The sequence below is a fragment of the Leclercia sp. LTM14 genome (assembly GCF_023736175.1).
Classification (GTDB): Bacteria; Pseudomonadota; Gammaproteobacteria; order Enterobacterales; family Enterobacteriaceae; genus Enterobacter; species Enterobacter barmai.
On sequence record NZ_JAIKTT010000005.1, the window covers coordinates 173,015 to 258,063 of the forward strand.

Annotated in this window: 73 protein-coding genes and 3 pseudogenes (1 of these 76 cut by a window edge); 46 read left to right on the forward strand and 30 right to left on the reverse strand. The window is 58.5% G+C overall.

Annotation, left to right across the window (positions count from 1 at the left end):
• The 7 genes and pseudogenes from K5I40_RS13145 to K5I40_RS13175 form a co-directional block, all read left to right on the forward strand.
• Positions 1-1,789, forward strand: partial view of a TonB-dependent siderophore receptor gene (locus K5I40_RS13145; RefSeq protein WP_223074702.1) — the 3' portion only. Its footprint begins 398 nt before the window's first position; only the last 1,789 of its 2,187 coding nucleotides appear in the window; the start codon falls outside the window, past its left edge; it ends in the stop codon at positions 1,787-1,789.
• A 117-nt stretch (positions 1,790-1,906) separates the two neighbouring features.
• Complete coding sequence (locus tag K5I40_RS13150) at positions 1,907-3,868, forward strand: PhoX family phosphatase (protein WP_223074703.1); 1,962 nt, start codon at positions 1,907-1,909, stop codon at positions 3,866-3,868.
• Positions 3,869-3,971: 103 nt separating this feature from the next.
• Positions 3,972-5,360 carry a phenylalanine transporter gene (pheP, locus tag K5I40_RS13155; RefSeq protein WP_039032570.1) on the forward strand — a complete coding sequence of 463 codons (1,389 nt, stop codon included), beginning with the start codon at positions 3,972-3,974 and terminating at the stop codon, positions 5,358-5,360.
• 280 nt (positions 5,361-5,640) lie between these two features.
• Complete coding sequence (locus tag K5I40_RS13160) at positions 5,641-6,879, forward strand: MFS transporter (protein ID WP_039032569.1); 1,239 nt, start codon at positions 5,641-5,643, stop codon at positions 6,877-6,879.
• A gap of 14 nt (positions 6,880-6,893) precedes the next feature.
• Entirely contained in the window at positions 6,894-7,919 is a 1,026-nt protein-coding gene (locus K5I40_RS13165) for a sugar phosphate isomerase/epimerase (protein ID WP_223074704.1), read from the forward strand.
• Positions 7,912-9,054: a Gfo/Idh/MocA family protein gene (locus K5I40_RS13170; RefSeq protein ID WP_223074705.1), complete on the forward strand. Its 1,143-nt coding sequence runs from the start codon at positions 7,912-7,914 to the stop codon at positions 9,052-9,054. The genes K5I40_RS13165 and K5I40_RS13170 overlap by 8 nt, the downstream gene beginning before the upstream one ends.
• Before the next feature lie 75 nt (positions 9,055-9,129).
• Positions 9,130-10,109: pseudogene (locus K5I40_RS13175) on the forward strand (LacI family DNA-binding transcriptional regulator).
• Here the strand turns inward: K5I40_RS13175 and K5I40_RS13180 are convergent.
• Both K5I40_RS13180 and K5I40_RS13185 read right to left on the reverse strand, forming a co-directional pair.
• Complete coding sequence (locus K5I40_RS13180; RefSeq protein ID WP_039031570.1) at positions 10,110-11,354, reverse strand: mechanosensitive ion channel family protein; 1,245 nt, start codon at positions 11,352-11,354, stop codon at positions 10,110-10,112.
• 67 nt (positions 11,355-11,421) lie between these two features.
• Complete coding sequence (locus K5I40_RS13185; RefSeq protein ID WP_223074706.1) at positions 11,422-12,858, reverse strand: MFS transporter; 1,437 nt, start codon at positions 12,856-12,858, stop codon at positions 11,422-11,424.
• Positions 12,859-12,965: 107 nt separating this feature from the next.
• Between K5I40_RS13185 and K5I40_RS13190 the strand changes: the two genes are divergently transcribed.
• Positions 12,966-13,835: a helix-turn-helix transcriptional regulator gene (locus tag K5I40_RS13190; RefSeq protein WP_223074707.1), complete on the forward strand. Its 870-nt coding sequence runs from the start codon at positions 12,966-12,968 to the stop codon at positions 13,833-13,835.
• Positions 13,836-13,974: 139 nt separating this feature from the next.
• Positions 13,975-14,577, forward strand: a complete 603-nt coding sequence (locus K5I40_RS13195) for a hypothetical protein (RefSeq protein ID WP_039031573.1) — start codon at positions 13,975-13,977, stop codon at positions 14,575-14,577.
• Between the two features lie 28 nt (positions 14,578-14,605).
• On the opposite strand, the gene nfsB is transcribed toward K5I40_RS13195, so the two are convergent.
• From nfsB to K5I40_RS13210, 3 genes are all read right to left on the reverse strand, one after another.
• A complete protein-coding gene (gene nfsB / locus K5I40_RS13200) occupies positions 14,606-15,259 on the reverse strand; it encodes an oxygen-insensitive NAD(P)H nitroreductase (protein WP_039031574.1) in 654 nt (217 codons plus the stop codon).
• Between the two features lie 76 nt (positions 15,260-15,335).
• Positions 15,336-15,707 carry an MmcQ/YjbR family DNA-binding protein gene (locus K5I40_RS13205; RefSeq protein WP_138369670.1) on the reverse strand — a complete coding sequence of 124 codons (372 nt, stop codon included), beginning with the start codon at positions 15,705-15,707 and terminating at the stop codon, positions 15,336-15,338.
• Positions 15,697-16,287, reverse strand: coding sequence for a TetR/AcrR family transcriptional regulator (locus K5I40_RS13210; protein WP_039031576.1), 591 nt, complete (start codon positions 16,285-16,287; stop codon positions 15,697-15,699). Before K5I40_RS13210 ends, K5I40_RS13205 begins: the two co-directional genes overlap by 11 nt.
• A 190-nt stretch (positions 16,288-16,477) precedes the next feature.
• Here K5I40_RS13210 and K5I40_RS13215 point away from each other — a divergent pair, with 190 nt between their 5' ends.
• Both K5I40_RS13215 and K5I40_RS13220 read left to right on the forward strand, forming a co-directional pair.
• The gene (locus K5I40_RS13215) at positions 16,478-17,581 is read left to right on the forward strand and encodes an MBL fold metallo-hydrolase (protein ID WP_223074708.1); all 1,104 of its coding nucleotides are present in this window, start codon (positions 16,478-16,480) and stop codon (positions 17,579-17,581) included.
• Between the two features lie 32 nt (positions 17,582-17,613).
• Positions 17,614-17,955 (forward strand): RamA family antibiotic efflux transcriptional regulator, encoded by a 342-nt coding sequence (locus tag K5I40_RS13220; RefSeq protein WP_039031578.1) that lies wholly within the window; start codon positions 17,614-17,616, stop codon positions 17,953-17,955.
• A gap of 113 nt (positions 17,956-18,068) precedes the next feature.
• On the opposite strand, the gene K5I40_RS13225 is transcribed toward K5I40_RS13220, so the two are convergent.
• Positions 18,069-20,213 carry a TonB-dependent siderophore receptor gene (locus K5I40_RS13225; RefSeq protein ID WP_223074709.1) on the reverse strand — a complete coding sequence of 715 codons (2,145 nt, stop codon included), beginning with the start codon at positions 20,211-20,213 and terminating at the stop codon, positions 18,069-18,071.
• A 122-nt stretch (positions 20,214-20,335) separates the two neighbouring features.
• Between K5I40_RS13225 and K5I40_RS13230 the strand changes: the two genes are divergently transcribed.
• Positions 20,336-21,904: an alpha/beta hydrolase-fold protein gene (locus K5I40_RS13230; RefSeq protein ID WP_223074710.1), complete on the forward strand. Its 1,569-nt coding sequence runs from the start codon at positions 20,336-20,338 to the stop codon at positions 21,902-21,904.
• On the opposite strand, the gene K5I40_RS13235 is transcribed toward K5I40_RS13230, so the two are convergent.
• Positions 21,890-22,138: a DUF1158 domain-containing protein gene (locus tag K5I40_RS13235; protein WP_039031581.1), complete on the reverse strand. Its 249-nt coding sequence runs from the start codon at positions 22,136-22,138 to the stop codon at positions 21,890-21,892. The genes K5I40_RS13230 and K5I40_RS13235 overlap by 15 nt on opposite strands.
• Before the next feature lie 491 nt (positions 22,139-22,629).
• On the opposite strand from K5I40_RS13235, the gene K5I40_RS13240 reads away from it, so the two are divergent.
• From K5I40_RS13240 to K5I40_RS13250, 3 genes are all read left to right on the forward strand, one after another.
• Positions 22,630-25,338: a cation-transporting P-type ATPase gene (locus K5I40_RS13240; RefSeq protein ID WP_156126913.1), complete on the forward strand. Its 2,709-nt coding sequence runs from the start codon at positions 22,630-22,632 to the stop codon at positions 25,336-25,338.
• A 126-nt stretch (positions 25,339-25,464) separates the two neighbouring features.
• Positions 25,465-26,544 (forward strand): efflux RND transporter periplasmic adaptor subunit, encoded by a 1,080-nt coding sequence (locus K5I40_RS13245; RefSeq protein WP_223074711.1) that lies wholly within the window; start codon positions 25,465-25,467, stop codon positions 26,542-26,544.
• Between the two features lie 9 nt (positions 26,545-26,553).
• Positions 26,554-29,688: an efflux RND transporter permease subunit gene (locus K5I40_RS13250; RefSeq protein ID WP_223074712.1), complete on the forward strand. Its 3,135-nt coding sequence runs from the start codon at positions 26,554-26,556 to the stop codon at positions 29,686-29,688.
• On the opposite strand, the gene K5I40_RS13255 is transcribed toward K5I40_RS13250, so the two are convergent.
• From K5I40_RS13255 to K5I40_RS13270, 4 genes are all read right to left on the reverse strand, one after another.
• A complete protein-coding gene (locus tag K5I40_RS13255) occupies positions 29,639-30,760 on the reverse strand; it encodes a YbdK family carboxylate-amine ligase (RefSeq protein WP_223074713.1) in 1,122 nt (373 codons plus the stop codon). The two genes, K5I40_RS13250 and K5I40_RS13255, sit on opposite strands and share 50 nt — an antisense overlap.
• A 55-nt stretch (positions 30,761-30,815) precedes the next feature.
• The gene (locus K5I40_RS13260; protein WP_039031586.1) at positions 30,816-31,235 is read right to left on the reverse strand and encodes a type II toxin-antitoxin system HigA family antitoxin; all 420 of its coding nucleotides are present in this window, start codon (positions 31,233-31,235) and stop codon (positions 30,816-30,818) included.
• A complete protein-coding gene (locus K5I40_RS13265) occupies positions 31,232-31,543 on the reverse strand; it encodes a type II toxin-antitoxin system HigB family toxin (protein WP_039031587.1) in 312 nt (103 codons plus the stop codon). The genes K5I40_RS13260 and K5I40_RS13265 overlap by 4 nt, the downstream gene beginning before the upstream one ends.
• 214 nt (positions 31,544-31,757) lie before the next feature.
• The gene (locus K5I40_RS13270) at positions 31,758-32,897 is read right to left on the reverse strand and encodes a DSD1 family PLP-dependent enzyme (RefSeq protein ID WP_223074714.1); all 1,140 of its coding nucleotides are present in this window, start codon (positions 32,895-32,897) and stop codon (positions 31,758-31,760) included.
• Between the two features lie 86 nt (positions 32,898-32,983).
• Here K5I40_RS13270 and K5I40_RS13275 point away from each other — a divergent pair, with 86 nt between their 5' ends.
• The 8 genes from K5I40_RS13275 to K5I40_RS13310 all read left to right on the forward strand — a co-directional run bounded on the left by K5I40_RS13275 (position 32,984) and on the right by K5I40_RS13310 (position 37,647).
• Positions 32,984-33,907 carry a LysR family transcriptional regulator gene (locus K5I40_RS13275; RefSeq protein ID WP_309241910.1) on the forward strand — a complete coding sequence of 308 codons (924 nt, stop codon included), beginning with the start codon at positions 32,984-32,986 and terminating at the stop codon, positions 33,905-33,907.
• 43 nt (positions 33,908-33,950) lie between these two features.
• Positions 33,951-34,196: a YmjA family protein gene (locus K5I40_RS13280; protein WP_139564490.1), complete on the forward strand. Its 246-nt coding sequence runs from the start codon at positions 33,951-33,953 to the stop codon at positions 34,194-34,196.
• Positions 34,197-34,291: 95 nt separating this feature from the next.
• Positions 34,292-34,780 (forward strand): cold-shock protein, encoded by a 489-nt coding sequence (locus tag K5I40_RS13285; protein WP_039031591.1) that lies wholly within the window; start codon positions 34,292-34,294, stop codon positions 34,778-34,780.
• 202 nt (positions 34,781-34,982) lie between these two features.
• On the forward strand, positions 34,983-35,696 hold the full coding sequence (locus K5I40_RS13290; RefSeq protein WP_223074715.1) for a GNAT family N-acetyltransferase: 714 nt from the start codon (positions 34,983-34,985) through the stop codon (positions 35,694-35,696).
• Positions 35,697-36,262: 566 nt separating this feature from the next.
• The gene (locus K5I40_RS13295; protein WP_138369660.1) at positions 36,263-36,472 is read left to right on the forward strand and encodes a hypothetical protein; all 210 of its coding nucleotides are present in this window, start codon (positions 36,263-36,265) and stop codon (positions 36,470-36,472) included.
• A gap of 33 nt (positions 36,473-36,505) precedes the next feature.
• A complete protein-coding gene (locus K5I40_RS13300; protein ID WP_039031593.1) occupies positions 36,506-36,721 on the forward strand; it encodes a hypothetical protein in 216 nt (71 codons plus the stop codon).
• A 245-nt stretch (positions 36,722-36,966) separates the two neighbouring features.
• Positions 36,967-37,119, forward strand: coding sequence for a Hok/Gef family protein (locus tag K5I40_RS13305; protein ID WP_139564492.1), 153 nt, complete (start codon positions 36,967-36,969; stop codon positions 37,117-37,119).
• A 375-nt stretch (positions 37,120-37,494) separates the two neighbouring features.
• Entirely contained in the window at positions 37,495-37,647 is a 153-nt protein-coding gene (locus K5I40_RS13310) for a Hok/Gef family protein (RefSeq protein WP_039032710.1), read from the forward strand.
• Between the two features lie 96 nt (positions 37,648-37,743).
• Here the strand turns inward: K5I40_RS13310 and K5I40_RS13315 are convergent, their stop codons facing one another.
• Genes K5I40_RS13315 through K5I40_RS13330 form a run of 4 tightly spaced genes read right to left on the reverse strand, consistent with a single transcriptional unit; the run spans position 37,744 to position 42,484 of the window.
• The gene (locus tag K5I40_RS13315; RefSeq protein WP_223074716.1) at positions 37,744-39,243 is read right to left on the reverse strand and encodes an FGGY family carbohydrate kinase; all 1,500 of its coding nucleotides are present in this window, start codon (positions 39,241-39,243) and stop codon (positions 37,744-37,746) included.
• 14 nt (positions 39,244-39,257) lie between these two features.
• Positions 39,258-40,676 (reverse strand): L-fucose/L-arabinose isomerase family protein, encoded by a 1,419-nt coding sequence (locus K5I40_RS13320; protein ID WP_039031450.1) that lies wholly within the window; start codon positions 40,674-40,676, stop codon positions 39,258-39,260.
• 34 nt (positions 40,677-40,710) lie between these two features.
• Complete coding sequence (locus K5I40_RS13325) at positions 40,711-41,661, reverse strand: transketolase family protein (protein ID WP_139564494.1); 951 nt, start codon at positions 41,659-41,661, stop codon at positions 40,711-40,713.
• A complete protein-coding gene (locus K5I40_RS13330) occupies positions 41,654-42,484 on the reverse strand; it encodes a transketolase (protein WP_039031448.1) in 831 nt (276 codons plus the stop codon). The genes K5I40_RS13325 and K5I40_RS13330 overlap by 8 nt, the downstream gene beginning before the upstream one ends.
• A gap of 718 nt (positions 42,485-43,202) precedes the next feature.
• Here K5I40_RS13330 and K5I40_RS13335 point away from each other — a divergent pair.
• From K5I40_RS13335 to K5I40_RS13345, 3 genes are read left to right on the forward strand one after another with little or no spacing between them, the layout of a single operon-like run.
• Positions 43,203-43,745: a type IV secretion protein Rhs gene (locus K5I40_RS13335; protein WP_223074717.1), complete on the forward strand. Its 543-nt coding sequence runs from the start codon at positions 43,203-43,205 to the stop codon at positions 43,743-43,745.
• Positions 43,742-44,086 carry a putative T6SS immunity periplasmic lipoprotein gene (locus K5I40_RS13340; RefSeq protein WP_138369655.1) on the forward strand — a complete coding sequence of 115 codons (345 nt, stop codon included), beginning with the start codon at positions 43,742-43,744 and terminating at the stop codon, positions 44,084-44,086. The genes K5I40_RS13335 and K5I40_RS13340 overlap by 4 nt, the downstream gene beginning before the upstream one ends.
• Before the next feature lie 11 nt (positions 44,087-44,097).
• Positions 44,098-44,598: a type VI secretion system tube protein Hcp gene (locus tag K5I40_RS13345; RefSeq protein ID WP_138369654.1), complete on the forward strand. Its 501-nt coding sequence runs from the start codon at positions 44,098-44,100 to the stop codon at positions 44,596-44,598.
• Between the two features lie 58 nt (positions 44,599-44,656).
• Here K5I40_RS13345 and K5I40_RS13350 read toward each other — a convergent pair.
• Positions 44,657-44,794 (reverse strand): annotated as a pseudogene (locus K5I40_RS13350) (transketolase); the annotation flags it as partial.
• A 174-nt stretch (positions 44,795-44,968) separates the two neighbouring features.
• On the opposite strand from K5I40_RS13350, the gene K5I40_RS13355 reads away from it, so the two are divergent.
• Entirely contained in the window at positions 44,969-45,919 is a 951-nt protein-coding gene (locus K5I40_RS13355; RefSeq protein ID WP_223074718.1) for a sugar-binding transcriptional regulator, read from the forward strand.
• A gap of 107 nt (positions 45,920-46,026) precedes the next feature.
• Here the strand turns inward: K5I40_RS13355 and K5I40_RS13360 are convergent, their stop codons facing one another.
• The 11 genes from K5I40_RS13360 to hypA all read right to left on the reverse strand — a co-directional run bounded on the left by K5I40_RS13360 (position 46,027) and on the right by hypA (position 56,792).
• On the reverse strand, positions 46,027-47,115 hold the full coding sequence (locus K5I40_RS13360) for an ABC transporter permease (protein ID WP_223074719.1): 1,089 nt from the start codon (positions 47,113-47,115) through the stop codon (positions 46,027-46,029).
• Position 47,116: 1 nt separating this feature from the next.
• The gene (locus K5I40_RS13365; protein ID WP_223074720.1) at positions 47,117-48,643 is read right to left on the reverse strand and encodes a sugar ABC transporter ATP-binding protein; all 1,527 of its coding nucleotides are present in this window, start codon (positions 48,641-48,643) and stop codon (positions 47,117-47,119) included.
• Positions 48,643-49,251, reverse strand: a complete 609-nt coding sequence (locus K5I40_RS13370; protein WP_223074721.1) for a DUF2291 family protein — start codon at positions 49,249-49,251, stop codon at positions 48,643-48,645. Before K5I40_RS13370 ends, K5I40_RS13365 begins: the two co-directional genes overlap by 1 nt.
• An 11-nt stretch (positions 49,252-49,262) precedes the next feature.
• Positions 49,263-50,204 (reverse strand): D-ribose ABC transporter substrate-binding protein, encoded by a 942-nt coding sequence (locus K5I40_RS13375; protein ID WP_138369652.1) that lies wholly within the window; start codon positions 50,202-50,204, stop codon positions 49,263-49,265.
• A 135-nt stretch (positions 50,205-50,339) separates the two neighbouring features.
• On the reverse strand, positions 50,340-50,984 hold the full coding sequence (gene entD / locus K5I40_RS13380) for an enterobactin synthase subunit EntD (protein WP_223074722.1): 645 nt from the start codon (positions 50,982-50,984) through the stop codon (positions 50,340-50,342).
• A 48-nt stretch (positions 50,985-51,032) separates the two neighbouring features.
• On the reverse strand, positions 51,033-53,117 hold the full coding sequence (gene flhA / locus K5I40_RS13385) for a formate hydrogenlyase transcriptional activator FlhA (RefSeq protein ID WP_223074723.1): 2,085 nt from the start codon (positions 53,115-53,117) through the stop codon (positions 51,033-51,035).
• 51 nt (positions 53,118-53,168) lie between these two features.
• Complete coding sequence (gene hypE, locus K5I40_RS13390) at positions 53,169-54,179, reverse strand: hydrogenase expression/formation protein HypE (RefSeq protein WP_223074724.1); 1,011 nt, start codon at positions 54,177-54,179, stop codon at positions 53,169-53,171.
• A complete protein-coding gene (gene hypD, locus K5I40_RS13395; protein ID WP_223074725.1) occupies positions 54,176-55,297 on the reverse strand; it encodes a hydrogenase formation protein HypD in 1,122 nt (373 codons plus the stop codon). Before hypD ends, hypE begins: the two co-directional genes overlap by 4 nt.
• Positions 55,297-55,575: a HypC/HybG/HupF family hydrogenase formation chaperone gene (locus K5I40_RS13400; RefSeq protein ID WP_223074726.1), complete on the reverse strand. Its 279-nt coding sequence runs from the start codon at positions 55,573-55,575 to the stop codon at positions 55,297-55,299. Before K5I40_RS13400 ends, hypD begins: the two co-directional genes overlap by 1 nt.
• The gene (gene hypB / locus K5I40_RS13405) at positions 55,566-56,438 is read right to left on the reverse strand and encodes a hydrogenase nickel incorporation protein HypB (protein WP_223074727.1); all 873 of its coding nucleotides are present in this window, start codon (positions 56,436-56,438) and stop codon (positions 55,566-55,568) included. Before hypB ends, K5I40_RS13400 begins: the two co-directional genes overlap by 10 nt.
• A 3-nt stretch (positions 56,439-56,441) precedes the next feature.
• Positions 56,442-56,792 (reverse strand): hydrogenase maturation nickel metallochaperone HypA, encoded by a 351-nt coding sequence (hypA, locus tag K5I40_RS13410; RefSeq protein WP_039031437.1) that lies wholly within the window; start codon positions 56,790-56,792, stop codon positions 56,442-56,444.
• A 232-nt stretch (positions 56,793-57,024) separates the two neighbouring features.
• Between hypA and K5I40_RS13415 the strand changes: the two genes are divergently transcribed.
• The 12 genes from K5I40_RS13415 to K5I40_RS13470 all read left to right on the forward strand — a co-directional run bounded on the left by K5I40_RS13415 (position 57,025) and on the right by K5I40_RS13470 (position 67,287).
• Positions 57,025-57,483, forward strand: coding sequence for a transcriptional regulator (locus tag K5I40_RS13415; protein WP_223074728.1), 459 nt, complete (start codon positions 57,025-57,027; stop codon positions 57,481-57,483).
• Positions 57,484-57,560: 77 nt separating this feature from the next.
• A complete protein-coding gene (locus tag K5I40_RS13420; protein WP_039031435.1) occupies positions 57,561-58,166 on the forward strand; it encodes a 4Fe-4S dicluster domain-containing protein in 606 nt (201 codons plus the stop codon).
• The gene (gene hycC / locus K5I40_RS13425) at positions 58,166-59,998 is read left to right on the forward strand and encodes a formate hydrogenlyase subunit 3 (protein ID WP_223074729.1); all 1,833 of its coding nucleotides are present in this window, start codon (positions 58,166-58,168) and stop codon (positions 59,996-59,998) included. The genes K5I40_RS13420 and hycC overlap by 1 nt, the downstream gene beginning before the upstream one ends.
• Before the next feature lie 2 nt (positions 59,999-60,000).
• Positions 60,001-60,924 carry a respiratory chain complex I subunit 1 family protein gene (locus K5I40_RS13430; protein ID WP_223074730.1) on the forward strand — a complete coding sequence of 308 codons (924 nt, stop codon included), beginning with the start codon at positions 60,001-60,003 and terminating at the stop codon, positions 60,922-60,924.
• Between the two features lie 15 nt (positions 60,925-60,939).
• Positions 60,940-62,649, forward strand: coding sequence for a formate hydrogenlyase subunit HycE (hycE, locus tag K5I40_RS13435; RefSeq protein ID WP_039031432.1), 1,710 nt, complete (start codon positions 60,940-60,942; stop codon positions 62,647-62,649).
• Positions 62,650-62,658: 9 nt separating this feature from the next.
• Positions 62,659-63,204 carry a formate hydrogenlyase complex iron-sulfur subunit gene (locus K5I40_RS13440; RefSeq protein ID WP_223074731.1) on the forward strand — a complete coding sequence of 182 codons (546 nt, stop codon included), beginning with the start codon at positions 62,659-62,661 and terminating at the stop codon, positions 63,202-63,204.
• On the forward strand, positions 63,201-63,965 hold the full coding sequence (locus K5I40_RS13445) for an NADH-quinone oxidoreductase subunit B family protein (protein ID WP_039031430.1): 765 nt from the start codon (positions 63,201-63,203) through the stop codon (positions 63,963-63,965). Before K5I40_RS13440 ends, K5I40_RS13445 begins: the two co-directional genes overlap by 4 nt.
• Complete coding sequence (locus K5I40_RS13450) at positions 63,965-64,375, forward strand: formate hydrogenlyase maturation HycH family protein (protein ID WP_139564507.1); 411 nt, start codon at positions 63,965-63,967, stop codon at positions 64,373-64,375. Before K5I40_RS13445 ends, K5I40_RS13450 begins: the two co-directional genes overlap by 1 nt.
• Entirely contained in the window at positions 64,368-64,823 is a 456-nt protein-coding gene (hycI, locus tag K5I40_RS13455; RefSeq protein WP_223074732.1) for a hydrogenase maturation peptidase HycI, read from the forward strand. The genes K5I40_RS13450 and hycI overlap by 8 nt, the downstream gene beginning before the upstream one ends.
• Before the next feature lie 770 nt (positions 64,824-65,593).
• A complete protein-coding gene (locus K5I40_RS13460; RefSeq protein ID WP_223074733.1) occupies positions 65,594-65,968 on the forward strand; it encodes a cell envelope integrity TolA C-terminal domain-containing protein in 375 nt (124 codons plus the stop codon).
• 156 nt (positions 65,969-66,124) lie between these two features.
• Positions 66,125-66,673 carry a hypothetical protein gene (locus K5I40_RS13465; protein WP_223074734.1) on the forward strand — a complete coding sequence of 183 codons (549 nt, stop codon included), beginning with the start codon at positions 66,125-66,127 and terminating at the stop codon, positions 66,671-66,673.
• Complete coding sequence (locus K5I40_RS13470; RefSeq protein ID WP_223074735.1) at positions 66,652-67,287, forward strand: transglycosylase domain-containing protein; 636 nt, start codon at positions 66,652-66,654, stop codon at positions 67,285-67,287. The genes K5I40_RS13465 and K5I40_RS13470 overlap by 22 nt, the downstream gene beginning before the upstream one ends.
• Positions 67,288-67,775: 488 nt before the next feature.
• Here the strand turns inward: K5I40_RS13470 and K5I40_RS13475 are convergent, their stop codons facing one another.
• Complete coding sequence (locus K5I40_RS13475; protein ID WP_223074736.1) at positions 67,776-68,231, reverse strand: hypothetical protein; 456 nt, start codon at positions 68,229-68,231, stop codon at positions 67,776-67,778.
• A 441-nt stretch (positions 68,232-68,672) separates the two neighbouring features.
• Complete coding sequence (locus tag K5I40_RS13480; RefSeq protein ID WP_223074737.1) at positions 68,673-70,583, reverse strand: tyrosine-protein phosphatase; 1,911 nt, start codon at positions 70,581-70,583, stop codon at positions 68,673-68,675.
• Between the two features lie 406 nt (positions 70,584-70,989).
• Between K5I40_RS13480 and K5I40_RS13485 the strand changes: the two are divergent.
• Positions 70,990-71,678: pseudogene (locus K5I40_RS13485) on the forward strand (hypothetical protein).
• A gap of 214 nt (positions 71,679-71,892) precedes the next feature.
• Positions 71,893-72,372, forward strand: coding sequence for a type VI secretion system tube protein TssD (locus tag K5I40_RS13490; protein WP_223074738.1), 480 nt, complete (start codon positions 71,893-71,895; stop codon positions 72,370-72,372).
• A 279-nt stretch (positions 72,373-72,651) separates the two neighbouring features.
• On the opposite strand, the gene K5I40_RS13495 is transcribed toward K5I40_RS13490, so the two are convergent.
• Positions 72,652-75,978 (reverse strand): peroxidase family protein, encoded by a 3,327-nt coding sequence (locus K5I40_RS13495; RefSeq protein ID WP_223074739.1) that lies wholly within the window; start codon positions 75,976-75,978, stop codon positions 72,652-72,654.
• Positions 75,979-76,551: 573 nt separating this feature from the next.
• Here K5I40_RS13495 and hydN point away from each other — a divergent pair.
• From hydN to fdhF (K5I40_RS13520), 5 genes are all read left to right on the forward strand, one after another.
• Positions 76,552-77,097 carry an electron transport protein HydN gene (gene hydN, locus K5I40_RS13500; RefSeq protein ID WP_223074740.1) on the forward strand — a complete coding sequence of 182 codons (546 nt, stop codon included), beginning with the start codon at positions 76,552-76,554 and terminating at the stop codon, positions 77,095-77,097.
• Positions 77,098-77,135: 38 nt separating this feature from the next.
• On the forward strand, positions 77,136-79,286 hold the full coding sequence (fdhF, locus tag K5I40_RS13505) for a formate dehydrogenase subunit alpha (protein ID WP_223074741.1): 2,151 nt from the start codon (positions 77,136-77,138) through the stop codon (positions 79,284-79,286).
• Positions 79,287-79,289: 3 nt separating this feature from the next.
• Entirely contained in the window at positions 79,290-81,512 is a 2,223-nt protein-coding gene (gene hypF, locus K5I40_RS13510) for a carbamoyltransferase HypF (RefSeq protein WP_223074742.1), read from the forward strand.
• Positions 81,513-81,532: 20 nt separating this feature from the next.
• On the forward strand, positions 81,533-82,546 hold the full coding sequence (locus tag K5I40_RS13515; protein ID WP_375540640.1) for a HoxN/HupN/NixA family nickel/cobalt transporter: 1,014 nt from the start codon (positions 81,533-81,535) through the stop codon (positions 82,544-82,546).
• A gap of 150 nt (positions 82,547-82,696) precedes the next feature.
• Positions 82,697-84,844: a formate dehydrogenase subunit alpha gene (gene fdhF, locus K5I40_RS13520; RefSeq protein ID WP_223074743.1), complete on the forward strand. Its 2,148-nt coding sequence runs from the start codon at positions 82,697-82,699 to the stop codon at positions 84,842-84,844.
• Positions 84,845-85,049: the final 205 nt, after the last annotated feature.

The following is an 85,049-nucleotide window of genomic DNA, read 5'->3' on the forward strand; positions in this document are numbered from 1 at the left end:
CGGCGGACTCTCCGGCGTGCTGCCGCGCCAGGTGGTGGACGCCCAGATGGTGGATCGCATTGAGATCTTCAAAGGCGCCAACTCCCTTATGAACGGCGCAGCCAGCTCCGGCGTGGGCGGGATGATCAACCTTGAGCCGAAACATGCGGGCGCTACGCCGCAGGCGAAAGTGGGCGTGGACTACACCTCCGATTCGCAGATTGGCACCACCCTGGATGCCGGTCGTCGCTTTGGCGATAACGACCAGTTTGGCGCCCGCGTCAACGTGGTTCACCGTGAAGGCGAGGCCCCGGTAGCCAACGATCGTCGCCGCACCACGCTGCTCTCCACCGGCCTGGACTATGCGGGCGATAAGTTCCGCAGCTCCGTGGACCTGGGTTATCAGATGAAAACCTTCCACGGCTCAGAAACCGGGGTCAACATCTCCGGCGTTGATTTCGTGCCCGAGCCGCCGAAAAACGATCGTAACTACTCGCAGAAATGGGCCTACAGCAACATCGAAAACGAATTCGGCATGTGGCGCAGCGAGTACGACATCACCGACAACTGGACGGCTTACACCGGTCTGGGTGCCCAGCACGCCCATGAAGAGGGGCTTTACAGCGGTGCGAAGCTGGTGGACAAGAGCGGCAAAGCCACCGCGTCGCGTCTCGATACCAACCGCATCAGCGACAGCGTGAGCGGCATGGCGGGCATCCGCGGTAACTTCGATACCGGTTTTGTGTCGCACAAGGTGAACGTCGGCTACTCGGCGATGAGCAAAAACGAGAAAATCGCCTGGAAGATGTCGGCCGCGAAGGATAACCCGGTCACCAACATCTATCACAATACCGGCGTGGACGCGCCGCCAAGCACTAACTTAAACGGCTCCGGCGGTAACTACAGCGATCCGCTGACCAGCGGCCGCACCCGCACTCAGGGCTGGCTGCTGAGCGACACCCTCGGGGTGCTGGATGACACCCTGCTGTTCACCGTTGGGGCCCGTCATCAGAAGGTGGTGATCCGCGGCTATAACAAAATCACCGGTCACGAAAACGAGGCGGACAGCTTCGACGGCAGCCGCTGGATGCCGACCTATGGCGTGGTCTACAAACCGTGGGAGACGGTATCGCTGTACGCCAACCACACCGAGGCGCTGCAGCCGGGTAAAACCGCGCCAAACACCGCCACCAACTACGGCCAGAGCACCGGGATCGTCCACTCTAAGCAGAACGAAGTGGGCGTGAAGGCCGATTTCGGTCGCGTTGGCGGCTCGCTGGCGCTGTTTGAGATCAAAATGCCGTCCGCCATTCTCGACAGCCAGACCAAACACTACGGTCTGGATGCCGAGCAGCGTAACCGCGGCGTGGAGCTGAACGTCTTTGGCGAGCCGGTGCTGGGCCTGCGTCTGAACGCCAGCGCCACCTGGCTGCAGGCGGAGCTGACCAAAACCAACAACGGCGTTAACCAGGGCAATGACGCCATTGGCGTCCCGAGCTTCTACGGCGTGCTGGGGGCAGAGTATGACATCAAGCCTGTCGACGGCCTGACCGCCACAGCCCGCGTAAACCACTCCGGCTCGCAGTATGCGGATCTCGCCAACAGCAAGAAGCTGGACAGCTACACCACCCTGGATCTGGGCATGCGTTACCGCTTCGCGGTCAACAATGACCAGAACCAGATGACCGTTCGCGCCGGGATCGAAAACATCACCGACGAAAACTACTGGTCAAGCGTGGACGACGGCGGCACCTACCTGTTCCAGGGGGAGCCGCGCACCTTTAAGGTCTCTGTCGGCTACGAGTTCTGAGTTCGACCCTCGTTATCGGGGCAGGGATGCCCCCTTCTGACTGTTATAAAAATGTAATCAATTGTACTTATAGTGTTCCCACTTTATCGTTTCTTAGCCTGAAGAAAGGAAGCCATTGTGGGTAAACCTCTTAAGTCCGTATTCAAAAAAGAACATCGCGACGATGTCAGCAATTCCAGCGCTAACCCGGTCTTTTCCAGCGTGCTCTCCCGCCGCCGTTTCCTGCAGATGGGCGCCATTGCCGGTGCCGCCGCCTCTTTCCCGTTCCTGCTTAAGTCTGAAAATGCCCTGGCCGCGGTTTCCCGGCCTTCAGCCCTGAGCAAGGCGGTCGCGCTCGGCTTTACCAGCATTCCGGTGTCGACTGACGATACGGTCAGGGTGCCCGAGGGTTACGTCGCGCGTCCTTTCTACCGCTGGGGCGATGCCACCGGCATTAAGGGCGCAATGCCGGACTTCAAATTTGACGCCAGCAACACCACCGACGAACAGGCAGCGCAGGCGGGCATGCACCATGACGGCATGGCGTGGTTTAGCCTGCCGCAGGGGGAAGAGAACTCCGGCCACGGCCTGCTGGCGATGAACCATGAGTACATCGACAACGGCATGCTCTTTAGCGACGGCACCGCCAACTGGAGCCTGGATAAAGCGCGTAAAGGCCAGAACGCCATGGGCGTGTCGGTTATCGAGGTGAAAAAGAACGGCAGCGACTGGGAAGTGGTGCGTCCTTCCGGCTTTGCCCGCCGCATCACGGTCAACACACCGATGCAGCTCACCGGTCCGGCGCGTCAGCAGGACTTAATGAAAACCGCCGCCGATCCGCAGGGCGAGAGGGTGCTCGGCACCATGCAAAACTGCGCCAACGGCCACACGCCGTGGGGCACCTACCTGACCTGCGAAGAGAACTGGTCGGATATTTTCGTCAAGAAAGGCGAACGTAACGCGCTGGAGAAGCGCTACGGCATCAGCGACAGCGATGAGTCCTACCGCTGGAGCGAAGTGGACGACAGGTTCAGCGTCGATAAAACCCCTAACGAGCCGAACCGCTTTGGCTGGGTAGTGGAGATCGATCCCTACAACCCGGACTCCACGCCGCGCAAACACACCGCGCTGGGGCGCTTCAAGCATGAAGGTGCCGCCGTCACCCTGGCCGCCGACAAGCGCGTGGTCACCTACATGGGCGACGACCAGAAGTTTGAGTACATCTACAAATTTGTCTCCGACAACAGATACAATCCGGCCGATCGCGCCGCCAATATGCAGCTGCTGACCGCCGGCACGCTCTACGTCGCCCGGTTCAACGACGACGGCTCCGGCGAGTGGCTGCCGCTGGTCTTCGGCCAGAACGGGCTGGACAAGAGCAAAGGCTTCGAAAGCCAGGGCGATCTGCTGATCAAAACCCGCCTGGCGGCCGATGCGGTGGGGGCCACCAAAATGGACAGGCCGGAGTGGATTGCGGTCGATCCGCACGCCAGCGGCAGCGTTTACTGCACCCTAACCAACAACAGCGATCGCGGCAAAGAGGGCAAAGCGCCGGTGGACGCGGCCAACCCGCGAGCCAGTAATGCCTTCGGCCACATCATGCACTGGCACGAAGAGGGCGAAGATCCGGCGGCGTTACGCTTCAAATGGGACATCCTGGTGCTGGCCGGGCGCACGGACACCGTGGATGAGAAGGCGAAGGGCAGCATGAAGGGGGCCGAATTTGGCAGCCCGGACGGCCTGTCGTTCGACCATCAGGGCGTGCTGTGGATCCAGACCGACGTCTCCTCCAGCACCATTAATAAGAAAGCCTACGAGGGAATGGGCAATAACCAGATGGTGGCGACCATTCCGGGCACCAACGAGTACCGCCGCTTCCTGACGGGCCCGCGCGGGTGCGAAATCACCGGCATCGCGTTCACGCCGGACAACCGCACGCTGTTTATCAACATTCAGCATCCGGGCGAGGGCGGGGACGACATTACCGACCCGGCAAACCCGCGCGCCGTCTCCAACTGGCCGGACAATAACCCGAACGGACGCCCCCGCGCCTCGACGGTGGTCATCACCAGAGCGGACGGCGGCATTATCGGGTCGTGATCCGCTCGCACCGGGCAGCAACCGCTGCCCGGCGTTTAACTTGCTCCCGTCTGTCTGAAGTGTTAAAAGGTGCCCCTTCCATAGAAAGAGACAGGGCCAGGCCGTGAGAAACGCCTCATCCGCTTCAGATAAAAGTGTTGCTGAAGCCGCGTCGGAACAGACACCGACGCTCCACCGTGGTTTACAGAACCGCCATATTCAACTTATCGCCCTCGGCGGCGCAATTGGTACCGGGCTGTTCCTCGGTATCGGGCCCGCCATTCAGATGGCCGGCCCCGCCGTGCTGCTGGGTTATGCCATTGCGGGCATCATCGCGTTTCTGATCATGCGCCAGCTCGGGGAGATGGTGGTTGAAGAGCCGGTGTCCGGCTCCTTCGCCCATTTCGCCTACAAATACTGGGGCCCGTTCGCCGGGTTCCTCTCCGGCTGGAACTACTGGGTGATGTTCGTGCTGGTGGGAATGGCGGAGCTGACCGCCGCAGGGATCTACATGCAGTACTGGCTGCCGGACGTACCGACCTGGGTCTGGGCGGCGGTGTTCTTCATCATCATCAACGCCGTTAACCTGGTGAACGTGCGCCTGTACGGTGAGACGGAATTCTGGTTTGCCCTGATCAAGGTGCTGGCGATTATCGGCATGATCGGCTTTGGCCTGTGGATGCTCTTCACCGACCACGGCGGCGAGCGGGCGACCATCGACAACCTGTGGCAGCACGGCGGCTTCCTCGCTACCGGCTGGAAAGGGCTGGTGCTCTCCCTGGCGGTGATCATGTTCTCCTTTGGCGGACTGGAGCTTATCGGCATTACCGCCGCCGAAGCCCGGGATCCGCATAAAAGCATCCCGAAAGCGGTCAACCAGGTGGTGTACCGTATTCTGCTGTTCTATATCGGTTCGCTGGTGGTTCTGCTGGCGCTCTATCCGTGGGTGGAAGTGAAGTCCGACAGCAGCCCGTTTGTGATGATTTTCCACGATCTGAACAGCAACCTGGTGGCCTCTGCGCTGAACTTCGTGATTCTGGTGGCGTCGCTGTCGGTCTATAACAGCGGCGTCTACTCCAACAGCCGGATGCTGTTTGGCCTCTCCGTGCAGGGCAACGCACCGAAGTTCCTGACCCGCGTCAGCCGTCGCGGCGTGCCGGTGAACTCGCTCCTGCTCTCCGGGGGCATTACCTCGCTGGTGGTGCTGATCAACTACCTGCTGCCGCACGAGGCCTTTGGCCTGCTGATGGCGCTGGTGGTGGCAACGTTGCTGCTGAACTGGATCATGATCTGCCTGGCGCACCTGCGTTTTCGCGCCGCGATGCGCCGCAAAGGGCGCGAAACGCAGTTCAAAGCGCTGCTCTACCCGGCGGGTAACTACCTCTGTATCGCTTTCCTGGCGATGATCCTGGTGCTGATGTGCACCATGGACGGCATGCGCACCTCGGCAATTCTGCTTCCGGTGTGGATTCTGTTCCTGTTTGCGGCGTTTAAGCTGTCGCGCAAGAAGTAGTCGGCTATTGCCCGGTGGCGCTGCGCTTACCGGGCCTACGGTTTGTGCGGTTTGATGCCCGGTGGCGCTCTAAATATTCGCACGGACGATCCCCTCGCCCCTTTGGGGAGAGGGTTAGGGTGAGGGGAAGCGCCACCCGGCATCTCCCCGCACCCACCTTCACCTTTATCGTGACCCCCCTCCCACTTCTTGATCGATCCCCAGGATCTTTGTTTTGTAATCGATTACTTTTCATTAGATACGATTTGTAATCGATTACTTTTTAAGGGTGGGGCTGATCATGGTGTCAACAACTGAAAGTAGTGGAAAGGTGATAGGGCAGCACCGGATGCTGGTGCCGCGCCTGTCGCTGATGATGTTCCTGCAATTCTTTATCTGGGGGAGCTGGTCGGTCACCCTCGGTCTGGTGATGACCCAGCACAACATGTCATTGCTGATTGGCGATGCGTTCTCCGCCGGGCCAATCGCCTCTATTTTATCGCCATTTGTGCTCGGCATGCTGGTGGACCGCTTCTTCGCCTCGCAAAAGGTGATGGCGGTGATGCATCTGGCCGGGGCGGCGATCCTCTGGTTCGTGCCGGGTGCGCTGATGGCGGAAAACGGCGCGCTGCTGATCGGCCTGCTGTTTGGCTACACCCTCTGCTACATGCCGACCCTGGCGCTGACCAACAATATCGCCTTCCACAGCCTGGCGAATGTCGATAAAACCTTCCCGGTGGTTCGCGTGTTCGGCACCATCGGCTGGATTGTGGCGGGGATTTTTATCGGCGTCACCGGTGTCGCCGCAAGCGTCACCATCTTCCACGTCGCGGCAGCCAGCTCCGTCCTGCTGGCGCTCTATAGCCTGACGCTGCCGCACACGCCTGCGCCTGCTAAAGGCATGCCGGTGAAGATGCGCGATCTCTTCTGCGCCGACGCCTTCGCCCTGCTGAAAACCCGTCACTTCTTTATCTTCTGCCTGTGCGCGATGCTGATCTCCGTCCCGCTGGGCACTTACTACGCTTACACCGCGTCCTATCTGGCGGATGCCGGGATCGCGGATGTCAGTACCGCTATGTCCTTCGGCCAGATGTCCGAAATCTTCTTTATGCTGGTGATCCCGCTGCTGTTCCGCCGCCTGGGCGTGAAGTACATGCTGCTGATCGGCATGCTGGCGTGGTTTGTCCGTTACGCGATGTTTGCCCTCGGCGTGAGCGAAGAGGGACGCATTCTGCTCTATCTCGGCATCCTGCTGCACGGCGTGTGCTATGACTTCTTCTTTGTGGTGGGCTTTATCTACACCGACCGCGTCGCGGGCGAGAAGGTAAAAGGCCAGGCGCAGAGCATGATCGTGATGTTCACCTACGGCATCGGCATGCTGCTGGGCTCACAGATTTCTGGCGCGCTGTACAACCGCCTGGTGGCGGGGCAGACCGTTCCTCAGGCCTGGGTCACCTTCTGGTGGATCCCGGCGGTGGCGGCTGCGGTCATCGCGCTTGTTTTCCTCGTCTCGTTCAAATATGACGACGACAAGGCGTAATTACTGGAGGTGGTATGAGGACGATTAAAGGCCCGGGCATTTTTCTGTCGCAGTTTATCGGCGGGCAACCGCCGTTTAACACCCTCGACGGGCTGGCAGGCTGGGCGGCGGAAAAGGGCTATAAAGCGCTGCAAATTCCCTGCAACCATAAAGCGATTTTTGACGTGGAGCAGGCGGCGGAAAGCCAGACCTACTGCGATGAGATAAGCGGCAGGCTGGCGGAGAAGGGGCTGGTCATCAGCGAGCTCTCCACCCATCTTGAAGGGCAGCTGATCGCCGTCAATCCGGCCTACGACGACGCCTTTGATAACTTCGCCCCGCAGGCGGTGCGCGGCAACGCGGCCGCCCGCCAGGCATGGGCTACCGATATCGTGAAAAAGGCGGCGCTGGCCTCGGCCCGCCTCGGGCTCACCGCCCACGCCACCTTCTCCGGATCGCTGGCCTGGCCGTTTATGTACCCCTGGCCGCCGCATAACGAGGCGCGTTTCGAGGAGGCGTTCAGCGAACTGGCCCGCCGCTGGCGGCCGGTTCTGGATGCCTTCGACGAGCAGGGGGTGAACGTCTGCTATGAGATCCACCCCGGGGAAGATCTGCACGACGGCGTCACCTTTGAGCGTTTCCTGGCGCTGGTGGGCAACCACCCGCGCTGCAACATCCTCTACGATCCGAGCCACCTGCTGCTGCAGCAGATCGATTATCTGAGCTATATCGATCACTACCACACCCGCATCAAGGCGTTTCACGTGAAGGATGCCGAGTACCGCCCCAACGGGCGTAGCGGAGTCTATGGCGGGTATCAGAGCTGGATCAACCGCGCCGGACGCTTCCGCTCGCCGGGTGACGGGCAGATCGACTTCAAGGGCATCTTCAGCAAGCTGACCCAGTACGACTACGACGGCTGGGCAGTGCTGGAGTGGGAGTGCTGCCTGAAGGATGGCGACACCGGGGCGCGGGAAGGGCGCGAGTTTATCTCCCGCCACATTATTCCGGTCTCCGATCGGGCGTTTGACGATTTCGCCGCAGGAGAACTTCATGATTAACGTCGGCATTATCGGCAGCGGCTTTATCGGCCCGGCGCACATCGAAGCCCTGCGCCGTCTCGGCTTTGTGCAGGTCGTCGCCCTGTGCGACGGCTCGCTGGAACAGGCGCAAGAGAAGGCTCGGGCGCTTAATATTCCCCATGCCTACGGCACTGTGGATGCACTGCTGGCCCACCCGGATCTGCATGTGGTGCATAACTGCACCCCGAACCATCTGCATGCGGCGATCAACCGCCAGATCCTGCGAGCCGGGAAGCATGTCTTCTCTGAAAAGCCGCTATGCATGACCCCGGACGAGGCGCGGGAGCTGGTGGCGCTGGCGGAGCAGGCGGGCGTGATACACGGCGTAAGCTTTGTTTATCGCCAGTTTGCGATGGTTCGCCAGGCGGCGAGCATGGTAGCGGCGGGCAGCCTCGGACGGCTGTTTGCCGCCCACGGCAGCTATCTTCAGGACTGGATGCTGCTGGAAACCGACTACAACTGGCGGGTCGACGCCGCGCTCGGAGGGGCATCGCGGGCGGTGGCCGATATCGGCTCCCACTGGTGCGACACTATCCAGTTTATAACCGGGCGGCGCATCGTCGAGGTGATGGCCGATCTCTCGGTCGTCTGGCCGACCCGCAAGGCCAACGTGGCCGGGAATCAGACCTTCAGCCAGGCGGGCGAGGCGGTGTATGAGGACAAACCGGTCACCACCGAGGATTTCGGCTCGGTGCTGTTCCGCTTTGAGGATGGCAGCAAGGGCAGCTTTAACGTCTCGCAGGTGAGCGCCGGACGTAAAAACCGCCTCAGCCTTGAGGTGAACGGCAGCGACTGTTCCCTGGCCTGGGATCAGGAGGTGCCGCAGCAGCTGTGGGTGGGCCATCGGGCGCAGGCCAATCAGACGCTGACGGACGATCCGGGCCTGATGAACCAGGATGTGGCCAACAGCGCCCACTTCCCCGGCGGGCACATTGAAGGCTGGCCGGACGCCTTCAAAAACATGATGGCGCAGTTCTATCGCGCGGTGCAGGCGGGCAGGATGCCGGAGAAGCCGGTGTTTGCCACCTTCCATGACGGGGCGAACGTGATGTACATCATTGATGCCATTGTGAAAAGCCATCAGCAGCAGCGCTGGGTCGCCGTCGCGCAGTAACACCTTGCCCGGTGCGCCGGGCAACGCATTTATGGTAGCCTGCTGCTAACGCAAACTGCAGGATCACTCGTCGCTATGTCAATTCAGAAAATCGCCCAACTGGCGGGCGTCTCGGTGGCGACGGTATCGCGCGTGCTGAATAACAGCGATACCGTCAAAGCCAAAAACGCGATCGCGTCTTGCAGGCGATTAAAGAGGCTAACTATCAGCCCAATCTTCTGGCCCGTCAGCTGCGAACGTCGCGCAGCTATATGGTGCTGGTGATGGTCTCCAACATTGCCAACCCGTTCTGCGCCGAAGTGGTGAAGGGCATTGAGGAGCAGGCGGAGAAAAACGGCTACCGCATCCTGCTGTGTAATTCCGGCTCCGACATTGAACGCTCCCGCTCGGGGCTCAGCCTGCTCACCGGCAAAATGGTCGACGGCATTATCACCATGGACGCCTTCTCCCGGCTCACCGAACTGGCGGCGCTGATTGGCGATGCCCCCTGGGTGCAGTGCGCCGAATACGCCGACGCGGGCGCGGTCTCCTGCGTCGGGATTAACGACGTCGATGCTTCCCAGCATGTGGTCAGCCACCTGGCGGACGGCGGGCGTCAGCGGATCGCGCTGATCAACCATGACCTGAGCTACAAATATGCCCGTCTGCGCGAGCGGGGGTATAAAAGCGTGCTGCACCTGCGCGACCTGTCATATCAGGCGGTGGAGTATGCCAGCGATCTGAGCGCCGCCGCAGGCAAAGCGGCGATGCGCAAACTGCTGGCCGCCGAACCGCGCCCGGATGCGGTCTTTGCCGTCTCCGATACCCTGGCCGCGGGCGCGCTGCGCGCGATTGAAGAGGCGGGGCTGCGCGTGCCGCAGGATATCGCCGTAGCCGGGTTCGACGGCACGGAGCTCTCCGGGATGGTTTCGCCGCCGCTCAGCACCATCGAGCAGCCGTCGCGGGATATCGGGCGTAAGGCGGTCGATCTGCTGCTGAATAAAATCGACAACCCCGACGCCCCTACCGAGCGGGTAATGATGAACTGGCGCTTTATTTCCCGCGCCAGCACCTGATTATTTCGCCAGCGCGCCTGCCAGGGAGCGAATATCGTTCCCGGTTGGCGACTGGTGAATACGCAGGCCGAATTCATCGATCACCGCAAAAATATGATCGAAGATATCGGCCTGAATCTCCTCATATTCCGCCCAGATCACCGTGTTGGTAAAGGCATATATTTCTATCGGCAGACCGTTGGCGTCTGGCGCTAACTGGCGCACCATTAAGGTCATATCCTTGCGGATATTCGGATGGTTGCGCAGATATTCATTCAGGTAAGCGCGGAAGGTGCCAATATTGGTCATCTTACGCAGGTTCAGCACCGATTCCCCTTCACCATTTTGCTGATTCCACAGCGTAATTTCCTCATGGCGTGTGACCATATAAGGTTTAAGCAGCTTCGCCTGAATCAGCTGCCGCTGCTCCTGTTCGTCGAGAAAATGAACGCTGGTGGTGTCGATATTCAGGCTGCGCTTGATGCGCCGTCCGCCGGAGGCCGACATCCCGCTCCAGTTAATAAAGGCATCGGAGACCAGCGCCCAGGTGGGAATGGTGGTGATGGTATTATCAAAATTGCGCACCTTTACGGTGGTCAGGCCGATATCGGTTACCGTGCCGTTAGCACCGTATTTCGGCATCTCCAGCCAGTCGCCGAGCTTGAGCATATCGTTTGCCGACAGCTGGATACCGGCGACCAGCCCCAGAACCGGGTCTTTGAATACCAGCATTAACACCGCCGCCATCGCACCCAGGCCGCTAATCAGAATGGCAGGGGACTGACCAATCAGCAGGGAGATAATCAGGATGCCAACCAGAATGGCGCTCACCAGCTTAATGCCCTGGAAAATCCCTTTCAGCGGCAGCTGCGAGGCGGTGGCCATCTTTTGTGACAGATTGAAAACGACGTCCAGCAGCGAGAAAAAGGTGAGCAGGGCATACACCATCGTCCACAGTTTCGCGCAGGTGGTTAATAATTCCGCCGCGTCGCTGCCGCTTTGCAGCCACAGTTTCGCCTGGATGTTGACGATTATGCCCTGCAGGGTAAAGGCCAGACGGTAAAATAATTTATTCTGGGTAATGATCTGTAGCCATAAATGGCTGCTGGCGCGGGCGCGTTTTTCAAATGCCCGCAAAACGACTTTATGTAATATAAAATGAATAATGAGTGCAGTCAGAAAGATAAGTCCAAAAATAATCACCAGGCTGGTGGTGTGATTAATTTCAATACCTGACTCTTCGACCAGGGAAATAAACTCCTGCATAACGTCTCCTGTATTAAAGCAGCCGCCATAATGGCGACTGCGGAACCGTTTTGCAAATTCGTGAGGCTTATTTAGCGGCCTGACAGACCTTCACCACCGGCAGGCTCAGGCGATGGCGCAGTCGCAGGGTGGCCAGCGCCAGCACGATCATCATCCCCGTTTCCACCACCAGGAAGACGTTGATCGCCCGGGCGTAATCCCCGTGATGGCTGTGCAGGGCGTGGAGCAAAATCGCGCCAAATATTGCCGGACCGAGACCGAGCGCCGCCTGCTGCAGGGTGCTGAGGATCGCGCTGGCGGCCCCGGCGTCGTCGGGCTGAATATCGCGCATGCCGATGCGGTAAAAGCTGTTCACAATCAACGCCTGGCCGTAGCCCACCAGCCCGGTGGCCGGGGCCAGGGTCAGGGCGGTGTTGTCCATTCCCCAGACGCGGAAGGTGGCGATCAGCGCCAGCAGGCCGGTTATCTGGATCGCCAGCCCGGACAGCAAAATCGTGCTGGTGCTGTAGCGGGCAATCAGGCGCGGAGCGAACCATGCCGAGACGAAATAGGTTACGCCGAGGGCAATAAAACTGTTCCCGGACTGCCACGGGGCCATTCCCAGCCCGGTTTGCATGGTCAGCGCCATGCAGAACATAAACCCGGACCAGACGCTGAAAAAGAGCATTGCAATCAGCACCCCGAAACGGATGCTGCCGAGCTGCATTAAGCGCGGCGGGATCAGCGGGTGGGCATCCTCCCGCTCTTTTTTACGCGCGTTCAGCGCCATTAACCAGGCCAGCGGGATAATGGCGAGCAGCATTACCTGCAGCGGCCACGACCAGTGCCACTGCGGCCCCAGCGCCATCGGGAACAGCAGGCAGCAGAGGATCGCCGCCAGCAGCGCGGTACCCTGCCAGTCAATGCGCGACGGGGTATCGCGACGGGTCTCCGGCACAAAGCGGCGGCTCAGGGCCAGCACCAGCAGACAGATCGGCACGTTGATAAAGAAGGCGTTGCGCCAGCCCAGCCCGGCGATATCCGCTGATACCAGCCAGCCGCCGCCCATCTGCCCGACGATAAAGGCAATCCCGCCGATACCGCCAAACAGGCTGATGGCTTTGGCATGGGCGGTGCCTTTCAGGGTGACGTGAAGGGTGGCAAGAATTTGCGGCACGATCAGCGCTGCCCCGGCCCCTTGCACGATGCGCGCGGCCAGCAGTTGCTCGATGTTGCCCGCCATTCCGCACAGCAGCGAGGCCAGACCAAAGCTCGCGACGCCCCACATAAACAGACGACGGCGACCGAGGTTATCCCCCAGCTTGCTGCCGAGCGCCAGGCAGACGGCGAAGGCCACGCCGTAAAGGGCCACAATCAGCTCCAGCTCGGTGGCGGTGGCATGCAGCGAATGGGTGATGGAATCCAGCGCCACGTTGGTGATCGAGGTATCAATCAGCGGCAGCATCTGGCCGGTTAACAGCAATATCAGGCCTGCTCGGCCCGGTGAAACAACTGACGTATTCATGGTGACTCCATTGCGTCAAACAGCAGATGGCCGTAGCATCAACGATCTGATAAACGGGTACCAGTTCTTGCTTATACTGGTACTGGCACTACCATGCAGGGGGCAATATGGCGCTGATGTCTGAACCGGTCACCTCACTCCAGGATGACACCCGTAAACAGCTGGGCGCATTTTTACGCGCGCGGCGTGAAAGTCTCGATCCCCAGCGCCTCGGCCTGCCGCGCAGCGGCCGACGCCGCACGCCGGGCCTGCGCCGTGAGGAGGTGGCCCTGCTGGCGGATGTCGGCGTCACCTGGTACACCTGGCTGGAGCAGGGCAGGGACGTGAACCCGTCCAGCGCGGTGATGGCTGCGGTGGCGAAAGCGCTGCAGTGTACCCCGACCGAATCCCGCCACCTGTTCCTGCTGGCCGGGCTGCCGCCGGGCGAAGCGCCGCAGGGGGCGGTCTGCTGCGAGGGCATCAGCGAAGGCACCCGCCGTCTGCTGGATACCCTGATGCCAAAACCTGCCAGCATCCAGAAGCCGAATTTCGATATCGTGGCGTGGAACGACAGCTTCTGCCATCTGATGGGCGTCGACTTTAACGACATCCCGCCGGAAGACCGCAACTGTATCTATCTCTATCTCACGCATCCGGCGTGGCGCGCCCGGCTTGGCAGACGTGACGACGTGCTGGCGATTTTTGTCTCCTATTTTCGCGCGGCGATGGCCGAGCACCGGGGCGATCCCCAGTGGGAGGCGAAACTGGCGCGCTTCTTTGCCGTCTCGGAAGAGTTCAAAACCCTGTGGCACCAGCGTTACGACGTGCGCGGCGTAGAAAACCAGCTGAAGCTGTTCAGCCATCCTGAGCTCGGGGATTTTACTCTCCAGCAGATGTACTGGTACTCCGCCCCGCGCAACGGCTCGCGACTGCTGGTCTATCTGCCGGTGGATGAGGCAGGGGAAAGGGTGATGGCGTGGCTGGCTGCACAACAATAATTTATGCGAGGCGCTTTCAGGGAATGAGTTCCCGTTCTGTTTAGCTAACTCAACAGGCGTAAGCTAAAACAACTTGCTGAATTTTCATCATTTAGATGAGAAGCCAGGTGGACTATACTTACGCCATGAGAAACAACCCATGTCACCGCTGATGATTGATAATGCTGATTTCAGCCAGAAGTTAGGTCTTGTCTCCCGAAACGTAGAACATACCGAAGCCTTTCTTGCGCGCGGTACGGCGGACTTTCATCTGCCGGGATTTGTCTTGCCTGTGGGTTATCGCCTCTTAAAATCCCTTTCAAGCGATGAATACCGGATTGTGACCACGGACGAAGGCAAGCCCTACACGGCCTATGCTGTTAAGCTGCAGTTTCATAAAGAGATTACTTTTCCTCACGGGGCGGCGACACAGGTCATGGTCTGGCGTACCCCGCGTACCGTACACCAGCGCGTCGTTAGCGGCTTTCCGCAACTCTTTTTCCAGTGGCTGTTAAGCGAGTACGACATTGTTGTTTCAGATAGCGAGCAAACCGGTGACGGCCAGCGGTTTTGGCTGCGGATGATCGACTGGGCGTTTACCATGAATTATCAGATCAGTGTGGCAGACGGAACGGTTGGGGAAGAGTGGGCCTTAACGCCAGTCAGCTCTTACGCTGAGCTGGAGGCTCGCTGGATAGCGTTCGCCTGGGGATACGATCGTGACGTGCATCCGCATCGCCGGTTAGTCATCACTAAAACGTAATGGGCCGCTGAGAGCGGCCCATTTGCTTTTAGCACTCAGTCACAACCGTGCTCAGCGGCAGACGTGATTTCGGCAGCGTGGCGTTGAAATCTTCCACGCTGTGATGCCCCACCGGCACCACCACCAGGCTGGTGAAGCCTTTCTCTTTCAGGCCGAACTCCTCGTCGAGGATAGCGGCGTCGAAGCCTTCAATCGGCACCGCGTCCAGGCCCATCGCGCCGACGCCCAGCAGGAAGTTGCCGACGTTCAGGTAAACCTGTTTTGCCATCCACTGGTGGTCATCTTTCAGCTCGACACGGTGCAGATCGGCGAAGAAGGTGCGGCCCTTGTGGTTAGCGGCTTTCGCTTCCGGGGTGGCGAAGCGGCCATCGGCCTCTTCCTGATCCACCACGCGCGTCAGCCAGGCGTCGTCCATCGCGGTTTTGGCGCAGAACACCACCACGTGAGAAGCATCCAGCATTTTGCGCTCGTTGAACACAAAGCCACCGGCCGCGGATTTCGCCACGCGGGCTTTACCTTCCTCGGTGCTGGCGACGATAAAGTGCCACGGCTGCGAGTTGGTGCTGGACGGGCTGTACTGCAGCAGGGTTTTAATCTGTTCCGCCTGGTCGGCAGTCAGTTTTTTGCTCGGGTCAAAGGCCTTTGTTGAGTGACGCTTTAAGGCAACAGAGATGATATCCATTACGACTCCTGGGGTTCAGTTCAAAAGGGAAAAGGGTACAAGAGGAAAGGGGCAAAGATAAGGGCATTCCGGGCCTTTAAACGCCCGGACGCAGCCGTTTCTGATCTTTTTTCGGCAGCTTATCCACCACCAGATGCCATGAATCATTCACCAGATCGGTCACCAGTTCCGGGGTGATATCGTCCACCCCATACACCGAGATCCAGTGCTTTTTATTCAGGTGATATCCGGGCTCGATCCCCCGGTAGATCTGCTGGTTAAGCAGCGATTTTTGCGGATCGGACTTCAGGCTGACGTGCAGACGCCCGTGCGCCACGCCCATCAGCATAAAAATTTTCCCGCCCACTTTAAACACGTCGTACTCCGGGCCAAACGGCCAGCAGTGCTCGGTAAAGGGCAGATCCAGCGCCGCCTGCTTTGCGCAGGCCGCGAGCGTCTTACTGTCCATCTGAATCCTCTTCGGCCAGCGCGCGCCACATGGCTTCAAAACCCAGCGCCTTAAATTCGGCGGCGCGAGCCGGTTCGCGGGTGGCGAAGGCCATGGTGGTCTCCGCCAGGGATAAAAACAGGGCGTCGCCAAACAGACGGAATTCTTCCGACATAAACACCGTGCGAATCGAGCGACGACACAGCTCGTGCAGCTCCGGGAACATCTCGTGCACCGCCTGTTCGGTTTCAGCGTTGATCTTCTCGCTCACCCCAAGCTGGCGGATCGCGCCGTGGGCCACCGGGTTGCGAATACCCCAGTCAACGTAGCTGTTCCAGATATTGCGGGTATGCTCTTTCGGCTGGGTGAGGGCCCTGTCCATATTCGCCAGCATGGTCTGGCACAGATCCTGTTTCAGGTGCAGATAGAGGGCGTTAAGCAGATCGTCTTTGGTAGCGAAATAGCGAAACAGGGTGCCTTCAGCCACCCCTGCGCTGCGGGCGATTAACGCGGTAGAAGCCGCAATGCCCGACTGGGCAAAGGCGCTGGTTGCCGCGTCCAGCAACGCCAGTTTTTTATCTTCACTTTTCGGACGAGCCACTACATTTCCTCCAGGTAACGTGCAAAAACCCCGATTGAATCATGCCCTTTGTGGGGCTGCAACGCGGAATGTCAAAGATCTTAAAACGTCTTGACGACTTTCGCATCACTTCTATAATGAGTGCTTACTCACTCATAATCAAGTTTTGCCCGCGCAGGCCATCGGATGGGGCGCGAATTCGGGTCGGGATATGAAAAAGCGTTTTATTGTTAGCCTGGTGGTAGTGATGATTATTGCATCCGCGGCAACCTTGCCGTTCGTACTGAATGCCGGATTCGGCCAGCCGCCGCAGGGCGAGCAACTGAGTGAGTTTACCGCCTCGCCGCAGTATCGCGACGGCCAGTTCCATAACACCCTGCCGACCCCCGGATTTACCGGCAACAAGAACATGCTGGCGGCGTGGTGGGATTTTCTGGTGACGAAGCGCGAGAACGCGCGCCCTGCAGCGCCGCTGCCGCTGGTGAAAACCGATCTGGCGCAGCTGCCGCTGGATCAGGAGACCCTGGTCTGGCTCGGCCACTCCTCGTGGTATCTGCAGCTGGCGGGTAAACGCATTCTGATCGACCCGGTGTTCAGCAACTACGCCGCGCCGTTCTCCTTCCTTAACAAAGCCTTTGCCGGGGAGTACCCGTGGCGTGCTGAAGAGATGCCTGAGATCGATCTGCTGATCATTTCGCACGATCACTACGATCACCTCGACTACGCCACCATCAAAGCGTTGATACCGAAAGTGAAGCGGGTGGTCACGCCGCTGGGAGTAGGATCGCATCTGCGCTACTGGGGCATGGATCCGTCAATCATTGAGGAGCGGGACTGGGATCAATCGGTGCACATCAGCGATGACCTGACCGTTCACGTCCTGCCGGCGCGTCACTTCTCCGGGCGCGGGCTGAAGCGCAACCAGACCCTGTGGGGCAGCTTTATGTTCGTCACCCCGCAGAAAAAGGTGTTCTACAGCGGTGACTCTGGTTACGGCCCGCACTTTAGCGCCATCGGCGAGCAGTTCGGCAAAGTCGATCTGGCGATCATGGAGAACGGCCAGTACGACCAGGACTGGAAGTACATCCACATGCACCCTGCCGAAACGGCGCAGGCGGCTGCGGATCTGAATGCCAGTGCGGTGGTTCCGGGCCACTCAGGGCGCTTTGTGCTGGCAAAACACACCTGGAACGACCCGCTGATCCAGCTTACGCAGGCCAGCAAGGATAAAAACTATCGCCTGCTGACCCCTGAGCTCGGGGAGCCGGTGAGGGTGGATGATGCCTCGCAACAATTTCGTGCGTGGTGGGAATAATGTTAAATCGAAGAGCAGAGGGGGAGAGCAGCATGACTATTTCCGCTCAGGTTATCGACACTATCGTCGACTGGATTGACGACAATCTTCATCAGCCGTTGCGCATTGAGGATATTGCCCGGCATGCGGGCTACTCCAAATGGCACCTGCAGCGGCTGTTTATGCAGTACAAAGGGGAAAGCCTGGGGCGTTATATTCGGGAGCGGAAGCTGAGGCTGGCGGCGCGGGATCTGCGTGAGTCGGATGAAAAGGTGTACGACATCTGCCTGCGCTACGGCTTTGACTCCCAGCAGACTTTTACCCGCGTCTTCACCCGCACCTTCAACCAGCCGCCCGGGGCGTATCGCAAGGATAATCACAGCCGGGCGCATTGAACGCATCGAACCCGGATTTAGTTTGCCCGGTGGCGCTACGCTTACCGGGCCTGGAAGTGGAAACGTAGGCCGGGTAAGGCGTAGCCGCCACCCGGCATTTTTTGCCAGGCACATTACCAGCGGTAATTCACCGTCGCCGTCACCGTGCGGCCAATGCCGTAAAAGCACGCCGTATCGCTTGCGCAGGAGGCAACGTACTTCGTATCCGCCAGGTTGTTGACGTTGAACTGCACGCTGGCCCCTTTCAGGCTGCTGTTCATCTCGCCCAGATCGTAGCTCAGCATGGCGTCATACAGATCCACCGACGGCACTTTGAAGGTGTTCTTCGCATCGCCGTAGCTGGTGCCGATATAGCGCATGCCCACACCTGCGGTCAGGCTCTTCAGCGCGCCGCCGGGCAGGGTGTAGCTGGCGAACGCGGAGGCCATATGCGCCGGGATGCGCGCAGGCGTTTTGCCTTCCGTTCCCGCCACCGTTGTGCTCTCGGTTTTCGCATCCGTGTAAGTGTAAGAGCCAATCAGGTTGATGCTGTCCAGCAGCGTGGAGTGGATCTCCGCCTCAACGCCTTTCGAACGCACTTTGCCCGCGTTTTCGAACCAGCCTTCGGCGCTGTTGTAGGTCGCCACGTTATCCTGGGTTAAATCGTACAGCGCCAGGGTCATCAGGGTGGTATCGATCGGCTGATACTTCAGGCCGATTTCGGTCTGCTCGCCGGTGGTGGGTTTAAAGGGCCCTACGCCCGGTGCCCGGTTGGTTTGCAGGTTCGGTTCAAACGAGGTGCTGTAGCTGATGTACGGCGACAGACCAACGTCGAAGGCGTACAGCAGGCCGGTACGCCAGGTAAATTTACTGTCGTTCTGCTGGGTGAAGCTGCTATCGGTGAAGTCGTTGGTGCGCACTTCGCTCCAGTCGTAACGCCCGGAGAGCAGCCACTCCCAGTTATGCCAGCTCATCTGATCCTGCAGATACAGCCCCATCTGATCGAGATTTTGCTGCTCGTCGCTGGCGGTCCGGAAGCTGCTTTCATCCACATTCACGCCGTAAACCGGATTTTGCCAGTCGAGGTCGTACTGTGAACCGCTCCCGCGTTCCAGCAGCTGTTTATCTTTGCTGGTTTTGTAGTCAAAACCGCCGAGCAGGGTGTGGCTGACAGCACCGGTGTTCGCCAGATACTCCAGCTGATTATCCAGACCAAATTCATCCGTGGTACGTTCTTCATGCTGGGCGCGGCGGGTCAGTACCGAGCTGTTGGCGGCGCTGGTGGCGTAGACCAGATAACGATACTTCTGTTTGATGGTGGCGTAACGCGTGTTCTGGCGGAAGGTGAGGTTATCGGCGAACTGATGCTCCAGCTCGTAGCCGATCATCGTCTGCTCACGCCAGGATTGATCGTAATCCGGATCGCTGACGTTAAAGTCGCGCGGAATGTATTTGCCGTCGACGCTCTTTACCGTGCCGTACGCGGGCAGGAAGTTGCGGTATCCCGCATCGGGATCTTTCTGGTAGCTGGTCAACAGCGTAAAGCGGGTTTGATTGTTGGGATACCAGGTGATCGCCGGGGCAATCGCCATGCGCGTCTCTTTATAATCCTCCACCTGATTATGCTGGGTGCGGGCGATGCCGTTAACGCGATAGAGCACCCGGCCGTCATCGCTGAGCTTGCCGCCGAAATCAAACGCGCCTTCCGCGAGGTCGTTATTGCCGGTGCGGAACTGAACGTTGTGAATGGATTCAGAGGTCGGGCGCTTGCTGGTCATGCTGATCAACCCGCCCGGATTGACCTGGCCAAACAGGACCGAGGCCGGGCCGCGCACCAGCTCCACACGCTCCAGCAACCAGGGGTCAACCGTTCCCGTCTGTGACGAGGCGGTGGCGCCGAAACTTAACCCGTCGAGGAATTTCGGCACATAGCTAAAGCCACGCACAAACACTTCATCGTTACGGTTTGACGATCCGCGGTATTCGGTAAACACCCCCGCCGAGTAGCGCAGCGCCTGGGATACGGAGGTCACATCCTGCATGTTCATCTGATCGCGAGTGATCACCGAGACCGACTGCGGCGTCCTCACGATCTCCGCGCTGGTCTTGGTGGCGGAAAGGGTTTTGGTGGCCACGATGCCCTTCACCGGGGCGGTAGGTTCTTCACTCGTTCCTTGCGTCACCGTAATGGTTTCTTCTCCGTTTTCTGCCTGAGCCGCCACGCTAACCGTGGCCAGACTCAGGAGCCATGCCTGCATTATCTTATTATTTTTAAACATTTTTATTTAACATCCTTGGTTGCTATCGCCATATAAACACCGATCAATTCGCCCAAATGATATTGCAAACTATTACCATTTGCATTAGCGTTGTTAACAAATTTTGGGGGGGACACGCGGTAATGAAGAGGGCATGGAGTGGTTTGTTATTAGGGATCGGGGCACTGCCCGCCGTGGCGGCGACGTGCGAACCCTCGTCCCTGCAAGGGGAGGTTCAGGGAAAGTTTGATGCCAGCGGTGAAGTCTGTTTTAGCCTGCCAGAGTTGGATGAAAACTATGTTTCGGCCACGCTGAACGGCGTAACCGATGCCCGCCTGCTGGACGGCCAGAACCGCCGTATCCGCACCCTGGTTGAAAATGGCCCTGCCGACGGGGAACACACCCTGCTGTTTGCCCTGCCGGTGAAGCAGAACAGCTCTCTGGTGCTGCATGGCGAAGCCGGCAAGCCCTGGCGTTTTCAGTGGCGGATGAAAGAGACTTCTGCCTTACCGCGCGTACAAATGCTGATGCCTGAAAGCCCGACGCTGCAGGCGCTGGCTAAAACGGTTGCTGCCGGGGGAAGTACCGATGCGTTCTGGCAGGCGCAAATTCGGCAGGGAACGCCGATGGTGGAGCCGGTCGACGCGCGCCACAAGCGCGTCACCTTCCTGTGGCGCGGCGCGCGCGGCAACGTCTTTATTCTCGGTTCTCCGGCGGGCGATCACGATCCGCTGTTCCGCCTCGGTAACAGTGACGTCTGGTTCCGCAGCTACGTCGTGCCCGCCGACACGGTGATGCAGTACAAGCTTGCCCCGGATGTGCCGACAATTGACGGCTCCCCCCGCGAACAGCGACGGGCGATCCTCGTCAGCGCCCAGGCCGATCCGCTAAACCCGAACACCTTTGGTGAACAGAAAACCGATCGCTGGAACCGCTACTCCCTGCTCGATCTCAGCCCGGCGCGCTACTGCTCCGTTCAGGCCACCTCCAGGCCGCTGACGCAGGGCTCGCTGAGCCGCCAGACGCTGACCAGCACTATTCTGGGTAATTCCCGGGAAGTAATGATCTACAAACCGCGTGGGCCGCAGCCTGCACGCTGGACGTTAATCCTCTTTGACGGCCAGATCTATCAGGACGAGTACCATTTCGCCAACGTGCTGGATGGCCTGATTGCCCGCCACCATCTCCCGCCGGTCAACCTGGTGTTTGTCGACAGTCTCGATCACGCCCGACGCAGTAAAGAGTTGCCGCCGAATGCGGATTTTGCCGACTTTATGGCGCACGAACTACTGCCGTGGTTGCGCGGGCAGGGGGTCGCCATGCAGCGGCAGAAAACCGTGCTGGCGGGGTCAAGCTATGGCGGGATCGCCTCTTCATGGGTGGCGCTGCGCTATCCGCGTCTCTTTGGGAATGTGCTGAGCCTGTCCGGCTCCTACTGGTGGGCCCCGAAAGGGGAAGCGCCAGGCTGGCTGACGCGTCAGTACCAGCAGTCACCGCAGTATCCGGTGCGCTTCTGGCTACAGGCCGGGAAGTTCGAAACCACCGGGCCGGGGGGAGGGATCTATCGCACGACCCAGGATTTTGAACAGGTTTTGCGGCAGAAAGGCTACCGCGTCAGCTTCCATCCGTGGTCCAGCGGCCACGACTACGCGGCCTGGTGTGAAGCCCTGATCCACGGCATGCGCGATTTAACCGGCTTACGCCGCCCGTGAAAACCAGCGGCGCCAGATGAAACGCAGAACAAAGAATTCGATGGCGCCGAGGACTAAAAACCACAGGCAGAAGAGGATGGTGTAAAGCTGGTTGAGATCCATCAGATGGAAGGTGCCCATCAGCTTTTGCGCCAGCACCAGCCCCAGGGAGGGTGCTGGCAGCAGCAGAACGGAGAGAAAGGCCATCAGTAAGATGCCGCCAGCCGTTAACAGCGATTCTAACGGGTGTTTCATAATAATGTTAATCGTCAGTTAAAAATAACATTGTCACGGATAGGGCTTCGTAAAGCAATATCAACCGTCAGAGAGGAGGATGATAAATAATCCTCCGCTAATCCGCTGAATTATCCCTGCCAGAAAAGAATTAATTCAATTAATCTCCGCTAATGTAAATTACTGTCACCCTCCGGCTAATAGTTTTACAAAGGTATAGGTGCTGTATCCAATTAACGTCGCAATAACAACTGCTGCGATTATATATAACGCCAGTCGACGCCCGCGATAAATTCCAAACATGCTGACCTCCGTTTAGTTTAGGTTTAGAAATAATTTGTAAAAATCGCTGTATTGAAATGAAACGTTATCTGTTTAATGCCGTCGATAGCAATAATAGTGCGTTAAATTAATTTCCGTGACAACCCATTATTGTCGATTGATTTATAAAAGCAGAAATGGAATTCAGGCTTTTGCTCACCGCAAACTGAAGGAGCTGATATATGACCAAAATGCACCACACCCAGACGCCGCCCGCGCCGGGCACCACGCCGAACCTGGCGTACCAGCAGACCCATGACCAGACGCTTGCCGCGCAGCAGAGTACCGCCGCGGGTCTGAGCCGTGCTGAGGCGCAGGCGCGCCTGCAGCAGCATGGCCATAATGCCCTGCCGGAGAAAAAATCCCGACCGGCGTGGCTGCGTTTTCTGGCCCATTTTAATGACGTCTTAATTTATGTCCTGCTGGCCGCCGCGGCGTTAACGGCAATTATGGGCCACTGGGTCGATACCCTGGTTATTCTGGGTGTGGCGGTCATTAATGCGTTAATTGGTCATATTCAGGAAAGTAACGCCGAAAAATCCCTGAAGAGTATCCGTAATATGCTCGCCAGCGAGGCGCGGGTTATTCGTGACGGAAACCATGAAACAATACCCACAACTGAAATAGTCCCCGGGGATATTATTGTCCTGCGTGCCGGAGATCGTATTCCGGCGGATATGCGTTTAATTGAGGCGCATAATTTACGCGTTGAAGAAGCGATCCTGACGGGCGAATCGACGGTCGTGGATAAACACACCCAGCCGCTGAACGGCGAATTACCGCTCGGCGATCGCACCAATCTGGTCTTCTCCGGCACGACGGTGAGCGCAGGCGGCGGCGTCGGGGTGGTGATTGCCACCGGTCAGGAGACCGAACTGGGCCACATTAACCAGATGATGGCCGGGATCGAAAAACACCGCACGCCGCTGCTGGTGCAGATGGACAAGCTCGGCAAGGCCATTTTCGGGCTGATCATGGCGATGATGGCCGCGCTGTTCGTCTTCAGCCTGTTGCTGCGCGACATGCCGCTCGGCGAGCTGCTGCTGTCGTTGATCAGCCTGGCGGTGGCGGCGGTGCCGGAAGGTCTGCCTGCCATTATCTCCATTATTCTCTCCCTGGGCGTGCAGGCGATGGCCCGCAAGCGCGCCATCATCCGTAAACTGCCCACCGTTGAAACCCTGGGGGCGATGACCGTGGTGTGCTCGGACAAAACCGGCACCCTGACCATGAACGAGATGACCGTTAAGGCGATCATCACCGCCGACAGCTGCTACCGCGTGGAGGGCGACAGCTACGCCCCGGAAGGCAACATCTGTCTGGAGGGCAGCGACGAGCCGGTGCAGATCCAGCCGGGTACCGTGCTGGAGCAGTACCTGCGCACCGTCGACCTCTGTAACGACAGTCAGATGATTCAGGACGAGCGCGGCCTGTGGGGCATCACCGGTGGGCCAACCGAAGGGGCGCTGAAGGTGCTGGCGGCCAAGGCTAAGCTCGCGCCGGTCATGACCACGCTCATCAACAAGATCCCGTTTGACTCCCAGTACAAGTACATGAGCACCCACTACCAGATTGGTAGCGAGGAGCAGATTTTGATTACCGGCGCGCCGGACGTGATTTTCGCCCTCTGCGCGCAGCAGCAGACCCGCAGCGGTGCCGAAGCCTTTAACCGCAGCTATTGGGAAGCCGAGATGGAGCGCTATGCCCGTCAGGGGCTGCGAATGGTAGCCGCCGCGTTCAAACCGGCAAACGGTGAGCAGACGTTAACCCACGACGACCTCAGCCACGGCCTGATCTTCCTCGGCATCGCCGGGATGATGGATCCGCCGCGTCCGGAGGCCATTGACGCCATTCACGCCTGCCAGCAGGCGGGGATCCGCGTGAAGATGATCACCGGGGATCACCCGCAGACGGCGATGAGCATTGGCCAGATGCTGGGGATCAGCAACAGCGCCCAGGCGGTGACCGGCTATCAGCTGGAGCACATGGACGATGCCGAGCTGGCAAAAGCGGCGGTGGAGTATGACATTTTCGCCCGCACCAGCCCCGAGCATAAGCTGCGTCTGGTGAAAGCCCTGCAGGAGAAAGGCGAGATCGTCGGCATGACCGGTGACGGTGTGAACGACGCGCCGGCGCTGCGCCAGGCGGACGTTGGGATCGCGATGGGCATCAAGGGCACCGAAGTGACCAAAGAGGCCGCCGACATGGTGCTGACGGACGACAACTTCGCCACCATCGCCAGCGCGGTGAAAGAGGGGCGTCGCGTCTACGACAACCTGAAGAAGACCATTCTGTTTATCATGCCGACCAACCTCGCGCAGGGTCTGCTGATTGTGATTGCCCTGCTGGCGGGGAACATTATTCCCCTGACGCCGGTGCTGATTCTGTGGATGAACATGGCGACCTCCGCCACGCTCTCCTTCGGTCTGGCTTTTGAAGCCGCCGAGCGCAACATCATGAAGCGCCCGCCGCGTCAGACCGGGCAGCACGTGATGGACGCGTATGCCGTCTGGCGCGTGGCCTTCGTCGGCACCCTGATCGCCGTCGCCGCCTTTGCGCTTGAGGCCTGGCTGGCTCCGCGCGGCCACAGCGCCGAGTTCATCCGCACCGTGCTGCTGCAGATGCTGGTCTGCGCCCAGTGGGTCTACATGATTAACTGCCGCAACACCGAAGGCTTCTCCCTGAACCGCGGCCTGCTGGCGAACAAAGGGATCTGGCTGGTGACGGGCGTGCTGCTTCTGCTGCAGCTGGCGATTATCTACCTGCCGTTTATGCAGATGCTGTTCGGCACTGAAGCCCTGCCGCTGCGCTACTGGGGTGTGACCCTGGGGATGGCGGGCGCGATGTTCTTCATCGTCGAAATTGAGAAGCGACTGACCCGCAGGTTCCGCAAGGCTGCATGACAAAACCTTAAAACCTTACCCCTCACCCTAACCCTCTCCCCACAGGGGAGAGGGAATAGTCGGTGTTCTCCCTCGCCCCTATGGGGAGAGGGCCGGGGTGAGGGGACAAACACCGAGGCATTCTCTATGAAACTGACTTTCCTGCGCGCCGCCCTGGCCAGCGCGCTCCTCGTCTGCACCCTTAATTCCGCCTTCGCCGCCGCCATTCCCGTGCGCGTCGCCACCGTGGAGCAAACCGCCCACGCCGCGGAGCGTCAAATCCCGGGCCGCATCGAAGCCATTCACACCGTCGAACTGCGGGCCCGCACGGAAGGCGTCATCACCCGGACCCACTTTCGCGACGGGCAGTATGTGAAAAAAGGCGACGTGCTGTTTGAGCTGGACGATGCCGAACCGCGTGCCGCCGTGCGCCTGGCCCAGGCCGAGGTGAAAAGCGCCGAAGCCACGCTGCGTCAGGCGCAGCAGCAGCTCTCCCGCTTCGAGAGCCTGGGCAACAACAACGCCATCAGCCGTCATGACGTGGACAACGCCCGCATGCAGCGCGACGTGGCCAGCGCCGCGCTGGAGCAGGCGCGAGCCCGGCTCGAGGCCCGCAACCTGACCCTGACCTACACCCGCATCATCTCCCCCATCGACGGCCGCGTGGGGCACAGCCCGTTCCACGTGGGTAGTCTGGTGAATCCTGCCAGCGGTGTGCTGGCGGACGTGGTGCAGCTCGACCCGATCCGCATCGCCTTCGCGCTGGAAGAGGGGGCGTTTGCCACCAAAGCCGGGCAGCATGCGGATATCCACGCCATGAAGCAGGCCTGGCAGGCGCTGATCGACAGCAACGGCCAGCGCATAAGTGGCGAACTCACCTCGGTGGATAACCGTATCGACCCCCGCACCGCCAGCGTGATGCTGCGTGCCGAGTTCGCCAACCCGCGCCATCAGCTGCTGCCCGGCGGTAACGTGAATGTGTTCCTGCGCCCGGCAAGCGTTCAGCCGGTGCTGACCCTGCCCGCCGCAGCGGTCCAGCAAAACGGCGAGGGGTTCTTCGCCTGGGTGGTTAACGCCGACGGCAAAGCCGAAAAACGCACGTTGAACATCGCCGGGCAGATCGGCCAGCAGTTCCAGATTGCCTCCGGCGTGCAGGCCGGGGAGCGAGCCATCGCTGACGGCGCGCAGCGCGTGTCGTCGGGCGCTACCGTCCAGATACTGAATTAAGGAGCCATCATGCTGACGTTTTTCATCAAACGCCCGCGCTTCGCGATGGTCATTGCGCTGGTTATTGCCCTGCTGGGGGCTATCGCCCTGAAGATCATTCCCGTGGAGCAGTATCCGCAGATCACCCCCCCGGTGGTGAATGTGTCAGCCTCATGGCCCGGCGCCAGCTCGGCCGACGTGGCGGAGGCCATCGCCACGCCGCTGGAGACCCAGCTCAACGGCGTGGATCACATGCTGTACATGGAGTCCACCAGCTCTGACGAAGGCAGCTACAGCCTGAACATCACTTTTGCCGCGGGCACCGATCCGGATCTCGCCGCCATCGACGTGCAGAACCGCGTGGCCCAGGCCGTGGCGCAACTGCCCACCGAGGCCCAGCAAAACGGCGTGCAGGTGCGCAAGCGTGCCACCAACCTGATGATGGGGGTAAGTCTTTACTCACCCAACAACAGCCACACGCCGCTGTTCGTCAGCAACTACGCCAGCACCCAGGTGCGCGAGGCGCTGGCCCGTTTACCGGGCGTCGGGCAGGTACAGATGTTCGGCGCGCGAGACTACAGCATGCGCATCTGGCTGCGACCGGACCGCATGAACGCCCTGAACGTCACCACCGACGACGTGTCCCAGGCCCTGCGCGAGCAGAACGTACAGGGGGCGGCGGGGCAGGTGGGGACGCCACCGGTGTTTAACGGCCAGCAGCAGACCCTGACCATCAACGGGCTGGGACGCTTAAATCAGGCCGACGACTTTGCCGGGATCATCATTCGCGCGGGCGAGATGGGCCAGCTGGTGCGCCTGAAGGATGTCGCCACCATCGAACTCGGTTCGCGCAGCTATAGCTCCGGCGCTCAGCTTAACGGTCATGACTCTGCGTATCTGGGGATCTACCCGACGCCGTCCGCCAACGCCCTGCAGGTGGCCGACGCGGTTCGCGCCGAGCTGGAGCGGCTTTCGACGCGCTTCCCGGACGATCTGACGTATGAGGTGAAGTTTGACACCACCACCTTTGTTGCGGCGACCATCAAGGAGATTGGCGTCTCGCTGGCGCTGACCCTACTGGCGGTCGTGGTGGTGGTCTCCCTGTTCCTGCAGAGCTGGCGCGCCACGCTGATCGTCGCCCTCGCCATTCCGGTGTCGCTGGTGGGCACCTTTGCGGTGCTCTATACCCTGGGGTATTCCGCCAACACCCTGAGCCTGTTTGCCATCATTCTGGCCCTGACCATGGTGGTGGATGACGCCATCGTGGTGGTGGAGAGCGTCGAAACCCTGATGGCGGAGGGGCAGAGCCGCACGGCGGCCACCGCTCAGGCGCTGCGCCAGATTGCCGGACCGGTGATCGCCACTACCCTGGTGCTGCTGGCGGTATTTGTGCCGGTGGCGCTGCTGCCGGGGATCGTCGGCGAGCTGTACCGCCAGTTCGCGGTGACGCTCTCGACGGCGGTTACCCTCTCAAGCCTGGTGGCGCTGACCCTGACGCCTGCCCTGTGCGCCATGCTGCTGCGCCCGCGTCCTGCGCACCCGGCGGCAATTTATCGCGGCTTCAACCGCGGGCTGGATGCCACCCGCAACGGGTACTCCCGCATCGTCAGCCTGTTTAACCTGCGCCCGTGGCTGGCGCTGTTGGCGACCGCAGGGGCGGCCGCGGTAGTGGTCTTCAGCTTTATGTCGATGCCAAAAGGCTTCCTGCCCCAGGAGGATCAGGGCTACTTCTTCGCCAGCGTCCAGCTGCCGGAAGCGGCCTCGCTGGAGCGCACCGAAGCGGTGATGAAAACCGCCCGGGAGCTGATCGCTAAAAATCCGGCGGTGGAGGACGTGATTCAGGTCTCCGGATTTAACATTCTCAACGGCACCAGCGCCTCCAACGGCGGCTTTATCTCCGTGATGCTGAAGGACTGGAGCGAGCGCCCCGCGCTGGATGAGGTGATGGGTACGTTGCAGCGCCAGCTGCTGGCCCTGCCGGAAGCCACCATTATGACCTTCGCGCCGCCGACGCTGCCGGGGCTCGGCAACGCCTCCGGCTTCGACCTGCGCATTCAGGCCCAGGCGGGGCAAAGCCCGGAGGATCTGGAGCGCGTGACGCGCGAAGTGCTGACGAAAGCCAACCAGCATCCGCAGCTGAACCGGGTGTTCACCACCTGGAGCAGTAACGTGCCGCAGCTGACCCTCACCGTCGATCGCGAGCGGGCCGCGCGTCTCGACGTGCCGGTGTCGCGCATCTTCAGCAGCCTGCAGACCGCCTTTGGCGGCACCCGCGCCGGGGATTTCAGCGTCAACAACCGCGTCTACCACGTGGTGATGCAAAACGAGATGCAGTGGCGCGAGCGTGCAGAGCAGATCGGCGAGCTGTTCGTGCGCAGCAATAACGGTGAGCGGGTGCGCCTGAGCAACCTGGTCACCATCACGCCAACCGTCGGCGCGCCGTTCCTGCAGCAGTACAACCAGTTCCCGTCCGTCTCCGTGAGCGGCTCGGCGGCAGCCGGGGTCAGCAGCAGTACGGCGATGGCGGCGATGGGGCAGCTGCTGGCGGAGCACCTGCCCGCCGGGTATGACTACGCCTGGAGCGGGATGTCATATCAGGAGCAGCAGACCGGGAATCAGGCGATCTGGATTGTGCTGGCGGCGGTGGTGATGGCGTGGCTGTTCCTCGTCGCCCAGTATGAGAGCTGGACGCTCCCGGCCAGCGTCATGCTCTCGGTGCTGTTCGCCATCGGCGGGGCGCTGGTGTGGCTGTGGGTTGCCGGGTACGCCAACGACGTCTACGTGCAGATTGGCCTGGTGTTGCTGATCGCCCTCGCCGCCAAAAACGCGATCCTGATCGTCGAGTTTGCCCGCGCGCGGCGCAATGAGGGGATGGCGATTGTCGATGCCGCCCGGGAAGGGGCTTCGCGCCGTTTCCGGGCGGTAATGATGACCGCCGTGTCGTTCATTATCGGCGTGTTACCGATGATGCTGGCGACCGGGGCGGGCGCCCAGAGCCGCCGCATCATCGGCACTACGGTGTTCAGCGGTATGCTGGTGGCTACCCTGGTGGGGATTGTCTTTATCCCGGCGCTGTTTGTGCTGTTCCAGCGCCTGCGCGAGTGGGGGCACCGCCTTACGGACTCGTCGCCCACAGATCGCAGTGCTTCTGCACCAGAGAGATAAGTGAGCCGCCGTCTGCGATAAAGTCCCGCATCAGGTCTGCCTCGCTCTTGCCCTGCTTTAACCGCAGGGCAATTTCCTGGATCGCGCTGCTGGCGCCCAGCTTTTCCGCCGACGGCGCGACACGCTCCAGCAGCCAGGCGAGATCCTCCGCAATGGTTTTTTGCTCCCCGGTGTGGACGTCCGTCAGGATCCCCTCCAGTCCGTAGCGGCAGGCCTGAAAACGGTTAAAGCGATAGAGCAGAAAATCCCGCTCCTGATGCTTATAAGGCCGTGTGGTCAGCAGCCAGTGGGAGGTGGCCTGGATCAGCCCGGCGATATTAATGGCATGGGCGAGGGTGAGCGGGGTATCCATCACCCGCACCTCCACGGTGCCGAAATGGGGGCTCGGACGAATGTCCCAGTGCAAGTCTTTAATGCTGTCAATCATGCTGGTGTGGCTCAGGCGACGGAACAGTCCTTCGAACTCCTGCCAGCTGTTGACCCACGGCATCAGGCCGTTATCCGGGAACCCGGAGAAGATGTTGAGCCTTGATGACGAGAACTTCGTGTCGGTGCCCTGCATATAGGGCGAGGTGGCCGCCAGGGCGATAAAGTGCGGCACAAAGCGCGACAGCCCGTGCAGCAGGTAGATGGCGTCATCCCCGGTGCGACAGCCGACGTGCACGTGCTGGCCAAACACCGTCGCCTGCAAAATCAGATAGCCGAAGCGCTCAAGCGTGGCGTTATAGCGCTCATCCTCGCACACCTCCTGACGCTGCCACTTCTGAAACGGATGCGTACCGCCGCCGCAAATCTGGATATGCTGCTCCGCCGCGGCCCGCAGAATGCTCTGCTGCATCGCGGAAAACTGCGCCGCTGCCTGGTCGATGTTCTGGCACACGCCGGTGGCGATTTCGAGCATGCTTTCGGTGATATCGTGCTTCACTTCCCCGCCTTTGATGTCGTCTTTGACGGCGGCAATAAGCGCGGAGGAGTCCTGACTCAGATCGTAGCCCGGCGGATTAACCACCTGCAGTTCCAGTTCGATGCCAAGGGTGAAGGGTTCAGAGGAATGAAAGTCGGGTAAAGGCATGGCGCACTCCGTTGTCTGTTATACGTTGAGTATAGACAACGGGTGAGGAACGCCTTCAGTCGCCGACAAACGCACTGACCGGCAAATCAAAACGCTTCGCCAGCGCCCGCATATGTTCCAGCGTTAATGTGCGTTGTCCGTTGAGGATCCGGCTGACCAGCGATTTCTTGCCAATCTCATTCTCCAGGTCGCTCTGCGTCAGATGATGCTGATCCATCAGCGTTCGTAGCAGAGCAACGCCGGAAGGCGTACTGGCAATACGGGCGTTAAACTCAGCAAACTCTGGCGATTCATTCTCGTATTTATCGATCTTAGCGGTCAGCATATCGATGAGCGGGCTGTCGGGCTGGTGCTCGATCAGGTACTCCATCAGCGACAGCGCATCCTCATAGTCTTTACGCGACGGACGTGCTCCCAGAAAAGGCAGGACGTTTGCCAGATCGTTGGCTGCTTTAATGGCCTGTGCATAATTCATTCTTTGGTTCTCCGGTAGAGGTCCGTCAGCTTGTCATACTCTGCATGCGTGCTGATATGTTTGATAAAAATCCTTCCCCGCTCAAAATCAGCAAAAAACATCACTCGCAAGTGCCCGCCGCCTACATCAATGACCCACCATTTTTCCCGGTATTTCATTCTGTCCAGGCTGGGGAATCGCTTTCGCATCCAATCGGGTGACGGGTAGTTTTCTTTCTTTAAAACCCGGTAAAGGTCATCCAGGGCAAGCGCCTGATTGGGAAATCGTCTGGTAGCTAAATCAAAAGGTGCTCTTGATACGACATGCATCCTTGCCCCTTATTTCCATCCTGGAAACATTATAGGAAGTTGATGGCTTGTTGACAATATGGAAACATCGGTTTTTTCAGACTGGCCCATAAAGTAAACGCCTCCGGAGAACACGCCATACTTTATGGGGGGCAAGAAGTGAATCAAAGCGTCGGGTACAGGTAACGTTTTAATCTGCGTGACGCATTCCGGAAATCCCTCACTACACCACCCTCTACCAGCCCGTGATCCGGTTCCACGTCCGTTGCTGGCCATCCCTCATCAGCACCTGGTAAACGCTATGCATTGCCGCTGTTGCACAGGCGTGATTAGGCAGGATGCGCAGGCGAGTGCCAACAGGGAAATCTTCCGTGGTCAGGGAGGCGTCAGCAGACAGGGCGATGATGCCGTGCTCCTGATTGGTGATGCTCAGACAAACGCCGTCATAAGGTTGCCCCGCCATATTGCAGACCAGCCCGTAGCCGTAGTCGGTCGCCTGTGAGGCCGTACCCCGGTCGCGGGACATCGCCATCCAGCCGGCATCAATAAACACCCAGTTTTTGTCCCGGTTGTGGCCTGTCACCGTGGTGACGACCGAAAGCGCAATGTCGTCAATTTCGCAGACTCCCACGTTTTTCATCACCAGATCAAAGGTGGTGAAGACCCCGGCTCTCACTTCCGTTATGCCTGCAAGCTCTGTCGAGAAATGCGCGGTCGGGGTGGCGCCGACGCTCAGCACGGGGCAGGGGATACCCAGCTCACGGACCCGACGCCCGGCGAGACGAATGGCATCACACTCGTTCTGCGCGGCCTGACGGATCGCCTCATCGGTGCGACAGCCGTAGGACTCGCCCGCATGGGCCATTAGCCCGGTCAGCACCGCGCCGTTGCCATGAACGGCTCTCGCCAGGGCAACCAGTGCCTCTCTGTCCGGCGGCAATCCGCCCCGATGCCCGTCGCAGTCCACCTCAATAAATACCGAAAAAACCACCTCATGCTGCCGGGCGTAGTCTGCCAGGGCAAGCGCCTGCTCCGGGGTGTCCAGCAGCAGATGCAGGTTCACGCCCCGCTTAATCAGTTTCGCCGCCCGCGCCAGCTTATGGGGCGCAATCCCGACGGCATACAGGATGTTGGTATATCCGGCATCGGCAAACCCTTCCGCTTCGGCAAGCGTTGAAACCGTTGCCGGCGAGTCCGGATGTTTTAACAGATAGCGTGCGGCTTCGGGCGAGCGCAGGGTCTTCAGATGCGGCCGGACCTGGCTTCCCAGCCCCTCAACATGCGTATAGAGCCGGGTAATGTTGCGCACATAACGGCTCTCATCAATCAGAAGGTAGGGCGTTTCAGGGGCGTTCAGCCAGCGTGGTGTAGTCATGGTGTGGATCTCCTGGAAAATGTCTGGCCAGTTTTACATCTCATGATTTATGTTTAAATAAACAAAACCGTAATCCCTGATTAGGTATGGCCTTAATGATTAACAGCGACGATCTGCGTTTCTTCCATGCGATCGCAACCCATAAAACCCTTGCCGCCGCCGCGCGCGCCCTGAATATTTCCCCTTCTTCGGTGACCCAACGGTTGCAGGGCATTGAGTCGCGGATGGGCGTCAAGCTGATCCAGCGTCCCTCGCGCGTGGTCAGCCTGACCGACGAGGGCTCCCTGGTGCTCGCCCGCGCCCGGCGGGTGATTGCCGAGCTCAGTGAGCTGCAGTCGATCATTGATAACCGCCTGCAGCAGGTGACGGGCAAACTGCGCGTGCTGGCGCCGCTCGGGTTTGGTAATGAGTATGTGGCGCCTGTTCTGGCGCAATACGCCTTACAGCATCCGGGGCTTGAGGTGGAGCTGACGCTGTCCGACGTGCCGGAGTGGTCGTCCATGCACCGGTGGGATGTCATTGTGTATATTGGCGAGCTGCGCGACTCTTCCCTTCGCTGCATCAAACTTGCCGCTAACCGGCGTCTGGTGTGCGCCTCGCCGGAATATCTGGCCGAACAGGGGGAACCGACTTCACCGGCGGCCTTAAAACAGCACAGCTGCATTGCCCTGCGGGAGAATGATGAGGACGTCACGCTCTGGCGTTTTAGCCGCGACGGGACGGAGATGCCGGTGCGGATCCATCCCCGGCTGGCCAGTAACCAGGGCAGCGTGGTTAAACAGTGGGCGATGGCGGGATGCGGGATCATGGTGCGCTCGGAGTGGGATATTGCCCCGCAGCTCAACGCGGGTACGCTGGTGAGAATTCTGGCGGATTACTCGCTGCCCGATGCCGATATCGTGGCGCTGAGCAGTGACGACACGGCGCATCGCTCCCCCCGGGCTGAAAACTTTATCAGATTGCTGCAAGCGTCCCTGGCCTCTCGCCCCTGGGAAGGCAAAACGCCGTGAGAATGCTATTATCAGGCAGCAACCGACACCCTGAGGAACAGATATGAGCAACGACGTACCGATTAAATATTATGACATCGTGGATGAGTACACGACGGAAGCGGCAACGCCGGTGAACGAGTCAGAGCGTGACTCCCTGGCGCTCTATTTCCAGCTGCTGATCACCCGTCTGATGAATAACGAAGAGATCAGCGAAGAAGCCCAGACCGAGATGGCGGTGGAAGCAGGCATCAGCACCCAGCGCATTGATGATATTGCCAATTTCCTCAACCAGTGGGGCAATGAGTAGTTCCTGCGTTAAAGACGTGGTTTGCGCAGGCGTTGTGCTTTACACTGCGCGCGGCAAAAATTGAGTGTGTAACGATTAATTAGGCGGTAACGGCGATGGCGATGAACGGAACAATCACAACCTGGTTTGCAGATAAGGGCTTTGGATTTATCAAAGATGAAAACGGCGATAACCGCTATTTTCATGTGATTAAGGTCGCCAATCCCGATCTGATTAAGAAAGATGCCGCGGTAACGTTTGAACCCACCACCAACAACAAGGGTTTGTCGGCGTATGCGGTGAAGGTGATCCCGGAGAGCAAGTACATCTTCCTCGACGGCGAGCGCCATAAAATCACCTCCATCAAGACTTACCTGGTCTACAGCGAAGAAGAGCCCGCTGAAACCCGCATTGATAAAGAGAACGGCGTGCTGTCGGTGAAGAGCCTGATGGGCAATATCGCGCCGAAATCAACGGCAAAAGCAGGCGAGATGCGCACGGTGAGAAAACTGGCCATCACCACCTTCCAGGGCAAAACCTACATCTTCTCTGAAGATGAGATTGACCTGGACGCGACGGTGAAAATGCTTAAGAACCTGAAGTAATTTGCATTGCTTTGCCGGGTGGCGCTGGCGCTTGCCCGGCCTACAAAACGTTTACCTTGTAGGTCCGTGACCTGCTCCCTCCGATTGTCCCCGGGACGCTCCTGGAATTAAATAGTGTTCTTTCCCCCGCCTGCATTACTGTTATCAACTCTATCCTGTATTGTGGTTTAACAAATTACTAACAAACAAAAGGGGTAATTGCGTGCCGGAAATCAATATCTGGGGGCAGACGGTAAACGATCCTGTTCCCGGCTGGCAGGGGGCCAGCATATTAGAGCGTGGGGTGCTGGAGGGGCGTTTTTGTCGCCTTGAGCCGCTGGATGCCCAAAAGCATGCGGTTGATCTGTTCGAGGCGTACGCCCTGGGCGACGACAGCGACTGGACCTGGCTTGCCAGCAATCAGCCTGCCAGCGTTGAGGAGACCGCTCTGTGGGTTCAGGGCAAAGTGCAGGATATCGGGCTGGTGCCTTTTGCGGTGATCGACCGCCAGAGCGAGCGTGCTGTCGGGCTGGTCTGCTATATGGCCATTGAACAACAGCTGGGCTCGGTGGAGATAGGGCATGTCACCTGGTCGCGCAAGATGAAAAACAGCCCGCTCGGCACCGAGGCAGTCTGGCTGCTGCTGAAATATGGCTTTGAGCAGGGCTACCGTCGGCTGGAGTGGAAGTGCGACTCGATGAACATCGCCTCGCGCCGGGCCGCTGAGCGGCTGGGCTTTACCTGGGAAGGGCGGCTGCGCCAGAAGCTGGTGCGCAAAGGGCGTAACCGCGACAGCGATATGCTGTCCATTATCGACAGCGAGTGGCCGGAACGTGACGCGGCCCTGCGCGGCTGGCTGGCCTTAGAGAACTTTGATAGCGAAGGGCGGCAAATTAAGCGCCTTGAGGCATTTCGCGCCAGACCGGAAACGGCATGATAATGCGTGTACCGCAGGGGCGCCCCTGCGGTGTTAATTCATACTCGTACGACCTTGCTTTGCTGACTGCTTTCATTTGACTAATGTCAAACTTTTATTACTTATTTAATTGTCTTAAAGATGTTTTTCGCTAGCTATTTTTAAAAAATTGTTACAATCTGCATTAATCTTGCAATAGTCTTTTTTACATAAAATTGCGTGATGGCTCACAGAATATACAAGAGATTAGCGGTACCGGATGCTACCCTTCCTCATTCATTCAGACTTCGCCAGGGCATCTAATGCTCTGGTGTAGCTGAGAATTTCAGCAGGCGCTTAAATCATCCTCTTGTGTCGAACATTGAAGTCTTACTTATGAAGACTAATTGTAAACATGGTTTTTATGTTGATGCTATTTATCATCAGACATAATCATCACTTTCATCTGAAGAAAATCTGCCTGTGAAGTCTTCCTGATTTAACATTTATTCTACAAAATGCTCCCCTGATTCAGAATGTTGACATGTTTAAGCCAGACTTTCATATTTCATTGCGTGAAATAACTGCATGCTTAAGTGGGAGGACGTGTGGAAAAAATCAGAAGCTATCCATCGAAGCGCAGACAGCGGGGAGAAAGTAAAAATGCCCGCTTAACGATGCTGAGCGCCCGCATCGATGATGAACTTTGTGAGTACGTGCAGGCCACCGCTTACGAAACGCGAAAAAGCAAACAGGACATCATTGCCGAAGCCTTAATGCTTCACCGACAGCACCGTCAGGTTAACCCCGGAGGCTGAATACCGCTTCAGATAACAGAAGGGTTTGAGACAATGATGTTATTCCGCGCGTGGCGTTTGCTGGTCTGGATTACGATCGTCACATTGCTGTTAACGATAGTCGCCACCACAGGATCGATTTTGACGCTGGGACTGGTTCAGATCTTCTGCCCTGGTTCGCTGGCAACGTACATAAGATCGCTGATTCACGACTTACAGTTTGTGCTGCTGGCGATGCTGCATTCGGCCCCCGTGATGATATCGGTTTAACGTGTAGCGACTCAGCATCTAAACGTTTTCTGAAAGAGTAATTAACCTGGCTAAATAACCAGTAAAAAGGCGGTTTTTTCACCATTGCGGGAGTAGTATTGCGACGGGTGCCTGATGCTTTCTGAGCTCAGGCAGGTCTGGAGATGCAGAAAGCAAAAGCCCCGGAGATGTTTCCATCAACCGGGGCTACCACTCCAAACCCAAACATTTGGATGGTAGCCTCTTCTTAGCAAGGAGGCAATGACATGCTTAACAAGTACGCCTTTGCGGCGATCCTGGTACTGGGCTTAACTGTGCTGGGCGTCACATTTCTGGTTCATGAGCAGTTGTGCGAACTGAGCTTTAAGGAAGGTGGCAGAGAACTGAAAGCTGTTCTCGCTTGCGAAGTGAAGAAGTAGCGGTATGCGGGGAGTAATCCCCGCCTATCCAGATGTCGGTTTGGTGCAGGCACCCGTTTATTTGCCCCGTCTGGTTTATCGCCAGGCGGGGCATTTTTATATCTGCAGAGTGAGAGTACTCATCTAAAGAGACATTTTTTGCAGCGATCTAAACGTATTCTGAAAGAGTAATTCAACTGGCTAAATAACCAGTGAAAGGCGGTTTTTTCACCATTGCGGGAGTAGTATTGCGACGGGTGCCTGATGCTTTCTGAGCTCAGGCAGGTGCGGAGATGCAGAAAGCAAAAGCCCCGGAGATGTTTCCATCAACCGGGGCTACCTACCCAAACCTCAACAATTTGGATGGTAGCCTCTTCTTAGCAAGGAGGCAATGACATGCTTAACAAGTACGCCTTTGCGGCGATCCTGGTACTGGGCTTAACTGTGCTGGGAGTCACATTTCTGGTTCATGAGCAGCTATGCGAACTGAGCTTTAAGGAAGGTGGCAGAGAACTGAAAGCTGTTCTCGCTTGCGAAGCGAAGAAGTAGCGGTATGCGGGGAGCATTCCCCGCCTATCCAGTTGTCGGTTTGGTACAGGCACCCGTTTATTTGCCCCGTCTGGTTTATTGCCAGGCGGGGCATTTTTACGCCCGTACTCGCTTAACCGTCTCCTGCCAGGCTTGCCAGCGGGTCTGCAATCGGACGTGGCGCGCCATGTCCGGCATAAACGTCACATGCTCCGGCAGATACTGGCGCAGCTGCGCGGTGGTCAGGTGAAACAGCGCTTTACGCGCCAGCAGTGCCGCGCCCATCGCCGAGAGTTCCGCCACGTCGCTGCGCATCACCGGGCAGCCGAGAAGGTCCGCCTGGTACTGCATCAACCAGTCGTTTTTCGTCGGCCCGCCGTCGACCATCAGCGCATTCAGGGTGAAGCCAGGATGGACGCGCATCGCCTCAACGACATCAGCAATCTGATAGGCAATCGACTCCAGCGCCGCGCGGATCAGGTGCGCGCGTTTCACGCCGCGGCTCAGGCCGTGGATCATCCCCCGGGCATTCTCATCCCACCAGGGCGCGCCAAGGCCGGTGAGCGCCGGCACAAAATAGACCCCGAGCGTCGAGTCCACCGAGCGGGGGAGGGTGTTGAGCTCATGGGCCAGCTCCGCCTGCGACAGCTCGCTTAAGCCGGTGCTGTCCGCCATCCACGCCACCGCGTCGCCGGTGTGGGGAATATTGCCCTCCAGCCCGTAGACCAGCGAATTGCCGTCATGCCAGGCCACGGTGGTGGCCAGGACGCTGACGTCGCTGCGGGCGGAATCCACCGGGGCCATCACCGACGAGCCGGTGCCGTAGGTCGCTTTCACGCACCCTTCCGCGCCCAGACCGTGGGCAAACAGCGCGGCGTGGGAGTCGCCGATCATCGCCATCACCGGCAGTCCGTCAGGAATGGACGGGCAGCGGCGGGTGTAACCAAACAGGCCGCTGGAGGGTTTGATGTCCGGCAGCGCCGCGCGCGGAATGCCAAACAGCGCCAGCATCTGTGGGTCCCAGTCGGCGCTGTGCAGGCTCATCAGCTGGGTGCGGGCGGCGTTGGCGTAGTCGCAGCAGAAAGCGTCCCCCTGCGTCAGCTGCCACAGCAGCCAGCTGTCCACGGTTCCAAGGCAGATCTCGCCCCGGGCGGCACGCCGTGCCCCGTCGAGGGTGTTATCCAGCAGCCAGCGCATTTTAGAGGCCGAAAACAGCGGCGCGATGGGCAGACCCGTTGCCGCCTTGATCTGCGGGCCGTGGCCCTGTTCACGCAGCTGATGGCAAAAGGCCGCAGTACGGGAACACTGCCAGCTCAGCGCCGGGGCGATGGGTTTACCGGTCGAACGATCCCAGCCCACCACGGTTTCACGCTGGTTGCTGATTGCCAGCGCGGCAACCCGCTCGACACCGACGGTGGCAATAGCGCGGTCTACCACTTCCAGCGAGGCCTCCACCAGCAGTTCGGCGGATTGTTCCACCCAGCCTTCGTGCGGGGTCTGGATCGCCAGCGCCCGGGAGAAGCTCGCCACCACATGCCCGTTCCCATCCAGCGCCACCGCTTTGGCGTTGGTGGTGCCCTCATCGAGCGCGATGATGATGTCCTTGTTCACCGACATAGCGGCCTCCTGCCTTAGCGATGAAGATAGGTTGAGACGCCGAGGTAGCGGGTGAACGCCTCGTGCAGGATCTCCGCGCTGGCGGAGTGGTTCATCGCCACGTGATGCTCAAAGCCGTTGCGGCAGATCCAGTTCAGCAGGTTCTCCAGATGCGGCACCTGGATCACCGCCCGGCAGCCCACCGTATCCAGCGGATCGTCCACCGACTGGCCCTGGCCCACGTAGGCTTTAATTTCCCCGGTCAGATCGTCGGTGCTCAGGCGGAAGTAGGTCAGCGGCCCGCTTTTCAGGCGGCCATGCACCGCGCCGCAGGTGTTCTCTTTCCCGACCGTGGTGCCGATGATGTCGGCGGTGCCCATGTGCGGCGATTCGAGGCTGGAGGCGGCGAAGTTACCGCAGTGGAACAGGACGCATTTGTCGCGATCGTCGCCGAAGTTGTTGTTCCAGTCGGCAATCGAGGCGGGGTTCATGTTGCTGCTGGCGAGGGCGAACATGGAGAGCGCGCCCATCACGTCCACTTCACAGGCGCTCGGCATCAGCTGGCCGGACATGACGCTCATGATCGAGCAGACGTTGATGCCGAGGTTCTCCTGCAGGGAGGTCCAGCACTGGATCGCCGTGGTGTCGATGTCGTTAGCGACCACCCACTCGCTGATCACCACAAACAGCTTCGCCATGGTCACCAGCTTCTCCGGTGGAATGCGGCTGGCGTCGGCGTTGTCGATCAGGATCCGGCGTTTTTCATCCACGCGGATGTCGTCATCGCGCAGGGTTTTAATTCGGGTAAAGACTTCAGACAGGTCGAGGGTTTCCACGGCAATGCCCAGGCGTTCGAGCAGTTTCTCGCTGTAACGCACGGTGTTAAAGCCCGCCGGACGGGCACCAATCGCCCCCACGCGCACGCCACGCATGCTGCTCACCACGCGGCAGACCTGCTCGAAACGCCTCAGATCCTGCTCAAACACCTCGCCGTTGAGGGCGCAGACGTGCTGGGTGGTGAGGGTAAAGGGAATGCCGTACTGGCGCAGGTTGTTGCACAGGGAGATCTTGCCGCAGAAGCTGTCCCGGCGGGTCGCCAGCCCCATTTTATCGAGGTTGTCCTCTTCGGCCTGCACCAGCACCGGCACGTTCAGGCCGGAGAGGCGCAGGGTTTCGGCGATGGCCTTTTCATCGCCAAAGTTAGGCAGCAGCACCACCACGCCGTGAATGCTGTCGCGATGGGCACGAAACAGTTCGGCGCAGGCTTTGGCGTCCTGACGGGTTTCCACCCCGCCGAGCTCGGTCTGGCTGGGATCGAGCATGATGGTGTTGATACCGAGACGGCCAAACAGGGCGATGGCCTGCTCGCGTGCTTCCGCCACCAGATAGCTCGGGAAAAATCCGCGGTTGCCGATGACTACGCCCATCGTCAGTTGTTGAGGAATTCGGGACATTGCTTTTCTCTCCAGTAAGATGTTGTTGTTATTTTCAGCAAACCTGTCGCGTCAGCATTTCCCGGGCGTGCTTCACCACCCCAGCGACATCGATCTCATGCCGTGCCCGCGTTGACGCTCTGTCGGCGGCAATCGCGTATTGTCCATCCGGGATCCCCAGACGTTTCAGCGGCACGGCGCAGCCCGCTTCGGCCAGCACTTCGGCCACCAGGCTGCCGACGCCGCCGTTGACGTTATGCTCCTCGACGCTTACCACCGCCTTGCAGGGGGCGAGGGTGGCCAGCAGCTGTTGGGTATCACAGGGACGAATAGATGGAACGCTGATAACAGTGGCGTCAATACCTTCTTCCGCGAGTTGTGCGGCAGCTTCCACAATTTCATGCACCGTCGATCCCATCGCCACCAGCGCCACGTCATGACCGGTGCGCAGAACGTCGATTTTGCCTGGCGCAAAACGGTAGCTGTCGTCGTGCAGTTCCGGCAGGGCTTTGCCGTCGAGGCGGATATAGACCGGGCCGACGTGGTCAAGGGCGTAGTCGATGATCTGGCGGCACTCGTTTGGGCTCGAGGGGGCGTAAATTTCGATGTTGCCGAAACCGCGCATAATGGCGATATCGTCGATGCTGTGGTGGGTGCTGGCGAGGGGGCCGTAGCTGGCCCCGGCGTTCAGGCCGAACAGCTTCACGTTGGTATTGTTGTAGCAGATGTCGACTTTGATCTGCTCGTTAGCGCGGGAAATCAAAAACGGTGCCGCGTTGCAGGTGACAGCAATCTTGCCGCCGATTGCCAGACCGGCTGCCGCGCCAACCAGCGTCTGCTCGGCGATGCCGACGTTGACCAGACGCCCCGGAAAACGCTGCATAAACGGGGAGATTTTTGCCGTGGAGGTCGAGTCCGCCACCACCGGCACCAGGTCCACGCCGCGTTCAACGGCATCAATAAAGGCATCAACCATCACCGTGGCGAGGTGTTCGCTATTACTCATCTTTCAGTTCCTCCAGCGCCAGTTCAACTTCTTCCCCTTTCGGCACCCGGTGGTGCCATTCAGGCCGTCCCTGAATAAATGAAATCCCCGCCCCCTTGGTGGTATGGGCGATCACCACGTGCGGTTTGCCGTTGGGCTTCAGCCCCTCCAGGGTGGCGACCACGTCGGCCATGTCGTTGCCGTCGCAGGCGGTCACTTCCAGACCGAAGGCTTTCCACTTCTCATCCAGCGGATCGGTGTTGAGGATCTCTTTGGTGGAGCCCGCCAGCTGGAGGTTATTTTTGTCGTTGATAATAAAGAGGTTATCCAGCTGGTAGTGGGAGGCTACCAGCGCGGCTTCCCAGTTGCTGCCTTCCGCCAGCTCGCCGTCGCCGGTCACCACAAACACCCGGCGCTTGCTGTTGTTGCGTTTTGCCGCCAGGGCGATCCCCACCGCCACCGGCAGGCCATGACCCAGCGCGCCGGTGTTCAGCTCAATACCCGGGGTTTTATGTTTCACCGGATGGCCGGGCAGGTGAGAGTCGGCGTGCTGATAGGTGGATAACCACTCGACGGGAATAAACCCGGCTTCGGCCAGCACGCAGTAGTAACCGCCTACCGCGTGGCCTTTTGACTGGATGTAGATATCGCGTTCATCGCTCTCCTGAAGTGCCGGGGAGCAGTTCAGAATGCGGAAGTAGAGGGCGGTGAGCAGTTCGACCTGCGACAGATCGGCCCCGGTATGGCCGCCCGCCGGGCTTTCGGCATTCAGCACGATGATTCGGCGACGAATCGAGCGTGCCCGGGTTTCGAGCTCCGCGATGGAGAGCGAAAACGGATTCATAACATACCTCCTGAATTTATAATCTGTTGTGAATAATTATTCCAGCCAGGTAAAAGACCGCTCTGCCAGGAATGATCTTTGCAGGTTTCATTCTCTAAAACAGCAGGTTTTTGCCCCTCATGAATATATATTCAATGCTGATTTATTATTCATAAGATGTAAGATATGCCCAGTCAGAGGGTTTGTCTACGGTTTGAGCGGGCAAATTTCGAAGAAAGGAGAAAAGGATCACATTTGCCTGGCGGGCGGAGCGGAATAACGCAATCGCGGTGCGCCATACCGCTGCGTAATACTGTTTTTTACACCAGTTATTTCAGAATGATCCTCGTCGATAGGGGAACTAATGGCGAAGAATCAGAAGGACACATTTGTCGTTGCAGGGTCGCCGGTCTACATAAGGGCTGTAGAAGGCTATAGAGAAAATGGTTTGGCAAGACCTAAGACAATTGTAGTAATTTTTATTTCAAAGGGTTACGAAGGCAGACTAATAAAACATGTTGACCTCAGTCATGCCGGATTAATGGGCCGTTTAAACACCAATTTGAATTGTTTAAATAGTAGCTATGCTAACGCAAAGATAGAAAGGTGCTCTGTGTAGCCTTTAACGATATGAAATATGATAAACGAGACCAATATATTATCTATTTTCATTCAGTACATAAACAATTGTACGTTTTTACGCCAATGATATGATAAACCCTTCTTATTGGAGGGATAAATGTCGAACGGAATAAATCGCGGAGGTCTGCGGTTATTGACCCTTGGTGAAATTAACCTGGCCCGCACGCTCTACGCTTTCAGTGTTCGTTATAACGAAGTATGGATTCACCGCAGCAGCTATCTTCCTTTTAATATGCAGGCGAACAACGTCGCCATGGCGCCAAACGGCGAAATATATTTTCAGGAAGGGGTGTATGAGCCTGATTTTTCACAGCCACACGTCAAAAATGATCGCATAGGCGGTCAGCATATATTTCTGCATGAAATGATGCATGTCTGGCAACACCAGCGCGGGATGATGGTAAGAACGCGTGGCGCATTCTCATGGGCTGTTGATTATAACTATGAGCTCAATAAATCAAATCTGATGGACTACGGCATAGAAAATCAGGCATGTATCGTGAGTGATTACTGGTTGCTGAAAACCTATGGATTCGGTAATCGAAATGACCTGTATCGCCTCAAAAACTATGACCCGTCAGAGCCTACTCTCAAACTCATGGCTCGATATCAGAAAGTGCTTGGGAGTTTCCCGCATTGAAACGCTACTTATCCTTGATTCTGTTATCTGTAACCCTTGTCGGATGTGGTAAAGGTGATCGTGCAGCCCCCTGGCGCTCTATCATCGTTGATAAGGGGCATGTTTGCTTTTCAGTGGATAAAACCGACGTCCTGAGTCGCTATAACATTTCTTCAATGCAGGGCGGAGAATACAAAGAATTTGCCACTAATGAGCACGTTGCTCTCTCCTATCCAGACTCCTGTTTAAATCTGATGCTTAGGCCAGGTTATACCTATGGCGTGTCGTACACGCTGAATGGTTCAAATTATCGCTACGTGTTCTTTATCGACAACGACTGGAACGTCTCAAGTAATCAATAAGGGAAATAACGATGTCATTACCAGCTTATATGTATCTCTATGATGAAAATGGACAGCTGCTCAAAGGCAGTTGTATGGCGCTGGACCGTGAGGGTGCAATTGAAATTATGAACAGCAGTTACGGTGTGTACCAGAACACATGCCGCAACACGGGTAAACTTATGGGCTCGCGCGAACACAACGCTTTTACCCTGCACAAAGAGATTGATAAAACCTCGCCATATTTTGCGGTTGCAGTCTGCCAAAGTAAGCGGCTGCAAAAGGCAGTAATACACTATTACGACATCAACGAGGCTGGCATTGAATACGAGATTTACAGAATTACGCTTACCAGCATTGTGATCATGTCAGTTAATGCTTCTCATGCTTATATCCCGGGTTCTCGCACGCCAGGAATGATGGAGAATATCGCAATTTCCTATTCAGGAATTGAGTGGTTTTATATCGAAGGGAATATCAAGTATGACGATGACTGGAGCCGCCCAGTGGGTTACAACCAGCAGAAAAATTAGCTTGGGGTGCGGAGATAAAGCCGGTTTTCATAATTCCCGCCAGATGGAGATTGCTTTAATCATTGATGATGTACAGGTTATCCAGCTGGTAATGCACAGCGACCAGCGCGGCTTCCCAGTAACTGCCCTCGGCCAGTTCACCATCCCCGATCGCTACAAACACCCGACGTTTGCTATTGCTGCCTTTTGCCGCCAGTCGGCTCCTTAGCAGGGAGTGCAGCGCCATAGCCGGGGTTTGTCTACGGTTTGAGCGGGCAAATTTCGAAGAAAGGAGAAAAGGATCACATTTGCCTGGCGGATCGGGCGGGTGCTTGCTTGTTAAATATTCAGTGATGAATAAAAATAACGACAGCCGATTAAGGGGAACGTTATGTCGAAACAGGATGAACAGCGATTGCTGGTGAAGATCGCCACACTTTACTACAGCGAGAATAAAAAGCAGTCCGAGATTGCCTCCCTGCTGCACCTCTCGCAGTCCTTCGTGTCGCGGGCGCTGACGCGCTGCCAGAAAGAGGGGCTGGTAAAAATTACCGTCGTTCAGCCGACCAATATTTTTGTCTCGCTGGAAAAGGCGCTGGAAGAGCAGTACGGCATCCGCCAGGCCATCGTGGTGGACGTGGGGGAGGACCCGACTAACGCCCAGATCAAACACGCCATCGGCAGTGCGGCGGCGCACTATGTTGAAACCCGCCTGCGTCCCGAAGACCTGGTGGGGATCTCCTCCTGGAGTAGCACCATCCGCTGCATGGTGGATGAGATGCACCCGCAGAATATCCGCGCCGCAGGGGTGATCCAGCTGCTGGGCGGCGTGGGTCCGAACGGCAACGTGCAGGCGACGATCCTCACCCAGCAGCTGGCGGCGCACCTTGGCTGCCCGGCTGGGCTGCTGCCGTCCCAGAGCATCGAACACTCCGTTGAAGAGCGCGCCCGGCTGGTGAGCAGCCCGGACGTGGCGGCGGTGGTGGGTAAATTCGCCGAAGTGGACGTGGCGATCGTCGGTATCGGCGAGCTGGAGCCGTCGCAGCTGCTGAAAAACTCCGGTAACTACTATACCGAAGAGATGCTCAAACTGCTGGCCGAACGCGGGGCGGTGGGGGATATCTGCCTGCACTACTACGATGCCAACGGCGAGCCGGTGCTGAGCGCGGAAGAAGATCCGGTGATTGGTATGGAGCTGGCGCAGATCCGCGCCTGCCCGCAGGTGATTGCCCTGGCCGGTGGGGAAGAAAAACGCAACGCCATCCGCGGGGCGCTGAAAGGGAAGTATATAGATGTGTTGATCACCGATTACCCGACGGCGCGGAGTTTGTTGAAAGCATAGAAAAATGCCCGGCGGCGCTGCGCTTGCACGGGCCTACAGGGTTTTCCAGGCCGGGTAAGGCGAAGCCGCCACCCGGCACAAAGACCGCACCCATGCCCGGATTGCTTTTACCTCCCTTCCATCACCGCCTTTTGCGCTACCACGGCTGCTTTCTGCTGCATCCGGTTTTGCATCTGGTCGATGATCACCGCCACGATAATCACTATTCCTTTGATCACCATCTGCCAGAACTCGCTGACGCCCATCATCACCAGGCCGTCGGCCAGAAAGCCGATAACAAAGGCCCCGATCAGCGTCCCGAGAATGGTGCCGCGACCTCCGGCAAGCGACGTGCCGCCCAGCACTACCGCGGCGATGGCGTTCATCTCAAACGCGGTGCCGTTCGCCGGATGGCTCGCCAGCAGCTGTGCGGAGACCACAATCCCGGCGATGGCGGCGCAGAAACCGGACAGGGTATAGACCAGCACTTTCACCTGCTTGACCCTTACCCCGGAGAGTTCTGCCGCGCGCTCGTTATCGCCGATGGCGTACACGTGGCGGCCAAACGGCAGGCGGCGGGCGATATAAGCGATCACCAGCGCCAGGACGATCATCATCCAGATGGCCCAGGGAATGCCGAGCAGCGTTCCGGCGCCAATCTCATCGAAACCGGTATTCCCCAGCTGCGGGTTGCCGGAGAGCCCCGGGAAGGTCTGGCCATCGGAGGTCAGCATCGCCGCCCCGCGCAGCACGTACATGGTGCCAAGGGTGCAGATAAAGGGCGCGACGTTGTAGCGGGTGATGATCCAGCCGTTCATCGCCCCTATCAGGGCGCCAATCAGCAGCACAACGGGCACAATAACCCACACGCTCGGGAAGATGGCGATGCCAAACATCGGCAGCACAATCCCTTTGGTGATCATCCATCCGGCGATCATCCCGCACAGCCCGAGGGTTGCGCCAATGGAGAGGTCGATCCCGGCGGTGATGATCACGAAGGTGATCCCCAGCGCCAGGAAGGCGTTGATGGCGATGTGCTTAATCATGATCACCAGGCTGCCGGCGGAGAGGAAGCCCGGCACGGTCATGGTGAAGAAGCCGACAATCAGGAACAGCGCAATGAAGGTGCGCATTTTCAGCAGCAGCAGGAGGAGTTTTTCCCGGGAAGGCGCGGCCCCTTTTTGCGGCGTCAGCGCGACAGACTGTGTTGTTTTCATCTTAGAACCCCTGAGCACTTGCGGTTACCAGTGCCGATTCTTCGGCCCGATCGCGAACAATATCGGCGGTGAGTTTGCCGCCGGACATCACCAGAATGCGGTCAGATACCGCCATAATCTCTTTCAAATCCGAGGTGGAAAAGACCACCGCAATGCCCTGCTGCGAGAGCTGCACCATCATGCGGAACACGTCGGCTTTGGCCCCCACGTCGATGCCGCGCGTCGGCTCGTCGAGGAACAGCACCTTCGGGTTGGTCAGCAGCGAGCGGCCAATCACCACCTTCTGCTGGTTCCCGCCGCTGAGCGCCTGGATCTCCACCTCCGGGGTCGAGACCTTAATCGACAGATTGCCGATGGTGCTGGCCACCACCTCCTGCTCGGCCTTTTGCGCGATGGCAAAGCCGCGCTGCAGCCGACGCCACAGGCTGGCGATGGTCAGGTTGCTGGCGACCGACGAGCCGGGAAAAATCCCGGTGCGCTTGCGGTCTTCCGGTACCAGGCTCATCCCCATGCGGATGCGCTCGGCGGTGGTCAGGCGCTGGGGCACCGGTTTACTGTCGAGCCACAGCTTGCCGAGATAGTTGCGTTCGGTGCCGAGCATGCACTCGAACAGCTCGGTGCGCCCGGCCCCCATCAGGCCGTAGATCCCGACGATCTCCCCGGCGTTCACCTGGAAACTCACGTCGTTCACCACCGTATTCCCGGCGGCGTTCACGCAGGTGATGTGTTCCGCCTCCAGCACCGGCGCGCCAAAGGTGCGGCCCGGCTCGAGGAAGTTGCTCACCGGATCGCTGCCCAGCATCTCGCGCACGATCCAGGGCACGTCGATCTCCTGCACCTTCGCCTCGGCCTGGAACTTGCCGTCGCGCAGAATGGTGATCACATCCCCTATCGCCATCAGCTCTTCCAGCCGGTGGGAGATATAGATGATGGTGACCCCCTGGCGGGTCAGCTCGCGGATCACCCGAAACAGGATCTCCACCTCGGTTTTGCTGAGCGCCGAGGTGGGCTCGTCGAGGATCAGGATGTCGGCGTCCTCGGCCAGGGCTTTGGCGATCTCAATCAGCTGCTGCTGCCCGACCTTCAGGTTGCCCACCAGCTCGCGCGGAGAGATAGGCTGATCGAGGCGTTTTAGCAGCTCTGCGGTGCGGGACTCCTGCTCTGACTCATTGATCGGCATGACCCCTTTTTGCAGCTCGCGGCCAAGAAAAACGTTCTCCGCCACGTTGAGGTTTTCAAACAGGTTCAGCTCCTGGTGCACCATGCCAATCCCGTGGCGGGCGGCATCCCGGGTGCTGGCGAACGTCACCTGTTTGCCGTTGAGCCACATCTCGCCGAGGCTCGGCTGCTGGACGCCAGCAAGGATCTTCATCAGCGTCGATTTCCCGGCCCCGTTCTCGCCTATAATCACGTTCACTTTGCCGCGCCAGACGCGGTAATCGACCTTATCCAGCGCCACGGTGCCGGGGAACAGCATCGAGATCCCGTGGGTGCTGAGGATAATGTCATCTGCCGGGCTCTCGCTCATCACGGCGTCTCCTGTTTCAGTTCCAGCGCCGTCGCATCAACCGCTTTGCCCGCGTTCAGGGTGGCGGCGAACAGGACGGTGGCATCTTTGCCGCTCCAGCTGTCGTCGATTTTCGGCAGATGCTTCACCGCCTCGCGGTTCAGGGCGCGGGAGAGCTGGGCATACTGCACCTGGTTGGTAAATTCATCGAAGCGGAACCCGGCGGCGTCACGGATGGCGTTGCCGCGCATCACCGGCCCGCTCTGGATCTCCACCGGCTGGCCGTTCACCGTCATCACCAGCTTCTGCTCGCGTTCGTTGCTGGCATCCACGCGCTCAACCTTGCCGGTCAGGCGCACGAAGACGCTCTGCGGTTTGGCTGCAGGCGCGTTCAGCTGGGTGGTGAGGGCGCTGGCGTCCAGGGCATGATTCCTGGCGACGTCGAGGATCCGCGGCTGCCAGGTTTGTTGCGCGATCTGCTGTGGGGTCTTGTTGTCAAAGCTCGCTTTGGCGTTGGGATCGGCAGGCATAATCGGCTTGCCGAACTCATCCAGATCCACCACGGTGCAGGCCGTCAGCAACAGGGCGGCAGCGCCTGTCAGCGCGGCGCCCCATTGTGTTAAACGCATACTGCCTCCGCTTATTTGCTGAGGTTAAACAGGTTCAGCTTGCTGGCGTTGGACTCGTCGATCAGCACGCAGTCCATCAGCTGCTTCTCGTCTTTTTGCGCTTTGCCGTTTTTCAGGTAGTAGTCGGCCTGCTCAACGGCCATCTGGGCCTGCTGCCAGCCCGGCTGCAGCACCGTGGCTTTGATGTTGCCTTTTTTCAGGATCGAGTCGCGGGTGTAATCGCTGCCGTCAAAGCCGACCACAATCACGTTGTTCTTCCCGGCGGCCTTCAGCGCGGCTTCGGCCCCCAGCGCCATGGTGTCGTTACCGGAGATCACGCCCACGATATCCGGGTTGGTCTGCAGGATGGCTTCCATACGGGTGAAGGCTTCGGTCTGGCTCCAGTTGGCGGTCTGCTGCGCCACCATCTTCATGTCCGGGTAGTCGTCGATCACATCGTGGTAGCCCTGGGAGCGCACGCCCGCGTTGGTGTCCGACGGACGACCCAGCAGCTCAACGTATTTACCTTTGCCGTCCAGCAGCTTGACGAACTTATCTGCACCGAGCTGCGCACCCTGATAGTTGTTCGAGACAATCTGCGCCACCGCCACGCCGGTTTTGTTGATTTCACGATCGATCAGGAAGGCAGGGACGCCTGCCGCTTTGGCCTTCTCCAGCGGACCGACGGTGGCATCTGCCCCGGCGTTGTCCAGAATGATCGCTTTCGCCTTACGGGCGATGGCGGTTTCAATCAGCTGGTTTTGTTTGTTCACGTCATCGTCGTGCGAGGCGACCAGCGTGGTGTAACCCAGCTCTTTCGCCTTCGCCGCCGCGCCGTCGGCTTCAGCCTTGAAGAACGGGTTGTCGTGTGAGGGGGTAATAATCGCAATGAGTCCGTTATCGGCGGCAAACAGGGAGCCGGAAGCGGCGATCATTGAGGCCAGTAAAGCGGATTTTACAAAGGTCTTGTTCATTCTTTTTCTCCACATTGAATATTTATTCAATAATGATTTATTATTCAATGTAACGATAAGTCTGCCTGATTAAACTGTCTACGGTTCAGGCCGCTAATTTGTTTAAAAGGAGAAAAGGATCACGATCCTGAGCAATTATTCATCACAGATCAGGGTGACAACCGTGGCGTCCGAACGCTGCCAGTGCGCGGTAAATGCCTGATTTTGTGCAAAGGGGGGAAGGGGTCGGGTGAGCGTTAAGGTCAGGGTGTCGGCGTTCATGGCCGTGACGCGGGCGGACTCAAAACCCATCCAGGCCTGCACCTGAGGAAAGAGCGCTTTGAACAGACTCTCTTTGGCGCTGAACGCCAGGGTAAAGGCCAGGGCGAAGGGAAGGCCGCACCCGGCCAGCACCCGGGCTTCCTGAATATCAATCACCCCGTCCTGAATCTCGCGGGCTTCGCTTTCATCGATAATCGCCTCGCAATCAACCCCAATAAGGCCACTCTCGCGGCAGATCGCCACAGCCAGCGTGCCGCTGTGGGAGAGACTGCCGCTGATCCCCGCAGGCCACAGGGGTTCCCCGCTGCTGCCGATGGCGGGAATGGCCTGGCGGTTCAGGGCATGGAAGGCGGCGATGCGCCCGGCCAGATGGTCGGCTTTGCGCTTGCGCCCGGCGTCAGCCAGCTGGTGGTGGTGCGGGAGCCAGAGCAGGTCGGCGTCGCTGAAGGTGGCCGGATCGAAGGTGATGCGATGAAGGGTCTGCCCGGCGAGAAGAAATGTGGAGTGGTGAGTGTGCATGTTCTTCTCGCCGTGGACAAAAGGAGAGGTATTTTATCCTGGTGTGACTCAGGAGAGGACGTTTTTGTCGATCCCCAGGCGTTTCATCCGCGATAGCAGGGTGGTGCGCTTGAGCCCCAGACGCTGGGCTGCGCCCCGTGGCCCGGCGATCACCCCGTTGGTCTCTTTCAGCACCCGCAAGATGTGCTGATACTCCTCTTCCCCTTCGCGGATATCGCTGACGGGCGCTTCCGGCGCGGCACTGCTGGCGCGCTGGAAATCGATATCCGGCATCGAAAGCTGCAGGACGTTGCCGCGCGTCAGCAGCACCGCCCGCTCAATGACGTTTTCCAGCTCGCGCACGTTGCCGGGCCACTCCATCCGGCTGAGCTGGCGCAGGGTGTCCGCCGGAATACTGTCGATGTTGCGTCCCAGCCGGTGAGCAATCTTGAAGGTGAAAGATTTCACCAGCAGGGGAATATCTTCCGGGCGCTCGCGCAGCGGCGGGAGGTAGATCGGGAAGACGTTCAGGCGGTAGTAGAGATCGCTGCGGAACTCGCGGTCGGCCACCATCTTCGTCAGGTCGCGGTTGGTGGCGGCAATCAGGCGCACGTCGGTGTGGATGATGCGGTTGCTGCCGAGGCGCTCAAACTCCTGCTCCTGCAGCACCCGCAGCAGTTTGGGCTGGAGTTCGATGGGCATATCGCCCACTTCGTCGAGGAACAGGGTGCTTTTGTCCGCCAGCTCAAAGCGGCCGATGCGCTGGGCGCTGGCCCCGGTAAAGGCCCCGCGCTCGTGACCAAACAGGTCGCTCTCCAGCAGGCCGGCAGGCATCGCCGCGCAGTTCATCTTCACCATCCGCCTGTCGCTGCGTCCGCTCAGGTTGTGGATGGCGCGGGCAATCAGCTCCTTGCCGGTGCCGGTCTCGCCGAGGATCAGCACGGTGCTGTTGCTCTGGGCCACCATCTCCACCTGCTTCATCACCGTCATCATGGCGCTGCTGCGGCCGATGATCTCGCCGAAGTCGGTGGCGACATTATTGATCTGCTCGGTCAGGGCCAGGTTCTCGTCGATCAGCCGCTCCTTGAGGTGGCTGATTTCCCGGTAGGAGAGGGCGTTATCCACGGCGATGGCGACACGTTCGGCGATCTGGTTCAGCAGTTTGAGGTTGGTAGGGGTGAACACCTGGGCCTTGCACTGGGCCAGCTTCAGGGTGCCGAGCACCCGGTCGCGGAACATCAGCGGGAACAGGCACAGGGTCTGATCCTGCTCGCCCCACATATCAAACAGCATGCGTTCGTAGGGGGCGTGCTGATCCCGGTGGTGCAGGTTAAGCATCAGCATCTGCTTGTTACGCATCACTTTTTCAGACAGCGTACCCTTCTCATCCACCTCGCTCTGGTCGTGCAGGGGGGCATCTTTGTCCAGATAGTGGGTGGAGTAAACGATGAGCTTCCCTTTACGGTCGCTGCGCAGCACCATGCTGATGGAATCAATGCCGAAGTTGCGCTGAATTTCGCGGGAAACTTCCATCACCAGCTCATCAAGGTCGAGCTTTGACAGCACGGCGTTGGTGATGGCGACCAGCAGGCGAAAATCGTTACGCTCCCGCCACAGCAGATCGTAGTTATCGCTGTTGTGCAGCCGGGCCTGGATCTGCTCGACGGCCAGCCCGGCCGCCTGGGTCAGGGTCTGCAGGCGGGAAAAATCAGTATCCGTCCAGGGCACATCCCGGGTGCGCAGAAACTCGCAGCCGCCCAGAATGCGGCCGTCGGCGGCAATCGGCGTCAGGCAGTAGTGGGCGAACGACGGATAGCGGTCGAGGGCGGCCAGCTGCGGCCAGGTCTCCTGGAAGGTCGCCGCCGTGCAGTGCAGCACGTCCGGGCGCGAAAGCATGCGGCGGAAAGGGCCGTTCGCCAGCATCGGCTCATCTTCATAGCGGATATCGCAACCCTGGTCGTCGGTGCAGTAGAGATAAACCCGGCGCGATTCCGACTGCCAGAGCAGAATGTGGACGCTATCGGCGAGGTTTATCTGCCGGACGTGCTGGGTCAGCGCCTGCGCCAGGGCGCAAAGATCGGTCTGTTGCAGCAGGGTACGGGTAATATCGAACAGTCCTTGATCGATGGGATCGTTCGTGGGTGTATACGACATGCGTTATATCCAGAGTATCCAGAAAAATGAGCGGCTTATGCGCCGCCCGAATCAGCAAATACGCGGCAGTGGCTCGCTGTGGGGCAAATTCAGCGTCCGTTTTACGCCGTACAGCCCGGTGAGTCGTACCCCTTTGTGCTCAACCACCTCGCCGATAATGGCGGCGTTCCTTCCCAGAGGATGTGCCCGCAGCAGCGCCAGCACCCGTTCGGCGGCCTGGCGTTCCACCACGATAGCCAGCTTGCCTTCGTTGGCGAAGTTGAGCGGGTCAAGGCCCAGCAGCTCGCACGCGCCGCGCACGGCGGGCTTCACCGGCAGGCTGCCTTCCTGTATTTCAATCCCGCAGCCGCTGCTGGCGGCAAATTCGTGGGCCACGGCATTCACGCCGCCGCGGGTGGCATCGCGCAGGGCTTTGATGCCGGGCTCGCCGCGCAGGGCCTGAATCAGCGGGGTCAGCACCGCGCAGTCGCTCTGCAGATCCCCTTCCAGGCCTAAGCCTTCGCGCAGATTAAGGATCGTGGCGCCATGATCGCCCAACGTGCCGCTGACCAGCAACACATCACCGGCGTGAATCTGACGCATCCCCCAGTTTACCCCCTCGGGAACGGAACCGATACCTGCGGTATTAATAAACACCTTATCCGCCGCGCCGCGCGGGACGACTTTGGTATCGCCGGTGACGATGGTGATGCCCGCCGCAGCCGCAGCATTAGCCATGCTGGTGACGATGCGCTCAAGGGTCGCCATCTCCAGCCCCTCTTCGAGGATAAACCCGCAGGAGAGCCAGCGCGGAATGGCTCCGCTTACCGCCACGTCGTTGGCGGTGCCGCAGACCGCCAGTTTGCCGATATCGCCGCCGGGGAAGAACAGCGGGTCAATCACGTAGCTGTCGGTGGAGAAGGCCAGCCGGTCGCCCTGGGCTGTCAGCTCGTGCAGCGGAATGCGGGCCTGATCTTCCTGCTCATCAAGCAGCGGGTTGCTGAAGGCGCGCATAAAAAGCTCGCCGATCAGCTGCTGCATCGCCTGTCCGCCGCTGCCGTGGGCGAGGGTTATCTGTTTCAACTTTCACACTCCTGAGAACGGTACTGATACCAGGCGCTGCACGCCCCTTCCGATGAGACCATCAGCGCGCCAAAGGCGCTTTGCGGTGTACATTTCCCGCCAAACAGCGGGCACTGCGCCGGTTTGCAGCGTCCGGTCAGCACCTCGCCGCAGCGCGCTTCGGGGTCGTCACACACCGCCTGCGCTTGTGGGCTGAAGTGACGCTCGGCGTCGAACTGGCGATACGCCTCGGTAAGATGCACGCCGGAGTGGGAGATCACTCCCAGCCCGCGCCATTCGCTGTCCCCTTCCACGCCAAACACCTCGGCGATGGCGGCCTGGGCCACGGCGTTGCCCGCTTCCGGTACGATGCGGCGGTACTGATTTTCCACCTGGCTTATGCCAGCGATCTTCTGCTCCACCAGCATCAACACCCCCTGGAGCAGATCCACCGGCTCAAAACCGGCCACCGCCAGCGGGCGCTGATGATCGGCGGCGATAAAATCGTAGGCGTGAGTGCCAATCACCATGCTGACGTGTCCGGGGGCCAGGAAGGCGTCGATGCCGTTTTCCGGCTGCTCCAGCAGGCTTTTCAGCACCGGGATCAGCGTGATGTGCTGGCAGAAAAAGAAGAAGTTATCCACGTTCGCCGCTTTTGCCTGCCGCAGGGTCAGGGCGGTGGCGGGCATGGTGGTTTCAAACCCCAGCCCGAAGAAGACCACTTTGCGATCCGGGTTCTGCCGGGCCAGCTTCAGGGCGTCGGCGGGGGAGTAGATGATCCGCACGTCCGCCCCGCGCATCCGGGCATCCAGCAGCGAGCCGTTTTTCCCCGGAACCCGCATCGCGTCGCCGAAGGTGCAGAAGATCACCTCCGGGTGGCTGGCGATTTCGATGCAGGTGTCGATCCGCCCCATCGGCAGGACGCAGACCGGACAGCCGGGGCCGTGAATAAACTCAATGTTGTCGGGCAGGAGCTGGTCCAGCCCGAACTTAAAGATGGCGTGGGTGTGCCCGCCGCACACCTCCATAATGCGCAGCGGACGCGCGGCGGTGTAGGTTAAAAGCTCAGCCCTGGCTTTCAGGGCCGCGATCAGCTGCATTACCTTTTGCGGGTCGCGGTATTCATCAACAAAGCGCATCAGCGGGACTCCTCGCCAAACAGCAGCGACCCGACGTCCGGCTCCACTTCGAACATATTTTGCAGGGCGGCGAGGGTATCCAGCGCCTCCGCTTCATCAATCACGCTCATGGCAAAGCCGACGTGGACCAGCACCCACTGCCCGAGACGGCTGTTGCCGTTTTCGTCACAATCGCCCACCAGGGTCAGATCCACGTCGCGCAGCACGCCGCAAACTTCGACGCTGGCCTGCATTCCGTCATGAATAGCGCTGATTTTTCCAGGAACGCCTATGCACATCGTTGCGCCTCCAGCCAGGCAAGCCAGGCGTCCATCCCGTCGCCGCGGGTGGTGGAGACGAGCAAAATCTCAATCTCCGGGTTCACTTCCCGGGCGGCGGCGAGGCATTTTTCCACGTCAAAGCTAAGGTACGGCAGCAGGTCGACCTTGTTGAGCAGCATGATCGACGCGGCGGCGAACATATGCGGGTACTTGAGCGGCTTGTCCTCGCCCTCGGTGACGGAGAGCACCGCCACCTTATGACGCTCGCCGAGATCGAAGCTGGCCGGGCAGACCAGATTGCCGACGTTTTCAATAAACATGATGCCGCCATCCGCCAGCGGCAGACGCGCCATCGCGTCCCCGATCATCTGCGCGTCGAGGTGACAGCCCTTGCCGGTGTTCACCTGAATGGCGGGCGTGCCGGTGGCGCGGATCCGCTCGGCGTCGTTAACGGTCTGCTGATCGCCTTCGATCACCGCGCAGGGCACCTGCTGCTGTAAGCGCTTTAAGGTCTCGGTCAGCAGGGTGGTTTTACCGGAGCCGGGGCTGGAGACCAGATTGAGCGCCAGCTGGTGACGGGCGCTGAACAGAGTGCGGTTGCGCCGGGCAATCGCATTGTTTTTGCCGAGCACGTCCATCTCGATGTCGACCATTTTGCGCTGGCTGAGGCCGGGCGCATGGGTGCCCGCTTCGCCGTGGCCGTAATGCAGCTGGCCTTCAAGCGGCTCGGCAGGGGCAAAAGCCTGAGCGTCCACGCGGGTGATGCGCAGCGCCGGGCGCGTGGCCGGCGCAAAGGGGGCGCTGCGAAAAGCGGAGTGAGGATTATGCTCGTCGCCTTCAATATAGAGGTTGCCCTGATCGCAACCGCAGGTGGTACACATGGTTTACTCCTGTTCAATTTCCAGACGCGTGATATGCAGCCCGTCGTCGGCGACAATATTCAGGTTTGCTCCGCCGCACTGCGGGCAGAGGCGTACGCGGTGGGTCACCAGCTCGACGTACGCTTTGCAGTCCTGACACCAGCACTCCGCCTGCTGCTCTTCGAGATGCAGGGCGCAGCCTTCGGCGACCGTCTCCCGGCACACCAGCTCAAAACAAAACTGCAGGGCGCTGCTCTCCACGCAGGAGAACGCCCCGACGCGCAGCCAGACGCCCGTCACGCGTTTGGCCTGATGCTGATGCGCCTGTTTTTCGATCAATTCCAGCGCCTGCTGGCAGAGGGTGATTTCGTGCATTGTGCTGTTCCCGGTGAAGTCTGGCCGGATAAAGCAATATTGATGCCATGTTTACGCGACGCGTGGCGAGAGGAGACAGGGCGCGCGGTCAAAGATGACGAAATGACATGTCATTTTTTGTGATCGCGGCGGCTTAAAAATTTATTTTAATTAAAAATCAATAAATTAAAAAATGGCACGAAACGTGCTTAAGGAAGCCAACTCTTTACACATTACGCATCAGGTACGTCACATGACACTTTCCGAATTAAGTGAGAAAGCCAATATCATCGCCGGACAGCAGCGGGTACTTCGCTCCCACTGGAACCACTACGGCAATTCATTGATTCAGGCCATCACGCTCTCTAAAGCCAGCCTGCACCTTACCGTGGGCTGTAACACCGACAACGGGCTTGGCTTCTGGCTGTTCGACCACTTCCTTATCCGCGTGACGCCCGAGCAGGCGTTCAACGGCCACATCTTCAATTACACCGTCGAAGTGCGCGACAACCCGGAGTGCGTGCTGATTGGCCGCGCCCGCCTGAGCGATGACGGCATGCTGGACGAGGCGATCAACATCGACCAGCGCGAAGCGGTTCTGGACCATTTCCTGAATAAAATCAGCGGGGTTTACGCCGCGCTTTATCAGGCAACGCAACGCGGCGAATCCCTGACTCTCGCCGTACTGGCGCAGCACCACGCTGCGGTCTGAGCCGGGTGTCGACAGGTGTCGAAAATGACACTTCCGCCCGTTTTTCGTCAAAAATGACTATCACCAGAGGAAACCAGGTGAATCGTTTTGTAATTGCTGATCCCTCGCTCTGTATCGGCTGCCACACCTGTGAGGCCGCCTGTTCAGAAAACCATCGCCTGCATGGCCTGCAAAGCCAGCCGCGGCTGAAAGTGATGCGTAACAGTAAAGACTCCGCGCCGCAGCTGTGTCATCACTGCGAAGACGCCCCCTGCGCCCAGGTCTGCCCGGTCAACGCCATTACCCGCGCTGACGGCGCTATCCAGCTGAATGAAAGCCTGTGCGTCAGCTGCAAGCTGTGCGGCATCGCCTGTCCGTTTGGCGCCATTGAGTTTGCCGGCAGCCGCCCGCTGGCGATCCCCGCCAACAGCAACACCTCGAAAGCGCCGATGGCCCCACCGGCCCCGGCCCGCGTCAGCCCGTTCCTCGACTGGGTGCCGGGCGTGCGCGCCATCGCGGTGAAGTGCGACCTGTGCAGCTTCGACCCGGAAGGCCCGGCGTGCGTGCGCACCTGTCCGACCAAATCCCTGCGTCTGGTGAATAACCAGGACATCGCCCGCGCCAGCAAGCGCAAACGCGAGCTGACGATGAATACGGATCTGGGCGATCTGTCGTTGTTCCAGTCGCAACAAGGAGAGCGCTGATGAATGCCTTTTCGTTAATTGACCTGTCGCTGGTGTGGTATCTGACCAGCGCCGTGCTGGCGCTGGTCTTCAGCGCCAACCGCACCCTCAGCAACGCCGTTACTGGCTTTGGCGGGGCGATCGGTAGCGCCATGGCGGTGATGGCGGGAGCGGTTTCGCTGCTCGCCGCGCCGCAGCTTGCGGTGCAGCAGGGGCAGATCCCCTGGCTGCATATCGGCATGCAGATGAGCGGCATCCGCGCGGTCTGGCTTATCGCCATCGGCCTGCCGGCGTTTCTCATCAGCCTCTATACCGTCGCCTGGCACCGTCCTGCGCAGTCCAGAAGCACCGGCCTGCTGACCAACCTGCTGATGGCTACCGCCGTGGCCGCGATCATGGTCGATAACCTCGGCTGGCTGGTGGTGATGGCGGAAATCATGGCCCTGTGCGGCGCGTTTCTTACCGGCTGCGCTCAGTCCGGCAAACTGTGGTTTGTGCTGGGGCGTCTGGGCACGCTGCTGCTGGCCTTCGCCTGCTGGCAGGCGTGGCGCTACTACGGCACCCTGGATTTTGCGGCGATGGGGGCAATGGCCTCCGGACAGGCACCGGGGGCCAGCATCTGGCTGCCGGGACTGGCGGGCTTTGGCCTGCTGGCGGGCGTCATTCCGCTGCACGGCTGGGTACCTCAGGCCCATGCTAACGCCAGCGCCCCGGCTGCCGCGCTCTTCTCCACGGTGGTAATGAAGGTGGGCCTCTACGGCATGCTGACCGTCGCCCTGAGTGGGGCCCTGCCGCCGCTGTGGCTCGGCGTGCTGCTGCTGGTGATGGGCATGATCACCGCTTTTGTCGGCGGCCTGTACGCCCTGATGGAGCACAACATCCAGCGCCTGCTGGCATACCACACCCTGGAGAACATCGGCATTATCCTGCTCGGCCTGGGCGCGGGCGTCACCGGCATTGCGCTGCGCAGCCCGCTGCTGGTGGCGCTGGGCTTTACCGGCGGGCTCTACCACCTGGTGAACCACGGCCTGTTTAAAACCACGCTGTTCCTCGGCGCGGGCGCGGTGTGGTATCGCACCGGCCATCGCGATATCGAGAAGCTGGGCGGCATCGGCAAAAAAATGCCGCTGATCTCGCTCTCAATGCTGGTGGGGCTGATGGCGATGGCAGCGCTGCCGCCGCTGAACGGCTTTGCCGGGGAGTGGGTGATCTACCAGTCCTTCTTCAACCTCGGCGGCCATGAGGCCTTTGTTGCCCGCCTGCTGGGGCCGTTGCTGGCAACGGGCCTGGCAATCACCGGCGCGCTGGCGGTGATGTGTATGGCGAAAGTCTACGGCGTCACCTTCCTCGGCGCACCGCGCACTCCGGAGGCGGAAAACGCCTCCTGCGCACCGGGGATGATGACCTTCAGCACCCTGCTGGCGGCGCTCTGCTGCGTGGCGGGCGGCGTGGCTGCCCCCTGGTTGCTGCCGGTGATTAGCCGCCTGTTCCCGGTGAACGGCGGGGCGGTGAACACCGTCTCCCAGCCGATGATCACCCTCCTGCTGCTGGCGGGGCTGCTGCTGCCGTTTATCGTGCTGGTGGTCTTCAAAGGCAATCGCCTGCCGAACCGCTCCCGCGGCTTCGCCTGGGTGTGTGGGTACGATCACGAGCAGTCGATGGTGATCACTGCCCACGGCTTTGCCATGCCGGTTAAAGAGTCCTTCGCGCCGGTACTGAAGCTGCGCAAATGGCTCAACCCGGTTCGCTTTATCCCCGGCTGGCAGTGCGACTGCACCGCCGTGCTGTTCCACCGTATCGCCCTGATTGAGCTGGCGGTGCTGGTGGTGGTTGTCATCTCCCGAGGAGCCTGAACATGACTTTGATATACGCACTGATTCAGGCGCTGGTGCTGTTTGCCCTCGCGCCGCTGCTGGCTGGCATCACTCGCGTGGCGCGTGCCCGGATGCATACCCGCCGCGGGCCGGACGTCTTCCAGGAGTACCGGGATCTGATCAAGCTGCTGGGCCGCCAGAGCGTGGCGCCTGCCGCCGCGGGCTGGGTGTTCCGCCTGATGCCGTTTGTGATGGTGGGGGTGATGTTTGCCATCGCCTCGGCGCTGCCGGTGATCACCCTGGCCTCGCCGCTGCCTGCGCTCGGCGATCTCATCACCCTGATCTACCTCTTCGCCATCGCGCGCTTCTTCTTTGCCATCGCCGGGCTGGATACCGGCAGCCCGTTCACCGGGATCGGCGCCAGCCGTGAAGCGATGCTCGGGGTGCTGGTGGAGCCGATCCTGCTGCTCGGCCTGTGGGTCGCCGCTCAGGTGGCGGGCACCACCCACATCAGCGCGGTAACGCAGACCATCTACCACTGGCCCGCGGCGCACACCCTAACTCTTTTACTGGCGATGTGTGCCTGCGCGTTCGCCACCTTTATCGAGATGGGCAAGCTGCCGTTTGACCTGGCCGAAGCGGAGCAGGAGTTGCAGGAAGGGCCGCTGTCGGAGTACAGCGGCGCGGGCTTTGCCCTGCTCAAGTGGGGCATCAGCCTGAAACAGCTGGTGGTGCTGCAGATGTTCGTCGGGGTGTTTATCCCCTGGGGACAGATGACGCAGTTCTCCATCGGCAGCCTGGTGCTGGCGGTGATTATCGCCGTGGTCAAGCTGGTGGCGGGCGTGCTGGCGATCGCCCTGTTTGAAAACAGCATGGCGCGCCTGCGCTTTAACGCCACCTCACGGATTACCTGGACCGGTTTCGGTCTGGCATTTTTAGCTTTCGTCTCCTTGCTGGCGGCGTGATTTTAGAGAATAACCATGTCTGAAGAAAAAGTTGGTCAACACTATCTCGCCGCACTGCATCAGGCCTTCCCTGGCGTGGTGCTGGATGAAGCCTGGCAGACCAAAGACCAGATCACCGTCACGGTGAAAATTAACTACCTGCCGGAAGTGGTCGAGTTCCTGTATTACAAGCAGGGCGGCTGGCTGTCGGTGCTGTTTGGTAACGACGAACGCCAGCTCTGTGGCAGCTACGCCGTCTACTACGTGCTGTCGATGGAGCAGGGCACCCGCTGCTGGCTCACCGTGCGCGTGGAAGTGGACGCCGATAAGCCGGAGTTCCCGTCCGTCACCCCGCGCGTGCCTGCCGCCGTCTGGGGCGAGCGCGAAGTGCGCGACATGTACGGCCTGATCCCGGTCGGGCTGCCGGACGAGCGCCGCCTGGTGCTGCCGGACGACTGGCCGGACGAACTCTATCCGCTGCGTAAAGACAGCATGGATTACCGTCAGCGCCCGGCGCCGACCACCGACAAAGAGACCTACGAGTTCATCAACGAACTCGGGGATAAGAAAAATAACGTGGTGCCGATTGGCCCGCTGCACGTTACTTCCGATGAGCCGGGCCACTTCCGCCTGTTCGTCGACGGCGAGAACATCATCGACGCCGACTACCGCCTGTTCTACGTCCATCGCGGCATGGAGAAGCTCGCCGAAACGCGGATGGGCTACAACGAAGTGACCTTCCTCTCCGACCGCGTCTGCGGCATCTGCGGTTTCGCCCACAGCACGGCGTACACCACCTCGGTCGAGAACGCGATGGGGATCGTGGTGCCGGAGCGCGCCCAGATGATCCGCGCCATCCTGCTGGAGGTGGAGCGTCTGCACTCGCACCTGCTCAACCTCGGCCTGGCCTGCCACTTTGTCGGCTTCGACTCCGGCTTTATGCAGTTCTTCCGCGTGCGTGAAACCTCCATGAAGATGGCGGAGATCCTCACCGGGGCGCGTAAAACCTATGGCCTGAACCTGATCGGCGGTATCCGTCGCGACCTGCTGAAAGAGGACATGATCGCCACCCGACTGCTGGCCCAGCAGATGCGCCGCGAGGTGCAGGATCTGGTGGATATCCTGATGAGCACGCCGAACATCGAACAGCGCACTGTGGGCATTGGCCGCCTCGACCCGCAGATCGCCCGCGACTTCAGTAACGTCGGCCCGATGGTGCGCGCCAGCGGCCACGCCCGCGACACCCGCGCCGATCACCCGTTTGTCGGTTACGGCCTGCTGCCAATGGAAGTTCACAGCGAGCAGGGCTGCGACGTCATCTCCCGCCTGAAGGTGCGCATCAACGAGGTCTTTACTGCCCTGAACATGATCGACTTCGGCCTCGACAACCTGCCGGGCGGCGCGCTGATGGTGGAGGGCTTCACCTACATCCCGAACCGCTTTGCGCTGGGCTTTAGCGAAGCGCCGCGCGGGGATGATATCCACTGGAGCATGACCGGCGACAACCAGAAGCTCTGGCGCTGGCGCTGCCGGGCGGCCACCTACGCTAACTGGCCGACCCTGCGCTACATGCTGCGCGGCAACACCGTCTCCGACGCGCCGCTGATCATCGGCAGCCTCGACCCGTGCTACTCCTGCACCGATCGCATGACGGTGGTCGACGTGCGCAAGAAGAAAAGCAAAGTGGTTCCGTACAAGGAACTGGAACGCTACAGCATTGAACGCAAGAACTCGCCGCTGAAATAAGGACTTGCCATGTTTACCTTTATCAAAAAAGTGATCAAAACCGGCACGGTCACGGAGTCGTACCCCCTCCAGCCGATTGCGGTAGATAAAAATCTGCGCGGCAAGCCGGAGCACGACCCTAAGCAGTGTATCGGCTGCGCAGCCTGCGTAAACGCCTGCCCGTCCAACGCCCTGACGGTGGAGACGGACCTGCAGTTCGGCCAGTTGACCTGGCAGTTCAACCTCGGGCGCTGCATCTTCTGCGGACGCTGCGAAGAGGTCTGCCCGACCACCGCCATCAAGCTCTCTCAGGAGTACGAGCTGGCGGTGTGGAGCAAAGCGGATTTCCTGCAGCAGTCACGCTTTGACATCTGCAATTGCCGGGTCTGCAAACGCCCCTATGCGGTACAGAAAGAGATTGATTACGCGATTGCCCTGCTGCGCCACAACGGCGATAAGCGCGCCGAATCGCATCGCGAGAGTTTTGAAACCTGCCCGGACTGCAAGCGCCTGCAGGGGCTGACCCCGGCGGACAAGATCCAGCTGACCCGGGAAATGGAGGAAGCGACACGATGAGCGAACTGTTAGGGCCACGTAACGAACAGGGGATGCCGGTCCCGGTGACGGTGGACGAGTCCATCGCCAGCATGAAGGCCTCGCTGCTGAAAAAAATCAAACGCTCCGCCTACGTCTACCGCGTGGACTGCGGCGGCTGCAACGGCTGCGAGATTGAGATCTTCGCCACCCTGTCGCCGATTTTCGACACCGAACGCTTCGGCATCAAGGTGGTGCCATCCCCGCGCCACGCCGACATTCTGCTGTTCACCGGGGCGGTGACCCGCGCGATGCGCTCTCCGGCGCTGCGCGCGTGGGAGTCCGCGCCCGATCCGAAGATCTGCATCTCCTACGGGGCCTGTGGCAACTCCGGCGGCATCTTCCACGACCTGTACTGCGTCTGGGGCGGTACCGACAAAATCGTCCCGGTTGATGTGTACATCCCCGGCTGCCCGCCGTCGCCAGCCGCGACGCTGTACGGCTTTGCCATGGCGCTGGGGCTGCTGGAGCAAAAAATCCACGCCCGCGAACCGGGAGCGCTGGACAACCAGCCCGCCGAGATCCTGCATCCTGAGATGGTGCAGCCCCTGCGGGTTCGCATCGACCGCGCCGCGCGTCGTCTGGCGGGCTACCGCTATGGCCGCCAGATCGCCGACGACTTTATGCGTCATCTGATCGAGGGCGACGCGAGCGTGGCCCGCTGGCTGGCGAACGAGAACGATCCGCGCCTGAACGAAATTGTCGCCAACCTCATTGAGGTGGTCGGGCAGGAGCGTGTGTGATGAGTGAGACGGTGGTATTCAGCCAGCTCAGCCGCAAGTTCATTGACCAGAATGACGACACCCCCGCCGATGCCCAGCAGGTGATCTACTACGGGCTGGCCATCGGCCACCATCTGGGGGTGATCGACTGCCTGGAGGCGGCGCTCACCTGCCCGTGGGAGGCCTATCTGGACTGGATCGCCACCCTGGAGGAGGGGAGCGAGGCGCGGCGCAAAATGGAGGGCGTGCCGCGCTACGGGGAGATCGTCATCGACGCGAACCATATCGTGATGCTGGCCAGCGCCTTTGACGCCGCAATCGCGCGCCAGACGGCGCAGCAGCAGGAATGGAGCCGGGCGATGCTCGGTATGCTCCACGCCATTCACCAGGAAAACGCCATCTACCTGATGGTGAGGAGGCAACGTGACTGATGTTTTACTCTGCGTCGGCAACAGCATGATGGGCGACGACGGTGCCGGTCCGCTGCTGGCCGAAATGTGCCGGGAAGCGCCGCGCGGCGACTGGGTGGTGTTCGACGGCGGCAGCGCCCCGGAGAACGACATCGTGGCGATCCGCGAGCAGCGCCCGGCGCGGTTGTTGATTGTGGATGCCACCGACATGGGGCTCAACCCCGGCGAGATCCGCCGCATCGACCCGGACGACATCGCCGAGATGTTTATGATGACCACCCACAACATGCCGCTGAACTACCTGGTGCATCAGCTGCGCGAAGATGTGGGGGAGGTGGTATTTTTGGGGATTCAACCGGATATCGTTGGATTTTATTATCCGATGACGGAGGCGATTAAAGCTGCCGTGGAGAGGGTTTATGAAAGTTTGTTAGACCGGGATGGGGTGTGGGTGTTTGAGGAGTTGTAGTTTTGTAGGCCGTGCAAGGCGTCAGCCGCCGCCCGGCAGAAGCGAGCGTAATGTTTAAACCAGATTGCTGACTGCGTGTACCTCTCTGAAATACCCGGTGGCGGCTAGCGCCTCACCGGGCCTGTGCCTGTGTTTTGTAGGCCGTGCAAGGCGCCAGCCGCCGCCCGGCAGAAGCGAGCACAATGTTTAAATCAGATTGCTGACTGCATGTGCCTCTCTGGAAAACCCGGTGGCGGCTAGCGCCTTACCGGGCCTACTTATTGATAGAGCAGGTTTTGTAGGCCGTGCAAGGCGTCAGCCGCCGCCCGGCAGAAGCGAGCACAATGTTTAAACCAGGTAGCTGACTGCGAGTACCTATCTGAAAAGCCCGGTGACGGCTTACGCCTTACCGGGCCTACTTATTGATAGAGCGGGTTTTGTAGGCCGTGCAAGGCGCCAGCCGCCGCCCGGCAGAAGCGAGCACAATATTTAAACCAGGTAGCTGACTGCCTGTGCCTCTGTGAAATGCCCGGTGGCGGCTTACGCCTTACCGGGCCTACTTATTGATAGAGCAGGTTTTGTAGGCCGTGCAAGGCGTCAGCCGCCGCCCGGCGGAAGTGAGCACAATGTTTAAACCAGGGTGCTGACTGCGTGTACCTTTCTACAGGACCTGTGCCTGTGTTTTTATCAGTTCTGATTTTCGTGAAGTGGTAAACCGAAATTAATTTTGGCGGGTATATGAGAATGGGAGTTAAGGCGTGAGGTTGCGTGAAAGTGCAGGGAAGATATTTATGCTCGCAGTTGTGGTCAGCCTGGCGGCGGGTTGTGCGCCGTTACATCCTTCTGGCTGCCATAAAACCACCGCGATGGGGAGTTGCAGTTCTGGCCGCTGGGACGATCAGGATGAATGGGGTGCGCAGGCGCGGGGGATTAAGGCGGCGATAGAGGATAAAATCGCTGAGCCAGGACGCTGGAAGGGAAAGAAATGCAGGTTGCATATGGAATTTGCGCAGGATGGTAGGGCGTTGAAGGTGTCTACCAGCGATGGCGATAAAGGGTATTGTGAGGCGGTGAAATTGGCGGCTCAAAAGGCTAAGTTTCCGGGGTTTAGTAATCCGGAAGTGTATCGGGATTTTGAGAAGGTTGGGTTTGATATGCGGGGGTAGGTGGGGGAGTATTTTGGCATGTGCGATATGTGCCAAGAGCGGATATTAGACTTGCCACATACTCGTAAATCTTAACAAGATAGCTTGTATATGATTTGAAGTTGCTTTTTGCCTGAGAATGTAACATTATGTAAAAAATGAAAAGCAAGGAAATTTATGAATCAACTTCATGATTTTTTTATCATATTTTTGAAATCGCTTGAGTCGTTTTTAACTTTTATGTCCACAAATCAAATCTTAAGTGGTGCTGTTGCTACTCTCATTGCAGCTGTGTTGATTTTTATATTCAAGGAATATATTAAACCGCCACCTAATTTTTCTGGAGTTTTTGAAATTGAATGTGAAACACTACAATCCGCATATAACCCTTACTTAAATTTAAAAACATTTTATACACTTGTTTTAATATGTGATAACAATAGTATCGAAGGATACATTGAGAAAACAAAAGATATTGAAAATAATAATAACATAAGGCCATACACTGGCAAGTATAGAAACACTGGCGAAGTCCGGGGGGTGATCAAGCGGAATTATTTAAGGAAAAATCATGCCTCATTAAATATAAAAATGAGGGGTGAATTGAGGAGTTATACTATCCTGTTATATTTTCGGAAGGTGAATTCGAATATTATGTATGGTAAGTTTTGGTCAACTGCTGCAGATTCTTCAGGAGATGTTAAATGGCAGCGAAGCGCTTTTTAATTCTCTTAATGTCATCGCCATATTTATTATTGGCAGTAGTGGTTTTCAAATTTAGGGTAAAAACTGTTATTGATGATTATTATAAATGTATTGAATACATAAGGTTTAGTTCAAGAAATGAAAATGCTATATCATTATTTTTAATTGATGTTTTAAGAGTGGCTGAGGATCATCGACAACTATTACACAGAGGCGTTGATCCAGTTGCTATTTTAAGAACTATATATCTGAGATTATTTAAAAACATTCGTCAAGGCGCAAGTACTATAGACCAACAGTTTGTTAGAACAATAACTAAAAGATATGAGAAAACAGTTCGAAGAAAAATAAGAGAGCAAGTATTGGCCATTCTTGTCAGACAGGCCTCAACCGCAGATGATATTTGTAAAGCTTATATATCCTGTTGCTACTTTGGTTATGGCACTTATGGGATAGCTAAACTTATCAAAACTCATGCAAGTGTTAGTGACTTTGACATTGCAGCACGAGTTAAGTACCCATTCAAGAAAAATGTTGACGAGTTAACTGAAGGCAAATTTAATCGAAGGGCGATATATATTTCTTATTTATGTAAAGTAAACCCAAATAGGGTGTCGATTTTTTTAAGAAAATAAATTTAAAAATTTATCAGTCTATGAATGTTTTTAATTTTCTTTAAGGGTTTTGCATAATTCTCGTATGCTTGAGCTTAAAAATATTTTTTTACTGTCAAGTTAAAATTATTTGTAATGGTTAGATTTTGTCTGGTGTGGACTGAGAAAAACAATAAGGGGTACTTATGGGGTGCCATCTAAATTGAGTGATTAAAAAATATATATTATTCATTTGGTTAATGATTTTTTGTTCTTGATATCTCTTGTCAACCGAGAACCATTGGAAGTATCAGCTAAAATTTTTATTTTAACAGAGTCATACATATGTGCTCGTTGCTATTAAAAGACATTGGTTCATTCTCATACATTACAACCGTTATTTCCAAAGTATAAAAAATAAAGTACTCGAAACCCCTACCGCTAACTCTATTCTTAAAAGTATTTAGGGGCCAGCCACAGCCCCTTTTCACAACCTTAAATCAGATCGCCTTCACCACATTCACCCGCACTCAATGCACGCTGCTATAAGGCTCCTTCACAAACTCATTCAACAACCAGACCAGATCGTGCAGCAGTCCCGCCAGTTCTTTCTCAACACTTGCAGGCAACGTTCCCCCCAAAATGGCCTGCACCAAAGCCAGCGCATAATCCACCTGGGGAGCGGTATCCTGCCAGCAGTCCGGCATACAGGAGGTAAGCGTTTCCCCCTGGATCAAATGCGCGAGAATATGCGGCGGGAGATCCGCATCGCAAAGTTCACGCAACTGGCGCAGGGCGTGCAGCAGACGTTCGCAGAGCGCAGTACGGGAAGAACTGTCGTCAGTTTCAATCAGCACGCTCACTAGCGCAGCGCAGTGATCGGCGACCTCAAAGATATCCGATTCAGCGGTAAGGGGTAGGGGGATGAGGTGATCAATAACGCTTTCGTCAGAGTGACGGTAAGTAAAAGTTTGGGTAGTCGCCATATTAGGCATCCTCTCTGTATTAAATGAATTAACCAGCCTAAGAGTTCCTACGCTCAAAGGAGGTAGCACTGACGGAGGTAGGAATGCCGCCTACAGAGGAAAACGGCCAGTCTCGCGACTGCTCCGCCAGTGCCACCGTGATTTTACGGGATATGCACTGTCGCGACATACAAATATCGCTCTGTAGAATGCGGGTTCCTACGCCCGGTTGCGGATGTGCCGCAACGCAGTCACATTACGAGCCTGATAACGGGAATAAAAGCGTTAACCCTGAATTACATAGGGTTACTTTGAGGTTTGCGAGGCGCCTTCCAGAAAGGCCATGCCGGGGGCGCTTCGCTTGCCCGGCCTGGGATGCTACCGGCAATGTGCGAGAAGCCGCTTTAAAGTCTTCCGGCTGCGTTTTCATCTTCGCAACCGGAAAGCAGAATACGTGAATGGTTAAAATGCTATCGCGACGTCTAATTGACCTGTCACACCGTCGCTGTGAGTATCTGCTGAGAGATAATCCACGCGCGTCGCGACCGTGATGTTACGGTATTCCCCGTTCAGACGCAGACCCGCTTTGTACAGATTTTTGCTGCCGAACGAAGAGGTTTGATCAACACCAATTCCATAAAGCGTCCCGTGACTGCTCGCGTTATCGTCATTCAGCAAGCGTTCATAGCCCACATTGATGCCCGGCGTTAGCGCCCAGCTTCCCACCTGTTGCGATAACAGGGCTATGCCCAGATCGGCGGTTGCGCTGGTTTGTGTTTCATTAACGCCTGCCATATCCAGCGCCAGTTCACTGCCTTTCTCCTGAAATCCATCAATCGAGAGGTGAGTGACCTGCACTCCCAGCGCGGGATCGAGCGTCAGTGAGGATGCCATTGTGAGCCAACCCACTGAGGCCCGGCCGCTGTAGTACTGACCACTGCTGTCCCCCTGAGCCGTCCCTAAGCCACCCCCCAGATGTCGCTCGCTCTCATAATCGATGTATCCCGCACTCCCTTGTATACCCGCCCACGGACCGCTATTGAGTGAACGGAAACCATAGCGAGCACCAAGCGTTGCCGAGGTGGTATGCGTTTTCACCTCTCCCCCTGCCGCAGAAACAGAACCCTGGCTGTAACCGATGGCGCCGTTAGCGGTTGCGGAGTCATTAAAGCGGTGCGTGACGCCAACAAGCGCTCCGTTGGTATGCTCATTACTGGAACTTGCGCCGTCTTGGCTGTCTGTTCCAAGGTAACTTGTCAGCCCTTGCAGCCAGACCTGAGACTGCTCCGTTTGAAGGTTACGGCCCGTAATCTGTGGCGCAATGGCGTCGTACTGTCGCGATGGCTGACGCAGCAGATAGCTTTCGGCATCAGCATGAACCTGGCCGCCAATTTGTTTTTCCACGCCGCCTAAGGATCTCTGATCGATGGCATTCTGGAGATAATAGTTGTACGCGGTGTAGTGTCCGGAGAGTGCCGAATCCTGCAGAGCATTTAGCACGCTGGCCCCCGCCCCCGCATTGCCAGACAGATTTTCCTGACCGGGCAGCGTCAAATAGCGCACCATCTTGCCTCTGAGCACATAAATTGTGGCCTGGTCGAGGCCCAGCCCGTCTTTGAGATAACTGTCCATTGAACCATAGCTGGCGACGACCTGATCCAGGCCTGCCTGTAACCAGTTTGCCCGTACACCCATCAGTGCGGCGTACGTCTCTTTCATCGAGGCCGGGAGCATGGCGACGGTGGCATTAAGGCGTGCCGCTGTGTAATCGTTGGTGGCGAGATAGTTCGCCATAATATCGTCCTGACTAACGCCCGCTATTGATTGCAACACCGCACTAATCCACCCCGTGCGATCCTTGCCAGCCGTGCAATGATAGAGCGCAGCCTCATCCGCGTTAGCCAGCTCCCGAAAGACTTCGCCGAGTCCCTGACGGGCATAATCGCTGGTGACAAAGTTACGCTCTCCCTCTTCCATCATCGCGTCCACATCGCCGACGGTCATCTTACTGAGATCAATCACGAACGTGCCGTTATTCCCGATGAGATCGATGTTCACATATCGACTGCCATCAGGCAGCGTATCGGCCTGCGCGGCCACTTCCGACGGGGATCGCACATCAATCACCGTGGAAATCGCCAGGCTGTTGAGCGTGGCAAGATCGTCGCCCTGCGGCGTCAGAGCATTGGAGCGATAGAACACGCCAGAGCGCATCTCACCGTTATAGGTGGTGGTGTAGGCCGTATCGATTCCGGCGACATCACGGAAATTATCGATCCCGGCGAGACGGGGCGTGTTGAGGACAGTTTCAGCCTGAGCGGTAGTGCAGAGCAGGCAAATCAGGACAGCCAGAGGACGTGCGGACGATTTCAAAGCAATACTCCTTGCAATTAAATGTTAACAAGGCGCGGAGTATATTGAGGAAATGTTGCATTAATGTTGTAATTTAAATCATCTTATTGATTGTGAAGGGGGACGAGTGAAGCGCCTTCCAGAAAGGCCATGCCGGGGGCGCTTCGCTTGCCCGGCCTACGATGCTAATACTACAGTTTGTCATAAAAATGATATTCCGCCTTTTCAACGGCCACAGCGGAAATATAAAACTATTATCTTTAGTTATGTCGATGATTGCACCTATAAATACTATGACTAATATGCAGGGTATTTAGACGTTCTCTTATAAGTATATTACTTGTCAAATCTAACTTGCTTATTTACTCATCAACTGTCACCTCTTATAATCGCTTTTGCTACTTAAGTTAAATTGCCAGGGGCGGCTATGTACTATAACAATGAAGTTATTAGCTATTTACAATCAAACAATATCCTCGCTTTAAAATTAGATCGTGCACTAACAGGCGTTAGAGAAGTGGTTTCCACGCAGATAGAAACCATAGGCGCAGGTGCTAAACGAGCCCTATATTACACGTCCTGCTTTACTGACGATTATCAGGATGTATGTAGAAACCAAAAGAATGAAGATATTCGTTTTGCAAATGGCGTTGTTCACGTCTTTCAGAACAAAGATATTGCTTATGAAATGCTTCGTATTTATTTCGATGGTATATTTCAGTACAAAACATCAGAACAGTTAGAGAACATCAAGCGTAAGTTAATGGCGGTCACGTTCATATTGCCGCAAGTTCTCTCACCAACGCCGGATTCGCATTAGCGGTCGCTTACTATGTCGCTATCGGTATGAACTTAAGTCTCGAAATGAGTGCGTTGGTCGGCCGTAAGACCAGAGGGGTTGTTGCCGTTGCGAATATGTATGGCGTCGTTCAGAAAGCGGCTGACAGTGCGCAGCGTCTGAAATATCTCTATCCAGCCTATTACTCAGCGTTGTACTCACGGGAGCTTGAAATGATGTATTTTCTGATAGAGCCATTATTTGAACGAGCCGGAGCTTTCTCTTATATCACATCGGATAGCGATATAGCCGATATCATCACTAAGATGATTAGATAATTATGAATAATATTATATACAGAATATTCAGGCGAATATTTAAGTCTTTGCTCTCCGACTATGGTCCGGGCATATTAACAATATTATTTGCATTCGTGCTGTTACATTTTTTCCCAAACGGTCCTTTATGGCCTATACCTGTGTTTTTTTTGTTGGTTCTGATTTTCATAAAGTGGTAAAGCTCACTTTGGTTTTTAAATAATAAGGAAATTATATGTCTACACCCGCGTACTTATGGCTTGAAGATGAAAATGGTTCGCCAATTGTAGGTGGTTGTATTATGCCGCTACGGTTAGGCTCAATTGAGCTTAAGTCGTTCTCACACGGTGTCACTATTCCGGTAGATCCGAACTGGGGAAAGCTTACTGGTACACGTATCCATCGCCCTATCTCTGTTGTGAAAGAGTTCGACAACACCACACCTCTTCTTTATCGTGCAGTATGTGAAGGAAGAACGATGAAGAAAGCCACAATTAAGATGTACCGAATCCTCGATTCAGGCATAGAGGCTGAATATTTTAATATCATTCTGGAGAATGTTAAATTTACAACGGTTGCACCCTATCTGGCTCCAAATGGAATGAGTAGCACTCATCTTGAAACACTGGAGCTACGTTATGAGGCAATCACCTGGAAATACACGGATGGAAATATTATCTACCGTGACACATGGAATGATCGTTGGTGTGCGTGAAGGGAAAGATTTAATTGCTCCAGGGTTCCAGGCGCGACTAGCTAATGTCCAGGGTTAACTACGGGAGCAAAAGCGAATTCCGCTCTTCGCTTAATGCTCCTCGTCATGACTACTTAAGAAACAGACTCTGCAACCATCGCCGCCAAAGCCCCAAAAAATCAAGCATTCTACTAACTATCAACACTTCGAATATTCAACCAAACCGCCAGCACAAGCCTACTAACAAAACTACAAACCTCTAGCTCTGTTGGCCTGTGCTGGCGCGCCTTAACCTTCCCCTTATCCGATCAGCACAAAATCATGCATATCGACGGTGTTAGCCTTTACGTTCTCCAGCGTAATGATATTGCCATTAGCCGGGTTGCCGAGGGTAATCAGGGTGCTGTTCCCGGCTCCCCCGGCAATACTGACGCTGCTGGCAAAGTTCGCCGCGCTAATGCCCAACGCGCTCAGGTCGAGATAGTCCTGCCCACCGCTGGGATTGCTGTCGAAGCCGCCGGTAATGCGGTCTCGCCCGAAGCCTGCGCTAAATACGAAGGTGTCATTTCCGGCACCGCCGTTCAGAGTATCGTCACCCTGGCCGCCCTCGAGCCTGTCGTTACCCGCTCCGCCTGTCAGCTTATCGTTACCCGCTCCGCCCTGAAGGTTATCGGCGCCGTCACCCCCATCCAGGGCGTCATTTCCCGCGCCGCCGTTCAACTGGTCGTTTCCTCCCATGCCATACAGCGAGTCATTGCCGCTGCCACCGGTGATGGTGTTGGCAGTGGCATTCCCTCTGCCGGTGAAAGCGCCTGTCCCGGTGAACACCAGGGTTTCAACGCTGGTGGTGAGCGTGTAATTGTTGAGGGTGGTCTGGACAACATCATTGGTCCCGCTATTGAGATCTTCCTTGACGACATCCTTCGCATTATCAACCAGATAAATATCGTCTCCGGCACCGCCTGCCATGGTATCGGCACCTGCGCCACCCTCGAGCCTGTCGTTGCCCGCTCCGCCTGTCAGCTTATCGTTACCGGTCCCGCCCTGAAGGATGTCGGCACCGTCACCTCCATCAAGGGTGTCATTACCGCTGCCGCCGTTGAGGCTATCGTTGCCGGCCCCGCCGTTCAGCGTGTCGTTACCGGCCCCACCGTTCAGAACGTCGTGACCGATCCCGCCATTGAGGATGTCGTTGCCGCTCCCGCCGTTGAGGACGAGGTTGTTGTTGGCAACAACCGGCGGTTTACCGAGCTGGCTGGTCCCGAAGATGTCCTCGGGAAGATTGGTCAGGCCGGTGTTGCGTGCCACGATGGCGGCAAAGCCCTGCTCCTCGAGGACGTCGTAGAAGTCCAGATGCTCCACGCGGTCGATATAGTAGAGCCGGTCACCTTCCTGGATGCGGTCAAGTTGCTCGTGGATAATGACCCAGAAGGTCTGGCCCACCACGCCGCCATTGATGTGCTTCTCGGCGAGTCCGCCCACGAACAGGTCCACCCTGTCGATGCCCTTGACGGTGTTGCCGTTAACAAACTGATAGCCAGGGTTGGCCGCCAGGAAACCGGCAATCTGTGAATCCTCCAGCACGAGGTCCGGATAGGCCTGTTTGAACTGCGCAATGACGGTGTCGCTGAGGTTGTTCCGGGCCTGGAAGTCCTCCCATGAACTGTATGGCGTGAGATCGCCGGCAAAGCTGACCGCCTCCTTCACGTAGGGATCGCGGGAGGCCAGCAGGTCGGCGCGGATCTGGTTCATCGAACCCAGACCAACGTCCCACTCGCGGGCGACGTCGAAGGCGAACACGTCAGCACTCATACGCACCAGGTCGTTTCGCACAGCGTCGACGATATTGACGTCGACCTCTTCCGCCGCCTGGACAACACCTCCGGCGATGATCCCGGCGGCACCCAGTTGCTCATAGCCTGGTTTTGGAGAGTAGGGCAGTTGCGATGCAGGGAATTTGAACGCGCTGGTGTCGTTGGTCGGGTTGAGGAACGCGTCAAACAGCGGGACCTCCGTGGCATTGCCCTGCGCGTCGAGCACCGTCAGCGTCTGGCCGATTAGCGAATGACCGAACCGGTAAGCGGCCACCGCAAACTCGTGCGAGACGCGGGCATCCGTTTCCGGGTTGTACTCGACGAAGCCGTGATCGCCTTCGCCTCTCATGCCGCCCAGCAGCTTGTCGGCAAAGTCGGTGTAAATAACGCGCTGATATTCCGCCTCGTTGATGATCTTGGCCGCCTGGAACAGCTCTTCCGCGGTTCCCACAAATCCGGCCTCGAGCAGTCCGTTGACGTGGAAGTTGTGGTTCCGCGCCCAGATGTTGTGCACCGCAGTGAGGGCGATGTTCTCGTTCGCCCGTCCGTCACCCGCCACGTAGTGGTCGAGCAGGTTGATAAAGGGGTTGGTGTCGAGCAGCAGCGCAAAGCCGCTTCCCATGAAATTAGCGGTCATGGCAGGGAGCATCGACTGGTTGATCGCGCCATTGCTGTCGACCAGTCCGGCGTAGTACTCCCGGAAGGTGGCGTTGTGATCCCCCGGCAGCGAGGTGTCGGAGAACAGCGTGTTGTTGTTCCAGTGATGCAGGATCAGTTCTCTCAGCGTAGGCAGCAGCTTAAAGTTCGGATTGGAGGGATCCAGTCCGCCCTCCAGCAGCTTGCCCGTAAACCCGCCCAGCCCGTCGCCTTCGCGCAGGAACTGGCCGACGAGCTCGTTCGAGCCGTAAGTCTGGTTCTGGTCAGCGAATGGCGAGGTCTTATTGAGATGCTGCGGGATGCCGTTGGCATCAATGCTGTCAACGGTGCCGCGCGTCAGGTCGGCGGGATTGGGCACCGAGCCCGGCGCGCCAATCTGGATGGTTCCGTTCCCGCCCTTGGCGAGGAAATCGAGACCGTGATCGAAGTACTGACCGAAGGCTGTGAACAGGCTGTTCACGTTGGCGGCGTTGCCGGAAAGCTCTGCTTCCTGGGTGCCAAGGGCATCGCTGATGGCACGCGGATCCAGCCCGGCGAACAGGGGGTTGATGTCGCGGTTGTGCGTCGTCTCGTTGTAAGCGCCGTAGTGCGCGTCGGTGAGTCGTATAAACGGTTGATCGGCTGAACCATAGTCAAGGTGAGTACGGTTATTGCCGGTGCCTTCGAGATCGCGGATCCCGAGGGCATCGTTGTCTTCACCGCCTTCACGCCCGTTGACGAGCTCCTTCAGGCTGGCGACGTCGCTGGCAGTGAGCGGGAAGGCACCGTCGCCGGCAACATCGTCTTCGCCGTCGCCCCCGGCATCATCGTCGTCCGCCGAGGATTTCTGGCTCGCCAGGATAACGGGGTCGGCCGCTTTTTTCACTTCAACCGTGGATAAGAGGGTGGCGGTCTGGTCAGGGATAATCTTTGACGGCGGCGACGCTGTCCCGGTGTATTCCGCTTTATAGGAGGGAGCAAACAGGCGCTGGAAGCTATGATCTGTCGTATCAGGCTTGTCCTGTCGTGTGACCAGATTACTGAATCCAACATCCGGGGGGCTCGTACTGACTGGCACCTGGCTGAGTATATTGGCGTTGGCGCCGTCGAAATACGCTTGTGTTATCGCGTTTTGCTGGAGGAGATATTTAAGGTCATGCTTTTTGACATTGTTCATGTTCATTACTCTCAATAATGATTATGACAAGGCATGGAAATGCGCAGCCCGCATTACACGCCTGGATTTGCTAAATAACATATGCACTTAGCTTCTCTTGTTATATCGCGACGCGTCCCTGGCTAAATTAATAAAGTCAAAAAGCAACAGCCTTCAATAACTATCCAGCGATCCAATAACAGATGTGAACTTTTCCAGGAAGATATTTGAGGAAACCCCCGATAATAATTGATTATTAATTTGGCCAGGTTAAAAACAATAAGATAAAAGTTTAAAGACAGTTCTGATAAATAATACGTTACTATCACCGCTTCGCTGTTATGGCGAAACGAACCTATATCCTGGGTAATTATAATAATCGTAAGCGTGCTTATTTATTCGCGAAAATAAGTGAGTGAATAGCTTTGTATTATCACAGAATGGTCGTTCACTACCCTAACGTCACTCCTGTCATCGTCACTTATGACGACGACACCTCGCCATCAAACAAAACCCCTTTAAATTCAACAAACTAAATTCTGGCGCGATTTATGCATACCTTCCCGCGTTTATAATCATTGCCGGAGTTAAAGGATGAATCGCTTTATCATTGCCGATGCCAGCAAATGCATCGGCTGTCGTACCTGTGAGGTGGCCTGCGTTGTTTCCCACCACGACACCCAGGACTGCGCGTCGCTGACCCCGCAGAACTTCCTGCCGCGCATTCACGTCATCAAAGGCGTCAACGTCTCCACCGCCACCATGTGCCGCCAGTGTGAAGATGCCCCCTGTGCCACCGTCTGCCCGAATGGGGCGATCACCCGCGATAACGATTTTGTTCACGTCCACCAGGAGCGCTGCATCGGCTGCAAAACCTGCGTGGTCGCCTGTCCTTACGGCGCGATGGAAGTGGTGCTGCGGCCGGTTGTCCGCAGTATCGGCAGCGGGCTGAACGTGATGTCGGAAAAAGCCGAAGCCAACAAATGCGATCTCTGCCATCACCAGCCGGACGGCCCGGCGTGCGTGCAGGCCTGTCCGACCAACGCCATTGTCTGCATCGACAGAAAAAAACTTGAGCAGCTGAGCCTGGAGAAACGCTGTCGGGCGGCTCTGGACAATGTCTCTTCCATGATGCTGTAAGCATTGCTTTCTTTTCACTTTTAGCAGGTCTGTTACTGATGAAAAAAATCACCAGCGTTTGCCCTTACTGCGGTGCGGGCTGCAAATTAAAACTCGTCGTTGAGAACAATAAAATCGTCCGTGCCGAAGCGGCAGAGGGCGTCACTAACCAGAATCAGCTGTGCCTGAAGGGCTATTACGGCTGGGACTTCCTCAACGACACCCGCATCCTGACGCCGCGCCTGACGCAGCCGATGATCCGCTACCAGAAGGGCGGCAAGTTTGAGCCGGTCTCCTGGGATGAGGCCATTCGCTACACCGCCCGGCGTCTGGGGGAGATCAAGGCGAAGTATGGCCCGCGCGCCATCATGACCACCGGCTCGTCGCGCGGAACGGGGAACGAAACCAACTACGTGATGCAGAAGTTTGCCCGTGGGGTGCTTAACACCAACAACGTCGACTGCTGCGCCCGGGTGTGCCACGGGCCGAGCGTTGCCGGGCTGCAGGAGACGCTCGGCAACGGGGCGATGAGCAACTCCATCAGCGATATCGAACACTCAAAATGCCTGCTGATCTTCGGCTACAACTGCGCCGACTCGCACCCCATCGTCGCCCGCCGGGTGATCAAAGCCAAACAGAACGGCGCGAAGGTGATCGTCTGCGATCCGCGCAAAATCGAGACGGCGCGCATCGCCGACCGCCATCTGCAGATCAACAACGGCTGCAACATGGCGCTGGTCAACGCCTTCATCTATACGCTGCTGGAGGAGAACCTCTACAACAGCGACTACGTGGCGCGCTATACCGACGGGCTGGAAACGCTGCGTGAAACGGTGCGCGACTACGCTCCGGAAAATGTCGAAAGCATCACCGGCGTCAGTGCCCGGCAAATCCGCGATGCGATGCGCATTTATGCCGCCGCACCGTCCGCCACCGTGATGTGGGGGATGGGTGTCACCCAGTTTGGTCAGGCGGTGGACGTGGTGAAAGGGCTCTCGACCCTGGCGCTGCTCACCGGCAACCTCGGGCGCGAACACGTGGGCGTCGGCCCGGTGCGCGGCCAGAATAACGTCCAGGGGGCCTGCGACATGGGCGTCATTCCCAACCAGTTCCCCGGCTATCAGGACGTGACCGACCCGCAGGTGCGCGAGAAGTTTGCCCGGGCGTGGGGCGTCGATCCTGCGCGGATGGATGACCAGGTGGGCGTGCGCATCACCGAAGTGCCGCACCTCGCGCTGGAAGGGAAGGTGAAAGCCTATTACATCATGGGGGAAGATCCGCTCCAGACCGAGGCGGACCTGGGCCTGGTGCGCAAAGGCTTTGCCGCCCTCGATTTTGTGGTGGTGCAGGACATCTTCATGACCAAAACCGCCGAGGCGGCGGACGTGCTGCTGCCCGCCACCTCCTGGGGCGAACACGGCGGGGTCTTTACCTGCGCCGACCGCGGCTTCCAGCGCTTCGAAAAAGCCGTCGAGCCAAAGTACGACGTGAAGCGCGACTGGGAGATCGTCAGCCTGATCGCGACAGAGATGGGCTACCCGATGCACTATCGCGACAACCAGCAGATCTGGGACGAGATGCGCGAGCTCTGCCCGCTGTTCTACGGCGTGACGTACGACAAAATGGGCGACATGGGGCACGTCCAGTGGCCTTGCCCGACGCTCGACCATCCGGGCACGCCGTGGCTCTACGAGGGCAACCGCTTCGACACGCCGAACGGCAAAGGCCAGCTGTTTGCCGCCCCGTGGCGCAAACCTGCGGAAATGCCGGACGCCGACTATCCGCTGGTGCTCTGCACCGTGCGCGAGGTGGGTCACTACTCCTGTCGCTCCATGACCGGTAACTGCGCCGCGCTGCAGGCCCTGGCGGATGAGCCGGGCTTTGTGCAGATGAACCCGCAGGATGCGGCAACACTGGGTATTCAGGATCGCCAACTGGTGTGGGTCAGCTCCCGTCGCGGGAAGGTGATCAGCCGGGCGGACGTCAACGAGCGCATCAATCAGGGCGCGGTCTACATGACCTATCAGTGGTGGATTGGGGCCTGTAACGAGCTGACCCAGGACAACCTTGATCCCATTTCGAAAACGCCGGAAACCAAATACTGCGCGGTCAAAATCGACGCCATCGCCGATCAGCCCTGGGCGGAAAATTACGCCCAGACCACCTATCACGACATGAAATCACGCCTGCGTGAGGCGGTAGAGAGTTAATCAATGAGTACAAACGGCACGCTGGTGCGCATTCGCGGCAAAGTCCAGGGGGTGGGATTCCGCCCCTGGGTCTGGCAGGTGGCGCAGCAGCTGGGGCTTAAGGGCGACGTCTGCAACGACGGGGCAGGGGTGGAGGTGCGCCTCTTCGGTGAGGCGCAGGCTTTTATCCGCCAGCTTGCCGCCGGATGTCCGCCACTGGCGCGCATCGACGACATCAGCCAGCAGCCCTGGCGCTGGGCGCAGCGCCCGGTGGATTTCACCATTCGTGCCAGCGCCCACGGCCAGATGACCACCCAGGTGGTGCCGGATGCTGCCACCTGCCCCGCGTGTCTGGCCGAGATGAACGATCCGCGCGAGCGCCGCTACCGCTACCCGTTTATCAACTGCACCCACTGCGGGCCGCGCTTCACCATTATCCGGGCGATGCCCTACGACCGCCCGGCCACCACCATGGCGGCGTTTGCGCTCTGTCCGGCCTGCGAGGCGGAGTACCGCAACCCCGCCGACCGGCGCTTTCACGCCCAGCCGGTGGCCTGTCCGGACTGCGGGCCGCAGATGAGCTGGCTGAGCGGCGAGGCGCGAGAGGAGCGGGAGCCCGCCCTGCAGGCCGCTGTGACAATGCTGAAACAGGGCGGGATCGTGGCGATAAAAGGGCTGGGTGGTTTTCATCTGGCCTGCGATGCGCAAAACCCTGCGGCGGTGAATACCCTGCGCGAGCGCAAACGCCGCCCGACCAAACCGCTGGCGGTGATGATCCCCGAGCGTCTGGCGGTGTGGCTGCCTGCTGACGTGCAGGCCCTGCTGCGCTCCCCGGCCGCACCGGTGGTGCTGGTGGCTAAACACACGCTGTTTTGCGAGGCCATCGCCCCCGGCCTTAACGAGGTGGGGGTGATGCTGGCCGCCAACCCGCTCCAGCACCTGCTGATGCATGATCTCGATCGCCCCCTGGTGATGACCTCCGGCAACCTCAACGGCTGTCCGCCAGCGTTGACCAACGCCAAAGCCCTGCGCGATCTGGCCGGGATCGCCGACGGCTGGCTGCTGCACAACCGCGATATCGTCCAGCGCATGGACGACTCGGTGATGCGCGCCAGCGGCGAAATGCTGCGCCGTGCCAGGGGCTTTGTGCCGGACGCGCTGCCGCTGCCGCCCGGTTTTGAGCATGCGCCGTCGCTGCTCTGTCTCGGGGCGGATCGCAAAAATACCTTCTGCCTGGTGCGCGGCGGGCAGGCGGTGCTGAGCCAGCATCTGGGGGATCTGCATGATGACGACGCGCAGGCCCAGTGGCAGCAGGCCCTGACCGCTATCCAGGAGGTCTGGCAGTTTACCCCCGAGCGGGTGGTGACCGACGCTCATCCCGGGTATCGCTCCACGCAACTGGGGGAGGCGATGCCCTGTCCGCAGCATCGCGTGCTGCATCACCACGCCCACGCCGCGGCCTGCATGGCGGAGCACGGCTGGCCGCGCGACGGCGGAGATGTGATTGCCCTGGTACTGGACGGCATCGGCCAGGGCGAAAACGGCGCGCTGTGGGGCGGGGAGTGCCTGCGGGTGAACTACCGCACCTGCGAAAAGCTGGGCGGACTGCCTGCGGTGGCGCTGCCCGGCGGGGATCTGGCCGCGCGCCAGCCGTGGCGCAACCTGCTGGCTCAGTGGCAGGCGTTTGTGCCGGAGTGGCCGACTCTGCCACAGGCTGAACTGCTGGAGAATAAACCCTGGCAGCCGCTGGCCCGGGCCATCGAACGCGGGATCAACGCGCCGCTGGCCTCCTCTGCCGGGCGGTTGTTCGACGCCGTGGCAGCGGCGCTGAACTGCGCCCCGGAACAGATGAGTTATGAAGGGGAGGCTGCCTGTCGGCTGGAGGCGCTGGCTCTCTGCGCCGCGCCGCAGAGCCATCCGGTTACGATGCCGGTGCGCGACGGCGAGCTGGATATGGTCACCTTCTGGCGGCAGTGGCTGAGCTGGCAGGCGTCTGACGCTGAGCGGGCGTGGGCTTTTCACGACGCGCTGGCTAAAGGGCTGGCGACGCTTGCGGGCGAACATGCCCGGCAGCGTCAGCTCTCCACCATTGTGTGCAGCGGAGGCGTGCTGCACAACCGCCTGCTGCGGGAACGTCTGCAGTTCTGGCTGAGCGATTTTACCGTGCTGTTTCCCTGGCGGCTTCCCGCCGGTGACGGGGCGGTGGCATTTGGGCAGGCAGTGATTGCCGCCGCGATTTTTTCTTGAATCTGGATCTGACTATGTACATGAAATATTTCAATAACCATCCAAAAGCCATGGCGCTGATGCTGGCGTTAATCGCAACCAACATTCTGGCCTGGGCGCTGGCCTTTTACCTCTTTCACGCCACGCCGTCGCTGCTGGCGGCCAGCCTGCTCGCCTGGTGCTACGGGCTGCGACACGCGGTGGACGCCGACCACATCGCCGCCATTGATAACGTCACCCGCAAGATGATGCAGCAGGGCAAACGCCCCTGCGGCGTGGGGGCCTGGTTCTCGCTGGGGCACTCGACGATTGTGGTGCTGGCCTCCATTGCCATCGCCGCCACCGCCACGGCGTTCAGCCGCAATATGGAGTGGTTCCACGAAACCGGCGGCACCATCGGGACGGCGGTCTCGGCTTTCTTCCTGCTGGCGATGGCGCTGGTGAACCTGGTGATCCTGCGCGACGTCTGGGGCAGCTTTAACAAAATGAAGCGCGGCGAAAGCGTGCCGGATGCGGTGTCGTTTGCGCAGGGCGGGGTGATGAACTGGCTGTTCCGCTCGGCGTTCCGCCTGGTCACCCGCAGCTGGCACATGTATCTGGTGGGCTTCCTGTTCGGCCTCGGGTTTGATACTGCCACCGAGATCGGCGTGCTGGGGATCTCCGCCGCCGGTGCCTCCAGCGGCATGTCGGTGTGGGCGATTATGGTCTTCCCGCTGCTGTTCACCAGCGGCATGGCGATGATCGACACCCTCGACAACCTGATTATGGTGGGCGCGTACGGCTGGGCGTTCAACAAGCCGCAGCGCAAGCTCTACTACAACATGACCATCACCGGCACCTCGGTGGTGGTGGCGCTGTTTATCGGCGGGCTGGAGGCGCTGGGTCTGCTGGCGGATAAGCTGGGTCTGGAGGGCGGCCTGTGGAACGGCGTCGCGGCGCTGAACGACAACCTGGGCAACGCCGGGTTTATCGTGGTCGGGCTGTTTGTCGCCTGCTGGCTCATCTCCCTGATTAACTACCGCTTTAAAGGCTACGACGCCCTGGTCGTCCGCTAACGTCATCCCTGTCCGTTCGTCATGACACTTTTGACGAACGGACCTCTCACCTTCATTTATCCCACTATTTTTCAATGGCTTAATTTAATATTTCAGGCTGGCATAGTTAATGCATAGCGCTGGGGACATATTACCAACGGAGTAACACCGATGAAGAAAGTCGTCACGGTTTGCCCCTATTGCGCATCGGGTTGCAAAATCAACCTGGTGGTCAATAACGGCAAAGTCGTCAAGGCTGAGGCAGCACAGGGTAAAACCAACCAGGGCGATCTCTGCCTGAAAGGGTATTACGGCTGGGATTTTATCAACGACACCAAAATCCTCACCCCGCGCCTGAAATCGCCAATGATCCGTCGCGAGCGCGGCGGCAAGCTGAAAGCCGTCTCCTGGGACGAAGCGCTGGACTACGTTGCCGGCAAGCTCAGCGCCATTAAGGCCGAGCACGGCCCGGACGCGATCATGACCACCGGGTCATCGCGCGGCACCGGGAATGAAACCAACTACATCATGCAAAAATTTGCCCGCGCGGCAGTCGGCACCAATAACGTCGACTGCTGCGCGCGCGTCTGACACGGCCCATCGGTTGCAGGTCTGCACCAGTCGGTCGGTAACGGCGCAATGAGTAACTCCATTGTCGGTATTGAGAATGCCGATATGGTCTTTATTTTTGGCTACAACCCGGCGGATTCGCACCCTATCGTGGCGAACCGCGTGATCAAAGCCAAACGCAACGGGGCGAAGATTATCGTCTGCGATCCGCGCAAAATTGAAACTGCGCGCATTGCGGATATGCATCTGGCCCTGAAAAACGGCTCCAACATCGCGCTGCTTAATGCGATGGGGCACGTGATTATTGAAGAACAGCTGTACGACCGCGCGTTTGTGGCGGCACGTACCGAGGGCTTCGAGGAGTATCGCAAAATCGTCGAAGGCTATACGCCGGAGTCCGTTGAGGCGGTCACCGGGGTCAGCGCCGCGTACATCCGCCAGGCGGCGCGGATGTACGCGGCGGCAGAAAACGCGGCGATCCTCTGGGGAATGGGCGTGACCCAGTTCTATCAGGGGGTGGAAACCGTGCGCTCGCTCACCAGCCTGGCGCTTCTGACCGGCAACCTCGGCAAGCCGTCCGCAGGGGTTAACCCGGTGCGCGGCCAGAACAACGTGCAGGGCGCGTGCGACATGGGTGCACTGCCGGATACCTATCCGGGCTATCAGTACATCAATAAACCGGAAAACCGGGCCAAGTTTGCCAAAGCCTGGGGCGTTGACTCGCTGCCTGCCCATACCGGGTATCGCATCAGCGAACTGCCTCACCGGGTGGCCCACGGCGAAGTGCGCGCCGCGTACATCATGGGGGAAGATCCGCTCCAGACGGACGCCGAGCTCTCTGCGGTGCGTAAGGCGTTTGAGGAGCTGGAACTGGTTATCGTGCAGGACATCTTTATGACCAAGACCGCTGCCGCCGCCGATGTGATCCTGCCGTCCACCTCCTGGGGTGAGCACGAAGGGGTCTACACCGCCGCCGACCGTGGGTTCCAGCGCTTCTTTAAAGCGGTCGAGCCGAAGTGGGATCTGAAAACGGACTGGCAGATCATCAGCGAAATCGCCACGCGGATGGGCTACCCGATGCACTACAGCAATACCCAGGAGATCTGGGACGAGCTGCGTCATCTGTGTCCGGATTTCTACGGCGCCACCTACGAGAAGATGGGCGAGCTGGGCTATATCCAGTGGCCGTGTCGTGACGAGTCAGAGGCCGATCAGGGGACCGATTACCTGTTCGAAAAAGAGTTCTCCACCCCGAACGGGCTGGGGCAGCTCTATACCTGTGACTGGGTCGCGCCGATCGACAAGCTGACGGAGGAGTATCCGCTGGTGCTCTCGACCGTGCGTGAAGTGGGGCACTACTCCTGCCGCTCGATGACCGGTAACTGTGCCGCGCTGGCAGCGCTGGCCGACGAGCCGGGCTATGCGCAGATCAACACTGCCGACGCGGAGCGTCTCGGCATTGAAGATGAGGCGCTGGTGTGGGTCACCTCGCGTAAAGGGAAGGTCATCACCCGCGCGCAGGTGAGCGATCGACCGAACAAAGGTGCGGTGTATATGACCTACCAGTGGTGGATTGGTGCCTGTAACGAGCTGGTGACGGAGAACCTGAGTCCGATTACCAAAACGCCGGAGTATAAGTATTGCGCCGTGCGCGTGGAGCCGATCGCCGACCAGCAGGCTGCGGAGCAGTATGTGATTGATGAGTATCATAAGCTGAAGACGCAGCTCAGGGAGATGGCGGTTGGGTGAGCATTAGGGGGAGGGAAACATGCGGATGCTGTGGTGGTTCCGTTCACCATACGTTCGCTGCTTCTCTGTAACCTAGGTCACCCGTGAACGTGTAAAGGGGGCTATCTGCACTGAACCCCGTTTCCTGGACACCTCTATTCTTGTGTTTTTTCTGCCTGAGTCCGGTACGCCACCGGGCTCAGGCCGCCAGTTTTCAGGCTGATTC

What these genes read in the sequence shown, in the direction of transcription:
- K5I40_RS13160 (WP_039032569.1), top strand. Translation starts at nt 5,641, where the DNA reads ATGGTGTCAACAACTGAAAGTAGTGGAAAGGTGATAGGGCAGCACCGG.
- K5I40_RS13165 (WP_223074704.1), top strand. Translation starts at nt 6,894, where the DNA reads ATGAGGACGATTAAAGGCCCGGGCATTTTTCTGTCGCAGTTTATCGGC.
- K5I40_RS13170 (WP_223074705.1), top strand. Translation starts at nt 7,912, where the DNA reads ATGATTAACGTCGGCATTATCGGCAGCGGCTTTATCGGCCCGGCGCAC.
- K5I40_RS13180 (WP_039031570.1), bottom strand. Translation starts at nt 11,354, where the DNA reads ATGCAGGAGTTTATTTCCCTGGTCGAAGAGTCAGGTATTGAAATTAAT.
- K5I40_RS13185 (WP_223074706.1), bottom strand. Translation starts at nt 12,858, where the DNA reads ATGAATACGTCAGTTGTTTCACCGGGCCGAGCAGGCCTGATATTGCTG.
- K5I40_RS13190 (WP_223074707.1), top strand. Translation starts at nt 12,966, where the DNA reads ATGGCGCTGATGTCTGAACCGGTCACCTCACTCCAGGATGACACCCGT.
- K5I40_RS13195 (WP_039031573.1), top strand. Translation starts at nt 13,975, where the DNA reads ATGTCACCGCTGATGATTGATAATGCTGATTTCAGCCAGAAGTTAGGT.
- nfsB (WP_039031574.1), bottom strand. Translation starts at nt 15,259, where the DNA reads ATGGATATCATCTCTGTTGCCTTAAAGCGTCACTCAACAAAGGCCTTT.
- K5I40_RS13205 (WP_138369670.1), bottom strand. Translation starts at nt 15,707, where the DNA reads ATGGACAGTAAGACGCTCGCGGCCTGCGCAAAGCAGGCGGCGCTGGAT.
- K5I40_RS13215 (WP_223074708.1), top strand. Translation starts at nt 16,478, where the DNA reads ATGAAAAAGCGTTTTATTGTTAGCCTGGTGGTAGTGATGATTATTGCA.
- K5I40_RS13220 (WP_039031578.1), top strand. Translation starts at nt 17,614, where the DNA reads ATGACTATTTCCGCTCAGGTTATCGACACTATCGTCGACTGGATTGAC.
- K5I40_RS13225 (WP_223074709.1), bottom strand. Translation starts at nt 20,213, where the DNA reads ATGTTTAAAAATAATAAGATAATGCAGGCATGGCTCCTGAGTCTGGCC.
- K5I40_RS13230 (WP_223074710.1), top strand. Translation starts at nt 20,336, where the DNA reads ATGAAGAGGGCATGGAGTGGTTTGTTATTAGGGATCGGGGCACTGCCC.
- K5I40_RS13235 (WP_039031581.1), bottom strand. Translation starts at nt 22,138, where the DNA reads ATGAAACACCCGTTAGAATCGCTGTTAACGGCTGGCGGCATCTTACTG.
- K5I40_RS13240 (WP_156126913.1), top strand. Translation starts at nt 22,630, where the DNA reads ATGCACCACACCCAGACGCCGCCCGCGCCGGGCACCACGCCGAACCTG.
- K5I40_RS13245 (WP_223074711.1), top strand. Translation starts at nt 25,465, where the DNA reads ATGAAACTGACTTTCCTGCGCGCCGCCCTGGCCAGCGCGCTCCTCGTC.
- K5I40_RS13250 (WP_223074712.1), top strand. Translation starts at nt 26,554, where the DNA reads ATGCTGACGTTTTTCATCAAACGCCCGCGCTTCGCGATGGTCATTGCG.
- K5I40_RS13255 (WP_223074713.1), bottom strand. Translation starts at nt 30,760, where the DNA reads ATGCCTTTACCCGACTTTCATTCCTCTGAACCCTTCACCCTTGGCATC.
- K5I40_RS13260 (WP_039031586.1), bottom strand. Translation starts at nt 31,235, where the DNA reads ATGAATTATGCACAGGCCATTAAAGCAGCCAACGATCTGGCAAACGTC.
- K5I40_RS13265 (WP_039031587.1), bottom strand. Translation starts at nt 31,543, where the DNA reads ATGCATGTCGTATCAAGAGCACCTTTTGATTTAGCTACCAGACGATTT.
- K5I40_RS13270 (WP_223074714.1), bottom strand. Translation starts at nt 32,897, where the DNA reads ATGACTACACCACGCTGGCTGAACGCCCCTGAAACGCCCTACCTTCTG.
- K5I40_RS13275 (WP_309241910.1), top strand. Translation starts at nt 32,984, where the DNA reads ATGGCCTTAATGATTAACAGCGACGATCTGCGTTTCTTCCATGCGATC.
- K5I40_RS13280 (WP_139564490.1), top strand. Translation starts at nt 33,951, where the DNA reads ATGAGCAACGACGTACCGATTAAATATTATGACATCGTGGATGAGTAC.
- K5I40_RS13285 (WP_039031591.1), top strand. Translation starts at nt 34,292, where the DNA reads ATGGCGATGAACGGAACAATCACAACCTGGTTTGCAGATAAGGGCTTT.
- K5I40_RS13300 (WP_039031593.1), top strand. Translation starts at nt 36,506, where the DNA reads ATGATGTTATTCCGCGCGTGGCGTTTGCTGGTCTGGATTACGATCGTC.
- K5I40_RS13305 (WP_139564492.1), top strand. Translation starts at nt 36,967, where the DNA reads ATGCTTAACAAGTACGCCTTTGCGGCGATCCTGGTACTGGGCTTAACT.
- K5I40_RS13310 (WP_039032710.1), top strand. Translation starts at nt 37,495, where the DNA reads ATGCTTAACAAGTACGCCTTTGCGGCGATCCTGGTACTGGGCTTAACT.
- K5I40_RS13315 (WP_223074716.1), bottom strand. Translation starts at nt 39,243, where the DNA reads ATGTCGGTGAACAAGGACATCATCATCGCGCTCGATGAGGGCACCACC.
- K5I40_RS13320 (WP_039031450.1), bottom strand. Translation starts at nt 40,676, where the DNA reads ATGTCCCGAATTCCTCAACAACTGACGATGGGCGTAGTCATCGGCAAC.
- K5I40_RS13325 (WP_139564494.1), bottom strand. Translation starts at nt 41,661, where the DNA reads ATGAGTAATAGCGAACACCTCGCCACGGTGATGGTTGATGCCTTTATT.
- K5I40_RS13330 (WP_039031448.1), bottom strand. Translation starts at nt 42,484, where the DNA reads ATGAATCCGTTTTCGCTCTCCATCGCGGAGCTCGAAACCCGGGCACGC.
- K5I40_RS13335 (WP_223074717.1), top strand. Translation starts at nt 43,203, where the DNA reads ATGTCGAACGGAATAAATCGCGGAGGTCTGCGGTTATTGACCCTTGGT.
- K5I40_RS13345 (WP_138369654.1), top strand. Translation starts at nt 44,098, where the DNA reads ATGTCATTACCAGCTTATATGTATCTCTATGATGAAAATGGACAGCTG.
- K5I40_RS13355 (WP_223074718.1), top strand. Translation starts at nt 44,969, where the DNA reads ATGTCGAAACAGGATGAACAGCGATTGCTGGTGAAGATCGCCACACTT.
- K5I40_RS13360 (WP_223074719.1), bottom strand. Translation starts at nt 47,115, where the DNA reads ATGAAAACAACACAGTCTGTCGCGCTGACGCCGCAAAAAGGGGCCGCG.
- K5I40_RS13365 (WP_223074720.1), bottom strand. Translation starts at nt 48,643, where the DNA reads ATGAGCGAGAGCCCGGCAGATGACATTATCCTCAGCACCCACGGGATC.
- K5I40_RS13370 (WP_223074721.1), bottom strand. Translation starts at nt 49,251, where the DNA reads ATGCGTTTAACACAATGGGGCGCCGCGCTGACAGGCGCTGCCGCCCTG.
- K5I40_RS13375 (WP_138369652.1), bottom strand. Translation starts at nt 50,204, where the DNA reads ATGAACAAGACCTTTGTAAAATCCGCTTTACTGGCCTCAATGATCGCC.
- entD (WP_223074722.1), bottom strand. Translation starts at nt 50,984, where the DNA reads ATGCACACTCACCACTCCACATTTCTTCTCGCCGGGCAGACCCTTCAT.
- flhA (WP_223074723.1), bottom strand. Translation starts at nt 53,117, where the DNA reads ATGTCGTATACACCCACGAACGATCCCATCGATCAAGGACTGTTCGAT.
- hypD (WP_223074725.1), bottom strand. Translation starts at nt 55,297, where the DNA reads ATGCGCTTTGTTGATGAATACCGCGACCCGCAAAAGGTAATGCAGCTG.
- K5I40_RS13400 (WP_223074726.1), bottom strand. Translation starts at nt 55,575, where the DNA reads ATGTGCATAGGCGTTCCTGGAAAAATCAGCGCTATTCATGACGGAATG.
- hypB (WP_223074727.1), bottom strand. Translation starts at nt 56,438, where the DNA reads ATGTGTACCACCTGCGGTTGCGATCAGGGCAACCTCTATATTGAAGGC.
- hypA (WP_039031437.1), bottom strand. Translation starts at nt 56,792, where the DNA reads ATGCACGAAATCACCCTCTGCCAGCAGGCGCTGGAATTGATCGAAAAA.
- K5I40_RS13415 (WP_223074728.1), top strand. Translation starts at nt 57,025, where the DNA reads ATGACACTTTCCGAATTAAGTGAGAAAGCCAATATCATCGCCGGACAG.
- hycC (WP_223074729.1), top strand. Translation starts at nt 58,166, where the DNA reads ATGAATGCCTTTTCGTTAATTGACCTGTCGCTGGTGTGGTATCTGACC.
- K5I40_RS13430 (WP_223074730.1), top strand. Translation starts at nt 60,001, where the DNA reads ATGACTTTGATATACGCACTGATTCAGGCGCTGGTGCTGTTTGCCCTC.
- hycE (WP_039031432.1), top strand. Translation starts at nt 60,940, where the DNA reads ATGTCTGAAGAAAAAGTTGGTCAACACTATCTCGCCGCACTGCATCAG.
- K5I40_RS13440 (WP_223074731.1), top strand. Translation starts at nt 62,659, where the DNA reads ATGTTTACCTTTATCAAAAAAGTGATCAAAACCGGCACGGTCACGGAG.
- K5I40_RS13445 (WP_039031430.1), top strand. Translation starts at nt 63,201, where the DNA reads ATGAGCGAACTGTTAGGGCCACGTAACGAACAGGGGATGCCGGTCCCG.
- K5I40_RS13450 (WP_139564507.1), top strand. Translation starts at nt 63,965, where the DNA reads ATGAGTGAGACGGTGGTATTCAGCCAGCTCAGCCGCAAGTTCATTGAC.
- K5I40_RS13460 (WP_223074733.1), top strand. Translation starts at nt 65,594, where the DNA reads ATGCTCGCAGTTGTGGTCAGCCTGGCGGCGGGTTGTGCGCCGTTACAT.
- K5I40_RS13465 (WP_223074734.1), top strand. Translation starts at nt 66,125, where the DNA reads ATGAATCAACTTCATGATTTTTTTATCATATTTTTGAAATCGCTTGAG.
- K5I40_RS13470 (WP_223074735.1), top strand. Translation starts at nt 66,652, where the DNA reads ATGGCAGCGAAGCGCTTTTTAATTCTCTTAATGTCATCGCCATATTTA.
- K5I40_RS13475 (WP_223074736.1), bottom strand. Translation starts at nt 68,231, where the DNA reads ATGGCGACTACCCAAACTTTTACTTACCGTCACTCTGACGAAAGCGTT.
- K5I40_RS13490 (WP_223074738.1), top strand. Translation starts at nt 71,893, where the DNA reads ATGTCTACACCCGCGTACTTATGGCTTGAAGATGAAAATGGTTCGCCA.
- K5I40_RS13495 (WP_223074739.1), bottom strand. Translation starts at nt 75,978, where the DNA reads ATGAACAATGTCAAAAAGCATGACCTTAAATATCTCCTCCAGCAAAAC.
- hydN (WP_223074740.1), top strand. Translation starts at nt 76,552, where the DNA reads ATGAATCGCTTTATCATTGCCGATGCCAGCAAATGCATCGGCTGTCGT.
- fdhF (WP_223074741.1), top strand. Translation starts at nt 77,136, where the DNA reads ATGAAAAAAATCACCAGCGTTTGCCCTTACTGCGGTGCGGGCTGCAAA.
- hypF (WP_223074742.1), top strand. Translation starts at nt 79,290, where the DNA reads ATGAGTACAAACGGCACGCTGGTGCGCATTCGCGGCAAAGTCCAGGGG.
- K5I40_RS13515 (WP_375540640.1), top strand. Translation starts at nt 81,533, where the DNA reads ATGAAATATTTCAATAACCATCCAAAAGCCATGGCGCTGATGCTGGCG.